Source organism: Mesorhizobium bavaricum (assembly GCF_056781655.1).
Genome location: NZ_CM165566.1, coordinates 4,588,809 through 4,699,458, shown reverse-complemented (window position 1 = coordinate 4,699,458; position 110,650 = coordinate 4,588,809). Strand labels below are relative to the sequence as shown.

Below are 110,650 nucleotides of genomic sequence, written 5' to 3'. Positions count from 1 at the left end.
CCGCCAAACTGATGAGCTGGGCTTGGCTGAAGCCGGACGCATCCAGTGTATCGACACCACCGGCATCCCAAATGCAGATCGCAGGCGAGGTGTTTATGGCGAAGTTGTACACGTCTCCTGCATTGGAACCAAAACCGTAGACGGTGTTGCCCGTGCGCGTCGTCATATTGGCGCCGTAGAGCTGCTGAACCGCCAGAATGTCATACAACATCAGTGTGTCAGGGTAGTCATTTAAGTCCGATGTCCCATAGGCCGATGCCCCGGTGTTGGTTTCGTCAAAATAGCTCATAACGGTGTATTGGTTGCTGTCCTGGATGAACTGGGCGTCTTGGCCGTAGCTGAGAGTCTGTCCAGGCGTGGTGTTGTAATCGCCGGGATGTGACAGGCCGATCGCGTGGCCTGTTTCGTGCAGGATCGTCTGATAATCGTAAGAGCCGATCGGCAGACTTTCCGTGTGGATGGCGTCGGTGTTCAAATACACGTCCCCGGAAATGTCGCCCGGCGCCGTCGTTCCCGGATAGATTGCGTAGGCTCCTGCAGGATCCTCCTCCGATGTGTAGTTTCCAAACAGCATCGTCGCGTTGTTGCTGGTGCCGCCGGGATTGACTTGCGTGAAAGTCAGGCCGCAGACAGACGAATACATGGCAAGCACAGACTTGACGGCAGCGACTTCCGCGGCAGTCAACTGGCTGAAGGGGGCAGCAAACCCTTGCGAGTCCGTGCAATTGACGTCCGTCGTACGCACAGCCCATGTCACGGTCGCCGGTTGCCCGGGCGTCGTGCTCCAACTGCTTTCGGGCGTCAGGATCGCGCCGGCGCCCATCAATTCGTCATAGCTAGCCCGGGTTCCGCTCACCACGGAAACGCCATACTGCCCCGCATACCAATCGAATGATGAGCCGGCATTGATGAAGTAGTCGCCCGTGGCCGTCGCCGTGTAGGTAACCGTCGAATAGTAACCTGGGCCGCTGTCATCGTCGGCCGCGATCAATGTTCCGGCCGCGTTCATGAGAGACAAATAGGTATCACCGACATTGTCGCCGAGCGCGCCCTCGCCGACTTGCGCAAATGTATAGGTCTGGCCCGCCACCAGATGGACCCGGTACCAATCATGGTCGCCGCCGGAAGACAGATGGCCGGTCGCCGTCTGGCCCACTGCCAGGGTGTAGCTCGTGGCGGTGGACGCTGCCGCATCCGTTGTTTCGGTGACGTTTGGCATTGCCTTCCCCGTTTGCCCTTCCAGCGGCCGTACCGCTTAATTATCCATAATGGCCGCGAGGTTCAGAACCTGCGCCTGTCCGACTGCCTTATTCGCTGTCGTTCGCCTTGCCCTAGCCGCACAGACGTTCTGCCACTTCGAGTGCCCCCCGAAGAACTTCCTGATGTTTCGCTGCCGGCGCTGCGGATCCGCGGGGACAGGGTCGTGCTTGTTGAGGTCCGACGAATGCCACGACGATAGCGCCTTTCCGTGGACCGGCCTGGTCTTGACCCGGCGACCGTCCAAAATTTCTCGGCTTGGTGACAGTAGCGACCATCCATGCCTGCCGCCATCATGATCGGCCAAAGTCGCATTCCGAAATATACAATCGTTTTCCGCGCAGCCGAATGCTGACGGTCAACTGCTGAGCATCTGTTTTCGAAATCCTATGCCCAAAGCCCGCTAAATTGGTACTGTATGTCGTGCATGCGTTCAACGCGGTTCTTACTGACAGGCTGAAATTCTGCTTAATTCACGTATGTACCGCCGCGCTTTGACGGTGGTTTCTTGTTGCGTACGAGCCGGGTAGTCCGTTGCCCTTGCGAGAATCTGAACGATCCAGTCGCAATTCTTGCGCATCACAAATTCTGAGCCATTGAGGAAGCCGGGTGGTTTCCTGCTTCTCATTGTTGGATGAGGCTTCCCTCACACCACGACGAAATCGGCGTTGGTCACCGCCAGGTTGGCGGCCAGCGTGGCGAAATGGGTGGAGCCGCCCGCGGCGTTGCCGTTGCTGTCGTAGGTGAGCCAACCGGTGTCGGTCTCGTAGATGATGTGCTGGCTGGCATTGGCAGCGGTGCCCGACGCGTTGGCGACAAACTGATCGGCCGTCAGCGTGCCGTTGCCGCCAAGCGCGGCAAAGATCAAATTGTCGACCTGGATGGTGTCGTCGACCACCGAGAAGTCGGTGATGGTATCGACATTGGTCGAGGCGTCGACGGCGGTGGTGAAGACGAAGCTGTCCTGACCCTGCGCGCCGGACAGCGTGTCGTTGCCGCCGAGCCCATTGATGACGTTGTTGCCGGAATTGCCGCCGATGATGTTGGCAATCGAATTGCCGGTGCCGTTGATGGACGCCGAAGTGCGCAGCTGCAGGTTTTCGAGTTCCTGGCCGGAGAGGTTGAAGCTGACATAGGCCTGCACATTGTCGGTGCCCTGGCTGATGGTCTCAACGATATGGTCGCCGGCGTTGTCGACATAATAGGTGTCGTTGCCCTGAGCGCCGCTCATCGTATCGGCGCCGCCCATTCCGTCGATGATGTTGTTGCCGGAATTGCCGTTGATGATGTTGGCAAGAGCGTTGCCGGTGCCGTTGATGGAGGCGGGGGTCCGCAGTTGCAGGTTCTCCAGATCCTGACCGGAAAGGTTGAAGCTGACATAGGCCTGCACAGTGTCGATGCCTTGGCCGATGGTCTCAACGACATGGTCACCGGCATTGTCGACATAATAGGTGTCGTTGCCCTGAGCGCCGCTCATCGTGTCGGCGCCGCCAAGGCCGTCGATGATGTTGTTGCCGGAATTGCCGTTGATGATGTTGGCGATGGAATTGCCGGTGCCGTTGATCGAAGCTGCGCTGCGCAGCTGCAGGTTTTCGAGTTCCTGACCGGAAAGATTGAAGCTGACATAGGCCTGCACATTGTCGGTGCCCTGGCCGATGGTCTCCACGACATGGTCGCCGGCATTGTCGACATAATAGGTGTCGTTGCCCTGTGCTCCGCTCATCGTGTCGGCGCCGCCGAGCCCGTCGATGATGTTGTTGCCGGAATTGCCGTTGATGATGTTGGCAATGGAGTTGCCGGTGCCGTTGATGTTCCCTGCGCTGCGCAGCTGCAGGTTTTCGAGTTCCTGACCGGAAAGATTGAAGCTGACATAGGCCTGCACATTGTCGGTGCCCTGGCCGATGGTCTCGATGACATGGTCGCCGGCATTGTCGACATAATAGGTGTCGTTGCCCTGAGCGCCGCTCATGGTGTCCGCACCGCCCATGCCGTCGATGATGTTGTTGCCACTGTTGCCGTTGATGATGTTGGCAAGAGCATTTCCGGTACCGTTGATGGAAGCGGAGGTGCGCAGCGCCAGGTTCTCCACCTCCTGACCGCCCATGTTGAAGCTGACATAGGCCTGCACATTGTCGGTGCCCTGGCCAATGGCCTCGATGACATGGTCGCCGGCATTGTCGACATAATAGGTATCATTGCCGATGCCGCCGCTCATCGTGTCGGCGCCAGCCTTGCCGTCCAGGAGGTCGCCTCCCGAGGAACCATGTATGGCCTGGGTGCCGTCGGTGCCGGTCAGCGTCAAGGCATTCGTGCCAAGTCCGACAATGGTCGAAATGCCGTTCACCGCTGTCACCGATACCGACGTGCGGATGGTCGATTGGCCCATCAAGTCGATCTTGGCGTTGAAGCCGGCAGCGATCGTGGCGGTGAGAACCACCGGCGTCACCTGATCGCCACCAGAAAACGTGATGGTTTTGAGACCGGCTGTCACCTCTTCGGAATAGCCGCCGGCGCTGCCGCCGGCCGTGCTCGGTCCGCCGCCAACGGAGACCGTTATGCCGGCGCGCCCTTCGCCGATCGAATAGAACTGGTCGGCAGTCACGGTGTCGTTGAAGGCGACACCGGTGAGAAACTGGCGGTTGGCGCCTGGCCGGCCAAAATCTTCGGTCAGCATCGTCGCGTTCAAGCCCTCATAGAGGCCTTGGGCCTGACCGACACCAACCTCCTGAAAGTCCGGATTCATCAAATTGACCCGGTGGCCACGGTCAGGGATGCCCGCATCGACAAACAGATCTTGATGGAGCTGCAGCGTCATCGCCGGTGTGAGAACGCCGGAAGTAGATCGAAACGCGATGTTTTCGCCGGCCCGATCGAAGCTGTAGCCAGCGGCCGTCATCCGTTCGAATGGATCGTGGCCGCCCAGATCGTCATGCGCGAAGTAGTCGTTGTCGATCATGTCCTGGCTATGAGCCCGCGCCACACTGAGCAGCGTATCGTTCATCGCCAGCGGCTGCTTCATGGCCGTGGAGATGGTCTCGTCGGCCGGGACCCCCTCATTGAGGCTGATGCCATATCGTGCGGCCTCCGCAGCAGGGTCGAGCCGCGCGCGATTGACCAGCTCCAGGACTGCCTGCTCGATAGCACTCTGATTGGCCATGGCCTTTCCCCATTCAGTATTGTCCGAGTATTATGTTAGGCAAAATATTGCCGAACACCAGTCGGCTCGGAGCGGGCCTGCGCAAAAAGCCTTGCCGCCAACGCGTGAACCGAAGCTGACATGGCTGACTGGTCGCGGGCATCCTCGACAAGGGCAGCTGGCCGACCTCGCCGGCGCATGTTCTTGTTGGTAGCTATTGATCTTGTTGCTTTTTCTTCGATTTTTCTGGCGGAGGAAGTGTCCGACAGATGCTTGATTGCGCCCGACTGGCGAGTTATGCGGGCCTTTAGGGCCGCCAACCAAGGGACTTCAGCCTCAATTGCGTGACCTCTAATATAATATAAACTTGTCCGAGCGGGGCCTTTCCCGCTGTCGCAGTGGCCGGTGCAGAGATGCTTGGGTGGGAGGCGCCCGCACCGGCCATCCCCTTGGGCGTATACCGAAGTCCGCCGCCCTGATTCCACATCGCTGGCCTTGGTTATACTTGTCACCGCGGAGCTTCGACGGTAATCTTGATCGCGGCATAGTAAGCCGCAACATTGGCGATGTCTTCATCGCTCAGCTTCTTGACGACGAGCGACATCATTGAACTCTTGCGCTCTCCGGCCTTGTAGGCCATCAGCGAGTGGACGAGATAGTCGTACTTCTGACCGGCGATATTGGGCGCTTCGCCGCCGACGGGCATAGCTCTGCCGAGGCCATCCTTGCCGTGGCACGATTGGCATTTCGCCATTACTTTCCCGCCGGCGATGCTGTCGCCTGCTGCTTGCGCAAATGACGAGGTGACCACGAGGGCAGTCAGGCCAGGGATCAAACCACGCATACTGTTGATCATCGAAGTCCTCCCATCGGTTGACGAACATATTCAATGTCTTTGCCATTTGCTCCCAGTTCGCGGCCTCTATAAGTGCTTGTCGAGCAGCGGCTCTGTACCCTTCGGCCGTCGGAACTTCCTCACCAACTCGACCGTAGTGGCTTCGACCGTGACACGCCCGAGCACCTGCACGGTGACACGGCCCAGACCCTCGTCGACAAAGACGACATCGCCCTCGAATCTCATCCTGTCGCCTGGCTTCGCCTTTGGATCGACGATCGAATAGGGATTGTTGGCCGTAAGGATGTGCAGGGTCACGCGATCGTCGATGCGTTTGCCCACAGTGGCGAAGATTGCCACCCTGTCACCGATATTGATTTCCCGCGCCATGGATAGATTCTGGCGCGGCGCGGCTGGCAGTCAAGGGGTTGCTAATATGCGCGACAGTAATCTGATCGAGCGCCGAGCGGCGCGTTCAAGACGGTGGATGACACGCCTTCAAACCCGATTTCTTCCGCAACCTCACGCCAGCGCCGCCGGCCACCAGCAGTCCGCCGCGTGCCCCCACGCGACGGACCTCCTGATGGGAGCGGCTACATCCCAAGGGAATCAACCGCTTGTAGTGTATTGTGAACTGCGGGATCGCGTTAGCCTATGGTGTGATCGCGCAAGTAGGTGCGGGTCGAGGAGATCACGCCGAAGGTGAAGAGGCGGTGATCAAACCGGCCAATGCCATACCGATGGCAATTTCCCTCCGAACCGGAATAGTTTTCAGTTACGGTTCGGCGGCTTGTAGCTCTCCCATCGCGATAGATGGGTCTCGATGTCGAAGCGGGACGCCTGGAAGTTGGTGCCGGCGATGACATTGGTTTTGCCGTCGATCAGCCGATACAACTCGTCCTCGACATCGTCGACAGGGTGGGTCGATCGCACCACCCGCAGCCATAGCGATCGTGCTCGATCGCAAACGTCCTTGACCCGGCTCATTTCTTCCTCCCGTGCTCGGTCGGTGCGTTCAAGTTGCGCCTGACCTGTGATCCCGTCAATGTCTTCGCATCCAGATCTCGTCGTCCTTCAATCGAGTTTCGCCAAAGCTTCGCCCCCGCAAGGGCGCGCTTGACGATTTCAGCCCCGGCAGCGACACGGCGCCGAGCCTATGGCTCGCTACAGGGCCAATCTTCAGGCCTCGTCAAGCCAGAAGGCAACTCGGTCCGGGCGTCTCCGCAAGCCATGTTGATCTGCCACTGGGATAGACCCGCCGAATTGGAAAGATCGAGGCCCTCGATACGGGTCAGAAAGAAAAAAGCGCGGTCAAAGTCTATCGGCGCGGTGAACGTCGCGCCTCGGAAGTCCGCCCGCGCGAGATTGGCAAACGAAAAGCGGCTGCCGCTGATATCGGCGTGATGGAACTGCGCTCGCCCCAATTCCGCCTTTGTGAAATCAACATTGGTCAGATTGGCGTCCTGGAAATTCGAGCGCTGCACTTCCGCGCTCGTAAACACAGCGCCCTGCGCGTCCAAATGGCTGAAGTCGGTCCTGTAGGCCTCGATTTTGTCGAACCGGGCGCCTTTGGCGGTCGAGTTGGCCAGGGAAGCACGCACAAGCGTTGCCTTCTCAAAATTTGCCGCAAGGAGATTGCTGTTCCTGAGGTCGGTCGAAGTGAAATCAACACCGATCAGGTTCGCCCCGCTCAGGTCCTGTCCTTCTAGGATGAGAAGCTTTTTGTCACAGTCCTGCCAATTGACGCCAGGCGTCGCGGCTGCGTCGCAATTTGGAGCGGCAGTGGCGTTCTGCCAAGCAAATACAATGCAAACCGCTAGAACCAAGCCGGATGTGCCGTAAGCTCTGGTTCGTCTCAAAGTCATTGTTGCTGGACCTCTGCTACTCGCCGACAATCAACCTTACCACATCTGCCGACACTCGAAAGCGACGGCATTTTGCCCGCTAATCCCGCCTAGTCCCCACAGCCAAATGAAAAGCCCGCCACCGTGAGGCAGCGGGCCAAAATGAAAACCGTTTTCGATTTCAGTAGTGGTCGGGCTGCTCTGCCATCTCCCCTGCGTCTTGCTCGCCGTCTTCGAACCACACAGATGCGACCTTCATGCTCAATCGCTGGTCAATATGGTTCGTCCAGCCAAGCGATGGCTCGCTGTCCTCCCATGTTTCGCCAAGCTGACCGCCTTGCGCCTCGTCGTTGATGTCGCCGCCATGGTCGTTTTCGGCCTCGCATTCGTCATGGCCTGGGAGCCTTGGGCGATCGCCCGCCCAATCCTCTTGCGAGCCGGTGCGCAGTTCAATGGCGCCCATCATTGGCTCGTCGTCGCCGCCGTCCTCGTGGTCGCTGTTGTCCTGCTCCCGGTCGTCTTCACCTATCGATGGCTCGGCGTCGGCGCCGTCTTCTAGATCGCAATCGGCTTCCATGAGATCCAGCGCCGTTATCAGGCTCATGGCGCGGTCGAGGTGATCGTTCAGGCGCTTCTGGACTGACTGGCGCCATTCGCGAGGGTCCATTCCCTTGGGCCTGTAGAGTGGGCGTGTGAGCGTTCATTGCCCGATCTCCCTCTGCAGCTGATCAATAACGCGGCCACCAGCGGCGCCCAGGGCGTTCGCGGCGCGCAGCAGTCGGCGTGCAAGGTGAAGACGCACGACGCGCGTGCGTAGGGCCGCTGCGGCAAGCAGGCAGGCATTTGGCGAGGTAGGTCATTTCCCTATCTCCTTCGGTTGCCTTTTCCTTGGGAAACGCATTGGGAAGGAGGCAAACGGCGCTGACAAATACCTTACAAAATCAGCCTATTAGGCCATAAATCTGGCGGAGGAAGTGGGATTCGAACCCACGGTGAGCTTGCACCCACGCCGGTTTTCAAGACCGGTGCCTTAAACCGCTCGGCCATTCCTCCGGCAGTCGCGGTCCACTGCTCTAGTGTGATCGGCAAAGACCTGTCAACCGGCAGGCATGTCCCAGTAGGAGCGGGGGAGGAGCCCTGCGGCAGGGGACGACATGACTTTCACGCAGCACGACGAAAAAAATCGTGACTTTTCAGGATGCTCAGCCAGGAGCCCCGCCACAATCTTGCCCGGTTCCGGCCACAATCGGTTAATACCGTGATAAACAATTCCTGCGCACAAAGGATCGGGGTTCAAGGCGTCGTTGGTTGATCGAGAGAGTGTGTTGGCTCCTCTGATGCTCAAGCGGCGTCTTGGCTGAGACTGTAGGGGACATCAGAAAAATGCAGGCTATGACGCGCCCGCGTCTTCGTCGCGCTGCTACCGTCGCGTTGTTGGCGGTCTCGGCTGCCTTGCTGGCGGCTTGCGCGTCGCAGCCTGAACCGAAAGCGATGGTCTACAAAAAGACCCGCTCCAAGGAATATTTCTCCGAATCCGAATATGGCGTGAAGGCAAGCCCGCGCGTGGCCTTCCGGGGCGGGCGTCTGCAGCGTGGCGGCGGCCGGGACCAGCTCGGCAAGCCCTACCAGGTCCGGGGCAGGTGGTATTACCCCAAGGAAGACAAGCACTACGCCAAGGTCGGTCTGGCCTCCTGGTATGGCGACGCCTTCCACGGCCGGCTGACCGCCAATGGTGAAGTCTACGACATGACGCATCTGACGGCGGCGCATCCGACCATGCCCCTGCCAAGCTATGCCCGCGTCACCAATCTCAAGACCGGCAGCTCGGTCATTGTTCGCGTCAACGATCGCGGCCCCTATCACGAAGGCCGCATCATCGATGTGTGGAGCGCGCTGCCCAGATGCTTGACTACGCCAACATCGGCACTGCGCAAGTGAAGGTCGAATATGTCGGCCGCGCTCCGCTCGACGGCGATGACGACCAGTATCTGATGGCTTCCTACCATCCCGGCAACAGGGCGCCCGATCCGTCGGATGGACTGCCGACCGGCGTCATGGTCGCCATGAACGGGCCGTCGCCGAGCCTGCCTGTCGGTGCCGCCGCCGTACCGTTTCCTGGCCAGCTGACCGATTCAGGCCAATCGACCGATTCAGGGATGGTTCGGCCGGTCATGTCTGCGCAGTCGCCTGCCTATGGCGATCTGGTGTTGCCGGATTTCGGCCCGATCGTGCCGGAACGCCCGGAGATCAACCTGCCGCCGCAATCGCCGTTTGCCGTGGCCTCGCTGTCCTATGCGGACGAGCGGGTAGAACGCGCCTCCAACGCCTTCGCAGCGCTCGGCGGCGACGGCATGTCACCGGCCGACGTGCTTCAATCGTGGAAGCGGCAGTCGCCATCGGCCGGTTCCGACTACGTAGCGGCGGGTTCGTTCGAGGATGCGGCGGAGGCCAGGCGCATTGCCGCTCAGCTTGCCGCATTCGGCAAGATCGAGATCCAGCGTTCAGAACTCGATGGCGAGGATTGGTATTCGGTCAATCTTTACCCCGATGGCCACCGCAATCTGGATGACTTGCTGCAGGCGGCCTGGTCGCATGGCGCGCCGGACGCACTGGCCGTGCGCAACTGAGCGGAAGCCAGTTCGTATTTGCGCAGCGCGGTTGATCCGCCGCGGAAAAAGCCCGATACTTTTTGCGGGCTTGCCGGACGTTCCGGCCAACGGGTCGAACATCATGCAACTGCGCTTGCTCCAGCCTTTCGCCGGGCTTCTGGTTTTTTGCCTGCTCTTGCTTTCCCTGGCTCCAGCCAGCGCGCAGCTTTTCGAGACCAAGGCCACGCAGGTCTTCATGATCGACGCCGAGACCGGGACGGTGCTGTTTTCGAAAGATGCCGACAAGCCGATACCGCCGGCTTCGATGGCCAAGCTGATGACAATGGAAGTGGTTTTCAACGCCATAAAGTCCGGACGCCTGAAGCTCGACGATACCTTCGTGGTCAGCGAAAACGCCTGGCGCAAAGGTGGTGCGCCTTCGGGAACATCGACGATGTTCGCCAAGCTCAAATCGTCGATCCGACTCGAGGACCTCATTCAGGGCGTAACGGTGCAGGCGGCCAATGACGGCTGCATCGTCATCGCCGAGGGCATGGCCGGATCGGAGGACAATTTTGCCGCGCAGATGACCGAACGCGCCCGCCAGATCGGCCTCAAGACATCGACCTTCGTCAATTCGACGGGCCTGCCGGCCGACGGCCAGCAGACGACCGTGCGCGAGCTGGCGCTGCTGTCCGTGCATCTGTGGCGCGATTATCCGGATTTCTATCGCTACTATGGCCAGAAGGATTTTACCTGGAACAAGATTTCGCAGCGGAACCGCAATCCGCTTCTGGCGATGGACATCGGCGCCGATGGCCTGGCGGTCGGCGCGAGCGAGGCGTCAGGCTTCGGCATCGTCGGTTCGGTCAGTCACAATGGCACGCGAGTGATCGCGGCGATGAGCGGGCTGGCCAGCGACAAGGAACGTGCTGAAGAGGCGCGAAAGCTGCTCGACTGGGGTGTTCGCTCTTTCGAGAAGACCGAAATCTTCGCCAAGGACGAGGTGGTCGGCGAAGCCCAGGTCTTTGGCGGCGCCAAATCCGGCGTGACGCTGAAGGCCAAGGGCCCGATCGAGATATTCCTGCCGATCACCAACCGCGACAAGCTGACGGCCAAGATCGTCTACAACGGCCCAGTTGCAGCACCTGTGGAGGAAGGACAGCCGGTGGGGGCGCTGCGCGTCTGGATCGGCGACACGCTGAGCCAGGAGACGCCGCTTTTCGCCGCCGAGTCGATCGGCGTTGGCACATTGCCCCAACGCGCGCTCGACGCCGTCAAGGAACTGGCGATCGGCTGGCTGCGCTAGCGCCGTCGGCATAGACGTTTCCCCCAACGCGGACTATCTAGAGCGCAATAACACCCGCAAGCATGGCAAAGGCTTTTCGATTGGCGCGCGGATTTTTCATCACCTTCGAAGGCGGCGAAGGAGCAGGCAAGTCGACGCAGATCGAGCGGCTGGCCAGGAAGATGCGCGCCAAGCGATATGATGTCCTGCTCACCCGTGAACCAGGCGGCTCGCCGGGCGCCGAAGCGGTCAGGCATGTGCTGCTTTCCGGCGCCGCCGAACCGTTCGGGCCGAAGATGGAGGCGCTGCTGTTCGCCGCCGCGCGTTCCGACCATGTCGAGCAGGTCATCCGGCCGGCGGTCGAACGTGGCACCATCGTGCTTTGCGACCGCTTCCTGGATTCCTCACGCGTCTACCAGGGCGTCACCGGCGGTATCGACCCGGCCTTCATGGATACGCTGGAGCAGGTCGCCATCAACGGCATGATGCCCGACATGACGCTGATCTTCGACATCGATCCGGCGGAAGGCCTCAGGCGCGCAACGCTGCGGCGCGGCGCCGAAGCAACCGCCGATCGCTTCGAGAAGGAGACGCTGGCTATCCATCAGGCCCGCCGAGAGGCGTTTCTGGCGATCGCCGCGGCCGAGCCGGAACGCTGTATCGTCGTCGACGCAGCCGCCGATCCCGACACGGTCGAGAATGTCGTCACCGCCGCGGTGTTCGCGGCGCTGGAGGAAAGAACGCCTTCGCGCAACAGGCAGGCAACGCCGGCATGATCTTCGAGCGCATCGCCCCCGAGCAGCACGACACGCTGGACGGCGTGCCCGAGCCATCCGAAACAGCCCGTCTGGTCGGACACAGGCAGGTCGCGGGGATGCTCACCGCCGCCTACCGTGCGGGAAAGCTGCCGCATGCGCTGATCTTCTCGGGGCCGGTCGGCATCGGCAAGGCGACGCTCGCCTTCCATCTTGCGCATCATCTCTTGAAGCACCCGGACTTCGCGCAAGCGCCGGAAAGTCTTGCCATTCCTGATCCGGCCTCGTCGCTGTTTCGCCAGATCGCCACTGGCGCGCATCCTTCGGTGCTGCATCTGACCCGCCCGCTCAACGACAAGACCAAGAGCTTCAAGACCGTCGTCACCGTCGATGAAATCCGCAAGGTCAGCCGCTTCCTGTCGCTGACCTCGCATGACGGCAGCTACCGGGTCGTCATCGTCGATCCGGCCGACGACATGAACGCCAATGCCGCCAATGCCTTGCTGAAGAATCTCGAGGAGCCACCGGCACGAACGCTGTTCATCCTGATCGTCCATGCGCCGGGCAGCCTGCTGCCGACGATCCGGTCACGCTGCCAGGTGGTGCGGCTGACACCGCTCGACGCCGACGAGCTGATGGCGGTGCTGGAAACGGCCGAACCGCCACCGCCGGACGACCCGGCGGCACGGGCGGCACTGGCCGAGCGGGCAGGGGGCAGCGCGCGCAGCGCGATCCTGCTGACGCAGTATGGCGGGCTGGAAATCGCCTCGACGCTCGATGCCCTGGTGGGTGCAAGAAAGGGCGATGTCGGCGGCGCGTTTCGCCTTGCCGAGGCTGTCGCCGGTCGCGACCAGGCGATCCAGTTCGACATCTTCAACCGCCGGGCGCTCGACCTTTTATCGGACGCGGCAAGCCAGGCTGCCCTGGCCGGCGATCTCGCCCGGGCCAAAACGCTGTCGGACACCTGGCATGAGGCGCTGGACGCCATATCCGAGACCGACACCTACAATCTCGACAAGAAGCAGCACGCCCTGACCATGATCGAGCGCCTGAACATCGCAATGCGGATGTGATGGTTCTTTGCGCAATCCGTTGGCCCAAAACCGGGGCCACTTTTGGCCGGCATGCACGGCCTTGGGATGGCTATCGCCATTCCGGGGAGGTTTGTCGGCATGGGCGGTCCGCTTTCAGGCGCCCGCCGTGTTCTCCTCCAGCAGTCGGATCGCGGCTATTCGGGGCGCCGTGCGTGCTGGCTCGCTCGCTGCACCGCGAGCGCGGCATCATACTTTGCGCGATTGGCCCAATAGATGGTGGCGAACAGCAGCGCCTGGTCGCGGAAAGGAACGTGATCCACCGTATCCGTGGCGGCCTCGGCTTCGATCCAGTCGGCGTGAAAGTCGGCGGCTCCCATCCTGTCGCCGCCGAGAGCCATCTGCTGGAAGCGATACATATGATCCTCGATATCGAGGTAGCGATCGGCCCAGACGATCGACCATTGCCGGTTTTGCATGGTGAATTTGCGAATCCAGCGCTCGCTCAGGTCCATGTCGCCTTCGGGTTTGGAATACATGACATTCCGACGCGCTTCGAGCAATGTGTTGGTGGCGACGACTTCATTTTCGCGCCACAGGAGCCGCATGGCCGGATCGTTCAGAAATCGGTCTGCGTAAATGGGATGAGGAAACGCGCTTTCTCTCAGCCCATCCATTTTGAAATAGACCAGCAGTTCGGAAGCCACGCTCGCTTCGAGTTCGTTGCGCTCCATCTTGCCGTGGAAAGCCTCGAATCCGATACCCGGAATGAAGGGCATGTGCGCGGCGTGCCAAATTTCGTGCAGGAGGTAGAGATCCTCGATGGCCGCAGCCGCATAATCATCCCGGCGCATCGTCAGCCCCCACCAGGTGCAGAAGTGCGCGCGCTCCAGGCGGTCGTTGGTGGTCTCGCAGCTGAAGCGCGGCAGGCGGGCGTACTGATTGACGATGCTGTGAATATAGCCGCCTTCTCGATGCGAGGATCGGAATGCTTCTGTTTTCCAGTGCACCAAGCAGTGAGCGTGGACATCGTCGCTCGTCACAAGCGGGATCAAATGTTTCATGAAAACGGCCCCGAATTCGGGCTCGCCATGCCGATCCGCTCCGCCATGCCTGGCGTCAGGCACACGCGTGGCCGGGCATCGATCGCGCCGGGCGCGCGCGTGAGATAGGAGACCAGTTCCGGATCGGCGTCCGCGCCTGGCGACGCCTGGGCAAGAATGAAGACGTCCGCCGGCATCAAGGTTAGGCCGAGAGCCTGGCCGGCATGTTCGGCTACGCTCTGTTGAATACTGGCGTAGCGGCGCGCCATGGCGAACACGTCGAACCGCTCCATGAGCCGGATCCCCAATTGCAGCGACGTCAGATTCTTGAACCATTGATTGCCAAAAAGGCCGAGATTCTCCGATCGGCAGAACACCCCGCCTATGCGGTCGTAGTAGGCGCCGAACGGCTTGGACAGGCTGATCACCACGGCGATCACGCAAGGCGCGTCGGCGAGGATCGTCTCTGCCGGCGGTTCGGCGGTTGCGCCGACATATGTCAGATCGAGGACAATTTGGGGCGGGTTCGCGCGCACGCTCAGCCTGCGCAGAAAGGCATTGGCCTCCGGCCACACCATGCCGTCTATGGCCGAGGGTTGGCTGAGACAGAGCAGGTCCTGGGGATCAAGGGTGTCGGCGACATCGCTCCAAGCGTGGCGCTCATGTTCCGTCACCGGAACGCCGCAGGCTTCCGCGTAAGCCTTGTAGCCTTCATACTCGCCCCGAAAGATCACAAGCCGAGGTGCAAACCGTTCGACCCGTGCGCGATTGCCGTAGTCGGAAATCAGGTGAAAAAGCGGCTCGCTTGCACCGGCGGTCGGATAGGTGAATGGAAAGTCAGCCGCGTTCAGAGGTACCATCGGCCTCGCCCAGCCGAGCCACGCGTCGAAGAACTGTCTGTGCAGCGCGTTCTGCTTTCCAGTCCAGGCATGGCGAAACTGATCGAGATAGGCGACGCGGATCGGATCGGGGCCATTTCCCCCGCTATTGCCGAACAACTCGGCCTTCACTGTTTCGATCTCCGGGCTGACGAGGGCGTAGACGGTTTTGCTCGCGCCGGCCTGACGCAAGCGCAAATCAAGGTTCTGTCGCGGATCGTATTGAGAGGTCGTGGCCATGCCGGTCTGCCTGTGCACCGCCACGAAACTACGGGATCGTGGCCTCTCTTTGCAACGGGTCCCACTGGGCGTGGTCTGCGGGTGTCAGCGAAGCGCTGCTGGCTGGAAACGTCATCAAGGCAGAACGCGCGATCCGGGACTTGGCATGAGGCGCTGGACGCTATATCTGAGACTGATACCGACAATCTCGACAAGAAGCAGCACGCCTGACCATGATCGACCGCCTGAATTCTGCAATGCGAATGTGACGGGGCCTCGGGATGGCAATCGCCGCCCCGATGCGATATCCACCGCCACGCCTTTCCATTCAGACATTCATGACGGTTCATTCATGTCACGCGACAAATTCTACATCACGACCGCGATTTCCTATCCAAATGGCAAACCGCATATCGGCCATGCCTACGAGCTGATCGCAACCGACGCGCTTGCCCGCTTCCAGCGGCTCGACGGCAAGGACGTATTTTTCCTAACCGGGACCGACGAGCACGGCATCAAGATGCTGCAGACCGCGAAGCGGGAAGGCATTTCGCCGCGCGAACTGGCCGATCGCAATTCGGCCGATTTCAAGCGCATGGCAGAGGCGCTCAACGCCTCCAATGACGACTTCATCCGCACCACGGAAGAGCGCCACTACGCGTCGTCGCAGGCGATCTGGAAGGCGATTGCCGCCAATGGCGACATCTACAAGGGCGGCTATGCCGGCTGGTATTCGGTGCGCGATGAAGCGTACTACGGCGAGGAGGAGACGGAGGTCCGTCCCGACAATGTCCGTTATGGGCCGCAGGGAACGCCGGTCGAATGGGTCGAGGAAGAGAGCTACTTCTTCCGCCTCTCGGCCTATCAGGACAAACTCATTGCGCTCTATGAAAGCCAGCCCGACTTCATCGGCCCGGCGGAGCGTCGCAACGAGGTGATGAGCTTCGTCAAATCCGGTCTGAAAGACCTGTCGATCTCGCGCACCACCTTCGACTGGGGCGTGCCGGTGCCGGGGGACGAAAAGCATGTGATGTATGTCTGGGTCGACGCCCTGACCAATTACATCACCGGTGTCGGCTATCCTGATGAAAACGCTGATGATTGGCACTTCTGGCCTGCAGATGCACACATCATCGGCAAGGACATTGTTCGCTTTCATGCGGTCTACTGGCCGGCCTTCCTGATGTCTGCCGGCATCCCGTTGCCGAAACGTGTCTTCGGCCACGGCTTCCTGTTCAACCGCGGCGAGAAGATGTCGAAATCGGTCGGCAACGTCATCGACCCGTTCACCATGATCGAGCATTACGGGCTCGACCAGGTGCGCTACTTCTTCCTGCGCGAGGTGCCGTTCGGCCAGGACGGCAGCTACAGCCATGAAGCGATCGTCAACCGCACCAACGCCGATCTTGCCAATGGCCTCGGCAATCTGGCGCAGCGCTCGCTGTCGATGATCGCCAAAAACTGCGGCGGCGTGGTGCCGCAACGCGGCACCCTGACGAATGAGGACAAGGCGATCCTCGATCAGGCAAGCGACGTGCTTGCCGTGGCGCGCAAGACCATGGCGGAACAAGGCATCCATCTGGCGCTGGCGGCGATCTTCGGCGTGGTGGCGGAAGCCGATCGCTACTTCGCCGGACAGGCACCATGGGCGCTGAAAAAGAGCGATCCGGCCCGCATGGAAACCGTGCTGTGGACGACCGCCGAAGTCGTCCGGCGCGTGGCATTGCTGTGCCAACCCTTCATTCCGGGATCGGCCAACAAACTGCTCGACCTGCTGGCGGTGACCGCGGACAGCCGCGATTTCGTGCATGTCGCGGCAGACCATGCGCTCGTCTCCGGGGTTGCGTTGCCTGCGCCGGAGGGGCTGTTTCCGCGTTACGTCGAACAGCCGGACGCGGACGCCTGATGCTCGTCGACAGTCACTGCCACCTGGATTTTCCAGATTTCGCCGAGGAGCGGGCGGCCATTGTCGCCCGCGCCAAAGCGGCCGGTATCGGCCGCATGGTGACGATCTCGACGCGCGTGAAGCGGTTTCCACAAATACTTGAAATCGCAGACACTTTCGACGAAGTCTTTTGTTCGGTCGGCACCCATCCGCACAATGCCGCGGAAGAGCTGGACGTGACCTCGGCGGATCTCGTCCGTTTGGCGGCCCATCCGAAGGTGGTGGCAATCGGCGAGGCCGGTCTCGACTATTTCTATGACAAGGCGCCGCGCGAGGCACAGGCGCAGGGGTTTCGTGCCCACATCGCCGCGGCGCGGGAGACAAGGCTGCCGCTGGTCATCCATTCACGCGATGCCGATGATGACATGGCAGCCATTCTGGAAGACGAAACAGGGAAGGGCGCCTTCCCCTTCATCCTGCACTGTTTTTCCTCGGGGCGGCGGCTGGCTGAAATTGGCGTCGCGCTCGGTGGGTACGTGTCGTTCTCGGGTATCCTGACCTTCAAGAACTCGGCCGAGTTGCGCGCCATTGCCGCCGATGTGCCGCATGATCGCTTGCTGGTCGAAACCGACGCTCCCTATCTGGCGCCCGTACCGTTTCGCGGCAAGCGCAATGAGCCGGCCTATGTCGCGCACACGGCCAAGGTGCTGGCCGAGACGATTGGCGTCAGCGAGGCTGAAATCGCTAATCTGACGACGAACAATTTCTTCCGTCTGTTCGGCAAGATGACACGACCTGCCGAGCAAAGCGCCTGAACGATGACTGACCGGCTGCGCCTCACCATTCTCGGCTGCGGCTCGTCGCCAGGTACGCCGCGCATCACCGGCGACTGGGGCAAATGCGACCCGGATAACCCGAAGAACCGGCGCATGCGCGCCGCCGCACTCGTCGAGCGGATTGCCGCGAATGGCAACCGCACCAGCGTCGTCATCGACACCGGGCCGGATTTCCGCCAGCAGATGCTGCTGGCCTCGGTCAGGCGCATCGATGCGGTCGTCTATACGCATCCGCATGCCGACCATATCCATGGCATAGACGATCTGCGTGGTTTCGTCCTCGACCAGCGCCAGCTGATCGATATCCATGCCGATAAGCCGACGATGCTTCGACTGCGGGAAGCGTTCGGATACTGCTTCGAAACGCCGCAAGGCAGTTCCTATCCGCCGATCGTCAGGCCGCATCTCATCGACCACGCCAAGCCGGTGGTCATCGAAGGAGAGGGGGGTGCCCTCACCCTCGAGCCACTGCCGCAGGTCCACGGCGACATCATATCGCTCGGCTTTCGCATCGGCGCGCTCGCCTATTGTCCCGACATCAGCGATTTTCCCGATGCCACCGTCGAACGGCTGCGCGGCCTCGACGTGCTGATCATCGACGCACTGCAGTACAGGACGCATCCCAGTCATTTGTCGCTTGGCGAAGCGCTGGAATGGACCGAGCGATTGGCGCCAAAACACGCCGTGCTAACGCATATGCACGTGCCGCTGGACTACGCCACGGTGATGGCCGAGACACCTGCCAATGTCGAACCCGCCTATGACGGCATGGTGATAGAAATGCCTTATGAGTCAGTATGATAGGAAGGAATTTTCATCACAACGCTGCGCTCCTTGAGCCAAACATGAACAGCGTTCCGATCCGCTCATAGCCAACGCGAGGGTATAGAAGCGCCCCCGTGTGGGTAGCGGTCAGCACTGAGCATCTCGAACCATGGGCCTGATCGTCCCACAACATTCCGAGGAGCAGCGCCTGGCCGATGCCACGGCGCCGGTGCGTGGGATCGACAAACATGTCCGCGCACCAGCTAGCGCCGACAGCGTCCACGCTGCGCACACGCCCAACAATGTCAGCTCCGTCGATTGCCACATACTGGCGGAACGGAGCGTCATCGCCGAGCAAATCGTCCGGGATTGGCTGCCTGCGCGTGGTCTTTCCCAACCGCGCTGCCAGGTCAGCTGTGCGCACGCGTTCGATCGAAATCGCAGTCGGTGGCGGCTTTGGAACCTGGCCCAATTGCCGCACGAAAAAGCCTTCCGTTCCGAGCAGCCGATAGCCGAGTGCCTTGTATGCGCTTCGCGTCGGCTCGTCCGGCTCCGCTGTCGCGATCATGGCGCCCACATAGAATCTTCCGCGCGCGTGCTGGCGAGCAATCGCGTCGACATCCTCGGCAGCGACGTCATACGCTATCCATTCCTCCTTGCGGTAGTCGCGAGGGTTCTTGCGCGAAGCGTCGCGCATCAACCACACAGGCCCGACGCGACTTGCCTCGTAGGGAAAGGTACGGCTTTTGCCGGCGCTGTGTCCGTGCACGAACACTTCGATCGCAGACTCAATCGCTTGGTTTGACCTCGTCATCGCAGCAGCCTAGCGTTGCCGGACGGATCAAGGCAACACGCCGGCTGGCATCAAGCCAATGAAAAACATCGGCAATTTCCAGCTTCAGCCCAATGTGCTAGTTCCATAATCTATCTTATGCGACTTTTGTATGCCGTTGTCGGCGACGCGCTTGACCCGTTTCATTTCGAGCGATCGGGCCAAGAGCGCCACCCCGCTACTCCAGAATGACGGTGGCTTCGACCTCGAAGAGCATGGGGTCGATTGCAAGCTTGGGAACCGGGATCAGCGTCTGCGCCGGCAGCGCCTCGCCGAACATTTTCCTGACTGTCCTGGTCAACACCTCAAGCTTGGACATGTCGTGGTCGACCACGAAGACCGTGAGTTTGGCGACCTGGTTCGGTTTCGCACCGATCCCCTCAAGCGCGGTGCGCAGGTTCGCGTATGCCTGTTCCACCTGGACAGCGAAGTCGGGCGACAAGGCTCCCGTGCTGTCTTGGCCGCCCTGCCCGGAGATGTAGGCTACGCGGCCTCCGCGGGGCGTGATCACCGCCGTGCTGTAGCCATTCGGCGATGGGTCGTAGAGGTTTTGTGGATTGACGATGGTCAGCTTGAGATCATTCGCTGTCGTCACAGTGGGAACTCCCATGATGATTAGCCCTCCGATAAGCAGATGCTTGATTGCGCGTGACATGATTTTCTCTTGGCTCTGCGGACGGCGAACAACGTGCCCTCGCGGCCGGCATGATTGAAATGAAACCACATCGTCCATACGATGAATCGTGCGATGTACGAGTTATCGTATGGTACGTCGTACGAGTCAAGCCACAAGATCGACATTCGTCGCGTTGCCGGTCAATATCGACGCTCTGAACAGCGAGGAACACGGATGGCAGCCAAGCGTAGCGGCGCCCAGAGCAAACGGTCTCAACGGATCAGCGGGACGCTCCAACCCGCGCAGGTGGCGAGCGATGAACCGGCTCTCTCTCGGGAACGCATCGTGGCGACTGCGGTGGAACTGCTGGACGCCCAAGGTCTCGACGGTTTGACGATGCGTCGGCTGGCCGATCGCCTCGGCTCTGGCGTGATGAGCCTGTATTGGCACGTCGACGACAAAGAGGATGTCTTTGATCTGGCGCTCGACTCGGTGCTCGAATATCGCGGGCCGCCGCAAGCAGTTGAGTCTCAAGACTGGCGCGGAGACGTCGTCCATGTGCTCGAAGACTGGCGCACCAGCATGCTGCGCCATCCTTGGTCGGCATCGCTGTTGCCGCGCCGGGCGCTCGGCCCGAACATCCTCGGTCGCCTGGAACTGCTGAGCAAGACCTTGTCCAGGGCCGGTGTGGCGGACGCAGATCTAAACGTCGCGATATGGTCGCTCTGGAACTATGTGATGGGCGCCACCATCACCCGGGCGAGCTTCGACCTCTCGAACAAGGACAGGGCCGCCGCGCAGCAGCGCCTTGAGCGTCTTAGCGGACGCTACCCGGCAATCGAACGCTCCCGCCTGCTGTTGGATGACGATTGGGGTGGCGCTTTCCGCAAAGGCCTCGACTTCCTGCTTGATGGCCTCTCTCCGAGATAGTGAACTGTCCTTCAATGGCTCCCAATCCCTCGACCTGCAGTACGACGCCCTGTGCGCCGCCGGCGTTGGACAGACAACATCTATGAGGATCGCGCTTCCGGAGGGCGCGATGATCGCCCCGGTCAGGCGTGTTCTCGGCAAATTGGAGAGGAGGTCCAGCGGTGTCCACGCCGGAACCTGATGAAGACTCCGGACTTTGCAAATTTTATTAGCACATTCATACCTTTAGCGAGCCGGAAACGCGAGTAGCAGCGTACCTGAGGCGCGGTTATTTTATCACCTTACGCAGATGCATCCCGGTGCGAGGTGAATCGATGTCGAACGAACAGGTGAACTGGCTCTTGAAGGTCATCCAACCCGAGCGGAGCCTGGCATCCCTCCCCGGAGGCGCCAATTTCGACCAAGACTCTCATGCCGCGCTACTCGGCCTTCCAGCCGAGATCTATGCGGCCGAACTTGGCCGCTTGCAGAGGGAGGCCTCGGAAGCGGCCGGCGTCCTGCTAGCCAACCAGGCTGTTGGATTGATGATCGATCGTTTGCCCCTTCGGAACGGAGCCAACATCGTGACGTTCGGCGACAGCCTGACGTCTGACCCACAGTCCTGGACGGTAATTCTGCGGGAGATGCTGAAGATGCGCCGGGGCGCCGACAAGATTTCGATGACCATCAGCGCTGTGGCAGGTGAGACGACCACCCACGGTCTCGTCCGGTTCGGAGAGATTGCCAATGCCCAGCCGGACTGGGTCATCTTCCTGGTCGGCACCAACGACGCGCGCACGCAGGGTCCGCACCCCACCAAGACACTCGTCCATCATGAGGAGACCGCGCGCAACATTGCGGAGCTGCGTCAACGCGTTGCCACAGAAACCAAGGCCCGCACCATTTGGATCACTCCGCCGGCGGCCAATGAGGCGCAGGTTGCAGCGCATTGGGGCCTTTCCAGATTCGGGGTTCGGTTCCGTAACGAAGACTTGGGACGAGTAGCCGAGATCGTCCGCAACGGCGATGCGCCGGTCATCGACGCCTTCGCTTCGCTGGGCAGCCCGCCTCCTTCCGATCTCCTCATGGACGACGGATTGCATCTCACTCTGGCAGGCCAGAAGCGAATGGCGCTCGAGGTGATCCGTGGCTGGAGCGCACTCAAGTGAAATACCTCGTCTTCGGAGCAACGGGCAACATCGGCTCGAGGGTAGCTCAACGCCTCATCAACTCTGGGGCGCGCCCGTCCGTTTTCGTTCGCAGCGCGAAGAGAACCAAAGCCCTCTTCGGTGACCAGGTCGACATCCATATCGGAGACCTCGAAAACCCAGGCCCTTCTTTGGCCAAGGCGTTGGTTGGAGTCGACGGGATACTCCTTGTCACTGATGGATCGGATCTTGAAAAGCGAGATCGCGCGGTCTCCTTCGCTGCCGCCCACGCAGGCGTCGGCCATGTGGTCAAGCTCTCTACGCTAGACGTGCGAACCGGGATCGGCACCGGCCCTTGGCACGCACAGGGCGAGGATGCCATTCGGGAGAGCGGGGTGGCATTCACGTTTGTTCAAGCAGCCGGATTCATGTCCAATGCGCTCAGCTGGTCGGAGTCCATCCGCCGAGAGGGCGTGCTGCGCTCGTCGACGGGTGGGGGCAAGATCGCATTCATCCATCCAGACGACATCGCCGCCGTCGCCACAGCCTCGCTAACTACGCGCGACTACCAAGGTCAGGCGCTTGCGATTACCGGCCCTGAGGCGCTGTCGTATAGGGAGATGGCGGTGGCGATAGGCAGAGCCATCGGCAAACCGGTTCGCTTCGAGGAAATAACGGACGGACAGGCATACGCCCGCACGGTCGAATGGGCCGGGAGAGGCGCCTATGCAGATGCTCTCGTGGACATCTGGCGAGCGGTGCGCGAGAGCCGACTTGATACGGTGACGGATGGCGTCAAGCAGACAACCGGGCGGGAGCCAATCCCGTTCGATCAATGGGCCGTCGAGAATGCGTCGTCGTTTCAGTAATGCTTCGGTGCGCCACCCTGAAAGGAATTCAAGTAGACCAGTACGGTACGGATTGCCTCGCTCTTTGCGCCAGCGCGCGAGAGGGGCGCATGCGCTCCTCCGTGCACGAGCGATTCCACGATGCGGGGCAGGACAAAAAGCATCCGCTCCGCATTGTCGCTGCTGTACCGCTCCGGGTCGTCGGCGCGTGATAAGACTTGTCCGAAGGTCTGATGCAGCGCCTTCCTGAAGCTGAGAGCGCTCTGCGGAACAGCGGCCGCGACAACGTCGTGCAGGTCGGCACCTTCCGCGTGCGCGTCCACTAGGCCCAAGACGAGTTCGCGCGCGAATTCCTCCAGCGGAGCCGAGGCGCAGTCAGTCGTCGTCTGCTTGATGACCCGCCGCACCTCGTCGACGTGTCGGTCGTGAAGGGCTGTGAAGATCGCGCGCTTGTCGGGGAAATACTGATACAGCGATCCGACGCTGACGCCGGCGGCCTCCGCAATGCGATTGGTGGTAATGGCCTGGGTCCCGTGGCGCTTGGCCACAAGCTGGACCGCGCTGAGCACGAAGTCGACAGTCTGGCGCGAGCGTTGCTGCTTCGGCTTGCGCCGCGTAACGGTTCCTTCGGCGGTCTGCATGCTGCCTTGCTGTGGCTGGTCGCTGGGCCGGGCCTCGGGGCAGACCATAACAGTTCCAACACCTCCGAACAACGTGCCAACGATTGCTCAGCAAACGGCACGGCCCAGACGCAAATCCGGGTCTGGATACGGTAAGCCAGTTCTGCCCCGAAGGAATTCAAAGTGACCCCAGCCCGCGCGGACGTTAACTGCCCGGCTGCGCCGATGGTCAGCGCAGAGAAAGGCGATTGTCTTGTGCATGATGGCTATAGGTTCAAGGCGTCATCTTCGAAGCAACTTCCCAAAGCGCCCAGGCTTTGCGGCGCGGGTCCTCCACCGCCTGCGCAAATTGCAGCGCTTCGGACGGTTTGCCCATTTCCGCAAGCGCGGCGGCGGCGAAGGTGATCAGCGTTTCCTTGTCGTAGTCGTTCGTCGCAGAATCGATGAGGGTTTGCGCAACCGGCAGGTAGCCGGACAAGGTCAGCGCTCGAACCAGGCCATTGGCCATACGGTCGCGGCTGAAGTTGGCAGGGTCGTCGCGCATCGCCTTGTCGATTAGTGCGAAGACTTCCGGCTGGCGGGCGTATTCCGCAACGCTGACGAAGGCAAAGGCCCGGTCGGACGCAGGAAGTGTCTGTGCAAGATCGATTGCCTCTTGCCACTGCCCCGTGGCGGCCAGTGCATAGATCACGTCCAGCACGATGTAGGGGTAGTCGTCGGGCGGCACCTGCGCCAATGAGACTAGGACCGCGTCGGCAGCCGCCTTGTCCTTCGTTTTCGTCGCAATGTAGGCCTTGCGGCGAACGGCGCTGGGATCGGATGAGGTCAGGTAAGGCAGCATCGGTTTGGCGCGCTCGGTCTCACCGCCAAAATAGAGCGTTTCCGCAGCCAGTCCGGCCAACTCCTCCCGCTCGGTCTCCGGCACGTCGCCCAGATGCTTCACCGCTTCCACCGCACGACCGGCGCGCAAATGGCCGAGCACCTGCCAATAGCTAAGCTGGAACGGATCCGGCGGCGGTTGCATGGCCTTCAGCAAGGCCGCGAGTTTGTCCTCGCGGCCCAGTTCAACAAGGACCGGGCCGATGACGAAGGCATATGTCGTCTCCGACGTTTCGAGGCGTGAGAGGGTCGCTTGCAGATCGGCCAGACGGTCGGCGCGGGCAAAAGCGGCGACCAGGTCGGCTGACGCGATCGAGTCCGTCTTCTTCAACTGGGCGGCGAATTCGAGCGCCAGATCGAGTCGCCCGGCGCGAGACGCTGCCTCGACCATGCTACCGTAAGGCAAGTTCTCAGTCGTTAGCGGCGCAGTGCGGATCGCGTCCGCAGCCATGTCGAGCGCGCAGGATTGTGTCGGCTTGGCCTGGCACATGAGCGCGGTCAGGCTTTCCTGGGCTATGCCGGCGTTGGGCGCGGCAAGCAGCAGAGCGGCAAGAACCAAACGACGCATCGAATGCCTCCGGAAAGTGCGCTTTCACCGCATTGGGCTTTGGCCCGACTGGATTGCGCGCGACGGTACACCTAAGCATAGATTCGTTGGTTGGCCATCGGATCGCGGTTTCGTTCTGAATTCAAGGCGGCGACGGCGCTGAAATGATCTGGTCGCTGTATCTGCCAACGCGACCCGGCCCCTGCCCGCTAATTTGTCGTCGTTCTCGGGACCGGCGGCAGTTCAGGCGCATCCAGTCCCCTGAAGGGATCGCGCCAGGCGTCGATGTCTTCCAGCCGGCGATACCAGCGGCCTACAGAGGGATAATCGTCGAGCGGCAGTCTGGCGGCATCGTTGAACGGCAGAAAGGTCGCCATTCGGAAGTCGGCATAGGAAACCGAATTCCCGACCAGCCATTCCCGCTCGAAAAGTTCTGTTTCGAGTATTGCAGCGGCCGTACGGAAAAGTCCCAGCCCCTCTTCCACGCGCTCCTGATCAATCGGGCCGATGCCGTACCGCTGTTTGGTGCCACGTTCGAAATGCACCGTGTCGCAAGCGAATGCGAAGTGCTCCTTGCCCCAACTGAGCCACCGGATCATGTCGGGTTCGTCATCGCCGGTACGCCAGAAAGCAGAATGTGCGTCGCGTGAGAGCCGGCAGGCTATGGCGTCTGCCTCCCAAAGACTTTTTCCCCCGCCTTCTACAAGTATGGGCAGTGAGAGATTGGGATTTAACGGGCGATATTTCTCTGCTTGCCCCGGGGCGAATGGCGAGGCGAATTCAAACTCGACTTTCGCGTCGAGATAGCGCGCCACTGCGACCGCGAGCCGAGGATTGGGATTGCGGCTGAAGTAAAGCTTCATTCCATGTCTGCCCTTGAATGGCGCCAGCGAAATCGACGCGAAAGCCTACTGCAGCCGGATCTGATAGGTCAGCACGCGCTTCGCTGCGGGCGGAATCAGCATCAGGCCGGGCTTGTCGACAAAGTCGCCGTCGAAGTCCGCCGGACTTGCGATGCCGTGCCAGGGCTCGATGCAGAGGAACGGCGCGCCGCCCGGCTTCGACCAGACGCCCAATTCCTGAAATCCCTGCCACGCCATTTCGATCCCCGGACCACGCTCGGCGGCATAACGCACGGTGGTGCCGGCGGGCCGGTCGAGAATGACCGCGTCCTCGTCGAACAGCCGCTCGGAGAGCGCGAGGATGTTGCCTTGGACGGGCGTCGGCTGCGGCGCTTTCAGCAGCAGGCCGTCCTTCAAGCGACGGATCTGAGCAGGTTCGGCGTCAGCAAAGGTCAGTTGGTAATCCGTCTTGGCCAGACCCGGCAGCAACGGCCAATTGAATGCCGGGTGCGCCCCGACCGACGCCGGCAGCGGCTCTTCGCCGGTGTTGGTGATGTCGAAGGTCACGCCAAGCTGCTGGCGGTCCAGCGCGTAGGTCACGGCGAGGCGAAAGGCGAACGGATAGTGCGTGCGAGTGTCGGAGTTGTCGGTGAGAACCAACGTGCACGATCGAGGGTCCCTCGCCGCCCAGGCAAACGGCTTGTCGCGCGCGAAGCCGTGTTGCGTCATCGGGTAGGTCCGGCCCTGATGGCGCAGTTGATCTCCCTTCAGCCGGCCGACGATCGGAAACAGCACCGGCGAATGCCGCCGCCACTCCGGACCGGCTTGCCACAGGAACTCAAATCCTTGTGCATCTTGCAGCGAAACCAGTTCGGCGCCCTGGGCGACGATGGTCGCCGAGATGCCGTCGCCATGAAGCGTTAGGCTGTCTTGTGCCACATGTCCTCGCGCGGCCGGTGTGCAGCGGGCAATGTAGCAAAAGCCCTTGCGGACTCAAGGTGTGGTCGGGCCTTCGGGTCGATTGTTGGCCGGAGGGTCGCCCTCCGGCCATGTCTCTATATCCAGGTCTGGGCGGCAACCCTGGCCTGCCCCTGCCCGGCGCGGTTATTCGCGTTCGCCGGTGAAATTCAGCAGCAGCTGGAAGATGTTGATGAAGTTCAGATAGAGTGAAAAGGCGCCGAAGACGGCGAGCTTCTGGCGCGATTCCGCGTCGAAGTTCTCGGCATACTGCTCCTTGATCGTCTGCGTGTCCCAGGCGGTCAGTCCGATGAAGACGGCAATGCCGATCACCGAGATGGCGAACTGCAGCGCAGTCGAGCCGAGGAAGATGTTGACGATGCTGGCGATCACGACGCCAATCAGGCCCATGATCAGGAACGACGAGAACTGGGTCAGGTCGCGTTTGGTCGTGTAGCCATAGAGGCTGGTCGCGCCAAACATGGTGGCGGCGATGAAGAAGGTGCGCGCGATGCTGGTTCCGGTGAACACCAGGAACACCGACGCCAGCGACAGGCCCATGACCGCGCAGAAGGCCCAGAACATCGCCTGGGCGCTGGCCGCCGACATGGTCTGCATCTTGAACGAGAACAGCATGACGAAGGCGAGCGGCGCCAGCATCACCACCCATTTCAGCGGGCTGGAGAAGATCGGCACGTAGAGCGCCGGTGTCGATGACACCATGAAGGCGACCAGGCCGGTGACCACGAGGCCAACGCCCATGTAGTTGTAGACGCGCAGCATATGCTGGCGCAGGCCCTCGTCATAGACGGCTCCGGTTTGGGCGCCGGCGCCCGCGCGATATCCCAGATTGGGGGTGTTCATTTGAATTCTCCTTTGTGGATCGGTCAGTAAAGCGTTTGGGCGAGCGTCTCGGCGGCGCGGTCGAGGTCGTGCACCTCGCTTCGTCCGACCACCGCATAGGCGACCTCGCCGATCTGGAAATAGGCCGAGGAAATATCGCCCGAAGGCGCGACGGTCGGCTTGACCACGTCGAAGGTTCCCGGCCGGATCGCAAACAGCGAAACCAGCCCCATCTCCTTCGTCTCGACAGCCATCTCGACGCTCGGGCCAAAGCGCGACGGGTAGATCTGCACGTCGCGTACCTTCCAGTCCTTGGGCAGCGACGGCATGACGATAGCGGTCGCGGCGCGGATCTCGCCGGCATTGTAGTTGGGCGCCTCAGGCTGCGACGCCATGGTCTCGCGCACCAGCGTCGTCCTATGGGCTCGCACCGCCTCGTCGACATAGGCGGGCGGCTGCGGCGAGGCGACGACCTTGGTCACAGACATCGGCCCGACGATGCCGTTCGCCAGCCAGCCGACGGCGATGAATGCGGCCACCGCCGCCGCGCGCTGCAACACGCCGAAGATGCGGCCACGGGCAAGCCCCCTCTCCAGCCGCCGCGCGGTGTCAGCGGTCGCCGGCCGTGCCATGCCCTTGGAGCCGGCAAGCGCCACGCGCAGTTCATCGCGGGTCCTCAGATCCGACATCACGCGCGCCGCGGCCTCCGGACGGGTGGACAAAAACGCCTCAACCTCGATGCGGCGGGTGACGTCGAGCTGGTCGTCGACATAGGCGTCGAGGTCGGTATCGGCCACGGGATCGACAGTTCCAGTCATGACGGTCCTCCAACGACCCTGAGGTGGTTTTTCGCCTTTGAGGGCGCCGCGTCCTCCATCTCGCGCAGTGCGGCGCGCGCCCTGCCGATGCGCGACATCAGTGTTCCCAGCGGCACGCTGCAGGCATCGGCCGCCTGTTGGTAGGAAAGCCCCTCAATGGCAACGAGATGCAGCGCCGAACGCTGTTCTTCCGGCAGGCTGAAAAAGGCTTCGCGCACCTGAGCCAGGCGCACCGAATGTTCCTGCGGCGCCGGGGTGCTGCCGTCGGCCAGATATCCGGCCTGTTCGACACGCGCCGCTTCAGACCTGCGGGACCGCATTTTGTCGATGAAGGTGTTGTGGACGATCGACAGCAGCCAGGCGCGCAAATTGCCGCCGGAGCGGAAGGTGCCGCGCCGCTCATAGGCGCGGACCAGCGCGTCATGTACGAGATCCTCGGCATCCGTGCTGTCGCGCGTCAGCGAGCGCGCGTAACGGCGCAGCGACCCGAGCTGTCCTATGATGTCAAAGCGAGGCATCGACCGTTTCATGTTCTGTTTACGGAGCATGTGGGGATTTTAATCCCTGCCCTGCCAATTTTTTCGCTGGGTTCGCTAGGGGACATCGTTTCATGGCTCTCGCCTCGCAGGCAAAACCTAGCGGGCTGAGCAGCCAGGAAAAGCGCTGGCGAAATGCGTTCGATTTGCGTATCACTCCGCCGCGTCAATGGAACCATTGCCAATGTTTGAAGATCTGCAGCCAGCCCCCGCCGACAAGATCCTTGCCCTGATCGGCCTCTATCGCGCCGACCCGCGCCCCGACAAGGTCGACCTCGGCGTCGGCGTCTACAAGGATCGCGACGGCAAGACGCCGGTCATGCGCGCCGTGCGCGAGGCCGAAAAGCGCCTGCTGCAGGGCCAGGACACCAAGACCTATCTCGGCCTTGCCGGCGATGTCGGCTTCAACACGGTGATGGCCAAACTTGCCTTCGGTCCAGGCGCCGACATGACGCGCATTCGCGCGGCACAGGCGCCCGGCGGCTCCGGCGCGCTGCGGCTGGTGGCGGAACTGCTGAAGCGGACACGATCCGACGCGACCATCTGGCTGTCGGACCCGACATGGCCCAACCACATGCCGGTCATGCGCGCTGCCGGTCTGCAGATCCGCGAATACCCCTATTTCGATGCCGCTTCGGGCGCTGTTCGCTTCGACGACATGCTGGCCGCGTTGCGGACGGCGAAGAGCGGTGACGTGGTGCTGCTGCATGGCTGCTGTCACAATCCGACCGGCGCCAATCTGGATAGCGGGCAATGGGCGGCCGTCGCCGATCTGGTCGTCGAGCGCGGCCTGCTGCCGTTTGTCGACATCGCCTATCAGGGCTTTGGCGATGGTCTTGAGGCCGATGCCGTTGGCCTGCGCCTGCTGGCCGCGAAAGTTCCGGAAATGGTCGTCGCCTCGAGCTGCTCGAAGAACTTCGCCGTCTACCGCGACCGCGTCGGCGCGGCGATGATCCTGGCCAGGGACGGCGCCCAGGCGGATGTGGCGATGAGCCAGATGCTGTCGGCGGCGCGCGCCATGTATTCAATGCCGCCGGACCATGGTGCTGCCGCGGTGCGCATCGTGCTGGAAGACGCCAGCTTGCGCGCCGACTGGGAGGCCGAACTCGAAGAGATGCGCCTGCGCATGCTGAGGCTTCGGGTGCAGTTCGCCGAGGCGCTGCGCCGGCAGTCCAATTCCGACCGCTTCGATTTCGTTGCCAGTCATCGCGGCATGTTCTCCAGGCTCGGCCTCACCGAAGCACAGGTCGAGCGGCTGCGCGCCGAGCACGGCATCTACATGGTCGGCGACAGCCGCATCAACGTCGCCGGCCTGCCCGAAAACGGGATGGATGAACTCGCCAAGGCGATCGTCTCCGTGCTAGACTGACGAAGCTGGCACCGCGCACCTGTGGACAATGCCCCCTCGCCGACTGACAGCGTTGGCCGCGCGAGCGGCCGCGCGATAACATCCGCCGCATGACGCCATCGAAAGACATTTCGCGCCTGATCGAGATCATGGCGGCGCTGCGAGCGCCGACGACCGGTTGTCCATGGGACATCGAACAGGACTTCTCGACCATCGCGCCCTATACGATCGAGGAAGCCTACGAGGTGGCCGACGCCATCGCTCGCGGTGACCTCGGCGATCTGCGCGACGAACTCGGCGACCTCCTGCTGCAGGTCGTCTACCACGCGCAAATGGCCGAGGAAGCCGGCGAATTCGCCTTCGGCGATGTGGTTCGGGCGATCACGACCAAGATGATCCGCCGCCATCCGCATGTCTTCGGCGACGAGAAGGCCCGCAGCGCCGGCATGGCCAAGGGCATGTGGGAAAAGATCAAGGCCGAGGAGAAGGCGGAGAAACGAAGCGCCCGCCTCGCCCGCGGTCTCGACCCCGAGGACAATGGCAAGGGGTTTCTCGACAGCGTGCCGGTCGCACTGCCCGCGCTGACGCGGGCGCTGAAACTTCAGGAGAAGGCCGCGCGCGTTGGATTCGACTGGAGCGAGGCAGCACCCATCCTCGACAAGATCGAGGAAGAGATCGGCGAGTTGCGCGAGGCGCTGGCCAAAGGCGAGACGGCGTCGATCAAGGACGAGTTTGGCGACATGCTGTTTGCCGTGGTCAATCTCGGCCGTCACCTCAAGCTCGATTCGGAAGCAGCGCTCAGCGGCACCAACGAGAAGTTCCGCTCACGCTTCCATTATGTCGAGCAGGCCCTGGAAAAATCAGGCAACACACTGGAAAAGGCTGATCTGGCTGAGATGGAAGCGCTCTGGCAGCAAGCAAAAACGCGAAATAAACAACGTTAGACGTTGTTCTTGCGACGCAATCTGCTTTCGATCTCCTCGCGGGCGATTTGCGTGGCCTTGAGCGAGATGGTGGCGCTGCCGTCGTCATTGTCGGTTCGCGAAACGACATCGCCATTGCGGTAAAGCCAGTCGACGAGGCCGAACTGTGCCGGCTCGATCGTCACCGTCAGGTCTTCGAGCTCGCCTGCCATCCGCGTTTCGATGATCGCCTTCAGCGCATCGATACCCTCGCCGGTCACCGCCGACACCGCAACCGGCGGCGCCTTGCTGGCGTCGGCGCCATCGGCAAGCAGCCGGTTCCTGTTGCCTTCGTCGAGCCGGTCGATCTTGTTCCACGCTTCAATCACACGCTTGGCGTCGCCAGCATCGACGCCAAGGTCGGCGAGGATGCGCTCGACGTCCTCGGCCTGCGCGGCCGTGTCGGGGTCGGAAATGTCGCGCAGGTGAATGACGAGATCGGCCTCGACCACCTCTTCAAGGGTGGCGCGGAAAGCGGCGATCAGATGCGTCGGCAGGTCCGAGATGAAACCGACAGTATCCGAAAGGATGATCGGCGTGCCGTGCGGCAGGCGCACGCGGCGCAGCGTCGGATCGAGCGTGGCGAACAGCATGTCCTGCGCCAGGACGTCGGCTCCGGTCAGCCTGTTGAACAGAGTCGACTTGCCGGCATTGGTGTAGCCGACGATCGCCACCACCGGGAACGGCACTTTCTTGCGCTTGGCGCGGTGGAGGTCACGGGTGCGCCGCACCGTTTCCAGTTCGTGCTTCAGTTTGATGATTTTTTCTTGCAGCTGCCGCCGGTCGGACTCGATCTGCGTTTCGCCAGGGCCGCCGAGGAAGCCGGCGCCGCCGCGCTGGCGCTCAAGATGGGTCCAGCTGCGTACGAGGCGGCCCTTCTGGTAGTTGAGATGGGCGAGTTCGACCTGCAGCGTACCCTCCTTGGTGCGCGCGCGCTCGCCAAAGATCTCAAGGATCAGCCCGGTGCGGTCCAGCACCTTGGCGTTCAGCTCCTTTTCGAGATTGCGCTGCTGCACCGGCGTCAACGGATGGTCGACGATGACCACTTCCGCATGACCCTCTTTGACGATCTCGGCGAATTCAGCGACCTTGCCGCTGCCGAGCAACGTCGCCGGGCGCGGATCGTTGACGGTCACCACCGCCGTGTGGATCAGATCAAGATTGATGGCGCGGGCAAGGCCGACCGCTTCGTCGTGACGGGCGTCAGCCGAACGCGTCAGCCGCGGACGGTTGGTATCGTCGTCGCCGCGCGGCTGGCGGGTAAGCACCGGCACAATGACAACCGCCCGGGTCGGACCCTTGGCTTCCGTCCCGGGATGATGCGTTGGTTTTCCGCGAACTGGTGCGTCCGCGTCTTTCTCACGTGCCAATCAGGCGCCCTGGCTTTCCTCGCCATCGAACATCTGAACCGGCTGGCTCGGCATGATCGTGGAAATGGCGTGCTTGTAGACGAGCTGGGAATGACCGTCGCGGCGCAGCAGGACACAGAAATTGTCGAACGAAGTGACCACGCCGGTCAGCTTCACACCGTTGATAAGGAAGATGGTGAGCGGGTTCTTGCTCTTGCGAACTGAATTCAGGAACAGGTCCTGAAGATTTTGCGATCGTTCCGCCATTGTTCTTGTCTTTCGCCGATCCCCTTCGGTTTGCAAGCCAATGCGCCAAATTAACCGGCACATGTCAAGCGCGCAAACACCCTCTTGTCGTCAGTAACGACAAGCAGAACGAGATATATTGATGTTCATTCCACCTGTGCGGTTATCAGGCTGGACTTTTTTCCGCAATGTCAAAAAAGGCCTGCCGCAACGAAAGTGTTATTGAGCCGGGGTGTCCATTGGCGACCGGATCGCCATCGATGGCCACCACCGGCATGGCGATTGTCGTTGCGGAACTGATGAAGGCCTCGCGTGCCGACTTGGCCTCGGCGACGGAAAAGCCGCGCTCCTCGATCTTCAGGCCGAGCTTGGCCGCCACTTCAAACATGGTCGTGCGAGTGATGCCACGCAGGATGCCACGCTCGGCCGGCCTGGTGACCAGAACGCCATCCCTGGTGACGATCCAGGCGTTCGACGAGCCGCCTTCCTTGACGATACCGTCGCCGTCGACGAACCATGCCTCCTGCGCACCGGCTTCCTTGGCCTTCTGCTTGGCCAGCACGTTAGGCAGCAGCCCGACGCTCTTGATGTCGACCCGGTCCCAGCGATTCTCCGGCACGGTAATGACCGCAATGCCGGTTTCGGCTCGCTTTGCTCCCGCGGCAGGATCGGCTTTCCTGGCGGTCACCACCAGGGACGGCTTGGTATCCGGCGATGGGAAGACAAAGTCGCGGCTGGCAACGCCGCGCGTGACCTGGACATAGACCAGGCCGTTGGCGACGTGGTTGCGGTTGACAACTTCGCGCAGGATGAGTGGCAACACGCCGCGGGTGACCGGCCAGGCGATCGACAATTCGGTCAGCGAGCGGTTCAGCCGTGCGAGATGGCGCGGCATGTCGACGATGAAGCCACGCGCCACCTCGCAGACCTCATAGACACCATCGGCGAACTGATAGCCGCGATCCTCGATATGCACGGAAGCGTCAGCGTGAGCGACGTAGCGCCCGTTGACATAGGCAATGCGCGGCATTGGCAACCCCTGGATAACTCTCGGGCTTTCTTATGCGATTCCGCCGTTGCCGTAACCGGCAAATGCTTGGCCCAGCGCGGCTGAACGAACGCCGCGCCGGTCAGACGCCCAGCGACTTCAGCTTGCGATGCAGAGCGGAGCGCTCCATGCCGATGAACTCGGCGGTCTTCGAGATGTTGCCGCCAAAGCGGTTGATCTGGGCGATCAGATAGTCCTTCTCGAACTGTTCACGCGCCTCGCGCAGCGGCAGCGCCATGATGTGCTGGTCGGATTGATTCGGCGTGCGCGGCATCACATCGCCGATCTCGGCGGGCAACAGATCCGCAGTGATCGGCGCATCGACATCGTCGCCGCGCGCCAGGATCATCAGACGCTCGACATTGTTACGCAGTTGGCGGACGTTGCCCGGCCAGTTGTGCGCCTGCAGCACGGCCAGCGCGTCATCGCCGATGCGACGCGGCTTGATACCGGCCTGGCGGGCGATCTGCTTCATGAAATTGTCGACGAGGTAGGGAATATCCTCGCGCCGTTCGGCCAGTCCCGGCACCGTGACCGGAACCACTGCCAGGCGATGATAGAGATCTTCACGGAACCGCCCATCGGCAATCATCGCCTCCAGATTCTGCGAGGTCGAGGAAATGATGCGGACGTCGACCTTGACCCGCTTGGTGCCCCCTACCCGCTCGAACTGCTGCTCGACCAGCACGCGTAGGATCTTGTTCTGCGTCTCGCGCGGCATGTCGGCCACTTCGTCGATGTAGAGGATGCCGCGATGGGCCTCCTCAAGCGCGCCGACCTTGCGCTCGACGCCGTTCGATTCGGTGCCGAACAGCTCGATCTCCATGCGCTCGGGCGTGATGTTGGCGGCGCTCAGCGTCACGAACGGTGCGCCCTTGCGCGCCGACAGCGTGTGGATCGCGCGCGCGGCCAGTTCCTTGCCCGACCCGGAAGGGCCGATGATCATGACGCGGCTGTTGGTCGGTGCGACGCGCTCGATGGTCTGGCGCAACTGGCTCATCGCCGACGACATGCCGATCAGATCGAAGGTTTCGCCGCTGCGCAGCTTGAGGTCCGAAACCTCGCGCCGCAATTTCGAGGTCTCGAGCGCACGTTCGGCAATGAGGATCAGCCTGTCGGCCTTGAACGGCTTTTCGATGAAATCATAGGCGCCGCGACGGATGGCGGAGACCGCCGTTTCGATGTTGCCGTGACCCGAGATCATCACCACCGGCAAGGTCGGGTGCATCGTCTTGATCTCGTCAAGCAGCTGCAGCCCGTCCAGACGCGAGCCCTGCAGCCAGATGTCGAGAAAAATCAGCCGCGGCGCCCGGTCGGCGATCGCCGCCAGAGCGCTGTCGGCATCGAATGCCGTACGGGTTTCGTGACCTTCGTCGCTCAGGATGCCCGCGACGAGTTCACGGATGTCTTCCTCGTCATCGACGATGAGAATATCAGACGCCATTACCGACCTTTTCAGTTTCTCGTTCGTTTTCAGCCCTGCTTTCGCCGCGCGGAGACGCGGCGGCCGCCGGCGGCAGGATGATGCTGATCATCGCGCCGCGCCCATCGTGGAAATCCGCAGGGGCATCGTGAAGTTCCAGCCTGCCACCATGGTCCTCCACGATCTTCTTGACGATAGCGAGACCGAGCCCGGTGCCCTTCTCGCGTGTGGTCATATAGGGCTCGAGCAGCCGTTGGCGATTCTCGCGCGGCAGGCCTTTGCCATTGTCGATGACGTCGATGCGAATCGCGCCATTCTGGCGCCCCGCTTGAATCCGGATTATGCCGTGCGAACCGTCCTTCTGTTCCAGCCCGTCAATCGCTTCGGCGGCATTCTTGATCACATTGCCGAAAGCCTGTGCCATAAGCCGGCTGTCGAACGTGCCCTTGAGCGGTTCGTTGCCGAATATCCGCTCGAAGGTGATGTCGGCGCGGCTGACTTCGACCAGGAACGAGGCCTCGCGCAGCGATTCGCGCAGGTCGATGGCCTTCATCTCGGGCTTCGGCATGCGCGCGAAAGCCGAGAATTCGTCGACCATGCGGCCGATATCCTCCACTTGCCGGATGATGGTGTCGGTGCACTGATCGAAAATCTCGCGGTCCTCGGTGATGACCTTGCCGTAGCGGCGCTTGATGCGCTCGGCGGACAGCTGGATCGGCGTCAGCGGGTTCTTGATCTCGTGCGCGATACGCCGCGCCACGTCTGCCCAGGCGGAGGAGCGCTGCGCCTGAACCAGATCGGTGATGTCGTCGACCGTCACGACATAGGATTTTTCCTCCGAGCCGTCGTCGCCGGCCTCGATGGTGATCTGCACGTTGAAGGTCCGCTCGGCACCGGCGCGATAGAAAGTCACCTGCTCGCGATAGACGGGTTTCCCGGACTTGCGGCCGATCTCGAAGACGCGGCCGACATGCGGCAGCACGGCGGAGAGGTTCTGTCCAAGTGCCGCGTTGGCGGATATGGCCAGCATCGCCTCGGCCGAGCGGTTGACGATGGTGACGATGCCGTAGGGATCAACGCCGATAACACCGGCGGTGACGCCGGCAAGCACGGCTTCCGAGAAGCGACGCCGTTCGTCGATCAAATCCTTGGCGGACAGGATCTCGTTGCGCTGTGATTTCAGTTCGAGCAGCATCTTGTTGAAGGTGTCGCCGAGCGAAGCAACGTCGCCGTCCGAGGGCCGGACGGGAACCGCGACGTCGAGATTACCGGTCGCCACCTCGTCGGCGGCACCGATCAACTGCCGGATCGGCCGCACCAGGCGGTCGGCGACGGCGATGCCAGTCCATATCGCGGACAGGATGATGATCAGCGTCAGCGACAGATAGGGCAACGCGAAGGCCACCTGCGAGGTGCGCCTGTTGTCTTCCAGCCCGCGATATTCGTCGGTGTTGGATCTGACGATCTGCCGCGCCTTGATCACTTCGGGATCAACCAGGCGAATGGTGTAGAGATAAAGGCCTTCGATCTCGCGCAGCTTGACGATGGCACCCATGATGTTGCGCGTCTTCGGTTCGATCAGCACCGGCTTGCCGTCGACAGCGCTGGCCACGGCGCCTTCCGGCGGCTCGGGCATGGCGAAATCCGTGTCGGTCTTGGCGCTCATGACAAAAGAGCCGTCCGGCTTGATCAGTGCCGCGTGGGCCAGCGACCGGCCCACGGCTTCCTTATTCATCAGGTCGAGAAAGCCAGTCCGATCAAGGCCATAGAGCGTCCTTGACGCGTCGAGATCATAGGCCATCGACAGCGTCGTGCCCTGGAGGTTGCGGGCGTTTTCCTGGACATAGGCATCGGCGATCGACAGCGACGAATTGACGATCGTCTTGGTGCGGATCTCGAACCAGCGGTCGAGGCCGATGTCGAGCGTGATCGACGCGATGATCGCCACCATGATGGCGGGAATTGCCGCAACCAGGGCAAACATGGCGACGATGCGCACATGCAGCCGCGAGGCCGCCTTGCCGTGCCGGCGGGCCATCAGGATGCGGTGCACTTCGCGTCCGACCAGCGCGATGAGGAACAGGACGAAAGCGGCGTTGAGGGCAATCAGCGCCAGCGTTGTCGACTCGTTTGGCGTGATCGGCGTCGCGCCGACGAGGATGGTGAACGAGATCGCCGCCGTCACCAGCGCGCCGACAACCGCGACCACACCGGGCAGCGCCAGCAGCCGGCGCCCGTCGCGTGCGCCGGGTTCGCTGAAAAGCGGTTGGTTGAGTGTTGGTGCCTGCGGAGCCATGTCGCCGTCTAGAGCCATGATTGCGTCGGATGTATGCAACGCATTGTGGCGATTATGCAACAAGTGTGACCGAGACGGAAATCTTTCGCGAGCCCGTCCCCCGAAAAGCGCTTCAGGCTCAGATCGGGCTCAGCCCTGTCGTGATGATTTGTAGACGTTGACGCCGAGTTCGCGAATCTTCTTGCGCAGTGTGTTGCGGTTCAGGCCCAGCAATTCCGCGGCCTTGATCTGGTTGCCGCGGGTTGCCGTCATCGAGGCCAGGACCAGCGGATATTCGACCTCGGACAGAATGCGCTGGTACAGCCCCGCTGGCGGCAATTCCCCGGCAAACGACGTGAAATAGCGCTGCAGGAAATGCTCGACCGCCTGGCCTATCGACAGGTCGTCGGGAATGAGATTGCCACCGCCCGGCACCACCGGGCGCTCGCCTGTCTTGAGCTCGGCCTCGATGATCTCGGCCGAAATCTCGTCCTGAGAATAGAGCGCGGCGAGCCTGCGAACGAGGTTTTCCAGTTCACGCACGTTGCCCGGCCACGGGTAGCGCTTCATCAATTCGATGCCGCCCGAGGAGATGCGCTTGGTCTGCAGACCTTCCATCTCGCCGAGCTTGAAGAAGTGCCGGACGAGGTCGGGCACGTCCTCGGAGCGCTCGCGCAGCGCCGGCAGCCTGAGCGGCACGACGTTGAGGCGATAGAAAAGATCCTCGCGGAAAAGCCCCTGGTTGATCAGCGTGCGCAGATCCTTGTTGGTGGCGGCGACGATGCGCACGTCGGTCTTGATCGGCGTGCGTCCGCCAACCGTCGTGTACTCGCCCTGCTGCAGGACGCGCAGCAGGCGCGTCTGCGCCTCCATCGGCATGTCGCCGATCTCGTCGAGGAACAGCGTGCCGCCCTCGGCCTGCTCGAAGCGACCGGTGGAGCGGTTCTGCGCGCCGGTGAAGGCGCCCTTTTCGTGGCCGAACAGTTCCGATTCGATCAGATCGCGTGGGATCGCCGCCATGTTGATGGCTACGAACGGGCCGCCACGGCGGCGGCCATATTCATGCAGCGCGCACGCCACCAGTTCCTTGCCGGTGCCGGATTCACCTGAGATCATCACCGTCAGGTCGGTCTGCATCATGCGCGCCAGCATGCGGTAGATGTCCTGCATGGCCGCCGAGCGACCGACCAGCGGCATCGCGTCAGGTTGTTCTTCCGGCCGCGCATCGATCTTCGGCCGCCGCGGTTCGGAAAGCGCCCGGTTGACGATGTTGAGTAGTTCGGTCAGGTCGAATGGCTTCGGCAGATATTCATAGGCGCCGGTCTCGGATGCGCGGATCGCCGTCATGAACGTGTTCTGGGCGCTCATGACGATGACGGGCAGTTCCGGGCGCGCCTTCTTGATACGCGGCAGCATGTCGAAGGCGTTCTCGTCCGGCATCACCACATCGGTGATGACCAGATCGCCCTCACCCGCAGCCACCCAGCGCCACAGAGTCGAAGCGTTGGAGGTGACGCGCACCTCGTGGCCGACACGCGAAAGCGCCTGGTTGAGGACGGTGCGGATCGCCGCATCGTCGTCGGCGACGAGAATATTGCCGCGAACGGTCATTTGCGCTCTCCTTCACCGTCTTCATCGGCGCCGTATGGCGCTTCTTTCCAGGCCGGCATCAGGATGCGGAAGGTGGTCCCGCGCGGCGTCGATTCGCATTCGATGATGCCGCCATGCTCGCCGACGATCTTGGCGACCAGCGCCAGACCCAGTCCCGAGCCGTTCGGCTTGGTGGTGATGAAAGGATCGAACAGGATCGGCAAGATGTCTTCCGAGACGCCGGAGCCATTGTCGCGCACGCAGAATTCCAGCGGCAGCGATACGCGATCCTGCGTCCCCGGAACGGAAACGCGGATGCCCGGCCGGAAGGCCGTCGACAGCACGATCTCACCCTGCGGATCGCTGCCGATCGCCTCGGCGGCGTTCTTGACCAGGTTGAGGAATACCTGGATGAGCTGGTCACGGTTGGCGAACACCGGAGGCAATGAAGGATCATAATCCTCCATAATCTTGATTCTCTTAGCAAAACCGTTCTTGGCAATCGCCTTCACATGGTCGAGAACGACATGGATGTTGACGGGGTACCGATCGATCGGCCGCTCGTCGGAAAACACCTCCATACGGTCGACCAGCGACACGATGCGGTCGGTCTCGTCGGTGATCAGCCGCGTCAGTGCGCGGTCCTCGTCGGAGGCCGACAGTTCGAGCAGCTGGGCAGCACCCCGGATACCGGAGAGCGGGTTCTTGATCTCATGGGCAAGCATCGCCGCCAGACCGGTCACCGAGCGCGCGGCGCCGCGGTGCGTCATCTGCCGGTCGATCTTGTCGGCCATCGACCGCTCCTGGAACATCACCACGACAGAGCCCGGAAATTCCGACACCGGCGCGACATATAGATCGACGACCTTCTCGATGCCGAGGCGCGGCGACGACACGTCGACTCGATACTCGTTGACCGGAGCGCGACGCTCGCGCACCTGATCGACGAGCGTCAGCAGCGGGCTGCCGAAGGGGATCAGCTTGGACAGCGTGTTGCGCGCCAGCATTGTCGCGCTCGAGCGAAAAAAATCCTCGGCATCGGCGTTAGCGAAGGTGATGAACCCTTGCTCGCTGATCATGATCACCGGGCGGCGGATCGTGTTGAGCACGATCTGCGCGGCATTCGCCGTTTCAGCACCCTGGCCAGCGACGGCGTTCATGCGGCGCTCCGCTGATTCAATGGTTGCGGATCGCGCGAAAACACATCGCGCAGCAAGGCAATGACGCGCGCCGGCTCGAATGCGGTCAGCATGGCCTTTCGGCTGTCGCCAGCGACGGCGCCGGCATGACGGTCGAGATACCAGCCAAGATGCTTGCGCGCCTGGCGCAGGCCGCTTTCGACGCCATAGAGCGCCAGCATGTCCTCATAGTGGGCCACGACATAGTCAACCAGTGCCGCCGGGTCCTGCGGAACGTTTGACGCCGCCTTGCCTGTCGCAGCCGTCGCAATGCTGCCGGCGATCCACGGCGCGCCATAGTGGGCGCGGCCGACCATCAAGGCATCGGCGCCGGATTGATCGAGAATGGCAGCTGCTTCCGTTGGCGAAGAAACATCGCCATTGGCGACGACCGGGATGGACACGGCTTCCTTGACCCGGGCGATGGCGCGCCAGTCGGCCTTGCCGTGATAGAACTGGCAGCGCGTGCGACCGTGCACGGTCACCATCTTGACGCCGGCCTGCTCGGCGCGGCGCGCCAGCATCGGGGCGTTGAGCGCGCCTTCGTCCCAGCCGAGCCGCATCTTGACCGTGACCGGCACGTCGACAGCGCCGACCACGGCGTCGATCAGCGTCAGCGCATGGTCGAGATCCAGCATCAGCGCCGAGCCGGCATAGCCACCGGTAACCTTCTTGGCCGGGCAGCCCATGTTGATGTCGATGATGTCGGCGCCCTCGCCGGCGGCGATTCGCGCGCCTTCCGCCATGTGCTCCACCTCGCGGCCGGCAAGCTGGACCATGTGAACGGGCAGGCCGGAATGACGGATGCGCAGGTCGCAACCGGCCCTGCCCTTGGCAAGCTCGCCGCTGGCCACCATTTCGGACACGACAAGGCCCGCGCCATGCGCGTGGGCACGCTGCCGGAACGGCTCGTCGGTAATCCCCGACATCGGCGCGAGAAACACGCGATTGCGGATTTGCACGCCGCCGACGTCGAGCGGCGCGGCCAATTTGGTCAAATCAGGCATGCACAAAAACCAAGCATGTTCATTCGCTGCACATTCTCTAGCCAGAACCGCCGCAAAGTGCAACGCGGAATGACGCCACATTAAGGCGCAATTGGGAAAATGCCGGGCCATCGGCTTTGGCCGCGACCGAAACGCCGCGCGTCCCTCAGGACGCGCGAAGGACGCTTTGGACGTTCATATTTGGCGCACGATCTTTTCCAAAACCGATTACACTTTTCGGGATCGTGCGCTAAGCCAATCGGCATGACCGACGCAAGTGAAAACTCGAGTGCGGATGACAAGGTCGCGGTGGTTATCGTCGCCGCCGGCCGTGGCGCGCGCGCCGGGCAGGCCAATGGGCCCAAGCAGTATCAAAGCATAGGCGGCCACGCTGTCATCGCCCACACGCTGGAGATTTTTCTGGCCCACCCACGGACCAGCGCGGTTGTTGTCGCCATCCATGCGGACGACCACGAACTGTTCCGGCAGGCGGCAGGCGCCAACGCCGAACGGGTCATCGCCATCATGGGCGGGGCGACCAGGCAGGCTTCGGTGCGGCTCGGACTGCTTGCACTGAGAGGCCACGCACCGGGACGGGTTCTGATCCATGATGCGGTCCGTCCGTTCGTCGACGCGGATTTGATCGACCGCACCATCGCGGCCATCGGCGAGCGCGAAGGAGCGTTGCCCGCCCTGCCCGTCGCCGACACGCTGAAGCGCGAGTCGGCCGCTGGCGTGGTCGGAGAAACCGTTTCCCGCAATGGACTTCATGCCGCCCAGACACCACAGGGCTTTCCGTTCTGGCCGATCCTTGCCGCGCACGAGAAAGCCCATCACCTGGGAAAAATGGACTTCACCGACGACGCCGCGATCGCTGAATGGGCGCATATTCCGGTAAAAATCGTTCCGGGCTCACCGGACAATGTCAAACTTACCTGGGCACGGGATATTGCGATGGCGGACCAGAGGCTTACCGGCGAACGTGCACGCTTTCCCGACATCAGAACCGGCAACGGCTACGACGTCCATGCCTTCGAACCCGGCGATCATGTCACCCTGTGCGGGGTCGCCATTCCGCACGACAAGAAACTGTCAGGCCATTCCGACGCCGATGTCGGCCTGCACGCCTTGACCGATGCACTGCTGGCGACCTGTGGCGCCGGCGACATCGGCACGCATTTCCCGCCGTCCGATCCGCAGTGGAAAGGGGCTGCGTCGCGTATCTTCGTAGAACATGCGGCAAAGCTGGTACGCGAGCGCGGTGGCCGCATTGCCAATGCCGATATCACGCTGATCTGCGAGGCGCCGCGCGTCGGCCCGCATCGTGAGGCGATGACGGCAGCCCTTTCGCAGATGCTGGCAATTTCCCCGGACCGCATCTCGATCAAGGCGACAACCAACGAAAAGCTCGGCTTTGTCGGTCGCCAGGAAGGCATAGCGGCGATCGCCACCGCCAGCGTGGTGTTTCCAGGCGAGGTGCCGGAATGACCAACAACGATCGGGCAAATGCGCTGCTGCAAGCCTGCCAGGAGCGCGGCATCAAGCTGGCGACGGCCGAAAGCTGCACCGGCGGCATGATCATCGCCGCTCTGACCGACATCGCCGGCTCCTCCACCGTCGTCGATCGCGGCTTCGTCACCTACTCAAACGAGGCCAAGATGGACATGCTCGGTGTGTCCGCCGCCACGCTTGATACGCATGGCGCGGTTTCCCGCGAGACGGCGATCGAGATGGCAAAAGGTGCGCTTGTCCGTTCGCGCGCCGGACTGACCCTGGCGGTCACCGGCATCGCCGGTCCCGGCGGCGGCTCAATGGAAAAGCCTGTCGGCCTGGTCTGGTTCGGCGTCGGCATTGACGGCGAGACCGTGACCGCCGAACACAGGCTGTTTGCCGACGAGGGTCGCGATTTCATCCGCCGTGAAACGGTCGGGCATGCGCTGGAACTGGGTTTGCGCGCACTCGCCGCGCTTTAAGTCATTGTATTGATGGATGTCGTTGGTCCCAAACCCCTGCGCACGTTTGGGCGACATGCGTCAGGCCGACGGCGCTGCACCATAGATGACGTCGGCACGCTTCTCGAAAGCCTCGGCGAACATGCGGAAGGCGCGATCGAACATGGTTCCCATCACCGCGCCCAGAATGCGGTTCTTGAACTCATAGTCGATGAAAAAGCGGACGGCGCAGCCGCCGCCGTCGGGTTCGAAGCGCCAGACATTGCTCAGATATTTGAACGGGCCATCGATGTACTTCACGTCGATGGTGTTCTCGTCGGGTTTCAGCAGCACCTGCGTGGTGAAGGTTTCGCGGATCGCCTTGTAGCCGATGCTCATGTCGGCGAGGAGAACAGTGCGTCCGTCGCGCTCCTTGCGCGAGCGAACCGCCAGCGCTTCGCAGAGCGGCAGGAATTGCGGATAGGCCTCGATGTCGGCAACCAGCGCGAACATCTGTTGGGGCGTGTGGGCAACCCGGCGAGTGGCTTCGAATTTCGGCATGAAACCGGCTCTAAAGCGCGTCGCGTCGAAACAGGTTCATGCGACACGCTTTAGATTCTTTGTTTTTATGCATGTCGTTCTCCCAAAACCGAGGTCACTTTTGGGCGACATGCATCAGAGCGTTTTCTTGAGAAGCGCTTCCCGTGCCGCGCGCAGCCGGGCGAAATCGTCGCCGGCGTGATGCGACGAGCGCGTCAGCGGGCTCGACGCCACCAGCAGAAACCCCTTGGTCCGGCCGATCGTCTCGAAGGACTTGAACTCCTCCGGCGTGACGAAGCGGATCACCGGATGGTGCTTCTTCGACGGCTGCAGATACTGGCCGATGGTCATGAAGTCGACATTGGCCGACCGCAGATCATCCATCAATTGCAAGATTTCATTTCGCTCTTCGCCGAGACCCACCATGATGCCGGACTTGGTGAAGATCGAAGGGTCGAGCTCCTTGACCCGCTGCAACAGCCTGATCGAGTGGAAATAGCGGGCGCCCGGCCGAACCGTCAGATAGTTCGACGGCACGGTTTCCAGATTGTGGTTGAAGACGTCGGGCTTGGCCGCCACGACGATCTCCAGCGCGCCTTCCTTGCGCAGGAAATCCGGCGTCAGGATTTCGATCGTCGTCAACGGCGTCGCCGCCCTGATGGCGCGGATGACCTCGGCAAAATGCTGCGCACCGCCATCGGCGAGATCGTCGCGGTCGACCGAGGTGATGACGACATGGGTCAGGCCCATCTGCTTGACCGCGTGCGCGACGCGGGCCGGCTCATCGGGATCGAGTGCGGTCGGAATGCCGGTGGCGACATTGCAGAACGCGCAGGCGCGCGTGCAGATCTCGCCCATGATCATGAAGGTGGCGTGCTTCTTCTCCCAGCACTCGCCGATGTTGGGGCAACCGGCCTCTTCGCAGACCGTCACCAGCTTGTGCGATTTCACGATTTCGCGGGTCTCGGCATAGCCCTTGGAGACCGGCGCCTTGACGCGGATCCAGTCGGGCTTGCGCAGCACTTCCTGATCGGGCTTGTGCGCCTTTTCCGGGTGCCGCAAGCGCGGTGCGTTGGCGATCGTGTCGAGGACGGTGACCATCTGAACCCTGGCTTGTTTTCGCGACCACCCGTCGGCGATCGTCATCTCAACGTCATCTAGGACTTTTCAGCTCAAAGAAAAAGGCTGCGGCGGCGCATGCCGCTGCAACCGTTTTCGCATAGCGGGATCGATATCGACTAGCGGCGCACCAGGCGCCCTGCCCAGATCAGCAGGCAGGCGCCGATAAAGCCGGTGATCAGATAGGCAGTCCAGCCGACGCCAAACGGGCCGAAATTGAGCGCCCGCAGAATGGCGTTGAGGACCACGGCCCCCACGATCCCCAGGATTATATTCATGAAGATCCCGGTGTTGCTCTTCATAACCATCTCGGCAAACCAACCCGCCAGACCGCCGATGATGATGGCTGCGATCCAGCCCACGCCATTCACGTCCATATGCCCTCTCCTTGCACGCGCGAAAATGCATCCGGAAACGAACACCCTTGCCGCCGAGTTCCCGCAGCTTGCGCGTTTGAGTCTCGTGCGGCCAATCTATCATGCGTTGAGCGCGCGGCCATAGGCGTCGAGCACGCTTTCCTTCATCATCTCCGACAGCGTCGGATGCGGGAAGATCGTGTGCATCAGTTCTTCCTCGGTGGTTTCGAGGTTCATTGCCACGACAAAACCCTGAATCAGCTCGGTCACCTCGGCACCGACCATATGCGCGCCGAGCAGCTGACCGGTCTTCTTGTCGAAGATGGTCTTGATGAAGCCCTGATCCTCGCCAAGTGCGATGGCCTTGCCGTTGGCGGCGAACTGGAAGCGCCCGACGCGGATGTCCTTGCCCTCGGCCTTGGCCCTGGCTTCGGTCAGGCCGACCGAGGCGACCTGCGGATTGCAATAGGTGCAGCCGGGGATCTTGAGCTTGTCGGTGGCATGCACGCCCGGGACATTGGCAATCTTCTCGACGCAGACCACGCCCTCATGCTCGGCCTTGTGGGCGAGCATCGGCGGGCCGGCGACATCGCCGATGGCATAGATGCCGGGCACATTGGTCTTGCCGTAGCCGTCGACGACGACGCAGCCGCGTTCGGTCTTCACGCCGAGCGTCTCGAGGCCGAGGCCCTCGATGTTGCCCTGCACGCCGACGGCCGAGATCATGCGGTCGGCGGTGATCTTCTCGACCTTGCCGTCCTTCATCTCGACATGCGCGGTGACCGAGTTGGCGCCTTTCTCGACCTTGGTCACCTTGGCCTCGAGGATGATCTTCATGCCTTGCTTCTCGAACTGCTTCTGCGCGAATTTCGAGACTTCGGCGTCCTCGACCGGCATCACCGCCGGCAGCAACTCGACCACCGTCACGTCCGCACCCATGGTGCGGTAGAAGGAGGCGAATTCGATGCCGATGGCGCCTGAACCCATCACCAGCAGCGATTTCGGCATCTCCTTCGGCACCATCGCCTCGAAATAGGTCCAGATCAGCTTGCCGTCCGGCTCGATGCCGGGCAGCGCGCGCGGCCGGGCGCCAGTCGCCAGGATGATGTGCTTGGCAGTGTAGGTGCCCTCGCCCTTGACCCCTTTCGGCACTGGCGGCTGCGGCTCCATCGGCTTCTTGGCCGTCTTGGAAACCACGATCTCACCGGGTTTGGAGAGCTTGGCTTCGCCCCAGATCACATCGACCTTGTTTTTCTTCATCAGGAAGGCAACGCCGCCATTGAGCCGCAGCGACACCTTTCGCGAGCGGTCGACCACTGCTGACGTGTCAACGCTGACCTTGCCGTCGAGCTTCAGCCCGTAGTCCTTCAGATGATCCGAATAATGCATGATCTCGGCGGAGCGCAGCAGCGCCTTGGTCGGGATGCAGCCCCAGTTGAGGCAGATGCCGCCGAGATGCTCGCGCTCGACGATCGCCGTCTTGAAGCCAAGCTGGGCGGAACGCACCGCCGTGACATAGCCGCCGGGGCCGGAGCCGATGATGATGACGTCGTAGTTCTCAGCCACGATTTTTCTCCCTGATTCAGAATTCGAGCGTGACGCGCACGACGGGCGTCAGCGCCTTGCCGATGTTTCGCGTGTTTTCGGCATCGAGGTGGACGCCATCGAGCGGTGTACATCTGGCGACGCTCGCGGCATCAAAAAAGCCGCAGCCCATCTCGTTGGCGGCGGCTTGATAAAAGCCGGCGAGCTTGGGCGACTCGATTGCACCCGTTCCCAACATTTCGGCGTAGTCCGCCTTGCGCGTTTCCACGATATGCGGCGGCGCGACCAGAATAATCCTGGGGGCGACACCGCCGAATGGATAGGCGTGCCCCCGCACGATTTCAACGAGGCGTCGCATGCCATAGGACGCTATGACTGCGCTGCCATGAATCGACGGTTTCATGTCGTTAGAGCCAAGCATGATGACTATCAGATCGATCGGCGAATGCGTGCTCAGGATTGTCGGCAATATCCTCGCGCCGTTTCGGTCCGCGCCCGACAAGAAGTCGTCATAGGCCGTGGTGCGACCGCCCAGTCCCTCGGCAATGACGTGGAAGCTCGGCCCGAGCCCTCTCGCCAGTGTGGTTGGCCACTGGTCTTCATGATCATGTCGACACAAAGTCTCCGGGTTGTGTCCCCAGGTCAGCGAATCGCCGTAGCACAGAACTGTCTTCATGCACCCACACCCACCTGTGTCTTGATCAAACGGCGTCTCACCCGCCAGCGCACGAACAGCCAATGAAGAATGATGGTCACCAGACCCGGCAGGCCAAGGCCGGCAACCATGGGAATGTCCTTCTTCACCACCGCTGCACTGCTGTCGGCGTAGAGGATCAGCGCGACCAGCAGGGCAAGCAACACCACAAACACAATCAGCAGCCACTTACCCGTCATGGCCACCGCCGCGACCGGATCCGTCGTGAACTGCGCCACGAAGAAGATGAAGGTGACGATGCATGTCACCAGCGCGGCGAACATGAAAACGAGGATGTATTCTTCCTCCCCGCCAGTGGCGATGGCCAACCATTGCGCCACCAGCCCGCCTGCCAAACCGGAAAGAATGAAAGCGACAAGGCTGGTGAAGAAAGTCCGCACCGCCTTCTCCCTTCCTAGACCAGCATGCCCATCGGGTTCTCGATCAGCCGCTTGAAGGCGACGAGCAGTTCGGCACCCAGCGCGCCATCGACGGCGCGATGGTCGGTCGACAGTGTCACCGACATCACGGTGGCTATCTTGATCTCGCCATTCTTGACCACCGCCCGCTCCTCGCCGGCGCCGACCGCCAGGATCGTCGCATGCGGCGGGTTGATGACGGCGGCAAAGTCCTTGATGCCGAACATGCCGAGGTTAGACACCGCCGTGGTGCCGCCCTGATACTCTTCCGGCTTCAGCTTGCGGCTGCGCGCACGGCTGGCCAGGTCCTTCATCTCGTTGGAGATCGTGGACAGCGTCTTTTCGTCCGCCCTGCGGATGATCGGCGTGATCAGGCCACCTGGGATCGACACGGCAACGCCGACATCGGCATGCTTGTGCTTGACCATGGCGCTTTCGGTCCATGACGCATTGGCATCCGGCACCGCCTTCAGCGCCAGCGCCATCGCCTTGATCACCATGTCGTTGACCGACAGCTTGTAGGCGGGCGCGTCGCCCTTGTCGGTCTTCTTCACGGGGGCTGCGGCGTTGATCTGCGTGCGCAATGCCAACAGCGCATCGAGTTCGCAATCGAGCGTCAGGTAGAAATGCGGGATTGTGGTCTTGGCCTCGACCAGACGCCGCGCGATAGTCTTGCGCATGTTGTCATGCGGGACCAACTCGTAGGAACCTTGCTCGAACAGTTTCAGCACCTGATCATCCGACATCGCCTTCACCGGCGCGGCAGAAGCAGCAGCCGGAGCCCCGGCAGGTGCCGCCTTGGCGGCAGGCTTGGCGCCGCCACCGGCAATCGCCGCATCGACATCCGCCTTCACCACGCGGCCGTGCGGACCGGTGCCGGTCACGGCAGAGACATCAACGCCGGCCTCCTTGGCGATACGCCGCGCCAGCGGTGACGCGAAGGTGCGCTCACCAGCCGCATGGCCGTTGGCGGCCGGGGCCGCTTTGGCTGCGGCTGCAGGCTCGGCCTTTGGTGCGTCAGCCTTTGGTGCTTCCGCCTTGGGAGCATCCTCTTTCGGCGCCTCGGCTTTCGCCGGTGCGGCAGCGCCACCGCTTTTCGCGGCAGCGCCGGCGTCCTCGCCTTCGGCGGCGAGCACGGCGATCAGCGCATTGACCTTGACGCCTTCGGTGCCGGCCGGAACGACGAGCTTTGCTACGGTGCCCTCATCGACGGCTTCGACTTCCATCGTAGCCTTGTCGGTTTCGATCTCGGCGATGACATCGCCCGGGGAAACCTTGTCACCTTCCTTGACAAGCCACTTTGACAGATTGCCCTCTTCCATCGTGGGCGACAGGGCCGGCATGGTGATGTTGATTGGCATTTTGTCCTCCCGCCCGGTTCAGCGATACGCGACGGCTTTGACCGCCTCGATGACTTCGCCGACATTCGGCAACGCCAGTTTCTCGAGGTTGGCCGCATAGGGCATCGGCACATCCTTGCCGGCAATGGTGATGACCGGAGCGTCGAGGAAATCGAAGGCGCGCTGCGATACCTGGTTGGCGATATGGTCGCCGACCGAGCTCTGCGGGAAGCCTTCTTCCACCACGACCAGCCGGTTGGTCTTCTTGACCGAGGCGATGATGGTGTCGAGGTCGAGCGGGCGGATCGTGCGCAGGTCGATGATCTCGGCATCGATGCCCAGGCCGCGCAGCTCGGCTTCAGCCTTGACCGCATAGGTCATGCCGATGCCGAAGGAGACGATGGTGACATCCTTGCCGGTCTTGTGGACGCGCGCCTTGCCGATCGGCAGCACGAAATCATCCAGCTTCGGCACGTCGAAGGACTGGCCGTAGAGGATTTCGTTCTCGAGGAAGATGACCGGGTTGGGATCGCGGATCGCCGCCTTGAGCAAACCCTTGGCGTCGGCCGCAGTGTAGGGCATCACGACCTTGAGGCCGGGAATGTGGCTGTACCAGGCAGCATAGCACTGCGAGTGCTGGGCGGCGACGCGGGCGGCGGCGCCGTTCGGTCCACGGAACACGATCGGCGCCCCCATCTGACCGCCCGACATATAGAGCGTCTTGGCGGCAGAGTTGATGATCTGGTCGATCGCCTGCATGGCGAAGTTGAAGGTCATGAACTCGACGATCGGCTTCAGGCCGGCCATCGCCGCGCCGACGCCGACGCCGGCAAAGCCATGCTCGGTGATCGGCGTGTCGACGACGCGCCGCGGCCCGAACTCCTGCAGCAGTCCCTGCGTGATCTTGTAGGCGCCCTGGTATTCGGCGACCTCTTCGCCCATGACGAAGACATCGCCGTCGCGGCGCATTTCCTCGGCCATCGCATCACGCAGCGCTTCGCGCACCGTGGTCGAGATCATTTCCGTGCCGGCCGGAATGTCCGGATCGGCCGCTATTTCGGTCTCCGGCGCAGAGGCCCCGCTTTTGGCCGCCGCCGGCACTGGCGCCGCGGTTTCAGCCTTGGCAGGCTCTTCGCCGATGCCTTCGCCAGCCTTGTCGACGTCTTCGCCTTCAACCGCGAGCACGGCGATCACTGCGTTGACCTTGACGCCTTCCGTGCCGGCAGGAACCACGATCTTGGCAAGCGTGCCTTCATCGACGGCTTCGACTTCCATCGTCGCCTTGTCGGTTTCGATCTCGGCGATGACGTCACCGGCGACGACCTTGTCGCCCTCGTTCTTCAGCCACTTGGAAAGATTGCCCTCTTCCATGGTCGGCGAGAGAGCGGGCATGAGAATTTCGATCGGCATGTCCTTGCCCTCCCGTTACAATACGATATCGGTCCAGAGCTCGGACGGATCCGGCTCCGCGTCGTTCTGGGCAAATTCGGCGGCATCGGCGACAACGTCGCGAACCTCCTTGTCGATGGTCTTGAGTTCGTCCTCGGTCGCCCACTTCTTCTCGATCAGCCGCGCCTTGACCTGTTCGATCGGGTCATGCTCGGAGCGCATCTTCTGCACTTCTTCCTTGGAGCGGTACTTCGCCGGATCGGACATCGAGTGGCCGCGATAGCGATAGGTCTGCATTTCGAGGATCAGCGGACCGTTGCCGCCACGGCACCATTCGGTGGCCAGATCGCCCGCCGCCTTGACGGCGCGAACGTCCATGCCATCGACCTGGATACCGGGAATCTTGAACGAGGCGCCGCGATGCGAAAAATCCGTCTCCGCCGACGAGCGCGAGACTGAGGTGCCCATGGCATAACGGTTGTTCTCAATGATGTAGATCACCGGCAGCTTCCATAGCGAGGCCATGTTGAAGCTTTCATAGACCTGGCCCTGGTTGGCCGCACCATCGCCGAAATAGGTCAGCGAGACATTGTTGTTGTCGCGATAGCGGTTGGCGAAGGCGAGACCCGTGCCGAGCGACACCTGCGCACCGACAATGCCGTGGCCGCCGTAAAAATGCTTCTCCTTGGAGAACATGTGCATGGAGCCGCCCTTGCCCCTGGACAGGCCGCCACGACGCCCGGTCAGCTCAGCCATGACGCCGCGCGGTGAAAGCTCCATCGCCAGCATGTGGCCGTGATCGCGATAGGCGGTGATCATCTGGTCGCCTTGGATCAGGGCCATCTTCATGCCGGTGACGACAGCTTCCTGACCGATATAAAGATGGCAGAAGCCGCCGATGAAACCCATGCCGTAAAGCTGGCCGGCCTTTTCCTCGAAACGGCGGATAAGCAGCATGTGCCGGTAGGCGGCAAGCTCTTCATCCTTGGTGAAGTCAGCAGGCTTTGGGGCTGAAAGCCCCGATTTGCCGTCGGATTTGGATTTGGCAGGCGCTTTTCTGGCTGCGGTGGCCATGCATCACTCCCTGTTGGCGTCTCTTTGCGGACATTAGAGCAGGATCAAATCTGCTCTGGGGAGATCAGCTCCTCCCCACCGATTTCAGGGAGGCTAACACGCGTCAGGGCGATGCGCCATGCCGAATTTGCATAGCTGACATGCGTCTAAGTGATTAAAATCATTGAAAATATTGGCTATTAACCGAAAAGTGGTTACTTCGCCGAGGTCGGCAACATGATTGTGATTTCGTCCGCTTGGGACAGATTGAGAGCCTTGCGCGCCTGCTCGTCGAGCATGTCTTTCTCAAGTGTGCCTTCATGCATGAGCCGAACGCGGCGTTCAAGTTCCATCCGGCGTGCCTTGATCGCATCGAGTTGACCTTGCAGCGCAACCGTCTGGGCTTCCAGCTGATATTTCGAATTGATGCCGAATTCGCCGTGGTAGGCGTGGAAGCCGAAATAGGCCAGGAATGCCACGCAGAGCGAGGGGACGATCAGCCGGCCGGTGTTTCGCTGCTTGTGCTGACGCGTCCACATGATCCAGATCCTCGCGGCCGCGAACTCATGCGGCTCCCGATCTTTTTCGCCTGATTGTGCTTAACGGACGGTTACGGATGACCGGTCTGGCGGCGCCGAAATGAAAAAGGGCGGGAATGCTCCCGCCCTTCCGTCCGATATTCCAAATCCGGCGTTCCGGATCAGCCCTTCACCACCGACTTGCCGGCGTAGCTCGCCTGCTTGCCGAGCTCTTCCTCGATGCGGATCAGCTGGTTGTATTTGGCCATGCGGTCCGAACGCGACAGCGAGCCGGTCTTGATCTGCCCGCAATTGGTGGCAACGGCGAGATCGGCGATGGTCGAATCCTCCGTTTCGCCCGAGCGGTGAGACATGACCGCGGTGTAGCCGGCCTTGTGCGCGGTCTCGACGGCGTCGAGCGTTTCCGTCAGCGAGCCGATCTGGTTGACCTTGACCAGGATCGAATTGGCAACGCCCATGCGGATGCCGTCGCGCAGCCGCGCCGTGTTGGTGACGAACAGATCGTCGCCGACCAGCTGCGTCTTCTTGCCGATCAGGTCGGTCAGGTACTTCCAGCCTTCCCAGTCGTCCTCGGCCAGCCCGTCCTCGATCGAGATGATCGGATAGTCGGCGGCAAGCTTGGCCAGGTATTTGGCCTGGGCCTTGGGGTCGCGCGTCTTCTTCTCGCCTTCATAGACGTAGTTGCCGTCCTTGAAGAACTCGGTCGCCGCGCAGTCGAGGCCGAGCGCGATCTCTTCGCCTGGCTTGAAGCCGGCCTTCTCGATCGATTCCATGATGAAATCGAGCGCCACTGGCGCGCTCTTCAGGTTCGGGGCAAAGCCCCCCTCGTCGCCGACATTGGTGTTGTGGCCGGCATCCTTCAGTTTCTTCCTCAGCGTGTGGAAGATTTCCGAACCCCAGCGAACACCTTCGCGCAGCGTCGGCGCGCCGATCGGCAGGATCATGAACTCCTGGAAGTCGATCGGGTTGTCGGCATGGGCGCCGCCGTTGATGATGTTCATCATGGGCACCGGCAGCACATGCGCCTTGGTACCACCGACATAACGGTAGAGCGGCAGGCCGGCGGCTTCGGCCGCGGCCTTGGCCACCGCCAGCGAGACGCCGAGGATGGCGTTGGCGCCAAGCCGGCTCTTGTTGGGCGTGCCGTCGAGCTCGACCATGGTCTGGTCGATGTGGATCTGGTTTTCGGCTTCCATGCCGCCGATCGCCTCGAACAGCTCGCCATTCACCGCCTCGACGGCCTTGAGCACGCCCTTGCCGAGATAACGGGCACCGCCGTCGCGCAGTTCGACAGCCTCGTGGGCGCCGGTCGAGGCACCCGACGGCACCGCCGCGCGGCCCATCGATCCGTCTTCGAGAATGACATCGACCTCGACGGTCGGATTTCCACGGCTGTCCAAGATTTCACGCCCGACAATGTCGATGATGGCGGTCATTGCGATATCCTCGATTGATCTGAAAAAGCGTCGCGCACGTCTTAGCCAAAGCACCGCAAAACGCAATCGGGCCCGCTCGCAATTATTGCCGTGGCGTCAGCCTAAAGCGCGTCGCGTTGAACGAATTCAGGCGCCGCGCTCTAGGTCTTTGCTTTTATGCAAGCGTTCTCCCCAAAACCGGGGCCACTTTTGGGCGACATGCATCAGGCGATTCACGAAGCGCAAATCGCTGTCATCATAAGTCATGTGCGGCGGACCAGCTTCAGGCTATGGTGCAGGTGCGCGGGGCGAAACAGGAGGAGTTTCGCCATGTCCCAGTTGAGCGGTATCGTGAGTTTGTTCCTGATCGCGGCGGCGTTCCTGACGTCGTGCGACAATCAGCAATCGCCACCCAAGGCAGGGGTGCTATCTGCCTTGCACATCAGCGAATAGGCGCCGCACCGAATGCAAAAAGGCCCCGTCGAGACGGGGCCTTTTTGTTTGCAGGCGTCAATGCCAGTAAGGCGTGACCTTGTAGTAGTCATAGGACGCGTCGCGCGCCGTCTCGCCATCCGCGCCGGCCAGTTCGTTGATCGAATAGGCGGGCGCAGCCTTCAACTGGTCCTTGGAGAACGGCACGACATAGCCGCCCTTATCCTCGTCATAGTCGAGGCTTGCCCATGGAATGGCGTGGTACTTCTCGCCGATGCCGAGAAAGCCGCCAAAACCGATCACCGCGAACATGATGCCGTTCGAGGTCTTGTCGAGCATGATGTCCTCGATGCTGCCGATGCTCTTGCCTTCGGTGTTGTAGACCGACGTGCCGATGACTCGCGAAGCGGCAATGGCTTCGGTGTGACCTGTCTGGGTTGTCATGATGTGCTCCTCATTGTCGTTAATCGGTACTTTGACAATGAGGGGGGCGGGCGAAAGTTCCCGACTTTTTCGGCGGCAGCCGGTCATTCCGCAAGGATGAATGTGACCTTCATATTGACGCGATAGGCAGCAATCTTGCCGTCCTCGACAACGATCTTCTGGTCCTGGATCCACGCGCCTTCGACGTTCTTCAGGGTCTTTGCGGCACGCGCAATTCCCTTTTCGATGGCGTCCTGAAAGCTCTTCTTCGACGATGAGGTGATTTCGGTGACGCGGGCGACAGACATGGCTTCCTCCTGCCAAAACGCTCATTTGCCGGGCAAGCGTACAACCGGCCCATGCCGACCACAAGCCGGCGCCCCTGGCGGGCGTCGCTGACGCTGGAGCCGCCCTGAGGACGTTTTAGCGACCCTTGGCGATACGATCGAACGCCATCAGCCTTTCCAGGAGTGCCGGCATGTCCTTCAGCGGCAGCATGTTCGGGCCATCGGAAGAGGTCGAATTATCCGGATCTTGGTGGGTCTCGATGAACACGCCGGCAACGCCGACGGCGACGGCGGCGCGGGCCAGCGTCTCGACGAAGCGACGCTCGCCGCCCGAGGAGCCGCCCTGGCCGCCGGGCTGCTGTACCGAATGCGTGGCGTCGAAGATCACGGGCGCGCCGATCTCGGCCATGATCGGCAGAGCGCGCATGTCGGACACCAGCGTGTTGTAGCCGAACGACGCGCCGCGCTCGGTGGTCAAAACATTGGCGTTGCCGGAACCGGTGATCTTGGCGACGACGTTCTTCATGTCCCAGGGAGCAAGGAACTGCCCCTTCTTCACGTTGATCACCTTGCCGGTCCTGGCGGCGGCGACCAGCATGTCGGTCTGGCGCGACAGGAAAGCCGGAATCTGCAGGACGTCGACATGCGGCGCGACGATCGCACACTGTTCCTCGGTGTGGACATCGGTCAGTACCGGCAGCGCAAATTCCTTGCGCAATTCGTCAAAGACGGGAAGTGCCGCATCCATGCCGGCACCACGCGTCGCCGACAGCGAGGTGCGGTTGGCCTTGTCGTAGCTGGTCTTGTAGACGAGGCCTATCCCGAGCTTACCTGTCAGTTCCTTCAGCGCGCCGGCCATGTCGAAGGCGTGCTGGCGCGATTCAAACTGGCAAGGGCCAGCGATCAGCGACAAGGGCGCGTTGTTGTCGAAGACGACATCGCCGACGGTTACCGACGAATTGGGCGCCAGGGGCTTGCTCATTGGATCTCCCGGAAGATGAAAGCCGCGCCTTGTCCGGATGCCGGCTGCACGACAATATCATTGCCCGCTATATCGTGTCTGATGGAATTGGCTGCAAGCAGCTTCGCAATGACATCGGCGCTAAGGACCGCAAAGACCACCGCGGCGAAGTGAAGGTCTGTCGGCGCGCCCGCAGGCAGGCCAAAGCGTGCGGTGAAAGACGCAGGGTCAAGCACGCTCAAACTTGCATTCGGCAAGTGAAACGCGCCGCCCTGCCCGCCGACGGTCGGGTCATTCACCGCCAAGGAAATCAGCCGATGTTGTTCAGCAGGCCGGTCGCTGACGGCCACTACTTCGACAATGCCGGTGACGCCGTTGGCGTGGGCCTGCAAAGCCGCGCGGTCCACTTCCGGCGCGTTGACCCGTTCGCAGGCGAACAGGAAAGCATCCGCAACCTTGCTGCTCGATGCAAAGGCGAGCTTGAACGATGCGATATCGCTTTTGCCTGCCGTGTCGGTGAAGGCTCGTGAAAAGCTCAGCATGTCTCCCGCAGAAATGCCGGCTTCGACGTAACGTGCCTGGTCGGCATCTGCGTTGCTGGTACCCAGCACCACGGCGGAAAATCCCTCGTCGCCGTGGCTGTTGCGATAGATACGGTCGCGCGCGACGAAAACATTGCCCTCGGTAATGGCCGTCATCGCGGCCTGTTCATCGCCGACCGCGAGTGGCTCGAGATAGGTGCCGTCGGCCAGGAACACACAACAGTTTTCCGTTCCGAAGGGATGGATCCCGGTCGGGGCAACGACGAAGCCAAGCGCGGTGAGCCGGGTTCGCGCCACATCGAGGTTCTGCGTCGGCAGCACCAGATGATCGAGCGGATGAGTGCCAGCGGTGTTTGTTCGGGTCATACAGGCGCGATGTGCATCATTCCGCAAACCGGTTCAAGTCTCGATCAGCTGCCGGCCACGACATCGGCGGAATAACGCAGCTCGCGCAATGGTTTGACCTTGCTGGTCGTCTGCGCATAGAGCGGGTGCGCCTTGTAGGCGGCCAACGCCGCGGCATCGGTGAACTCCGCATAGACGACCACATCGATCTCGTCCGACAGCGGATCGACCTTGGTGTTGAGGGTCACCTCGAAGAGGCTGGAATGGGGAATGTTGCCGAGCGCCTGCAAGCCGGTGCGCACGGCCTCCACATCCTCTTTACGCCGCGCGCTGAAGAAAACGATATGCCGGATCAACCCCGCCTCCTCGATCTAAGTGCCGGGGTCTTTTGTGACGACAGGACGGTCGCGTCAATCGACAAGGATGTCGCGGCAGTGAGTCGTTCGGATGGATGCTAGATCTTGCCGGTGATCGATCGCACGACGTGCGAGACACTCCTCACCGTGGTGTCGAGATACCGACCCTGATTGTAGAGGCCATCCCAGATCAGGAAAAAGGCGATGGCGGCAATCACGATTACATAACGCATGGCTAAAACTATCTCACAAGCACGGTTGCAGCCATAGGCGTTTTTGGCGTGTTCGGCCTTTGCTGTGTAAAATGCAAACCCACGCCGGCGGGAGCCGGCCACGTGGCACAGCCCAGCTTGCAGCATGCCTCTTGATGTTCTCCCTCGTGACGTGGAAGATTGTCGCAGGGATTCACTGGGAAGCGCTGAAGCTCTGGTTAAAGGGCGCGCGCTTTCGTTCGAGCCCGCCCGTCACCGAACCGGTCCGCTGCCGGTATCAGGCAACGGCGCTCGAACCTGGCGAATGAACCGCGAGAACCGAGGCTCGGCAATTGGCGCCGACACCGCGGAAGTCCAGGGGCGTGAGATGGCACACAAGGAACATCATGGCGTAGCGTCAGGCGACGCGGTCAGGCTTGACGAATTCAATTTCGCCGAGATCGTCAAAGGCCTGCCGGCAAAGGCGCGCATGGTGCTGTCGGCGGCGATGAACCTGCCGCGCGGCTCGCTGAAGGTCAGGATGCCGGACGGCCGCGCCGTCCTGGTCGGCGGCAAGGGACCGGGCCCAGACGCCGAACTTGTGCTCAAGAACTGGCGCTTGCCCGGCCGCGCCTTTTCCGGCGGCACGATCGGCGTTGCCGAATCCTACATGGACGGCGATTGGGAAAGCCCTGACGTCACCAGCTTCCTGGAGCTGTTCGTGGTCAATTCGGCGATCGGCGAACGCGTCGCCGGCGGCGCCAGCTGGCTCATCAACACCGTCCAGCGCATCCGCCACTGGTTCAACGAGAACACGCGCACCGGCTCGAAGCGCAATATCTCGGCGCATTACGACCTCGGCAACGCCTTCTACAAGCAATGGCTCGATCCGAGCATGACCTATTCCTCGGCGCTCTATGCCACCGGCGCCAACGACCTGGAAAGCGCCCAGGCCGCCAAATATCGCGCACTGGCCAAGGATACGGGGATCGGCCCGAAGGACCACGTGCTGGAGATCGGCTGCGGCTGGGGCGGCTTCGCCGAATTCGCGGCACGCGAGATCGGCTGCCGTGTGACCGGACTGACGATCAGCCGCGAGCAGCACGACTTCGCCACGGCGCGTATCGCCAAGGCCGGCCTTGCCGACAAGGTCGACATCAAGCTGCAGGATTATCGCGACGAAACCGGCACTTACGACCGCATCGCCTCGATCGAGATGTTCGAGGCGGTCGGCGAGAAATACTGGCCTGTGTTCTTCAGCAAGATGAAGGCCTGCCTGAAGCCCGGCGGCACCGCGGGCCTGCAGATCATCACCATCAACGAAGCTTCTTACGACACCTATCGCGCAAGGCCGGATTTCATCCAGCGCTATGTTTTTCCGGGCGGCATGCTGCCGACGCCGTCGATCCTCAAGGCGCTCGGCAAGGATCATGGCCTTGCCCATCTGCGCGAGCGCGTGTTTCCGGACGACTATGCGCGCACGCTCGCCGAATGGCGCCAGCGGTTCTGGGCATCATGGGAAAAGATCGTCCCGCTCGGCTTCGACGAGCGGTTCAAGAAGCTCTGGGAGTTCTACCTGCACTATTGCGAGGCTGGTTTCCGCGCCAGCTACATCGACGTGCGCCAAGTGGTCTACAAGGCATAGGCCTACGCCGCCGTGACGGCGCAGACCTATGGTCTATGTGGCAACAATCAGAGAAGGATGCGGTATTTCGCGAATCCCGCTTCACCCTCACCCGCCGGCTCGATCTTCAGCGACTTCACCTCGGCAATGAGATCCTTCGCCTTGGCGCCGGTTTCGAACACGGCGCTGGTTCCAGGCAGCGGCGCGAACGACCAGTTGTCGTCCGCCGACGGGTTGATCGTGCCCTCGCTGACGATATAGCGAACGATGACGTCGCGATTGGTGTCCGGCGCCTCGTAGATGATCTTCGAGGCATTGATGTCGGGGAAATTGCCGCCGCCGCCGGCACGGTAATTGTTGGTCGCAACGACGAATTTCTGTTTTGGATCAATCGGTTTTCCATCGAACATCAAGTCCGCGATACGATTGGCGCCGGCATTCGCTAGCCCGCCCTTGGCGTCATATTTCGGCGGATGCGACAGGTCTATTTTGTAGGTGACACCGTCGATGACGTCGAAATTGTAGGACGGGAAGTCTGTGTTGATGAGTGGCTGGTCGGCCTTGCCAGGCTCGATCTTGTTGAAGATGCCGGCCGACATTTCCAGCCATTCCTTGACCTGCGCGCCGGTGATTTCGACGGCGCGCACGGTGTTCGGGTAGAGATAGAGGTCGGCGACGTTCTTGATGGCGATATCGCCTGCGGGCACGTCGGTATAGTAGTCGGCGCCGTTGCGCCCGCCGGCCTTGAAGGGAGCGGCGGCCGACAGCAGCGGCACATCCTTCCATTGCGTGTTCTTGAGAATATCCTTCAGGTACCAGGTCTGCGCCTGGCTGACGACCTGCACCGACGGATCGTCGGCGACCAGCGCGAAATACGAGTAAAGCGGCGCGGAAGTCTTGCCGACGGGACGCCGCACATAGGCCAATGTCGCCTGGTGGTCCTGCTCGAGTGCAGCGATGATGCGCTTGTCGTCCGGCACGGTCGGCTTGTTCTTGTTGTCGACGCGTTCGAAGATCGGTCGGGCTTCGGAGGTAGCGGAAACGACCTTCCATTTCGATCCGTCGCGCTCCAGCATCAAGTCGATCAGCCCCATATGCGAGCCCCAGAAGCCGCCCATGACGGCGGGTTTGCCCTGCAGCGTGCCTTTTTGCGTGTCGACTCCATCGAGCGACTGGAAATCCTTCTTGCCGGGGAAGACCAGATGCTGGTGACCGGTGAACACCCCATCGATGCCGTCGACACCGGCGACGAAGAACGATGCGTTCTCCATCATGTCGCCCTGCTTCACGTCGATGCCGGAATGCGAGAGTGCAATGACGATATCGGCGCCCTCCTCCTTGATCTGCGGCACCCAGGCCTTGGCCGCCTCGACGATGTCGCGCGTCTTGACGCTGCCTTCGAGATTCTTGAGGTCCCAGACCATGATCTGCGGCGGCACGAAGCCGATGATGCCGATCCTGATCGGCTGCTCGGCGCCTGAACCGTCCTTGATTTTCTTGTCGAGGATCACATAGGGCTTGAGGTAGAGCTTGTCGTCGCGCGGGTTCGCGGCGAGCTCGGTGCCACGGATCAGATTGGCGCAGACGAAGGGGAAATTGGCGCCGGCCAGCACCTTGTCCATGAACGACAGGCCGTAGTTGAACTCGTGGTTGCCAAGCGTCGAGCATTCATAGCCGAGCAGGTTCATGGCTTTCATGATCGGATGCAGGTCACCATCCTTCATGCCCCTCTCATAAGCGATGTAGTCGCCCATCGGATTGCCCTGCAGCAGGTCGCCATTGTCGATCAGCATCGAATTGACGGCTTCCTTGCGCACTGCGTCGATGAGCGACGCCGTGCGCGACAAGCCCATCGTGTCGTTCGCTTTGTCGGCGTAGTAATCATAAGGCAGCACGTTCACATGGATGTCGGTGGTTTCCATGATCCGGAGATGGGCCTGGTTGGCCTGCGCGCGGGCGGAGAACGGATGCAGCATGATCAGCGCTCCTGCGGCGGCGGCACTGCCAAGGAGATCACGGCGGGAGATGGGATGGAGCAGTCGCGACATGAGTTCTCCTTCTTCGACAACGTGACAGCCCTGCCCCGAAGCGAACTTCGCGCTGAAACCCATCTAAGTCCATTCAACAAGTCGCGCGCATCAAGCCACCAGTCGATCAGGAACAGATGACGTGCGGATGAACGGGCTCGGTGAAGAAATCAGCCCTTGTCGTCGTCGCCCTGGGTAATCAGCCGCGCGCTACGCTGACCCGTCGCGTAGATCCATAGCCAGCTCAGCGACACCGCAAGCCGGTTGCGAAAGCCGATCAGGAAATAGATGTGCGCAATTCCCCACAGCCACCAGGCCGCCCAGCCCGTCAGCTTGATCCAGCCGAAATCGATCACCGCGGCGCGCTTGCCGATCGTGGCGAGGTCGCCGTCATGCCTGTAGCGGAATGGCCGCGGGCTGATGTCACCGGCAAGCCGCGCCTTCAGCGCGGCGGCAACATGCCGACCCTGCTGCTTGGCAGCCGGCGCCACACCGGGAACAGGACGTCCATCCGGCCGCAGGACATGCGCGGCATCGCCGACGACGAAAACCTCCGGGCTGCCCGGTACGGTCAAATCAGGCTCAACGAGCACCCGTCCCGCGCGGTCCGCCGCCGCGCCGAGCCATTCGGCGGCTGGCGAGGCGGCGACGCCCGCCGCCCACAGGATCGTGCCTGCCGCCAGATGCTTGTCGCCGAAGACGACGCCCTCCGCGTCGCACCGCGTAACGGCCCGGCCGAGCTCTATCGTCACGCCGAGCCGCTCGAGCGCCTTCACGGCATAGTTGGAAAGTTTCGGGGCAAAATTGGCCAGGATACGATCGCCGGCCTCGATCAGCACCACGCGCGTTTGCCGTGTATCGATGTTGCGGAATTCACCGCGCAGCGTGTCATGCGCCAGTTCGATGATGGTGCCGGCAAGTTCCACGCCGGTCGGCCCGCCACCGACGATCGCGATGGTCAGCAGCGCCTGGCGCTTGGCGGGATCGGTCTCCCGCTCGGCCTGCTCGAAGGCCAGAAGAATGCGCCGTCGAACCGTGGTGGCGTCCTCCAGTGTCTTCAGGCCGGGCGCGAAGGGTTCCCATTCGTCATGGCCGAAATAGGCGTGGCGGGCACCGGTGGCGAGCAGCAGCGTGTCGTAGGCGACCGCACTGCCATCATCGAGCAGAACACGTTTACCGGCGCGGTCGACGCCGACGACATTGGCGAGCAACGTCGTCGCATCCTTGCGCTTGCGCAGGAGGTGGCGGACCGGCCAGGCAATCTCGGACGTCGCCAGCGCCGTAGTCGCCACCTGGTAGAGCAGCGGCTGGAACAGATGATGATTGCGCTTGTCGATCATGGTGATGCGGACTGGCGCACCCGCGAGCGCTCGGGTGAATTCGAGACCGCCGAAACCCGCGCCGACAACGACGACATGATGGCTGGCCTGGTTCATCTCATTCACCGCTAACGGATTGCCTAGCCTAGATGTAGGTACTTTTGTGCATCGCAGCAACGCAAGGGTGGTGCCTGAGACTCGTCGTTCTATGTCGTGAACGCACATGTCGTATCGTGTCACGAGGTATAGCGTGATCAAATACGCGATGAGGTAAAGCATGGCTAACGATCATGACGACCAAGGTCCGGCGCAATATGCCTCTCCTCCCTGCTTCATGCATGAACTCGATCCCGCGTTTCAGATACCACTAACCGACTGGACCGACGTCCGGCGCTGGCGCAAGGCCGAGCGCGAACGCCTGATCGCCGCGCGTCTTGCCGTTTCGGCCGACGCGCGAACGGTGATGTCGCAACGCATTGCGGAAGGTCTCGACGCAATCGTCGGCGAGGTCGCCGGCCGCATGGTCAGCCTCTACTGGCCGTTTCGCGGCGAGCCCGACCTGCGGTCATGGATGGCGTCCATCAATGCGCGTGGCGGCCGCACCGCCCTGCCCATCGTTATCGAGAAAGGGCAGCCGCTGATCTTTCGCGCCTACGCGCCGGGCGACCGTCTGGAAAAAGGTGTCTGGAACATCCCGATACCGGCCGAGGGCGATCCGGTGCTGCCGGACATCGTCATCTCGCCGATCGTCGGCATCGATCCCGGCAACTACCGCCTGGGCTATGGCGGTGGCTTCTTCGACCGCACGCTGGCCGCGATGCCGTCCAAGCCACTGGTGATCGGCGTTGGCTACGAACTGCAACGCATAGCCACCATCTACCCGCAGCCGCACGATATCCCGATGGATCGGATCGTCACCGAGGCCTAGGAGCCTTTTTGGAAAATGAGACCGGCTGGATTTCTGTTTCGCTGCAAATATGATTCGCGATGTGGACACGACAGCAGCGAGGCTGGTTGGGCGGGATCACCCGACGTAAAACACCTCAGGTACGGACCCAACGCGTTTCAATCGAAACATACTCCCGCCGTGTAGCAGCGCAAATGTCACGTGACAAAAATCCGACTTGGTCGATAAACAATATGATCCTTAAGGGGACCATGCTGCGGCGGGCCGTTTCGACATGTGCTCTGGGCGGATCCAGCAGTGTCCGGTCGCTCTTTAGATTGGCTGCTTCAAGACAGATGATGATCGGACAAACTATAGCGGCTGCCCTTGCAATTGCTTTTTCCTTTTCGCCTTCGCATGCGCAACCACAGCATCGTTTACCGAGCGGTTATAAATGGGGCCGCTGCCTGCTTATTGTTAGCGGTCAGACACGCATATCCGGAAGATGCTCTTATCAAATCGAGAAGGGTGGCGATTTTAATATCCAGGGGCCTCGGCAAGTTTTTGCAGGCATCGACTATCCTGATACGAATAGTGGGGCTGGTGAAATGTCCGAAGATTACTGGGCAGTTGTCTACAAGGACGGTGATTTTTGGGAAGGCTATGGGAATTCGGACATTCGCGAAACTCACGGTGAACCAGGAGATTGGGGAGAACTTCGCCGCGAAGGCGCATGCTATGTTGGGAAGGACGTCCGGGTGTGCCTTTGGCATTAGGCCATTTCCGGCTTCATGCCCATCGCCGTGCGGTCGACGATCTCACGCAAGGCGAACGACGAGTTGATCTTGGTCACATGCGGCATCGCCGACAGCCACTCCTTGTGGATACGCTCGTAGTCGACGAGATCCTTTGCCGCGATCCTCAGAATATAGTCATATTCGCCTGACATCAGGTGGCAGGACAGCACGTTCGGACAGCGCTTGATCGCCGCCTCGAAATCCGACAGCGTCTTCTCGAACTGTCCCGACAGCGATATGTGCACGATCGCCGTCATCTGGTGGCCAAGTGCGGCATTGGAAAGCCGGGCGTGGTAGCCGCGGATGGTTCCGGATTTCTCCAGATTGTCGAGCCGGCGCGAGCACGCGGACTGCGATAGACCAACCTTCTCGGCAAGTGCTGCATTGGGTATCCTGCCATCCTTCTGCAAAGTCTCGAGAATGGCGATATCGATCCTGTCGAGCGGCATTTTTCGTGAATCCTGCGAACATCTCACTATTTTGCGCAACGATTATCGAAACGCGCCCCTTGGCGCAAGCGCATTCGCAAACACCTGCGCAACGAATTCGTGGTTCACTCCACCAATACAGGGAACGAGCCCAAAAGGGCCGGATCAGGAGAAGAAAATGCGCGTCGGCTGCCCCAAGGAAATCAAGAACCACGAATACCGCGTCGGCCTCACGCCCGGCTCGGTCCGCGAATATGTCGCCCATGGCCATGAAGTGCTGGTCGAGACCGGCGCAGGGGCCGGCATCGGCGCCGACGACAATGCCTACCGTGCCGCCGGCGCCACGATCGCCAAGACGGCTGCCGACGTGTTCGCCAAGTCTGACATGATCGTCAAGGTCAAGGAGCCGCAGCCCAATGAATGGGCGCAGCTTCGCGACGGCCAGATCCTGTACACCTATCTTCACCTGGCTCCGGATCCGGAGCAGACCAAGGGCCTGCTCGCCTCCGGCATAACCGCCATCGCCTACGAAACCGTGACCGACGACCGTGGCGGCCTGCCGCTGCTGGCGCCGATGTCGGAAGTTGCCGGACGCTTGTCGATCCAGGCCGGCGCCACGGCTCTGCAGAAGGCCAATGGCGGCCGCGGCGTGCTGCTCGGCGGCGTGCCCGGCGTGCTGCCGGGCAAAGTCACCGTGCTCGGTGGCGGCGTGGTCGGCCTGCACGCGGCCAGGATGGCGGCGGGTCTTGGCGCCGACGTCACCATTATCGACCGCTCGATCCCGCGCCTGCGCCAGCTTGACGACCTCTTTGCCGGCCGGGTTCACACCCGCTACTCGACCGTCGAGGCGCTCGAGGAAGAGTGCTTTTCGGCCGACATCGTCGTCGGCGCCGTGCTTATTCCGGGCGCCGCCGCACCCAAGCTGGTTTCGCGCGAAATGCTGTCAGGCATGAAGAAGGGCTCGGTGTTGGTCGACGTCGCCATCGATCAGGGCGGCTGCTTCGAGACCTCGCATGCCACCACCCATGCCGAGCCGACCTATGAGGTTGACGGTGTCATCCACTACTGCGTCGCCAACATGCCCGGCGCGGTGCCGGTCACGTCGGCCCACGCGCTCAACAACGCGACGCTTCATTATGGCCTGCAGCTCGCCGACAAGGGCCTGAAGGCGCTGGTCGACGACCACCACCTGCGCAACGGCCTCAATGTCCACAGGGGCAAGATCACCAACCGGGCGGTCGCCGAGGCGCTCGGCTACGAGCTGGTTGAGCCGAAAGCCGTTCTCGCGGCCTGATTTCACCTTAAAGCGACCTCTCGTCAGCCCGCCGGTTCATTCCGGCGGGTTTTTTCTTGACCTGACGGCGGGCAACAAAAAAGCGGAGCCAAAGCCCCGCTTCCTCGATGTCGAGATTTCCCGCCGGTTCATCCGCGGTCGGCAAATCGATCGACAATCGGTTTCTATCGCGACGATGCGACAGGAGTACGACAGCCCCTCCGCCGGCGGTCTTAACGCCTCAGGCGCGCTCGATGCGGCACTGGTAGCAGTTGTTGCGCGCCGAGCGGACATGGACGTAGGCGATATCGTGGCGTTCGAACAAGGTTGCGGCTCGCGCCGCGATCGCTGCGGTCGGGATGACGCCGCCGCTGCCATAGACGATACGATCATCGCTGCCATAGCCGCGCACGATGTAGTCGGGGCTTTCGAGGACCTCGGGCAGCGCGTCGGTCTCGGCGGCGCGGTCGCATTCTTCGGCATGCAGGAAGATCGGCCCGGTTTCGGCATAGGGCTGAAGCTCCGGGAATGGCCGGTAGGCCAGAGTGAGGTAGGCGTCGCCGGCGGCGATGTTTTTCAGACAGTGCCGGCAAGGCATGCCGTCACCATCGGAGATCTTTCGCTCGGGCGTCTGGCCGTAGGCATCGGGGCCGCCGCGCTGCAGCGCCCTGACATCTTCGGTCGGCAGAGCTTTGAACTGGATGGTCATGATGAGATCTCCGGTGTCGTTGACCGGAAATTATGCGCCCACGCCGCTACTTCCCACCCGATTCCTGCCAAGTGTCGAAGGACCGAACGGACCAACTGATGTCACGGCCGCATGACGCTGGCCGAGCGCTCGAGGAACGGCAGCGGATGCACGACTTCCTTCTTCTGCGCCACCGGTGCGAAACCAAGCTTCTGGTAGAGCGGCAGAGCCGCCGGATGATCGAGCGTACAGGTCTGCACCGTCACCCGCTTCGGCCCGTACGACCATGCCGCCGCGATCGCCGAGCCCAGGAACCATCTGCCGATGCCTTGCCCGGTCGCATGTTCCATCATGCCGAAATAGGCGAGTTCGACCTCTTCCGGCAAGTGCGGCTTGAGGTCGAAGAAGCCGGCGGGCGCGCCGTCGAGATAGAGCACCCTGATGTCGCGGTCCTCGCGGTGGATACCGGCTGAAAGCTCATCGTCATCCAGCCTCAGCACATTGACCCAGTGCCATTTTCGCCCCACCCGATCCATCAGGTAGCGGTAGAAATGCAGGGGAATTTCCTTGGTCTTCAAAAGCGCGACCTGGCGGTTGTAGGGCACCGGTGGCGAATAAGCCGGCGGCACATTCATCTCGAGAAACGTCACCGTGACTTCGATGTCTTCCAGAGCGCCGTTTTCCATCGTCCTCATTCCTTGCCGGTCACGACGGGCGTGTCGGAGAGCCCACCCCATTCCGTCCATGAGCCGTCGTAAAGCCTGTTGTCGGTATGGCCAAGAGTTTCCAGCGCCAGCGTCACCACCGCGGCTGTAATGCCGGATCCACACGAGGTGATGACGGATCTCGACAGATCGATGCCAGCCCCCTCGATCACCTTGCGCAGGCGGTCCTTCGACAGCAGCTCGCCATTTTCCGACAGCGCCGAATAGGGCAGATTGCGCGCGCCAGGCATATGGCCCGATCGGATACCCGCGCGCGGTTCAGGCTCCGTGCCGGTAAAGCGGCCCGGTCCACGGGCATCGGCGATCTGGCTTTCCCCGGTATCGACGATCCGGCGCATGTCGGCGAGGCTGGCGACGCGACCGGCATCAAAATCCGCATGAAATACACTTGGCGCGATCTTGGTCGGTTCGGCCGTTACCGGCCGGCCGGCCGCTTTCCAACCATCGAAGCCGCCGTCCAGAATATACGTCTGGAAGACGCCCATCACCCGGAACATCCACCACGCCCGAGGCGCGGAGAAGAAGCCCGGACCGTCATAGACGACGATGGTGTCGTCGGCCGAAACGCCCATGGAACCGACATACTGGGCAAAATGCTGCGGCGACGACAATGTATGCGGCAGCGCCGAAGCCGGGTCCGAAACCGCATCCTGATCCAGAAATCGTGCGCCCGGGATGTGGGCTGCTTCGTATTCGCCGCGCGCAGCGCGTTTTTGCGCCGGCAGATACCAGGACGCGTCGACGATCGTCAGGCCGGGTTCGCCGAGGCGCTGCTGCAGCCAGTCCGCATCGACGGTGAAAGGGCTGTCCTCGGCCATTTTGTTCTCCTGCACGCCTTTTGGCGCTGGTTGTCTGATTAAAGCGCGTCGCGTTTAAGCGGATCTAGGCGACGCGCTTTAAGTCCTTGTGGCTTTAAGTCCTTGTGGTTGTCCCAAAACCGGGGCCACTTTTAGGCGACATGCATCAGTTCACCGGCATCGGGCCGAAGCGGATCCGGAAGCGCCGGTTCTCGCGGCCCTTCTTCTCGATCTTGCCGATATGGATTTCGCCGACTTCGCCGGTGCTTTTGACATGGGTGCCGCCGCAGGGCTGGCTGTCCACCGAAGCATTGTCACCGATGCAGACCAGGCGGATCTTGCCGGTGCCAACCGGCGGCCGGACGTTCTTGGATTTCACGAGGCCGGGGTTCGCGGCCAGTTCCTCGTCGCTGATCAGCCTGGTGAAGATCGGGTGATCGGCCCGCACCAGATCCATCAGGCTGGCCGTCACTTCCTCCTTGCTGAAGCTGGCATCGGGAATATCGAAATCGACTCGGCTGTCGTCCTCGGAAACCGCCGCCCCCGTGATCGGGAACGGGCAGACGACGGTGAGCAGGTGGCAAGCCGCGTGCATGCGCATCAAGAGGTGCCGCCGTTCCCAGTCGATGGCAAGTTTCACCCGCTCGCCAACCTCCGCCACCCCTTGTTCCAGCGCCGGCACATGGATGATCTCGTCCTTGGTCTCACCGGTGATGGTGGCGGCAATGGCGATGTGGCCGCCGTCGGCGCGTTCAAGATGACCGGTATCGCCCGGTTGGCCGCCCGAGGTGGCGTAGAAGATCGTCCGGTCGAGAATAATGCCGCCGCGGTCGTTGACCGCAATGACTGTAGCGTCCGCCGCGCGCAGATAGGCGTCGTCGCGAAAAAGCGCTTCCGTCTTGTGCGCCATTACGCGACCTTTTCGAACGGTACCGAAATGGTGCTGCGCTGTTCCATCCAACCCGGTACCGGCAGGTTCTTTTCTCGCAGGAATTCCGGGTTGAAAAGCTTCGACTGATAGCGCGTGCCATAGTCACAAAGAATGGTCACGATGGTGTGGCCGGGCCCAAGTTCGCGCGCCAGACGGATCGCGCCGGCAATGTTGATGCCGGTCGAGCCGCCGACGCAAAGGCCCTCTTCCTGGATCAGGTCAAAGACGATCGGCAGCGCATCCTCGTCTGGGATCTGGAATGAAAAATCCGGCGTGAAGCCATCGAGATTGGCGGTGATGCGCCCCTGCCCGATGCCTTCGGTGATCGAGCTGCCTTCGGACTTCAACTCACCGCTGGTGTAGAAACTGTAGAGCGCGGCGCCCAGCGGATCGGCGAGCGCAATCTTGACGTCCTTGCTCTTGGCCTTCAACCCGGAGGCGACGCCGGCCAGCGTTCCGCCCGAACCCACCGCTGAGACAAAGCCGTCGACCTTGCCACCGGTCTGGTTCCAGATTTCCTGCGCCGTGGTGCGGATATGGCCGTCACGGTTGGCGACATTGTCGAACTGGTTTGCCCATATGGCGCCGTTCGGCTCCGTCCGCGCCATCTGCTCGGCCAACCTCCCCGACAGTTTCACGTAATTGTTGGGGTTCTTGTAAGGCACCGCGGGCACCTCGATCAGCTCGGCACCGAGCAGTTTGATGGTGTCCTTCTTTTCCTGGCTCTGGGTGTCGGGGATGACGATGACGGTGCGGTATCCCAGCGCCTTGGCAACCAGCGTCAGCCCGATCCCAGTATTGCCGGCCGTTCCCTCGACGATGACGCCGCCGGGCTTCAGCAGCCCGCGCTGCTCGGCGTCGCGGATGATGAACAGACCGGCGCGATCCTTGACCGATTGGCCCGGGTTCATGAATTCGGCCTTGCCCAGGATCTCGCAACCGGTTTGTTCAGACGCTTTGTTGAGGCGGATCAGAGGCGTGTTGCCGATCGCGTCGATCACAGAACGGGGCATTCAGGATTCCTTGTGTAGGTGCGCCGAAACCCTAGAAACCCGAAGCTTCGGTTTCAAGGCAAGAATTTGTCTGGTCCAGTCGCATTTGCGGCACTGTTATCGCGCCAACGCTTCTCAACATCGCCTTCATGCCCCACAGTTCATTTCCGCGCGGCGATGAAAAGCACTCTTTTCATTCGATTTCTTCATCGCTAGAGCAGGACACGAACAAGTCGACAGGGCGCAGCATGACACTCTATCGGGCCAACCCGAAGCACGGCGTCGCCTGGATCACGGGCGGCAGCAGCGGCATCGGCCGTGCGCTGGCCAGGGATCTTGCGTCCCAGGGCTACGCCGTCGCGGTGACCGCGCTCGACGACGATCCGATCGACACGCTTGCCGTCGAGACGGCTCAGATGCCGGGCAGTGTCACGGCCTTTCCCTGCGACGTCACCGACGAGCCGCGCATGGCAAAGACCGTCGCCGCTATCGAGAAGGAGCTCGGTCCCATCGTGCTCGCCGTCTTCAATGCCGGAAACTACATATCGACACCGGGCGAGAGTCTCGCCGTCGCCGACTTTCGCCGGTCCTTTGAGGTCAACTATTTCGGCATCGTCAACGGCCTGGTGCCTGCGGTCGAGCGCATGCGTGTGCGGGCGCGCGGCCACGTCGTGCTGGTCGGCTCGGTCACCGCTTATTTCGGCTGGCCGACCACGGCTGCCTATGGCGGCACCAAGGCGGCGATCAACATCCTGGCGGAATCGCTGAAGTATGATTTCGACAAGATGAACGTGCGCATCCAGGTGATCAATCCGGGCTTCATCGACACCCCGCTGACCGAGAAGAACATGCTGCCGATGCCGGGATTGATGCCGGTCAGCCGAGCGTCGCGCCGCATGGCGCGTGGCATCAAGTCCGGCGGCTTCGAAGTCACCTTCCCGCGCCGGTTGAGCTGGCCGCTGAAGCTGCTCAGCCTGCTACCGAGGCCGCTGTGCAGAGGGGTGATCAGCCTCATGACCAGTTGGAAGGCCCGGCCGCTGCACTACGACCGCAAACCGCCAAGCGAGTAGAACGGCATCGCAATCGGCGAGCTGCCCGCTTCGAGCCGGCACGTTGCCTGCTTGTGGCCGCCGCCATAGGCTGAGAAATTATTCTCTGGACTCTGCGATGGGGCGACGGATCGTGCTTGCTGTGCTGGGCCTTGTCGCAGTCCTTTCATTGGCTTCCGTGCTTGGCCCACACGTTCCTGTCGACACCACGATCCGTTTCGATCCCTCGGTCATCCGCGACGATCCGCAGGCCTATGTGGCGAAGACGGAAGCCGTCATACCCGGCATCCGGGACGGGCTGGAGAAAGAGATCGTCTGGGCCAATCCGATGGTGCATGCCAGGACGCCGCTGTCGATCGTCTATATCCACGGCTTTTCCGCCTCGAAGGGAGAGGTCCGCCCGCTGCCCGACGAAGTGGCCGACCAGCTCGACGCCAATCTGTTCTACACTCGCCTTACCGGTCACGGGCAGGACGGCGCGGCGATGACGCAAGGCAGCGTCAATGCCTGGATCAACGACTATGAGGAGGCACTCGCCATCGGCCGGGCGATCGGCGACAAGGTGATCGTCATCTCGACCTCGACCGGGGGCTCGTTGGCGACATGGGCGGCAACGCAGCCGGGCGCGTCGGACGGGGTGGCGGCGATTGCGTTCATCTCGCCGAATTTCGGCGTCCAGGCATCCGGTGCCGAGATCCTGACCATGCCGTGGGGCAAACAGATCGCAAAACTCGTCGCCGGCAAGGAACACAGTTTCGTGCCGCGCAACGCGCTGCACGAGAAATTCTGGACCTATAGATATCCAATTGCCGCGACGCTGCCGATGCAGGCGCTGACCGAGCTTGCTTATGGCGCGCCGGTGGAGAAGGCGACCATCCCTGCCCTGTTCATCTTTTCGGACTCTGACAGAGTGGTGCGCGAAGACCGCACCCGCGAAATCGCCGCGCGCTGGGGCGGGCCGCACGAATTGGTTCCGGTCGAGAACAGCGGCGACCCCGACAACCACGTCATCGCCGGCGACGCGCTGTCGCCATCGACCACCGCCTTTCTGGCGCAAAGGATCGCCGTCTGGGTCGAGGCGTGGCCAAGTAGCTTACGACAAAAAGGGCGGCCGAAGCATCGCTTCAGCCGCCCTTTCTTTGTCAGTCACGAGCAATCAGCCAGCCTAGGCTTGACTGATTGCGAAGCGGTCTGGCTTACGCAGCCCGCGCCGCCGGACGCTTGCCGCCGAAGCGGCGCTTGTTGTTGCCCTTGAAGGGCTTGGCGCCTTCAGGCTTGCGCTCGCCAGCGAATGCCGGCTTGTCGCCGAAGCGCTTCTTGCCAAACCCGTTGCCCTTGTTCTCGCCACCGGGCCGCCTGCCGTCGCGACGACCATTGCCGTTGCGATCATTGGCCGGCTCGAAGCGCTCGTTCTTTTCAGCCGGATTGCGCTGCGGATCAGGGTTGCCGAGATGGTCGGCAACGATCGGCAGCTTGGTGCGGATGATGCGCTCCACCTGGCGCAGCTTGCTGTTTTCCGACGGGTCGCAAAGCGTGATGGCGATGCCGTCCATGCCGTTGCGGCCGGTGCGACCAATGCGGTGGACATAGCTTTCGGCTTCGTCAGGCAGGTCGAAATTGACGACATGGCTGATGCCTGGGACGTCGATGCCGCGCGCCGCGATGTCCGTCGCCACGAGAATGCGCACCGAGCCCTCGCGGAAATCGTTCAGCGCCTTTTGGCGGGCATTCTGCGACTTGTTGCCGTGGATAACGGCGGCCTTGAAGCCGTCGCGCTCGAGGTCCTTGGTCACCCTGTCAGCGCCATGCTTGGTGCGCGAAAAGATGATGACGGACTTCATCGCCTCGTCGGCGAGCATCGTCGACAGCACCTGGCGCTTCTGCTTGGTGCGGGCGAAGACGACGCCCTGCACGATCTCGGCCGCCGCCGTGCTGTGGGGGGCGACTTCGACGCGGATCGGGTTCTTCAACAGGCCTTTCGCCAGTTCGGCGATTTCGGCCGGCATGGTTGCCGAGAACAGCACCGTCTGACGGTCCGGAGCGGTCGCCTTCGCGATGCGCTTGACGTCGTTGATGAAGCCCATGTCCAGCATGCGGTCGCCTTCGTCCAGCACCAGCCATTTGGTGTCGGCAAGCACGAGGTCGCCCTCACGCACCAGATCGGTCAGCCGGCCTGGTGTGGCGATCAGGATGTCGACGCCGGGAGCGACCTTCTTCACCTGGCTGAAGCGCGAGACGCCGCCCAGCACGAGCGCGGTCGAGACATGCGCGCCCTTGGCGAGCAGCTTGATCATGTCCTCGATCTGCACGGCGAGTTCGCGCGTCGGCGCCAGAATCAGCGCACGCGCCGTCTTCGGCCGGCGCTTGGTGCCGAGAGCGATGATCTTCGACAGGATCGGCAGCGCAAAGGCCGCGGTCTTGCCCGAACCGGTCTGGGCGATGCCGAAAATGTCCCGGCCCTCCAGCTGTGGCGGGATTGCCTGGGTCTGGATCGGCTTCGGCTCGGTGAAGCCGGCGGCATGGGTCGCCTTGAGCAGCGCGCCCGTAATTCCAAGTGCTGCGAAACCGGAGAGTTCCCCAGTACCGAGCAAAGTGTTTTCGTTGGTCAAAATATTCTTCTTTCACGCGGCTCATGGCCGCAAACATCAATGGCGGCAGGGCGCAACCTGCCGTCGGATAAATTGTCATGAAACGACAAGGCGGGCGGACGGTTTCGTCCACTCGGCTGCGCTGTCGTGCCCGCAGGCGTCATGCCACGGGGCTTTTTCGCCGCTTTGTGATGTACCGGAAAGAGGGGCCGATATACCGGAAAGAGGGAAAACAGACGCAACCAGTCTCATTTGTCGAGAAGGCCGGATTGTTCCCGGCCCAAGCGCCTATGTCGCCGCATATGGCCCAGTTCGCTGCCAAATGCAAGAGGCGTCATGCTGCAGCGCAACAAAACCGCAGCGCAAGCGGTGCTTGCACTCGCTTGCCGGCACGATTACCACGAAATGCTGCTGGCCTGGGAGGATAACCGATGAAGGACGTGCTGAAGGAACTCGAGCGCCGCCGCGACATCGCCCGCATGGGTGGCGGCCAGGTCCGCATCGATGCCCAGCACAAGAAGGGCAAGCTCACCGCGCGTGAACGCATCGAGGTGTTTCTCGACGAGGGCTCGTTCGAGGAATTCGACATGTATGTCGAGCACCGCTCGACCGATTTCGGCATGGAGAAGACGAAGATCGCCGGCGACGGCGTCGTCACTGGCTGGGGCACCGTCAATGGCCGCCCGATCTATCTCTTCGCCAAGGATTTTACCGTCTTCGGCGGCTCGCTGTCGGAAGCCCATGCCGAGAAGGTGATCAAGGTGCAGGAGATGGCGCTGCGCAACCGCGCGCCGATCATCGGCCTCTATGATGCCGGCGGCGCGCGCATCCAGGAGGGCGTCGCTGCACTCGGCGGCTATGCCGAGATCTTCCAGCGCAACGTGCTGGCGTCCGGTGTCATTCCGCAGATATCGCTCATCATGGGTCCTTGCGCAGGCGGCGACGTCTATTCGCCTGCGATGACCGACTTCATCTTCATGGTCCGCGACACCTCCTACATGTTCGTCACCGGACCGGATGTGGTGAAGACCGTCACCAACGAGACGGTGACCGCCGAGAGCCTCGGCGGCGCCTCGGTCCACACCACGAAATCCTCGATCGCCGACGGCGCCTACGACAATGACGTGGAGGCGCTGCTGCAGATGCGTCGGCTGGTCGACCTGCTGCCCGCCTCCAACACATCGGAGCTCCCCGAGATCGAATGCTACCAGTCGGTCACCGACAATGATCTGTCGCTCGACCGGCTGATCCCCGACAACGCCAACAAGCCCTACGACATCAAGGAGTTGATCTTAAAGACCGCCGACGAAGGCGATTTCTTCGAGATCCAGCAGAATTTCGCCAAGAACATCGTCACCGGGTTCGGGCGGGTCGAGGGCCGTACCGTCGGCTTCGTCGCCAATCAGCCGATGGTGCTGGCCGGCGTGCTCGATTCGGACGCCAGCCGCAAGGCGGCGCGCTTCGTGCGCTTCTGCGACTGCTTCTCGATCCCGATCGTTACCTTTGTCGATGTCCCCGGCTTCCTGCCCGGCACGGCGCAGGAATATGGCGGGCTGATCAAGCATGGCGCGAAACTGCTGTTCGCTTATGCCGAAGCCACCGTGCCGAAGATCACCGTCATCACCAGAAAAGCCTATGGCGGCGCCTATGACGTGATGGCGTCAAAACACCTGCGCGGTGACATGAACTACGCCTGGCCGACGGCGCAGATCGCGGTGATGGGCGCCAGGGGGGCGGTCGAGATCATTTATCGCAAGGACATTGGCGATGCGGAAAAGATCGCAGCGCATACAAAGGCTTACGAGGATCGCTTCCTGTCACCCTTCGTCGCTGCCGAGCGTGGCTATGTCGATGAGGTGATCATGCCGCACTCGACCCGCCGCCGGATCGCCCGCGCACTGCGGATGCTGCGCAACAAGGACATGCAGAACCCCTGGAAGAAGCACGACAATATTCCGCTTTGAGGCATCCAGAGCCGCAAACGGCGGTATCTCAGTCGGTCGCACCAGCAATCGCCAGGTTGGGTTATTCCTCTACCGGCGCACCAAACCCCGCTCCCATCGTGGCGCGGACGGAACTGCCCCAGGGCGTCGCATGGTTGTCGATGCGCATCTGGAAGATGAAATAGGTCGGCGAGCAGAAGCCGATGCCTTTCACTTTTGCAATGCCCGGCGTGTCTGAAGGCAGCGACTGGCACATATAGTCCTCGCGGCAGAAATGATCGGCCGAACAGGCCGGCCGGTTGCCGCGATTGACGGCGCCGCCAAGGCATTGGTCGAAATTGTTGGTGGCCACGCAGATGTCAAATTTCTTGCCGCCGACCAGCCCGCAGATCTCGTTCGGCATCGGCTTGCCGGCTTTGAAGGCCGCGAAGACCCGGTCCTTGTCGTCGCAGCCGCGATAGGCGATGCCGGCAGGAACGCCGATCTTCGGCGGACGGCAGGTGTAGGCGGTGCGCGACACATCCGGCGCGAAGGCTGCGAACTGGCCTGATATGCTGTAGCGGTCGTTGAAGGGCTGGGTGGCGTTGCTGGCGATCGAGCCGGCCAGGCAGGGATGGCCGGAAAACATCTCAGGGCTGTCCTTGGGCAGCAGGCATTGCGCCAGCTTGGTCCGCACGCCCGAAGCGGTGGCCAGCGGCGTGCAGACTGTGCCGCCGCCGCACTGCCAGGTCCCGCCAAAACGGGCGGCATCTTCCGGCATCAGGCACGGCATGGCCATCTCGGCCGGCGCGTAGTCGACCGCGCCGGCGTCCGTCCAGGCAGCCGGCGGTGCAAAGGAGAGCGGCCGGAAGCGGTTCGGCTCCTTGCCTTGCGCCATGGCGCGCAACCAAGCCTCGCGGCGCGGGATTTCGGCATGAAGATGCGGCGAAATGCCAACCTCGATGCGGTTGAGCGGCGACGTCGTTTTGTCGTCGAGCCCGATGAAATGGAAACCGGCAGTGGAACCAGCCTGATGGCACCCCTGGCAGGCGCCATTGTCCAGCCGCTCGACCAGCGCTTCCGGCGTGCGCAGCAGTTTCAGCCCGGAATAATCGAGCGATGCGAATTCCTCGGGCTGAAGCAGCGGCGTGAACGGGTGGTTGGCCTGCCGGGCACTGCCGAAGGTCGACCAGGAGATGACCTTCCTGGCCAGGAATTCGTCGGGGATTTCGTAGACGCCTTCGTCGACCGCCGGCAGGTTGGCGCTGACATAGGCGGCGAGCCTTGTCTTCAGCGCCGCGTCTTGCGAGAGCCGTGCGGTGTCGGGCGTGTTCTCCAGCGGCTTCTCGCTGACCGTCCCGCCATCGATGCCGAATATCCGCATGAGATAGGCTGCCTGGCCGCCGAACTCGGTTTCCTGGCCGGAGGGAAAGCGCACCACCTGTGCGTTGAGTTCCAACTGCTTGAAGGTCAGCCCGGTTTTCTCCAGCGGTCCGCCGGTCAGCCAGCCGGCATCGACGGTCTCGTCAAGCTGTGGCGTCCAGCGTCCGGCAACGCCGACGCAGCCGCCGTCGGTATCGGGCGCCGCGCTGTAGACGGCGTTGAAATTGAACGGCAGGCGCGACGCCAACAGCTTGCCATTTTTCCGAAAACTGTAGGCAAGGCGGTAGATAAAGCGCACCTCGCCGCAGCTCTTGTCACCCAGCACGGCGGCGAAGTCGCGACGATCGAGCCGGTTGACGACGCCGACCAGCCGGAAGCGGGCGGCATCGGTCTTCAGCCAGCGCATGTCCATGATGCGGCCGACATTGCCGTCGGTGACCTCGTAGAGCGGCCGCCCGCCGGCCTTCATGTCGGCGCGCAGCGCGACGACATCGGCCGCCACAGTGTCGACGACAGCGTGATAGGCCGGCGCCTTGTCGTAGAGAGCTTTCAGATCGCCCGCGCCCGCCGCGCCAAACATCTCGGCAAAGCCATAGCCCTTGGCATCGAGCGCGGCGAGCACCGCCGGATCATCGACGATCGTCACTGGACCTTCGGCGCGCGCTGCCGACGCAACGAAGACAGCAAGGAGGGTGGCTAGCAACAGAGCCAGGGCGCGGCTCATCGAGCGGCCGAACGCGCTTCGACCAGTTCGCGCAGCACCGGCACCAGCGCCAGGGGCAGATCCTCGGCGATCAGCCCCGGCCCGAAGCGGCTGCCGGCCTCGGCATGGATCCACACCGCGGCGCAGGCCGCTTCGAACGCCGGCATGCCTTGGGCAAGCAGCCCGGCGGTGATGCCGGACAGCACGTCGCCCGACCCGGCGGTGGCTAGCCATGGCGCGCCATTGGCGTTGATCGCCGCCCGGCCGTTCGGTGCCGCGATCACCGTGTCGGCACCCTTGTAGACGATTGTTGCATTGGCACGCGCGGCGGCCGCACGCGCCTTGGCGAGCTTGGAGGACGCGCCGTCATCGGCGATATCGGGAAACAGCCTGGCGAACTCCCCTTCGTGCGGCGTCATCACCAGGGCCGGCGCGCCGGGTTGGCGAGAAGCTTCGAACAGGACGTCCGGCGCCTCACGAAAAGAGGTGATCGCGTCGGCATCGAACACGAGGCCGTCAATCCGGGTTGACGTATCCCTTGGCTGGGCACGGCTGAGTAGCGCGAGTGCAAATTGCCGCGTCTTTTCGCCAATGCCGAAACCGGGCCCGAGAACAAATGCCGACGGCCGGCGTTCGTCGATGAACGAGGCGATGTCGACGCTGTCATCGGCCTTGCGCAGCATGATCGAGGTAAGATGCACAGCGTTTACCTGCACGGCATTGGCCGGCGACAGCACGGTGACCGCCCCTGCCCCGCTTCTCGCGGCGGCTAGTGCCGACAGCCGTGCCGCGCCGGTAGCGCTCGGACCGCCGGAAAAGACGCCGACATGGCCGCGCTTGTATTTGTGTGCGTCCACCGCCGGCACGGGAAATTCCCGCAACCACAGGTCCGGCACATTCTCAAAAGTCGACACGGCGAGCTGGACGATGACGATGTCGTCGATGCCGATATCGGCGAGCACGGTTTCACCACATTGCTCTCGTCCCGGGAGCAGCAGGTGGCCCGGCTTTTTCCGCGCGAAGGTCACGGTGACCTCGGCGTGAAACGCTCTGCCCAATATTGCGCCGCTGGCTCCTGAGACACCCGATGGCAGGTCGACCGCGACCACAGGCAGGCGCAGAGCTGTTGCAGTGTCAACGGCTTTCGCGGCATCGCCGGCCAGCGGCTTGGACAGCCCTGCCCCGTAAAGCGCGTCGACGACAATCGAGCCGGCCTCGGCGGCAAAATACGACAGTGGCCGAGGCTTGACCGGGCATTGCGCGGCGGCGAGCGCCGCATCGCCTTGCGGCCTCGGCGTGCCGCTGGCCCAGATCGTCGTGCCGACGCCGGCCTCGGCCAGCAACCGCGCGACGACATAGCCATCACCGCCATTGTTGCCGGGGCCGCACAGCACGTGCACGCGCGTCGCGGCGGGATAACGCGCCAGGACCACCGCTGCGACCGCTTCGCCGGCTCTTCGCATCAGGCCGATACCATCGGTTGGACCGGCGGCAATCGTCAGCCGATCGGCCTCGCTCATTTCGGCGGGGGAAAGAAGTTCGTTGCTCATGGATTGCCGATCCGCATTCGATCAAGCATTGTCCAATTTTCGATCCGAAGCAAACAAAGGGGAGTTGGCAAAATTTGCCGCCATATCGTCGGGAGGAAGGCTTCGCAGGCACAAAACTGCCAGCTGAATAGGCGATATGCCTAATTATTATGCGGACCCAGGTTCTGGCACTGTGTCGGCTCCAGCAGCCCATGCCGCACCTGATGCAGTGAATGACGCGAATTTGCATCCCGGTGCGGCGCGACTTTGAAATCGTATGAGACCGCTTCAAATTCGTCCAATTGGCACAGTTCGTGCTTGATGGAGGCGCAAGCGGGGGCTCACAACCCGTTTTTTTGGCAGTGGAGGCCACTTTTTACATGAAAAAGATCGAAGCGATCATCAAGCCATTCAAGCTGGACGAAGTGAAGGAAGCGCTTCAGGAGGCCGGACTGCAAGGCATCACGGTCACCGAGGCCAAGGGCTTCGGTCGCCAGAAGGGGCATACCGAGCTCTACCGCGGCGCTGAATATGTCGTCGATTTTCTGCCCAAGGTGAAGATCGAGGTCGTGCTCGGCGATGACGCGGTCGAAGGCGCGATCGAGGCCATCCGCAAGGCGGCCCAGACCGGCCGTATCGGCGACGGCAAGATCTTCGTCTCCAACATCGAGGAAGTCGTGCGAATCCGCACCGGCGAAACCGGCATGGACGCGGTCTGATCCACCCGGCAATCTTCTGAAAACGTCATCATCAAAAAACGTCATCAAACAGGGATAAATGACATGACGACAGCCAAAGACATCATGAAGCAGATCAAGGACAACGACGTGAAATTCGTCGACCTGCGCTTCACCGATCCGAAGGGCAAGCTGCAACACGTGACGATGGATGTCATCGAGGTCGAGGAAGACATGTTCGCCGATGGCGTGATGTTCGACGGCTCCTCGATTGCCGGCTGGAAGGCCATCAACGAGTCCGACATGGTGCTGATGCCCGATCCGGACACGGTTCATATGGATCCGTTCTTCGCGCAGTCGACCATGGTCATCCTGTGCGACATTCTCGATCCGGTTTCGGGCGAATCCTACAACCGCGATCCGCGCGGCACAGCCAAGAAGGCCGAGGCCTACATGAAGTCGGAAGGCATCGGCGACACCATCTATGTCGGCCCGGAAGCCGAATTCTTCGTGTTCGACGATGTGAAGTACAAGGCCGACCCGTACAACACCGGCTTCAAGCTCGATTCCACCGAACTGCCGTCGAACGACGACACCGACTACGAGACCGGCAATCTCGGCCACCGTCCGCGCATCAAGGGTGGCTATTTCCCGGTGCCGCCGATCGATTCCGCACAGGACATGCGCTCCGAGATGCTGACCGTGCTCGCCGAGATGGGCGTGCGCGTTGAAAAGCATCACCACGAGGTGGCTGCTGCCCAGCACGAACTCGGTATCAAGTTCGACACGCTGGTCCGCAACGCCGACAAGATGCTGATCTACAAGTATGTCGTGCACCAGGTCGCCAACGCCTATGGCAAGACGGCCACCTTCATGCCGAAGCCGATCTTCGGCGATAACGGTTCGGGCATGCACGTCCACCAGTCGATCTGGAAGAACGGCAAGCCGACCTTCGCCGGCAACGAATATGCCGGCCTGTCGGAAAGCTGCCTGTTCTACATCGGTGGCATCATCAAGCACGCCAAGGCGATCAACGCCTTCACCAACCCGCTTACCAATTCCTACAAGCGCCTGGTTCCGGGTTACGAAGCGCCGGTGCTGCTCGCCTATTCGGCGCGCAACCGCTCGGCGTCCTGCCGCATCCCGTTCGGCTCGTCGCCCAAGTCCAAGCGCGTCGAGGTCCGCTTCCCCGATCCGGGCGCGAACCCCTACCTCGCTTTCGCCGCCATGCTGATGGCCGGTCTCGACGGCATCAAGAACAAGATCCACCCCGGCCAGCCGATGGACAAGGATCTCTACGACCTGCCGCCGAAGGAACTGAAGAAGATCCCGACCGTCTGTGGTTCGCTGCGCGAAGCGCTGCAGAGCCTGGACAAGGATCGTGGCTTCCTGAAAGCTGGCGGCGTCTTCGACGACGACCAGATCGACAGCTACATCGAGCTGAAGATGGCCGAGGTGATGCGCTTCGAAATGACCCCGCATCCGGTCGAGTACGACATGTACTACTCGATCTAAGATTCGATATACTATTCAAGCCCTTGAAAGACTTCCCTCTTTCAAGGGCTTTTTGCTGCGCTCCGATAGCCGCACATCCCGCCGATCAGCCGTGCTGCCGATCGGTCTCGCGCTGTTTCGCGCAACCGTTGGGCCGAGCATTGCGATTTGAATTTTCGACAATCGCTCGCATGCCGGGGCTCATGAGCCCTTTGGCAGGCCCAGCACGCCGGTCTTGATGACGCGTGTCCCAGGCTAAGCAATGTTCGGTGGACGATGAAGGGTGGCCATTCGGTCGCCAACATTAGAGCCAGGAGCGAGCGGAGCACTGCCTCAGGCTACAGTGACCGCTCGTCCGGCGCCCACGCCTATGCCGCCGTTCAAGTAAACCCCGCCCGTCCGAACAGCATTGCGTGACGTAACCCCAAGACTTGCGAAGTCGCATGCTGCACTGCGATCTGTCAACGCCGCTCATCGGAGGCGCGGATCGCCGATTTTGACGCTTGAACAGAGACTTATGCAATGGAGCGCAAGCAGGCGGAGTCGCCGAAACAGGCCATTTTCTGCGGTTTTTTGGGCTTTCATGGTCCGCGACACTGCCTCACAGAAAGCCGCGCACCAGCCCGGACCGTCACCCCACAACGGTCCGCGCAGCGATCTTTCCGCCTGACTTTTTTTGGGGGCTTTTGTCCAGTAAGGGCATCCCCACAAAAAGAACCCCGGCCTGGGCCGGGGTTCCTACAGGAGCAGATCGTCGGAGGGACGTGGATGGCGCGCAACAAGCCTGCCATGACCAGCCAGTGGCTACTGCCGATGGTGGCGGAAACCTGGGACGGCTACCTCGATGACATCAACGGCCCACATGTCACCGTCGACCACGCCATGGCGGCGATTGACAGCGCTGCCGCCGGTAGCATCGAACAGGGCTCGGTCGGCGGCGGCACGGGCATGAACTGCTACGCCTTCAAGGGCGGCTCGACGCTTTCTACGCCGCTGTGGTGCAAGCGACCGAGGAGGCCGTGCTCAACGCCCTCGTCGCCAACCAGGAGATATTGCCGCTACGGCAACCGCACACCTGCCCTGCCCCATGCCAAGGTCGTTGCTGCACTGAAGGCGCGTGGCATTGTCTGAGGACGGACACACTGCGCCTTTCCCGCTCGATCCGGCAGCAGCAACAAAAAAGCCCCGGCGCGAACGCCGGGGCTTTTTTCATCTATGCCGAAATCCTTACGCCGCTGCCGAAACTTGGGCGCTCGCCGGTACCGAGGCGATCGTCTTCAGGATCTGCGAGGCGATCTGGTAGGGGTCGCCCTGCGAGTTCGGACGGCGGTCTTCCAGATAACCCTTGTAGTCGTTCTTGATGAAGGAATGCGGCACGCGGATCGAAGCACCGCGATCGGCGATGCCATAGCTGAACCTGTTCCACGGCGCGGTCTCATGCTTGCCGGTCAAACGCTTGTCATTGTCAGGGCCGTAGACGGCGATGTGATCCATCAGGTTCTTGTCAAAGGCTGCCATCAGCGCTTCGAAATAAGCCTTGCCGCCGACTTCGCGCATATAGGCGGTCGAGAAGTTGGCGTGCATGCCCGAGCCGTTCCAGTCGGTGTCGCCGAGCGGCTTGCAATGGTATTCAATGTCAATGCCGTATTTCTCGGTCAGGCGCTGCATCAGGTAGCGGGCCATCCACATCTGGTCGGCGGCCTTTTTGGAGCCCTTGCCGAAAATCTGGAATTCCCACTGACCCTTGGCCACTTCGGCGTTGATGCCCTCGTGGTTGATGCCGGCGGCGAGGCAGAGGTCGAGATGCTCCTCAACGATCTGGCGCGCGACCGAGCCGACGTTGGAGTAGCCGACGCCGGTATAGTACGGGCCCTGCGGCGCGGGATAACCGCTCTCTGGGAAGCCGAGCGGGCGGCCGTCCTTGTAGAAGAAATATTCCTGCTCGAAACCGAACCAGGCGCCCTCGTCGTCGAGGATGGTGGCGCGCTTGTTGGAGGCATGCGGCGTAACGCCATCGGGCATCATGACTTCGCACATCACGAGCACGCCGTTCGTGCGGGCCGGATCCGGATAGACAGCGACCGGCTTCAGCACGCAGTCGGAACTGTGGCCCTCGGCCTGCATCGTCGACGAACCATCAAAGCCCCACAGCGGCAGCTGCTCGAGCGTCGGGAATTCGGCGAACTCCTTGATCTGCGTCTTGCCGCGGAGATTTGGGACCGGGGTGTATCCATCGAGCCAAATGTACTCGAGCTTGTATTTCGTCATTCTAGCCTCTCGTTGCTTGATCACCGAACACTGGACGGCGTCGACATGCCTCTGCCACCAGCAGCCGGTCTGCCGGATTACTAAAATGCAATTCGTGTGCCACTCTTGGTCTGGAGGGTGCGGCAAAATTGACGCGGCATTCGGTTGAAGTCGGCAAGCCGCCCAAGCAATGCGTCCGGATCAATCACAGTCGCAATGCGCACAAATATTGGGCAAATTCTGATCTTTTCGTAGGCATATTGCCTAACTTGATTGCAGACCTTATCTTCGAGACAAGTTGAATCGACAAGGTTCGGCAGAAGAAAGGAGCCTGACAATGGAAATCATTTCCACGCGTCCGTCGGCCAAAATTCTGATGTTCCCGGCGGCAGCCCGCATCTCTGCCTCAAATTTAAGCGGTAAGGCTAAGTTTGCAGCAGAGCTTGCATCGCTGCGCGGTGTTCGGGCGGATTTCGGTGACGGCTGGTATCACGAGGCGGCTATAGAGGACGCGAGGCAGGACCGGCAAAGCTAACCGCCTGTCCTCGTCGCATGTCGCCATGCATTGAAAAACCCGGCGCGATCGCTCGCGCCGGGTTTTTTGTTGGCTACCGAGTATCGGTTACTGCTTGGTGTTCAGATCGGTTCCAAGCGTATCCCTGACAAAGATCAGGCCGATGACCAGCGACATCGCGGCGATGATCACCGGATACCACAGACCATAGTAGATATCGCCCTTGTAGGCGCTGAGTGCGAACACGGTCGCCGGCAGCAGACCGCCGAACCAGCCATTGCCGATGTGATAGGGCAACGACATGCCGGTGTAGCGGATGCGGGTCGGGAACATCTCGACCAGGATCGCGGCAATCGGGCCGTAGACCATGGTCACGAACAGGACCAGGATGAACAGGATGCCGATCGTCATCGGCCAATTGATCGCCGCCGGGTCGGCGAACATGGCGAAGGGGCCGCCACCCGGTATGTTGTAGACAGTGACTTCAGGGGCGCCCGCGGCCTCATCCTTGGTCAGGATCTTGTCCTTGATCGCCTGGTCGACCGGAACAGTCGCCTTCTCACCGGCGCGGATGGCGGCGGCATCGAGCTTCAACTCCGGATTGGCGGCGACAAAAGCATCGAGCTTCTGGTCCGATACTTTGATCGCCGCGCGCTTCAGCGGATAGCCGCCGTCCTGTAGCGACATGTTGACGGCCTTGACGAAGGCGGCATCCTTGGCTTTCGCCTGATCGCCGGCGGCGATCGCATCGTAGGAGTCCACCGTTTCATTGCCGATCTTGACCGAAGCCGCAGTTCCGGCCGCAGCCGTCGACACTACGTCGTAGGGAACCGAGTTCTTGGTCAGGAACGAGGTCGCGATGTCGCAGGACGTCGTGAACTTCGCCGTGCCGACCGGATTGAACTGGAACCTGCAGTCGCCGGGTGCCGCCGTCACCGTTGCACGCGTGTTCTGCTGAGCCTTGGCGAGTGCCGGATTGGCCGACCAGGTCAGCGCCTTGAACAAGGGGAAGGTGCAGACGATCGCCAAAGCGAGACCCGCCATGATGATCGGCTTGCGGCCGATCTTGTCGGAGAGCCAGCCGAAGACGACGAAGAAGATCGAGCCGAGGGCGAGCGCAATGGCGATCATGATGTTGACCGATTGGGCTTCGACTTTGAGCACGTTCTGCAGGAAGAACAGCGCGTAGAACTGGCCATTGTACCAGACCACGGCCTGACCGGCGGTAAGGCCGAGCAGCGCCAGGATCGCGATCTTGGCATTCTTCCACTGGCCAAAGGCTTCCGAAAGCGGCGCCTTGGAACCCTTGCCTTCGTCCTTCATCTTCTGGAAGGTCGGCGACTCGGAGAGAGACAGCCGGATCCAGATTGAAACGGCAAGCAGCACGAAGGAGACGATGAAAGGAATGCGCCAACCCCAGGCGGCGTAGTTCTCCTTGGTCAGTGACGCCTGCACGATCAGGATGACGATCAGCGACAAGAAAAGGCCGAGCGTCGCCGTCGTCTGGATCCATGACGTGTAGAAACCACGGCGGTCATCAGGCGCATGCTCGGCGACATAGGTCGCCGCACCGCCATATTCACCACCGAGCGCCAGGCCCTGCAGCATGCGCAGGACAATCAGGATCACGGGAGCCGCGATGCCCAAAGTCGCATATCCAGGCAGCAGGCCGACCAGGAAGGTCGATAGGCCCATGATCGTCATGGTGACAAGGAATGTATATTTGCGGCCGACAAGGTCGCCGATACGGCCGAACAGCAGTGCACCGAACGGGCGCACCAGGAAGCCGGCGGCGAACGCCAGCAGCGCGAAGATGTTGCGCGTCGCCTCCGGAATGGTTGGACTGAAAAAGGTCGAACCAATGAACACCGCCAGCGAACCGTAGAGATAGAAATCGTACCATTCGAAAACGGTGCCGAGCGAGGAAGCGAAGATGACCTTCTTCTCTTCCCGCGTCATGCCGCGGCTTGCTCCGCCGGCAGTCGATGCCATTGCCATAGAATTGTCCTCCCGTGAGACCCATTGCCTCGATGCTGCGTGTCATTGTCCGCGTTCTCCTCCGAACACAGACTCAAGCACAGCGATCACGGAAAAAATGACAGAAAGCGCGCGCCAATGTCAGGGCGTCTTTGGGATTATGACTTTGGTATTAGGTGCACTGCGGGATGCAACGGGGCAGCGGTGGATCGTCAGCCCTTGAGCGCTTCCAGCAGGCCGACGGCAGCGATCATGTCGCGCTTGCGTGCCGCGCGGCGCGCGACAGCCTCGGCGTCCTGTCCCCAATGCTCGATCTGCCAGTCCTCGTCGACATGGCCGGCGGCCCACGCACCCTCGGCATCGAGTTCGCCGAAATCGACGGCCAGCGCCAGCAGCGCCGAACCGGTCAGCGAGGTCATGACATGGATGGCGGCGAGCCGAAGCGGGTCGGCGCGCTGGGCAAGGTGGCTGCCCAGTATTGCAATGGCTTCGCGTGGCTGCTCGACATGGATGATCCCCTCGGCGAGATTGAACCTTGCCCCGAGGCTGCCACGCGCCCAATCGAGGACCGGGTCCCAATGTTCGTTCTGCCGCTCCACCAAGCCCTGCGGCGCGTCGGCGCGATAGCAGAGCAGATCGGACGAAGCGAAGCGCAGGATGTCTTCCAGCACCACCTGTGTATCGCTGGCGACACCGTCGATGGCGGTGTTGACGAGGCGCATCACCGGCATGGTCACCGGGTTGATGGTTTCGCCTTGTGCGGCGAACTCGTCGGCGACGAGCGCAGCCGCCGCCTCGGTCGGCAATGCCAGCAGCGCCTTGCCCGGCGTACGCACCGGCTTGCCGTCGAGATGTACGGCAAAGCCCTCTCCCACCGGCACGACCGAGACGGTCTTGTAGAAGCGCTTCGGCAGATGCGTCTTCATCTGGATCTGCGCGCGGCGCACCGGATCCGGATCGGAAAGATATTTGCCCGCTTCGAGGTCGTTGAGGATGTCGCGCATAAAAAGTCTCTCTTATACGGGCGTCAGCTTGCGCACCGGCCGGTTGACGATGATCAGGCCGGCGGCAATCAGGCCAAGTGCCAGGAAAATGCGCATGGTCAGCGGCTCATTCAAGAACACGGCGCCGCACAGCACACCGAAAACCGGCGACAGGAAGGTGAAACTGGACAGGCCCGACGCCGGATAGCGCCGCAGCAGCCAGAACCAGAGCACATAGGTGAAGGCGACGATGTAGACCGCCTGAAAAAGCAGGGCCAATGTCGGCAGCACGCTAGGGTCACGAACGGGCGGACCGGCGAGAGGCAGCACCAGCACGCCGACGATTGCGGCCCCGGCGAGCTGATAGAGAAGCAGCTTCTCGGCGCTCGCCTCGACCAGCTTCGAGCGCTTGATGAGGATGTTGGTCAAAGCCCAGAAAAATCCGGAGCCGAGGCTCAGGAGATCGCCGAACAGCATGTCCCCGCCGCCGCCAAGCTTGTCGGAAAAGACCGCGGCGAGGCCGGCAAAGGCCAGCAGCAGGCCGAGGAACTTGCGCAAGGTGATCTGCTCGCCCAGCAGGAAGTGGCCGCCAATCAGCATCCAGAACGGCATTGTGTTGACCAGCAGCGTGTTGCGGGCAACGGTCGTGTGCTCCAAGCCGACATAAAGAAAAAGGAACTCGACGCCGAAAAGGGCGCCAACCGCGATGCCTGCGAGCAATGTCCCATCGCGCGTGAAAAGCGCGATGCCACGCCAGCGGCACCAGGCGAAGACGCACAAGCCGCCGATGATCGAGCGCGCGATCGACAGGAAGACAGGATCGTAACCGGCGTAGGAGATCTTGGCGGCGACGTAGTTCAGTCCCCAGGAAAACGTCAGGCCGACCATGATCCCGGCGGCCGCCATGTCAACCGTGTCGCGCCGGTCGAGCGTATCGGTGGCGCCGCTCACAATTCAGTCCTCCGCGCTGGCGTCGTCGAAGCCGATCAGGTTCCAGCTCTGGCGCATATGCGGCGGCATCGGTGCGGTGACATCGATAACGCCCTTGTCCGGGTGCGGAATGATGATGCGGCGCGCATGCAGATGCAGGCGGTTTTGTATGCCGCCGGGAAAATCCCAGTTGGTGTCGGCCTCGAAATATTTCGGATCGCCGAGGATCGGGCAGCCGATATAGGCGGCATGGACACGAAGCTGGTGCGTGCGGCCGGTATAGGGCTCCATTTCAAGCCAGGTCATCGTCTGCGCCGCCTGCTCGATGATGCGGTAGTAGGACACTGCGTGGTCGGCGCCCTTTTCGCCATGCGCGGCGACGCGCACGCGATCGCCATCGGGCGTCGGCTCCTTGATCAGCCAGGTCGAGATCTTGTCCTCGCGCTTGGGCGGCACGCCCTTGACCAGCGCCCAATAGGTCTTCTTGGTCTCGCGGGCGCGAAACGCTTCAGCAAGCTTCATGGCGGCTAGCCGGGTGCGGGCGACGACCAGCACGCCCGAAGTGTCGCGGTCGAGCCGGTGGACCAGACGCGGCTTCTCGCCCTTCTGGTTGCGCCAAGCCTCCAGCATGTCGTCGACATTGCGGGTGACGCCCGAGCCGCCCTGCACCGCAAGGCCCGCCGGCTTGTTGAAGACGAAGACCTTGGGATCTTCATGGATCAGCATTTTCGCCAGAACGTCGGCATCGCCCTGGTTGCGGATCGAGTGACCGGTCAGTGCACTCTCGCCCTTCTTGTCCACTTCCAGCGGCGGAACGCGGACCATCTGGCCGGGTTCGACACGGGTGTCGGCCTTGACGCGGCCGCCATCGACGCGGATCTGGCCGGAGCGCAGCAGCTTTTGCAGGTGGCCGAAGCCGAGGCCCGGGAAATGGGTTTTGAACCAGCGGTCGAGCCGCATGCCCGCCTCGCCGGCCTCCACTGTGATTTGTTCAACGCCTGCCATATTTTTCGCTTATCCGTTTCCCGAGCAGGGTTCGGCCCACTCTCGGCGCGGCAATAACATTATGAAACGGTTCTTGCGAGCCAAAGTCCCAGAAACAGGGCGATAATGGCGCCAATGACGCTGGCAAGGGCATAAGCTAGCGCCGGCAGTGTGGCTCCACGCTCCCACAAGGTGGCGAAATCGAGCGAAAACGCGGAAAAGGTGGTGAAGCCGCCAAAGATGCCGGTGGCGACGAACAGCCTGAGCTCGTTCGAACCGCCGCGGCGCGCCAGGGTGGCGATGAATAGGCCCATGGCGAACGAGCCGATGATGTTGATGGCCATCGTGCCCCAGGGATAGTTAGGGCCGACAAGGCGCAGTGCGCCGATGTTGGTGAGATGACGAATGCCGGCGCCGATGCCGCCGCCGACCACAACGAGAAGCAGATTGAACATAACCGTTTACTGCCCCCACAAGGGCGGCCTGGTCAATCCCCAGTGCGTGCGGGCGCCGGCACGGCGCAGACAATCGAGCGCGTCAGGAATCGCCTCTCGCGCCCGTTGTCGAGCGAGAACATGCCGCCCCTGCCCGGCACCACGTCGATGATGAGATCGGTGTGCTTCCACACCTCATATTGCGAGGCGCTGATATAGACCGGCGTCTCGCCGATTTCGCCCAGCATGACATCATTGTCGCCGACGATGAAATCGCTTTGCGGATAACACATTGGCGAGGAACCATCGCAACAGCCGCCCGACTGGTGAAACAGCACCTGACCATGGTCGGCGATGATTTCGGCCAGAAAGGCCCGGGCCGCCGGCGTGGCCGAGACTTTTCCCAAGGAAGCTTTGTCGAGCATGCCGTCCTCCACCACGAAGCGCCCTTGTTCACGAAGAGAGATAGAGGCGCGGCCATGTCGGCCGCGCCCCTTGCCTGGATCACGCATGATCGTTCGGAAAGCATCATGCGCCGCCTCGGCAGGCGATCAGAAGAAGCCGAGTTTCTTCGGGCTGTAGCTGACCAGCATGTTCTTGGTCTGCTGATAGTGGTCGAGCATCATCTTGTGGTTCTCGCGGCCGATGCCCGACTGCTTGTAACCGCCGAACGCAGCATGCGCGGGATAGGCATGGTAGCAGTTGGTCCAGACGCGACCGGCCTGGATGGCGCGGCCGAAACGGTAGCAGCGGTTCGCGTCACGGCTCCAGATGCCGGCGCCGAGACCGTAGAGCGTGTCATTGGCGATCGACAGCGCTTCGTCGTCATCCTTGAAGGTGGTGACAGACACAACGGGCCCAAAAATCTCCTCCTGGAAGACACGCATCTTGTTGTGGCCCTTGAACACGGTCGGCTTGACGTAGTAGCCGCCGGCCAGGTCACCCGGCAAATGGTTCTGCTCGCCGCCGATCAGCACTTCTGCACCTTCCTGGCGGCCGATGTCGAAGTAGCTCAGGATCTTCTCCAATTGCTCGCTCGATGCCTGGGCACCGATCATGGTCGCGGGGTCGAGCGGATCGCCCTGGACGATCGCCTCGACGCGCTTCAGCGCTTTTTCCATGAACTTGTCATAGATCTTCTCATGCACCAGCGCCCGGCTGGGACAGGTGCAGACCTCGCCCTGGTTGAGCGCGAACATGACGAAGCCTTCGATCGCCTTGTCGAAGAAGTCGTCGTCCTCGGCGGTCACGTCCTGGAAGAAGATGTTGGGCGACTTGCCGCCGAGTTCGAGCGTTACCGGGATGAGGTTCTGGCTGGCATATTGCGAGATCAGCCGGCCGGTCGTCGTCTCGCCCGTAAAGGCGATCTTGGCGATGCGGTTCGACGACGCCAGCGGCTTGCCTGCCTCGAGACCAAAGCCATTGACGATATTGAGCACGCCGTCGGGCAACAGGTCCCCGATCAAGTCAGCCCATAGCATGATGGTGGCGGGCGTCTGTTCGGCCGGCTTCAGGACGACGCAATTGCCCGCGGCAAGTGCGGGAGCCAGCTTCCACACTGCCATCAGCAGCGGGAAGTTCCACGGGATGATCAGGCCGACGACGCCAAGCGGCTCATGGAAATGATAGGCGACAGTGTCATGGTCGATCTCGGAGATGCCGCCTTCCTGGCTACGCACGGCGCTGGCGAAATAGCGGAAATGATCGATGGCCAGCGGCAGGTCGGCGGCGGTCGTCTCACGGATCGGCTTGCCATTGTCCCAGGTCTCGGCGAGCGCAAGGAGATCGAGATTGTCCTCCATGCGGTCGGCAATGCGGTTGAGGATCAGCGCGCGTGCGGCAGCGCTTGTCTTGCCCCAGGCATCCTTGGCCTTGTGCGCGGCGTCGAGTGCCGCCTCGATGTCCCTCGCTTCAGAGCGAGCGATCTCTCCCAGCGGCCGGCCGGTGACCGGCGATATGTTGTCAAAGTATTTTCCGGAAAGCGGGGCGACCCATTTGCCGCCGATGTAGTTGTCGTAGCGCTTGGCAAAGGGAACCTTGGCCGTGCGGGAAAATTCTACCTTGTTCATTCGTCTTCCTCCCAACAAGCAGCGCCGCGGGATGCGGCGCGTCGTTGGCAAGAGTTGCGGATGGGGTCGGACTTGTCAGCCCCGGCCAAGCACTCGCCGGCGCCAACTGTCGCAGATCTGCGACAGTTGCGAGCTGGAAAGCTCAATGCGGCCGGCGGATGCCGAAGCGGGTGAGCTTGCGATGCAAGGTGGCGCGAGAAATTCCGAGATTGCCGGCGGCGGCCGACACATTACCTTGGGCGCGCGCGATGGCACGCTGGACCACGCCGCGCTCTGCTTCGTCCAGATCTTCGGCGGGCCTGGCCGAGTCGCCAAGAATATCGGCGGCCGGCAACCCTTTGGCCAAGGCCTGCTGGGTGATGCCGAGAGCGAGGCGCGCCGAACGCGTCGCGCCCACCACCAGATCGTCGGCATCGACGGCGATCAGCGCGCCGGTGCTGCGCTCAGCGACCGGTGCCAGCAAGAGGCGGGCGTTGGCAAACCTCAAGCGGAAATTCTCGGCCTCGATGCGGCGCGCGGCATCGCCAACCGCAATGGCGATCAGGTTGACAAAGCCTTCGGTCAGGTCCGACCGGCAAGACGAGACATCGAGTGCCGCCGCCAGATTGCCTTCGTGATCGTAGATCGGCGCGGTGGTGCAACTGAGCAGCGTGTTGCGCGCGAAGAAATGCTGATCGCGGTCAATGGTGAGCGCGCGCTGGTCGGCAAGGCAGGTGCCGATGCCGTTGGTGCCCTCGGAGTCCTCGCTCCAGACGGTGCCGGTCCACAGACCCCACTCGTCGAACGTGTCGTCATCGGCGACCGCGCCGCGGCGTTCGACCGGGATGCCTTCGCGATCGGCAAGCAGCACGCAGCAGCCGACACCGCCAACTGCCAGATAGAGACGATCCAGGCTCGCATCGGCGGCGCGAAGCAATGGTTCCATGCGTTGCCTTGCTTCGCTGAGCTCGCCCGCGGTCAGGCGTCGTGGCGCCTTGCGCTCGGCCGGATCGAGACCGTGCAATGTGAGCGAGCGCCGCCAAGAGGCAACCAGCGCCGAGCGCGCCGCATCGCTGCTGGCGAGGGACGCCTGGATGAAATCCGCATGATGACCCGTCGGCTGCCGTCCGCTCACCTTATCCTCCCAAGGCGAATGTCGCTCCAACTCAAAGCAGCGTTATATCCGGCTAGACATATCCGCTGCATCGAGTTGTAGGGATCCCGCTTCGATGAGGCTATAGGACGATGGTGCAACGACCGCCGCTGGGGAGTGGACGCACAGGCACTGCGCGGGAGCGATCGACCTGGTCATCACCACTCAGGCGTTGCCCAGCCTGGGTATTTTTTCCGGAACTCGCTGTAGAGGGCGTCGATTTCCGTTTTGCTGACCGGGCGCACCTGTTCATAGAGGTAGCCCTTGACGTCGTCGGACAACTCGTATGCCGTAACGCGCTTGTAGGCGGCACCAATGCCCTTCCCTTCGACAATGTCGTGATCCGGGATCGTAACGCAGATCTGCGCACCCGATTGCAGATGCGTCACGGGAGGGTCGGTTACGACGATGTATCTGGATTTCAACGCCCCCGGCCAGAATCGATCGCGACTGTCAACCTGGCAAGACCATTCGATACGAGGGTAAAGGTCCTTGTCCATTTCATACAAGAGCGAGTCATTCATGACCGCGCCTGAGGCAAATACCGAAAAACGGTCCTCAGGTCGCATTTCCCTGACAAGGTCGTCGATAAGGCGCCGGTATTCAGGAAGATTGTCGAGGTGGAGAGGAAGCGTGGCTTCCCTGGCAAAAACGTAGCTGACCGGTGACAGCAGCTGGCGGCCGATCGGGAAAAAGGTACCCAAATAGGCAGACCCGGCGACAATGGCTATGGCGACGGTTGACCATCGCGATCTCAGCGCCGGCAACGAAACGATCGCAACGACTGCCTGGGCGTATGCAGGAAAGAGCCAAAGAAACATCGACATCGAATGATGACGGTCCGGGTCCTGCGTCCGGGTAAAGAGGAAAAAGGTGAGTGCCGAGGCAAAGGCACAGAACAAAGAAAAACTGTTGCGGCGTATGACAGAGATATAAAGGCCCACTATGATCATTAGCCAATTCACATAGCTGAGCCGCGATCCTAGCTGGTCAATCTGCGAAACGAGACCCGTTTTGTACCCGCTATAGATGTCACCATAGCTGGTTCCCAGAATCTTGAGGATCAGGGGTTGCTGGAAGGCCAATGCGGCTCCGGCAATAGTGAAAATCGCACACACGCCCCCTAACGCAGCTTTCCGGAGCGCCGGAAAGTCGCGGTCTTTTGCGACCTGAAACAGACAAAAGAAGGCCGCGGAAATTGTGATGCCCAAGACAGCGTATGCATACCAACGGCGCAGCACGAACGCCAACCACAGGCTTATGCCGACGCGTATTCCGTTGATCGCCGGTTCGCGGGTCAGGAACCTTGATTTCCAAAGAAAATAGGTCGCTGCAGAAAGCGCGAGACAGCCGGCAATATCCGGCAATCCACGAAGCGTCGCTGCCCAGAACGGCGTGTAGAGAAAGGCAGCAATCCAGACGGCAGGCCAGCTTTGGGAAGAAGATGTTTCGGAGGTGGCCTCCTGGTAGCTCATTCTTCCTATGAAAAGAGCGGTGGGGACCAGGTAAACCGTGACTATTCCGGCGACGTAGGAAAGCCTTGAGCCGCCAAAAAATACGTGAAACGGCATAAGAGGCACCAAGATTGCCGCACTGTAGTCATCCCTCGCGATAGAGCTCCTCAATTGGCTCAGCCATTGGAGAGGGCTCTCGGCCAGGAGCGCGCCATATTGGTTGAATCCATTGAAATAGGCGGCGAAATCCCAATAATAGATTGGCTCTTCAAGTTTTATGTATAGGGTGACGAATGCAACGCCCAACAACACCGTACATATGTAGATTTTTAGCCAGAATCCGAGAATTTCGTTCTTCGTCACTTGAGGCCGCCAAGGAAGGGAAGAAGCAGGACTGTCGAGGTCAAACAGGGACTCCCGCCGACGCAGCCAAGGGCTGTTCCGGCAAATAGAAATCCCACGCGATTCGTATCGGGAACTCTTGAGCTTGAAGGGATGTATACTTGAACGGGTGGCCACCGCAAGCGTTGAGAGCACCTTCAAACGGCGCCCGCGAGGCGGGCGTTTTCCAAAAGGCTTTCAGTGTATCAAGGCTTGGCCACGCACGGGGCGGCATGACCGGCGCGCCAACATGGGTTAATTCCCGGACCTATGCCCCCAAAGGCTGCCGGCAGAGCCGACAGCACTGACGATTTCAAGCTCAGGTCGTCCCGACCTTCTTCGGCTTGCTCGAACCAATCATCTTCCAGTTCTTGTAGAACATCGAGTTGATGCGCTCGACGCTTACCGAGACGACAGCCAGCATGCCCGCGATCAACCCGGGAACCGGGGATGGGCGGATGATATCCATGAACACGCAGTAGCGGCGGCCGTCATACTCATTGACAGAGCGATGCAGCAGCGTGTCGTCGAAGATGAACAGCGGATTGTCGTACCAGTAGTTCTTGACGTTGCCGCATTCGACGAAAATCTCCGACTTCACCGGGATCAGATTGTAGAGAATGCGCAGGCTGAGCCGCAGCGGCCCGAAGTGCCATGACGTCGATTCGCGCTTGCTGAAGACGGAAACGGCGATCGTCTTGATGTATTTGAAATCCTTGTTGAACTCGGCGACGTTGTCGATCTTGTGCTTGCCGTACCACTGATAGACATACATGCCGCGCCGGCCGGCGCCGAAATTGGCGTCGATGTCGGCGATGATCTCGTCCTTGCGCGCCTTGAAGATGTCCAGGACCTCATTGACCTCACGCTGATAATCGGCGGGAAACTGCTCCAGCTTCCAGACGCCGGGATTCCTGTAGCACAAGAGATCGACCAGCAGGTTGAAGGGCGAAAGCAGCCAGGTGAACAGGCCGTTGCCGAGGAAATAGCCGCTGAACAGCGACAGGTCCTTGCGGTCGTTGCGCAGGACATCGATGAGGCCGAGGACGATAAAGACCGATGTCAGGATCGGGATGAAATAGAAGCCAAGGGCGAGAAGCGGGATGGCAATGGCGAATTTGCGTAGGGTTTTGCGAAGCGTTTTTGTCATTTTTCCACGCGCGAAGCGCGATCCTGTTGCGAAAGAGTAGCGCCAAAATCATGGCATCGACCACCGCCCGGCCGTGCGCCTTGATAAGGTTTTTTGGGTCCCCGCACAACGCCCCCATCGCGGCCGACGCTCCAGCGCCTTGAGCGGTTTGGCGGTGCGAACGCGACCGAGGGCAACATCGGTCAATGCACCGCCGGCAAACCAAGCTCGTCCCATTTCTCCTTCGCCACGGGATCACCGACCAGAAACTCGAAGCCGATGACGCTTTCGCCATCCTGCGCGAGCCGGCAATTGAACTTCAGGCCGTACCAGTTTCTCCGGCTGCGGAAGGCAGCACCGTCGGCGGCGATTGTCGTGCCGGCAATCTTTTCCTCGGCTGTGGCGTAAGGCACCACCCGCTCGGGCTGGAAATCCGTGCGCCATTTACGGATCTGATCCATGGCTTCGAGATTGCACAGCTGAACCATGCGCTCGTCGGAAGCGAAGGTGGCGAGGTCGGCGCGCGCCTGCCGGCTGCGCGGATCGGCCAGCGTCTTGGCCGACAGCATTTCGGTCGGGCGGATCATCGCCGGAGCGGTGGGCGGTTGCTGTCTGGGCGTGCCCAGAGCAGGCGGAGGCACCGCTGCAGGCGCCTCGGGCTCTGCCGGTGTCACCGGAGCAGGTGGCGGCCTGGTCGCCGCCTCGAACTGCCGAGGCGTCAGGATGTCGACCGACACCCGCTCCTCCTCCAGCCGCTTTGGCCGCTTTGGCAACGGCATCAAGGCCAGCATCGCAGCCAGCAGCGTGTGGAGTACGACCGAAGCGGAAATGCCCCAAGGCGAAGCCTCGTTTCGAAGCGTGACGACGACCGGGCTGCGCAAGCCAGCTATTCCCGCTCTTTGCGCAGCTTCGCCCAATAATCGAGCCGCTTTCTGATGTCGCGCTCGAAGCCGCGTTCAGGCGGATCATAAAAGGTCTGTCGGCCCATCTTCTCGGGAAAATAGTCCTGGCCCGAAAAGGCATCCGGCTCGTCATGGTCGTAGCGATAGCCGGAGCCGTAATCCTCCTCCTTCATCAGCTTGGTCGGCGCGTTGAGGATATGCTTCGGCGGCAGCAGCGAGCCATGTTCCTTCGCCGCACGCGTGGCTGCCTTGAAGGCGGTGTAGACGGCATTGGATTTGGGCGCGGTGGCGAGATAGACGGTGGCCTCGGCAAAGGCGAGTTCGCCCTCGGGCGAGCCGAGATAATCGTAGGCGTCCTTGGCGGCGTTGGCGATGACCAGCGCCTGCGGATCGGCCAGGCCGATGTCTTCCATGGCCATGCGCACCAGCCGGCGGCCGAGATAGAGCGGATCCTCGCCGGCATCGAACATGCGCGCGAGATAATAGAGCGCGGCGTCGGGATCGGAGCCACGCACCGATTTGTGCAGCGCCGAGATCAGATTGTAATGGCCGTCCTGGCCCTTGTCGTAGATCGGAGCGCGGCGTTGGACGATGCGCTGCAGGCCCTCTGGATTGAAAATCTCGCCTGGCTTGGCGGCGCGCCAGACTTCTTCCGCGAGGGTAAGGGATGCACGACCATCGCCATCGCTCATGCGGATGAGCATCGCCCTAGCCTCGTCATCAAGCGGCAGCGCCCTGCCCTCGGTCTCCTCGGCCCGCGCCATCAGCTTGGCGATGCTTTCCTCGCCCAATGAGTGGAAGACCAGCACGCGGGCGCGCGACAGCAACGCAGCATTCAGTTCGAAGGACGGATTTTCGGTGGTGGCACCGACGAGCACGACGGTCCCATCCTCCATGACCGGGAGAAAGGAATCCTGCTGGGCACGGTTGAAGCGATGGATCTCGTCGACGAACAGCAAGGTCTGGCGGCCATTGGTGCGGCGCAGCTTGGCTGCTTCGAACACCTTTTTCAGGTCGGCGACGCCGGAAAACACCGCCGATATCTGCTCGAAGGCAAGGCTGGTTTCACCGGCCAGCAACCGCGCCACCGTCGTCTTGCCGGTGCCGGGCGGCCCCCAGAAGATCATCGAGCCGAGCGAACCCGAACCAATCAGCCGGGTCAGCGCGCCGTCTGGACCGGTCAGATGCTCCTGGCCGACGACCTCGCCAAGATTCTTCGGCCGCAGCCTGTCGGCCAGCGGCCGCCCGGGCGGTGCCCTTTCAGGTTCATCGACGCTGAACAGATCGGCCATGCACTTCTTTTTGGTTGGAGCATGAGCCCGAACACGGGACCGGCTCTAATAACGCAACACCTGGCGCAGTATCTGCCCGCCGCGCTCGACGGTAAAGCGCCACCAGCGTGTATCGGCCTTGGCGGCTTGCTCCAGGGTCGCCGCGGTATCGATGGTGGTGCCGTTCACCTCACGCACGATGTCGCCCGGCTGGAAGCCGAAATCGGCGGCCGGCGAATCGCGGTTGATGTCGACCACGGTGACGCCCTTGATGTCGGTGCGCAGGCCAAGCTTCTGGGCGAGCCGGGGCGACAGTTCGGCGACCTTGGCGCCGGAGAACGGGCTGCGGCCGTGCAGCGTGACTTCAGCAGCCTTCATGCCTTCCGGAGCGCGCTCCAGCGCGATGTCCATGGCCGCCTGCTTGCCCTTGGTCAGAACCGCGAAGTTGGCGTTGGTGCCGATCGACAGCGTCGCCATCCGGTAATCCAGCGCTTCGATGCTCTCGACCGGCTTGCCGTTGAGCTGCAGAACGACGTCGCCGGGCTTGAGCCCCGCCTTGGCGGCCGGTCCGGTCGCCTCGACCGACGAGACCAGCGCGCCGGTCGGCTTCTCCATGCCGAGCGATTCGGCGATCTGCGGCGTCACCGCTTCGAACTCGGCGCCGATATAGGGCCGTTCGAAGAAATCCAGTCCGGCCTTGGCCGCGTCGGCGAAGGCGCGCACCATGTTTGCGGGGATGGCAAAGCCGATGCCGATCGAGCCGCCGCTGCGGCTGTAGATGGCCGTATTGATGCCGACCAGCTGGCCGCCCATGTTGATCAGCGCGCCGCCCGAATTGCCAGGGTTGATGGCGGCGTCGGTCTGAATGAAGAAGCTCGAATCGGACACGCCGATATGGCTGCGGGCAAGGGCTGAAACGATGCCGCTGGTGGTGGTCTGGCCGACACCGAAGGGATTGCCAATGGCCAGCACCAGATCGCCAACTTCGAGCGCGTCGGAATCGCCGATGGCGATGACCGGAAACGGCTTGTCGGCGGAGATCTTGAGCACGGCGAGGTCGAGCGTCTCGTCCTTGAGCATCACCTTGCTGTCGAATTCACGCCCGTCCGCGGTCGCCACCTTGACCTGATCGGCATCCTTGATGACGTGGTAATTGGTGACCACGATGCCGGTTGGATCGACCAGCACGCCGGAGCCGAGCGAGGACTGGGCGCGCGGCTGCGAGCGGCCGAAAAATTCCTCGAAGAACGGATCGCCGTCGAACGGCGACGTCACCTTGGCGGTCTGCGAGGCATAGACATTGACCACGGCCGGCGCCGTCTGCTTGACCAGCGGGGCGAACGACAGCTGCACTTCCTCGCGGCCGAATGGCACGCGCTTGTCGGGACCGGACGTGGAGTTCTCGCCTTCGACGCCATGCAGCAGGTCGGTCAGCACGTCGGACAGGCCGGGATCGGTCTTGGTTTCTTCGGCCAATGCCTGCCTGACCACCGGTGCGGCTGCGAACGCCATGATGGCGAAGAGCAGGACAAGGGACAGTCGGTTGGCGCGCATTCACGAATCCTCCAAGACAAGTTCGGGGGCATTGTCCCGACGATTGTGCAAATTGAAAGGCTAAGCCGCTGAAATCCGATTATTTTATGCAGCAAAGCAGCTATAGGTCGACCTGAACCTGAAAACCCTCGTCGACCCTCATGAAAAGACAGTTCGTTTCATTCCGTGACTTTTTGAGGACCGGCAAACTGGGCCCGGTCGTCCATGGCATGAAAATGATCGAGATTGCCGAAGTGCTCGGTACACCTGATCACGCCGATCCAGATTATTGGACTTTCGGAAAGCTCGAGATTTCCTTTGATGACGAGGCGCCGTGCCAGATGAACTGGTTTCAAATCGAAGAAGCCGGTTACCTCGAAGGCGATTTCGAGGTTCTTACCGAGACCCTTGCGCTTTCGCTAGATGGCTTCAATGGAAACACGAAGCCATCGGAATTCCTGGCTGCGGCCTTGTGGCCGCCAGAAGAGGTCATTGTCTTCTACACCTCGGCGGACGGCGATATCGAGCTGAACATATGTGCCGGTCCCATCCAGATTCATTTCCGGGTTGATGCGGATTTCATCGAAGATCAGGACATCGGAAAATATCTGAACAGCGCTACGGCTTCCCAATTGATCAGCGATATCGACCGTCGAACGGCGGTAGACAGCATCTACTCCTACCCGCATCCGGCGGTTGAACAGATTTCACAAGCGATCGATTGGAAGCGGATTGGCGGTCGAGACTATCTCGATCTTGCCCGGTAAGGGACAGAGCCCTTCAACAACAAAAAGGGGCCCGCAGGCCCCTTCGAATTCATTCCGGAAACCAAGCCTTATGCGGCTGCGGCGTCCGCGTCGGTGCCTTCGGCTTCGATGCGGGCGCGATCGCCGGCGCCCTTGGCCGAGGTGTCGCGATCTACGAACTCGATGACTGCCATGGCGGCGTTGTCACCGTGGCGGAAGCCCGCCTTCATGATGCGCAGATAGCCGCCATTGCGGGTGGCGTAGCGCGGGGCGATGGTGTCGAACAGGCGCTTGACGACGCCTTCATTGCCGATCTGCGCGATCACCTGGCGGCGGGCGTGCAGGTCGCCGCGCTTGCCCAGCGTCACCAGCTTCTCGACGATCGGACGCAGGTCCTTCGCCTTCGGCAGGGTGGTGACGATCTGCTCGTGCTCGAGCAGCGACACGGCCAGGTTGGCGAACATCGACTTGCGGTGGCTTATGCTGCGGGCGAACCGGCGGCCCTTAAATCCGTGGCGCATGGCTCTTCTCCTTCATTGCGGGTTCAAGAGGCCTCAGCCTCAACTGGTTAGCCGCATGATCTTGCCCGAAAAGTCGCGCAACTTTTCGGGATCATGCTCAATACTGATCTTCGTAACGCTTGGCGAGGTCTTCGATGTTTTCCGGCGGCCAGTCCGGCACTTCCATGCCGAGGTGCAGGCCCATCGCCGCCAGGACTTCCTTGATCTCGTTCAGCGACTTGCGGCCGAAGTTCGGGGTGCGCAGCATCTCGGCTTCGGTCTTCTGGATCAGGTCGCCGATATAGACGATGTTGTCGTTCTTCAGGCAGTTGGCCGAACGCACCGAAAGCTCAAGCTCGTCGACCTTCTTGAGCAGCGCCGGGTTGAAGGCGAGCTCGGTGACGGCTTCGGCGGCGACTTCCTTCTGCGGCTCGTCGAAGTTGACGAACAGGCCGAGCTGGTCCTGCAGGATGCGGGCAGCGAAAGCCACCGCGTCCTCGCCGGTGATCGAACCGTCGGTCTCGATCGTCATGGTCAGCTTGTCATAGTCGAGAACCTGGCCCTCGCGGGTGTTCTCGACCTTGTAGGAGACCTTCTTGACCGGCGAATAGAGGCTGTCGACCGGGATCAGGCCGATCGGCGCGTCTTCGGCGCGGTTGCGGTCGGCCGGCACGTAACCCTTGCCGGTGTCGACGGTGAATTCCATGCGGATTTCAGCGCCTTCGTCCAGCGTGCAGATGACGTGGTCGGGGTTGAGGATTTCGACATCGCCAACCGTCTGGATGTCGCCGGCGAGAACCGCACCCGGTCCCTGCTTGCGCACGACCATGCGCTTGGGGCCATCGCCTTCCATACGGATGGCGATTTCCTTGATGTTCAAGACGATGTCGGTCACGTCCTCGCGCACGCCGGCGATGGACGAGAATTCATGCAGAACGCCGTCGATTTGCACGGCGGTAACAGCCGCACCGCGCAGCGAAGACAGGAGCACGCGGCGCAGCGCGTTGCCGAGCGTCAGGCCAAAGCCACGCTCGAGCGGCTCGGCGACCAGCGTGGTCAGCGTCTTCTTCTTCGACGAGAACTCGATCTTGTTCGGCTTGATCAGTTCCTGCCAATTTTTCTGGATCATGATGCTTTCCTTCCGTTGACCCGCCACCATCCAATCGTGGCGGGCGACCTGGAATGCCGTGGAGGAGCGCCCCAAGGGGCGCTCGCGCGGCGTTCGGTAATTTTCTTAGACGCGGCGCTTCTTGCGCGGGCGGCAGCCATTGTGCGGGATCGGCGTCACATCACGGATCGAGGTGATGGTGAAGCCGGCCGCCTGCAAGGCGCGCAGTGCCGATTCACGACCGGAACCGGGTCCGCAGACCTCGACTTCGAGCATGCGCATGCCGTGTTCCTGGGCCTTCTTGGCAACGTCCTCGGCAGCCATCTGGGCAGCGAACGGGGTCGACTTGCGCGAACCCTTGAAGCCCTGGGCACCGGCCGACGACCAGGCAATCGAATTGCCCTGTGCGTCGGTGATGGTGATCATCGTGTTGTTGAAGGTCGAATTGACGTGGGCAACGCCCGACGAGATGTTCTTGCGTTCGCGACGGCGAACACGAGCGGCTTCCTTGGCCATGATAGTCCTTTCAGTTGATCTCTACACCGCCGTAATGCCAGCGGCTCCACCTTGCAAAAGCGAGTTGGGAGTAGCGAATAGTGGGTAGAAACCTATTCGCTACGAGCCAATCGCTGTTCGCTCAATTACTTCTTCTTGCCGGCGATCGACTTGGCCGGACCCTTGCGGGTGCGCGCATTGGTATGCGTGCGCTGGCCGCGAACCGGCAGCGAGCGGCGGTGACGCAGGCCGCGGTAGCAACCGAGGTCCATCAGCCGCTTGATGTTCATCGAGACTTCGCGGCGCAGGTCGCCCTCGACCTGATAGTCGCGGTCGATGGTCTCGCGGATCTGCAGCACTTCCGCGTCGGTGAGCTGGTTGACGCGACGCTCGGCCGGGATGCCGACCTTGTCGACGATCTCCTGGGCGAACTTCTTGCCAATGCCGTGAATGTACTGAAGCGCAATGACGACGCGCTTGTTGGTCGGAATGTTGACGCCGGCTATACGAGCCATATTCTTCTCTTCTCCATGTGGGCCGGACGAACCGGCGCTATCTTAAGTTGCCCCGCGTCCGGTGGAGGCCGGCCCATGCGGGAGTTTCCAGTTCAAAGCGGCTGCCTTGCCCTTGCGGACAAGCAAAGCCGATGCCTGATAGGAAGACGGGCCGCCATACCGCAGCGAACCGCTCCCGTCAAGTGCAATCGCTTAAATTCCCCGCGTTGCGTCCCTGAGCACCGCTTCGATCTGTCCCGTCACGGCATCGATATCGGCCATGCCGTCGACGCTGCGGAGCTTGCCCTTGGCATAATAGTAGCCAATCAGCGGCGCCGTCTTCTTGTAGTATTCCCTCAGACGCTCCTCGAACACGGTAGGATTGTCGTCCTTGCGCACGGGCTGGCCGGCGGCCTGCGCCTCGTTGGCGCGCTTGACGATACGACCAACCAGCGCCTTGTCGTCGACGACAAGTTCAATGACCGCATCGAGGCCCTGCGAGCGTTCCGAAAGCATCTGCTCTACCGCGTCCGCCTGCACCAGGGTTCGCGGATATCCGTCGAGGATGAAACCCTTCGCGCAATCCGGCTGATCGATACGTTCGGCGACGATGGCGTTGACGATGGCGTCGGAAACCAGTTCACCGGCATCCATTACCGCCTTGGCGCGTTTGCCGACTTCGGTGCCAGCCTGGACTGCAGCACGCAGCATGTCGCCCGTCGAGAGCTGGGGTATGCCGTGTTTTTCTACCAGTCTTTGTGCTTGTGTCCCCTTGCCCGCCCCTGGCGGCCCAAGCAATATCAACCTCATCTGGCTTTCTTCCCCCCGCGCAGCTTCGACTTCTTGATCAGGCCTTCATACTGGTGCGCAATCAGGTGGCCCTGAATCTGCGCAACCGTATCGAGCGTGACACTGACCACGATCAGAAGCGATGTGCCACCAAGGTAGAATGGTACGCCAGTCGCCGAGATCAGGAACTCCGGCAGCAGGCACACCAGCACCAGATAGATGGCGCCGACGACGGTGATGCGGGTGAGAACGTAATCGATGTAATCGGCGGTGCGCTCGCCCGGACGATAGCCCGGGATGAAGCCCGAATGCTTCTTGAGCTGGTCGGCGGTGTCCTTCGGGTTGAAGACAATCGCAGTGTAGAAGAAGGCGAAGAACACGATCATCGCCGCGTAGAATGCCATGTAGAGAGGCTGGCCGTGGCCGAGCGACGCCAGGACAGTGCTCGCCCAGGCCGGCATGTTGGTCGTCTGCGAGAAACCGGCGACGGTGGCCGGCAGCAACAGCAGCGACGAGGCGAAGATCGGCGGAATGACGCCTGACGTGTTGAGCTTCAGCGGCAAATGCGAGGTATCGCCCTGGAACATGCGGTTGCCGACCTGGCGCTTCGGATACTGGATCAGCAAGCGGCGCTGGGCGCGTTCGAAGAACACGATGAGTGCAATGACGACAACAGCCAGAACGATGATCGCCAGGATCAGACCGGTCGACAGCGCGCCGGTGCGGCCAAGCTCCAGCGTGCCGGAGATGGCGTGCGGCAGGCCGGCGACGATGCCGGAGAAGATGATCAGCGAGATGCCGTTGCCGATGCCGCGCGCGGTGATCTGCTCGCCGAGCCACATCAGGAACATGGTGCCGCCGACCAGCGTGACGACAGTCGAGATGCGGAAGAACATGCCGGGATCGCTGACGATGCCGTTGCCGCCCTCCAGGCCGACCGAAATGCCGTAGGCCTGAACCAGCGCCAGCAGCACTGTGCCGTAGCGCGTGTACTGGTTGATGACCTTGCGGCCCTGTTCGCCTTCCTTCTTCAGCGCTTCCAGTGACGGGATGACCGAGGTCATCAGCTGCATGATGATGGAGGCGGAAATGTACGGCATGATGCCGAGCGCAAAGATCGCCATGCGCTGCACGGCACCGCCGGCGAACATGTTGAACATGCCGAGCACGCCCTTGCTCTGCGAGGAGAAGGCCTGGGCGAAGGCGTCGGGATTGATGCCGGGAAGCGGGATATAGGTGCCGAGACGATAGACGAGCAACGCGCCGATGGTGAACCAGATGCGTTTCTTCAGGTCCTCCGCTTTGGCGAAGGCCGAGAAATTCAGATTCGAGGCTAGTTGTTCAGCAGCCGAAGCCATGCCTGATTCTCCGCTTGGTAACGCTTGATGGCCCTTGAGGTCAGGCGGCGCGTTTCACCGAAGCTCACGAGATAAGCTCCGGGCTCTAAACATGCAAGCGGCCGCGTTGACGCGGCCGCCCAATTGAACAGATCAAAGCGCAATCGTGGACCAAAACGGATCCCGCTCGCGCTTCAAATTGCTGTTACTCGGCAGCTGCCTTTTCCGGCAGCTTGACCGACCCGCCAGCCTTCTCGATCTTCTCGATCGCGGCCTTGGAGGCGCCGGCAACGTCAAAGGCGAGCTTCGCCTTGATCTCGCCGTCCGAGAGGATGCGCACGCCGTCCTTGACGCGGCGGATGACGCCGGCGGCGACCAGCGATTCAGCCGTCACGGTTGCCTTGGCATCGAGCTTCTTGGCGTCGATGGCCACCTGGATGCGGGCCAGCGAGACGACGGTGAAGCTCTTGGCGAAGATGTTGTTGAAGCCACGCTTCGGCAGGCGCCGGTAGAGCGGCATCTGGCCACCCTCGAAGCCGTTGATGGCGACGCCGGAGCGCGCCTTCTGGCCCTTGACGCCGCGACCGCCGGTCTTGCCGGAGCCGGAACCGATGCCACGGCCGAGACGCTTCTTGGAGTGCGTCGCGCCGTCCTTGTCACGCAGATCGTTGAGTTTCATCTGGGTTCTCCTGCGCTCTGGCTCAGCCCTCGTCCACGACGCGGACGAGATGCTGGACGGCAGCGATCATGCCGCGCACGGAGGGTGTATCTTCCAGCGTGCGCTGCTTGTGCATCTTGTTGAGGCCGAGCCCGACCAGCGTCGCGCGCTGTTCCTTCGGGCGGCGGATCGGCGAGCCGATCTGCTCAACGGTGACGGTCTTTGTTGCTTTCTTGGCCATGGTCAAAATCCCTGGTCAGATCGACTATTCTTCAGCCGCAACGGCGGTGCCGCGGCGGGCCTGAAGGGTCGAGTACTTGATGCCACGAGCAGCAGCCACATCCTTGGGATGCATCTGGCTCTTCAGCGCGTCGAAGGTGGCGCGAACCATGTTGTAGGGGTTCGACGAACCCATCGACTTGGCGACCACGTCATGCATGCCGAGCGTCTCGAAGACAGCGCGCATCGGGCCACCGGCGATGATGCCGGTACCTTGCTTGGCAGCGCGCAGCAGCACGCGTCCCGCGCCCCAGCGTCCTTCGACGTCGTGGTGCAGCGTACGACCCGAGCGCAGCGGCACGAAGATCATGTCGCGCTTGGCCGATTCAGTTGCCTTGCGGATGGCTTCCGGCACTTCGCGCGCCTTGCCGTGACCAAAGCCGACACGGCCCTTCTGGTCGCCGACGACGACGAGTGCTGCAAAACCGAAGCGACGGCCGCCCTTGACGACCTTGGCGACGCGGTTGATGTGGACGAGCTTGTCCACCATGCCGTCATCGCGTTCTTCACGATCGCGGCCGCGGCCGCCATCCCTACGTTCCTGTGCCATATCCTGTTCCTTGTTTTTTTCCGGAAGCACGGTTGCTGATAAGATCCGGCGCCTCTGTGGGTCACCGGGGGCGAAAGTTATTTTTTCCTTTGCATGATCTTATCCGAAAAGTCTGCAACTTTTCGGGATCAAGCATTAGAAGCTCAAGCCACCTTCACGGGCAGCCTCGGCGAGCGCCTTGACGCGGCCGTGATAGATGTAGGCGCCGCGGTCGAAGACGACTTCCTTGACGCCAGCCTTGGTGGCGCGCTCGGCGATCAGCTTGCCGATCGTGGCGGCAGCGGCGGTATCGGCGCCGGTCTTGAGCGAACCCTTGAGGTCCTTCTCGAGCGTCGAAGCAGCAACGATGGTGTGGCCCTTGGCGTCGTCGATGACCTGAACATAGATGTTCTTCGACGTGCGGTGGACCGACAGACGCGGACGCTCGCCGGCGACCTTCTTGATCTGACGGCGGACGCGCTGCGCACGGCGCTGCGTGGATTCCTTGGTGCCCATGATAGTCTTCCTTGCCTTCAAAAAACGGGGGCCGCCATATGCGGTAGGCGAAACCGCCTCCCGCGACCGCTCCCCGCGGCGTTACGATTACTTCTTCTTGCCTTCCTTGCGGACGATCTTCTCGCCAGCGTAGCGGACGCCCTTGCCCTTGTAGGGCTCGGGACCGCGATATTCGCGGATCTCGGCGGCAACCTGGCCAACCTGCTGCTTGTCGATGCCGGTCACGGTGATTTCGGTTGGCTTCGGCACAGTGATCGTGATACCGGCCGGCGTCTCGTAGACGACGTCATGGCTGAAGCCAAGTGCCAGCTGCAGGTTCTTGCCCTGCATGGCGGCGCGATAGCCGACGCCGGTGATCTCGAGCTTCTTCTCGAAGCCGTCCTTGACACCCTGCAGGATGTTGACGATCTGCGTGCGCGACATGCCCCACTTGGAGCGCGCCGTCTTGGTCTGGTCGCGCGGCTGGACAGCGATCTCGCTGCCTTCCATCTTGACCAGCACTTCTTCGTTCACCACGAACTTCAGCTCGCCCTTGGGGCCCTTCGCCGTAACGGTCTGGCCGTTGACGGTCGCGGTCACGCCCTGCGGCAGCGAAACGGGTTTCTTTCCAATACGAGACATTTTGTTGTCCTCGTCACTTCTCTTGTTTCAGGTCTCTGTCTTCGGGCATGATCCCGAAGACCGGATTCCGATTTTGCCGGTCACACGCCAGATCAGAAGATCTGGCAGAGGATTTCACCACCGACGTTCTGTTCGCGCGCTTCGTGGTCGGCCATCACGCCCTTCGGTGTCGAAAGGATGGCGATGCCGAGGCCGTTGGCGACGTGCGGGATCGACTTGGCCGAAACGTAGACGCGGCGGCCAGGCTTCGAGACGCGGGCGATTTCACGCACGACCGGCGCGCCGTCGAAATACTTCAGCTCGATTTCGATCTCGGACTTGCCGTTGTCGAAGTCGGTCTGGCTGTAATCGCGGATGTAGCCTTCAGCCTTCAGCACGTCGAGGACGCGGGTACGCAGGCGCGAAGCCGGCGTCGAGACGCTCGACTTCTTGCGGCCGTAGGCGTTGCGGATGCGGGTCAGCATATCGCCGAGAGGATCGCTCAATGACATATTATATCCTCCTTACCAGCTCGACTTGACCAGGCCCGGGATCTGGCCGTTGTTGCCGAGATCACGGAGCGCGATGCGCGATACTTTGAGCTTGCGATAGTAGGCACGCGGACGGCCGGTGACTTCGCAGCGGTTGCGGATGCGGATCTTGGCCGAGTTGCGCGGCATGGCGGCAAGCTTGAGCTGAGCGCGGAAGCGCTCTTCCATCGGCTTGGACTGATCCATGATGATCGCCTTCAGGGCAGCACGCTTGGGACCGTACTGGTCGGCAAGCTTGCGGCGCCTGTTGTTCTTCTCGACTGAGCTGGTCTTTGCCATTTCAGATTTTTCCTTTTCTCGCTGCCGTTACTGGCGGAAGGGGAAGTTGAAAGCCTTGAGCAATGCCCTGGCTTCGTCGTCCGTCTTCGCAGTCGTACAAACGATGACGTCCATGCCCCAGATCTGATCAACCTTGTCGTAGTTGATCTCCGGGAACACGATGTGTTCCTTGATGCCCATGGCGTAGTTGCCACGGCCATCGAAGCTCTTCGGATTGAGTCCGCGGAAGTCGCGGACGCGTGGCAGTGCGATGTTCACGAGGCGATCAAGGAACTCGTACATGCGTTCCTTGCGCAGCGTGACCTTGGCGCCGATCGGCATCTTCTCGCGGACCTTGAAGCCGGCGATCGAGTTGCGGGCGCGGGTGACGACGGCCTTCTGGCCGGCGATCATCGCCAGGTCTTCGGCCGCGATCGAAGGCTTCTTCGAATCGCCGGTCGCTTCGCCAACGCCCATGTTCAGCACGATCTTGTCGATGCGCGGAACCTGCATCTCGTTCTCGTAGCCGAACTGCTCCTGCAGCGCCTTGCGGATGGTCTCGTTGTAGACCTGCTTGAGGCGCGGCGTGTTCTGGGCCTTGGACTGCTTGCTTTCAGCCTTGGGCTTCGTGGTTTGAGCCTTAGCCATTGATGACTTCTCCCGAGCGCTTGGCGACGCGCACCTTCTTGCCGTCCTTCTGGAAGATGAAACCGACGCGGGTCGGCTTGCCATCCTTGGGGTCGGCCAGCGCGATGTTCGACAGCTGGATCGGCGCTTCCTTGGTGATGATCCCGCCCTCTTGGGACTGGGACTGCTTCTGGTGACGACGGATCATGTTGACGCCGCGCACCAGCGCGGTGTCTTCCTTCGGCTGAACCGAGAGGACTTCGCCCGAACGGCCCTTGTCCTTGCCGGCCAGCACGACGACCTTGTCGCCTTTTCTAATCTTTTGCATTGGTCCGGCTCCTTACAGCACTTCAGGCGCGAGCGAGATGATCTTCATGTGGTTCTTGGCGCGGAGTTCGCGCGGAACCGGTCCGAAGATACGCGTGCCGATCGGCTCTTTCTTGTTGTCGACGAGAACGGCCGCGTTCTTGTCGAAACGGATCACGCTGCCGTCCGGGCGGCGGATGTCCTTGGCCGTGCGAACCACGACCGCCTTCATCACATCGCCCTTCTTCACGCGGCCGCGCGGGATGGCTTCCTTGATCGACACCACGATGATGTCGCCCACGGAAGCGTATTTCCGCTTCGAGCCGCCCAGCACCTTGATGCACATGACACGACGGGCGCCGGAATTATCCGCGACGTCGAGGTTTGTTTGCATCTGAATCATGACTGGCCGCCTTCTTCTTTTCTAACGGGACGAGCTCAAAGCCCTTCCCCGGTCTGTCCAAAATTCGTTTGTTTACGCCTGGTCCGAAGACACGACGATCCAGCGCTTATCCTTGGAAATCGGTTTCGATTCCTGGATGAACACCTGATCGCCAACCTTGTGGGCGTTGTTCTCGTCGTGCGCCTTGTACTTCTTGGTCATGCGCACGGTCTTCTTCATCACGGGATGCGTGAAGCGCCGTTCGACCTTGACGACTACCGTCTTCTCGTTCTTGTCGCTGACGACGGTGCCCTGCAGAATGCGCTTTGGCATGGTTTTCGTCCTTAAGCCTTCTTAGCCGCGGACTTTTCCGCAGCGATGGTCTTGATACGCGCAATGTCCTTGCGGACCTGTCTCACGCGCGCGGTCTTCTCGAGCTGGCCGGTGGCCTTCTGGAAGCGCAGGTTGAACTGCTCCTTCTTCAGGCTGGCCAGATCGTCGGTCAGCTGGTCCTGGGTCTTGGTCCGGATGTCTTCGGCTTTCATGATCAGCCCGTCCTTATTCTGCGATGCGCTGCACGAAGCGCGTCTTGACCGAGAGCTTGGCCGCGCCGAGACGCAGTGCCTCACGGGCGGTTTCTTCATTGACGCCGTCGATCTCGAACATGATGCGGCCCGGCTTGACGCGTGCCGCCCAGTAGTCGACCGCGCCCTTGCCCTTACCCATGCGGACTTCGGTCGGCTTCGAAGTGACCGGCACGTCCGGGAAAATACGGATCCAGACGCGTCCGGCGCGCTTCATTTCACGCGTGATCGCGCGGCGGGCCGCCTCGATCTCACGTGCGGTGACGCGGTTCGGCTCAAGCGCCTTCAGCCCGAAACCACCGAAATCCAGGTTGGTGCCGCCCTTTGCGGTACCATGGATACGGCCCTTGAACTGCTTGCGGAACTTTGTGCGCTTTGGCTGCAGCATCGTTCTAACTCCAAATTCCTAAATGTCTCAGGCGTTTTCGCGACGACGACCGCGTTCGCGATCACCACCACCGCCATGTGCAGCATCGCCCTCGGTCGCACGACGCTCCGAAGCCATCGGGTCGTGCTCGAGGATCTCGCCCTTGAACACCCAGACCTTGACGCCGCAGATACCGTACGCCGTATTCGCCTCGGCCGTGCCGTAGTCGACATCGGCACGCAGCGTATGCAGCGGCACGCGGCCTTCGCGATACCATTCCATGCGCGCGATCTCGGCGCCGCCAAGACGGCCGGCGCAGTTGATGCGGATGCCTTCGGCACCGAGGCGCATCGCCGACTGCACGGCGCGCTTCATGGCGCGACGGAAGGCGATACGGCGCTCGAGCTGCTGGGCGATCGACTGTGCGACCAGGGTCGCGTCGATCTCCGGCTTGCGCACTTCAACGATGTTGAGGTGCGTCTCGGACTTCGTCATCTCCATCAGCTTCTTGCGAAGCTTCTCGATGTCGGCGCCCTTCTTGCCGATGATCAGACCCGGGCGCGCGGCATGGATGGTGACGCGGCACTTCTTGTGCGGGCGCTCGATGACGACCTTCGAGATCGCAGCCTGCTTGAGTTCCTTCTCAAGATACTTGCGGATCTTGATGTCCTCATGCAGCAGCTTGCCGTACTCACCGGTGTTCGCGAACCAGCGC

At 61.8% G+C, this 110,650-nt stretch carries 115 protein-coding genes, 1 tRNA gene and 2 pseudogenes (2 of these 118 only partly in view); 28 read left to right on the top strand and 90 right to left on the bottom strand.

Annotation, left to right across the window (positions count from 1 at the left end):
- From AC1RZR_RS23085 to AC1RZR_RS23050, 8 genes are all read right to left on the bottom strand, one after another.
- Positions 1–1,219, bottom strand: partial view of a M10 family metallopeptidase C-terminal domain-containing protein gene (locus AC1RZR_RS23085; protein ID WP_481826089.1) — the 5' portion only. It extends 1,475 nt beyond the left edge of the window; 1,219 of the gene's 2,694 nt are visible here — the first part of the coding sequence; its start codon is at positions 1,217–1,219; its stop codon lies beyond the left edge, outside the window.
- A 684-nt stretch (positions 1,220–1,903) separates the two neighbouring features.
- Positions 1,904–4,414, bottom strand: coding sequence for a CAP domain-containing protein (locus tag AC1RZR_RS23080; protein WP_481826088.1), 2,511 nt, complete (start codon positions 4,412–4,414; stop codon positions 1,904–1,906).
- Between the two features lie 487 nt (positions 4,415–4,901).
- The gene (locus tag AC1RZR_RS23075; protein ID WP_481826087.1) at positions 4,902–5,249 is read right to left on the bottom strand and encodes a c-type cytochrome; all 348 of its coding nucleotides are present in this window, start codon (positions 5,247–5,249) and stop codon (positions 4,902–4,904) included.
- A gap of 66 nt (positions 5,250–5,315) precedes the next feature.
- Complete coding sequence (locus AC1RZR_RS23070) at positions 5,316–5,618, bottom strand: hypothetical protein (RefSeq protein WP_481826086.1); 303 nt, start codon at positions 5,616–5,618, stop codon at positions 5,316–5,318.
- Positions 5,619–5,999: 381 nt separating this feature from the next.
- Positions 6,000–6,215, bottom strand: coding sequence for a hypothetical protein (locus tag AC1RZR_RS23065; protein ID WP_477276708.1), 216 nt, complete (start codon positions 6,213–6,215; stop codon positions 6,000–6,002).
- Between the two features lie 167 nt (positions 6,216–6,382).
- Complete coding sequence (locus tag AC1RZR_RS23060) at positions 6,383–7,093, bottom strand: pentapeptide repeat-containing protein (RefSeq protein WP_481826085.1); 711 nt, start codon at positions 7,091–7,093, stop codon at positions 6,383–6,385.
- A gap of 160 nt (positions 7,094–7,253) precedes the next feature.
- The gene (locus AC1RZR_RS23055; protein ID WP_481826084.1) at positions 7,254–7,739 is read right to left on the bottom strand and encodes a hypothetical protein; all 486 of its coding nucleotides are present in this window, start codon (positions 7,737–7,739) and stop codon (positions 7,254–7,256) included.
- Between the two features lie 296 nt (positions 7,740–8,035).
- Positions 8,036–8,125, bottom strand: a tRNA-Ser gene (locus AC1RZR_RS23050).
- A 330-nt stretch (positions 8,126–8,455) separates the two neighbouring features.
- Here AC1RZR_RS23050 and AC1RZR_RS23045 point away from each other — a divergent pair.
- The 4 genes and pseudogenes from AC1RZR_RS23045 to AC1RZR_RS23030 all read left to right on the top strand — a co-directional run bounded on the left by AC1RZR_RS23045 (position 8,456) and on the right by AC1RZR_RS23030 (position 12,776).
- Positions 8,456–9,699, top strand: a pseudogene (locus AC1RZR_RS23045) (septal ring lytic transglycosylase RlpA family protein).
- 103 nt (positions 9,700–9,802) lie between these two features.
- Positions 9,803–10,969, top strand: coding sequence for a D-alanyl-D-alanine carboxypeptidase family protein (locus tag AC1RZR_RS23040; RefSeq protein WP_481826083.1), 1,167 nt, complete (start codon positions 9,803–9,805; stop codon positions 10,967–10,969).
- Positions 10,970–11,049: 80 nt separating this feature from the next.
- The gene (tmk, locus tag AC1RZR_RS23035) at positions 11,050–11,724 is read left to right on the top strand and encodes a dTMP kinase (RefSeq protein ID WP_477276659.1); all 675 of its coding nucleotides are present in this window, start codon (positions 11,050–11,052) and stop codon (positions 11,722–11,724) included.
- Positions 11,721–12,776, top strand: a complete 1,056-nt coding sequence (locus AC1RZR_RS23030) for a DNA polymerase III subunit delta' (protein WP_477276657.1) — start codon at positions 11,721–11,723, stop codon at positions 12,774–12,776. The genes tmk and AC1RZR_RS23030 overlap by 4 nt, the downstream gene beginning before the upstream one ends.
- Positions 12,777–12,931: 155 nt before the next feature.
- On the opposite strand, the gene AC1RZR_RS23025 is transcribed toward AC1RZR_RS23030, so the two are convergent.
- Together AC1RZR_RS23025 and AC1RZR_RS23020 are read right to left on the bottom strand one after the other, a co-directional pair.
- Positions 12,932–13,798, bottom strand: coding sequence for a hypothetical protein (locus tag AC1RZR_RS23025; RefSeq protein ID WP_477276655.1), 867 nt, complete (start codon positions 13,796–13,798; stop codon positions 12,932–12,934).
- Entirely contained in the window at positions 13,795–14,919 is a 1,125-nt protein-coding gene (locus tag AC1RZR_RS23020; RefSeq protein ID WP_481826082.1) for an aminotransferase class I/II-fold pyridoxal phosphate-dependent enzyme, read from the bottom strand. Before AC1RZR_RS23020 ends, AC1RZR_RS23025 begins: the two co-directional genes overlap by 4 nt.
- Positions 14,920–15,226: 307 nt before the next feature.
- Here AC1RZR_RS23020 and metG point away from each other — a divergent pair, with 307 nt between their 5' ends.
- Genes metG through AC1RZR_RS23005 form a run of 3 tightly spaced genes read left to right on the top strand, consistent with a single transcriptional unit; the run spans position 15,227 to position 18,396 of the window.
- Entirely contained in the window at positions 15,227–16,780 is a 1,554-nt protein-coding gene (gene metG, locus AC1RZR_RS23015) for a methionine--tRNA ligase (RefSeq protein WP_481826081.1), read from the top strand.
- Positions 16,780–17,574, top strand: a complete 795-nt coding sequence (locus AC1RZR_RS23010; protein WP_477276649.1) for a TatD family hydrolase — start codon at positions 16,780–16,782, stop codon at positions 17,572–17,574. Before metG ends, AC1RZR_RS23010 begins: the two co-directional genes overlap by 1 nt.
- A 3-nt stretch (positions 17,575–17,577) precedes the next feature.
- Complete coding sequence (locus AC1RZR_RS23005; RefSeq protein WP_481826080.1) at positions 17,578–18,396, top strand: MBL fold metallo-hydrolase; 819 nt, start codon at positions 17,578–17,580, stop codon at positions 18,394–18,396.
- Positions 18,397–18,412: 16 nt separating this feature from the next.
- On the opposite strand, the gene AC1RZR_RS23000 is transcribed toward AC1RZR_RS23005, so the two are convergent.
- Together AC1RZR_RS23000 and AC1RZR_RS22995 are read right to left on the bottom strand one after the other, a co-directional pair.
- Positions 18,413–19,174: a GNAT family N-acetyltransferase gene (locus AC1RZR_RS23000; protein ID WP_481826079.1), complete on the bottom strand. Its 762-nt coding sequence runs from the start codon at positions 19,172–19,174 to the stop codon at positions 18,413–18,415.
- A 196-nt stretch (positions 19,175–19,370) separates the two neighbouring features.
- Positions 19,371–19,847, bottom strand: coding sequence for a RidA family protein (locus AC1RZR_RS22995; protein ID WP_481826078.1), 477 nt, complete (start codon positions 19,845–19,847; stop codon positions 19,371–19,373).
- Positions 19,848–20,042: 195 nt separating this feature from the next.
- Here AC1RZR_RS22995 and AC1RZR_RS22990 point away from each other — a divergent pair, with 195 nt between their 5' ends.
- From AC1RZR_RS22990 to AC1RZR_RS22980, 3 genes are all read left to right on the top strand, one after another.
- Positions 20,043–20,738 (top strand): TetR/AcrR family transcriptional regulator, encoded by a 696-nt coding sequence (locus tag AC1RZR_RS22990; protein WP_477279829.1) that lies wholly within the window; start codon positions 20,043–20,045, stop codon positions 20,736–20,738.
- Positions 20,739–21,052: 314 nt separating this feature from the next.
- Complete coding sequence (locus tag AC1RZR_RS22985; protein ID WP_481826077.1) at positions 21,053–21,886, top strand: SGNH/GDSL hydrolase family protein; 834 nt, start codon at positions 21,053–21,055, stop codon at positions 21,884–21,886.
- Positions 21,883–22,734 (top strand): NmrA family NAD(P)-binding protein, encoded by an 852-nt coding sequence (locus AC1RZR_RS22980; RefSeq protein WP_481826076.1) that lies wholly within the window; start codon positions 21,883–21,885, stop codon positions 22,732–22,734. The genes AC1RZR_RS22985 and AC1RZR_RS22980 overlap by 4 nt, the downstream gene beginning before the upstream one ends.
- Here the strand turns inward: AC1RZR_RS22980 and AC1RZR_RS22975 are convergent.
- The 7 genes from AC1RZR_RS22975 to AC1RZR_RS22945 all read right to left on the bottom strand — a co-directional run bounded on the left by AC1RZR_RS22975 (position 22,728) and on the right by AC1RZR_RS22945 (position 28,749).
- Positions 22,728–23,354, bottom strand: a complete 627-nt coding sequence (locus AC1RZR_RS22975) for a TetR/AcrR family transcriptional regulator (RefSeq protein WP_481826075.1) — start codon at positions 23,352–23,354, stop codon at positions 22,728–22,730. The two genes, AC1RZR_RS22980 and AC1RZR_RS22975, sit on opposite strands and share 7 nt — an antisense overlap.
- A gap of 253 nt (positions 23,355–23,607) precedes the next feature.
- Positions 23,608–24,780: a tetratricopeptide repeat protein gene (locus tag AC1RZR_RS22970; protein WP_481826074.1), complete on the bottom strand. Its 1,173-nt coding sequence runs from the start codon at positions 24,778–24,780 to the stop codon at positions 23,608–23,610.
- A gap of 188 nt (positions 24,781–24,968) precedes the next feature.
- The gene (locus AC1RZR_RS22965) at positions 24,969–25,622 is read right to left on the bottom strand and encodes a glutathione S-transferase family protein (RefSeq protein WP_481826073.1); all 654 of its coding nucleotides are present in this window, start codon (positions 25,620–25,622) and stop codon (positions 24,969–24,971) included.
- A 45-nt stretch (positions 25,623–25,667) separates the two neighbouring features.
- Entirely contained in the window at positions 25,668–26,540 is an 873-nt protein-coding gene (locus AC1RZR_RS22960; protein ID WP_481826072.1) for an aldose 1-epimerase family protein, read from the bottom strand.
- A gap of 165 nt (positions 26,541–26,705) precedes the next feature.
- A complete protein-coding gene (locus AC1RZR_RS22955; protein WP_481826071.1) occupies positions 26,706–27,422 on the bottom strand; it encodes a Bax inhibitor-1/YccA family protein in 717 nt (238 codons plus the stop codon).
- A 23-nt stretch (positions 27,423–27,445) separates the two neighbouring features.
- Complete coding sequence (locus AC1RZR_RS22950; protein WP_477279812.1) at positions 27,446–28,219, bottom strand: anti-sigma factor family protein; 774 nt, start codon at positions 28,217–28,219, stop codon at positions 27,446–27,448.
- Positions 28,216–28,749, bottom strand: coding sequence for a sigma-70 family RNA polymerase sigma factor (locus tag AC1RZR_RS22945; protein ID WP_481829102.1), 534 nt, complete (start codon positions 28,747–28,749; stop codon positions 28,216–28,218). Before AC1RZR_RS22945 ends, AC1RZR_RS22950 begins: the two co-directional genes overlap by 4 nt.
- A 190-nt stretch (positions 28,750–28,939) precedes the next feature.
- Between AC1RZR_RS22945 and AC1RZR_RS22940 the strand changes: the two genes are divergently transcribed.
- Positions 28,940–30,124, top strand: coding sequence for an amino acid aminotransferase (locus AC1RZR_RS22940; RefSeq protein WP_477279810.1), 1,185 nt, complete (start codon positions 28,940–28,942; stop codon positions 30,122–30,124).
- Between the two features lie 89 nt (positions 30,125–30,213).
- A complete protein-coding gene (gene mazG / locus AC1RZR_RS22935) occupies positions 30,214–31,047 on the top strand; it encodes a nucleoside triphosphate pyrophosphohydrolase (RefSeq protein WP_481826070.1) in 834 nt (277 codons plus the stop codon).
- On the opposite strand, the gene hflX is transcribed toward mazG, so the two are convergent.
- The 8 genes from hflX to dusB form a co-directional block, all read right to left on the bottom strand.
- Positions 31,044–32,435, bottom strand: coding sequence for a GTPase HflX (hflX, locus tag AC1RZR_RS22930; RefSeq protein WP_481826069.1), 1,392 nt, complete (start codon positions 32,433–32,435; stop codon positions 31,044–31,046). The two genes, mazG and hflX, sit on opposite strands and share 4 nt — an antisense overlap.
- Positions 32,436–32,681 (bottom strand): RNA chaperone Hfq, encoded by a 246-nt coding sequence (hfq, locus tag AC1RZR_RS22925; protein WP_006202172.1) that lies wholly within the window; start codon positions 32,679–32,681, stop codon positions 32,436–32,438. It lies immediately after the preceding gene.
- 145 nt (positions 32,682–32,826) lie between these two features.
- On the bottom strand, positions 32,827–33,690 hold the full coding sequence (locus tag AC1RZR_RS22920) for a D-amino-acid transaminase (protein ID WP_481826068.1): 864 nt from the start codon (positions 33,688–33,690) through the stop codon (positions 32,827–32,829).
- A 100-nt stretch (positions 33,691–33,790) separates the two neighbouring features.
- Positions 33,791–35,152 (bottom strand): nitrogen assimilation response regulator NtrX, encoded by a 1,362-nt coding sequence (gene ntrX, locus AC1RZR_RS22915; RefSeq protein ID WP_477279802.1) that lies wholly within the window; start codon positions 35,150–35,152, stop codon positions 33,791–33,793.
- Complete coding sequence (locus AC1RZR_RS22910) at positions 35,142–37,427, bottom strand: sensor histidine kinase NtrY-like (RefSeq protein WP_481829101.1); 2,286 nt, start codon at positions 37,425–37,427, stop codon at positions 35,142–35,144. Before AC1RZR_RS22910 ends, ntrX begins: the two co-directional genes overlap by 11 nt.
- A gap of 129 nt (positions 37,428–37,556) precedes the next feature.
- The gene (ntrC, locus tag AC1RZR_RS22905) at positions 37,557–39,017 is read right to left on the bottom strand and encodes a nitrogen regulation protein NR(I) (RefSeq protein ID WP_481826067.1); all 1,461 of its coding nucleotides are present in this window, start codon (positions 39,015–39,017) and stop codon (positions 37,557–37,559) included.
- On the bottom strand, positions 39,014–40,156 hold the full coding sequence (locus AC1RZR_RS22900; protein WP_477279798.1) for a two-component system sensor histidine kinase NtrB: 1,143 nt from the start codon (positions 40,154–40,156) through the stop codon (positions 39,014–39,016). The genes ntrC and AC1RZR_RS22900 overlap by 4 nt, the downstream gene beginning before the upstream one ends.
- A complete protein-coding gene (dusB, locus tag AC1RZR_RS22895) occupies positions 40,153–41,181 on the bottom strand; it encodes a tRNA dihydrouridine synthase DusB (RefSeq protein ID WP_481826066.1) in 1,029 nt (342 codons plus the stop codon). Before dusB ends, AC1RZR_RS22900 begins: the two co-directional genes overlap by 4 nt.
- A 243-nt stretch (positions 41,182–41,424) precedes the next feature.
- On the opposite strand from dusB, the gene AC1RZR_RS22890 reads away from it, so the two are divergent.
- Both AC1RZR_RS22890 and AC1RZR_RS22885 read left to right on the top strand, forming a co-directional pair.
- Entirely contained in the window at positions 41,425–42,648 is a 1,224-nt protein-coding gene (locus tag AC1RZR_RS22890) for a bifunctional 2-C-methyl-D-erythritol 4-phosphate cytidylyltransferase/2-C-methyl-D-erythritol 2,4-cyclodiphosphate synthase (RefSeq protein WP_481826065.1), read from the top strand.
- On the top strand, positions 42,645–43,133 hold the full coding sequence (locus tag AC1RZR_RS22885; protein ID WP_481826064.1) for a CinA family protein: 489 nt from the start codon (positions 42,645–42,647) through the stop codon (positions 43,131–43,133). Before AC1RZR_RS22890 ends, AC1RZR_RS22885 begins: the two co-directional genes overlap by 4 nt.
- Before the next feature lie 60 nt (positions 43,134–43,193).
- Here AC1RZR_RS22885 and AC1RZR_RS22880 read toward each other — a convergent pair whose 3' ends face one another.
- From AC1RZR_RS22880 to eno, 11 genes are all read right to left on the bottom strand, one after another.
- Positions 43,194–43,652: a type II toxin-antitoxin system RatA family toxin gene (locus AC1RZR_RS22880; RefSeq protein ID WP_481826063.1), complete on the bottom strand. Its 459-nt coding sequence runs from the start codon at positions 43,650–43,652 to the stop codon at positions 43,194–43,196.
- Between the two features lie 114 nt (positions 43,653–43,766).
- The gene (gene lipA, locus AC1RZR_RS22875) at positions 43,767–44,732 is read right to left on the bottom strand and encodes a lipoyl synthase (RefSeq protein WP_481829100.1); all 966 of its coding nucleotides are present in this window, start codon (positions 44,730–44,732) and stop codon (positions 43,767–43,769) included.
- Positions 44,733–44,869: 137 nt separating this feature from the next.
- The gene (locus AC1RZR_RS22870; protein ID WP_481826062.1) at positions 44,870–45,127 is read right to left on the bottom strand and encodes a GlsB/YeaQ/YmgE family stress response membrane protein; all 258 of its coding nucleotides are present in this window, start codon (positions 45,125–45,127) and stop codon (positions 44,870–44,872) included.
- A gap of 99 nt (positions 45,128–45,226) precedes the next feature.
- Positions 45,227–46,672, bottom strand: coding sequence for a dihydrolipoyl dehydrogenase (gene lpdA / locus AC1RZR_RS22865; protein ID WP_481826061.1), 1,446 nt, complete (start codon positions 46,670–46,672; stop codon positions 45,227–45,229).
- 16 nt (positions 46,673–46,688) lie between these two features.
- On the bottom strand, positions 46,689–47,327 hold the full coding sequence (locus AC1RZR_RS22860; protein WP_481829099.1) for an SGNH/GDSL hydrolase family protein: 639 nt from the start codon (positions 47,325–47,327) through the stop codon (positions 46,689–46,691).
- Positions 47,324–47,746: a hypothetical protein gene (locus tag AC1RZR_RS22855; protein ID WP_481826060.1), complete on the bottom strand. Its 423-nt coding sequence runs from the start codon at positions 47,744–47,746 to the stop codon at positions 47,324–47,326. The genes AC1RZR_RS22860 and AC1RZR_RS22855 overlap by 4 nt, the downstream gene beginning before the upstream one ends.
- A 14-nt stretch (positions 47,747–47,760) precedes the next feature.
- Complete coding sequence (locus tag AC1RZR_RS22850; RefSeq protein ID WP_481826059.1) at positions 47,761–49,125, bottom strand: pyruvate dehydrogenase complex dihydrolipoamide acetyltransferase; 1,365 nt, start codon at positions 49,123–49,125, stop codon at positions 47,761–47,763.
- An 18-nt stretch (positions 49,126–49,143) separates the two neighbouring features.
- Positions 49,144–50,514 carry a pyruvate dehydrogenase complex E1 component subunit beta gene (locus tag AC1RZR_RS22845; RefSeq protein ID WP_481826058.1) on the bottom strand — a complete coding sequence of 457 codons (1,371 nt, stop codon included), beginning with the start codon at positions 50,512–50,514 and terminating at the stop codon, positions 49,144–49,146.
- Between the two features lie 15 nt (positions 50,515–50,529).
- Complete coding sequence (pdhA, locus tag AC1RZR_RS22840) at positions 50,530–51,567, bottom strand: pyruvate dehydrogenase (acetyl-transferring) E1 component subunit alpha (protein ID WP_379097826.1); 1,038 nt, start codon at positions 51,565–51,567, stop codon at positions 50,530–50,532.
- Positions 51,568–51,761: 194 nt separating this feature from the next.
- Positions 51,762–52,085: an FtsB family cell division protein gene (locus tag AC1RZR_RS22835; RefSeq protein ID WP_477279587.1), complete on the bottom strand. Its 324-nt coding sequence runs from the start codon at positions 52,083–52,085 to the stop codon at positions 51,762–51,764.
- 161 nt (positions 52,086–52,246) lie between these two features.
- A complete protein-coding gene (eno, locus tag AC1RZR_RS22830) occupies positions 52,247–53,521 on the bottom strand; it encodes a phosphopyruvate hydratase (protein ID WP_481826057.1) in 1,275 nt (424 codons plus the stop codon).
- Positions 53,522–53,830: 309 nt separating this feature from the next.
- Between eno and AC1RZR_RS22825 the strand changes: the two genes are divergently transcribed.
- The gene (locus AC1RZR_RS22825) at positions 53,831–53,953 is read left to right on the top strand and encodes a hypothetical protein (RefSeq protein ID WP_481826056.1); all 123 of its coding nucleotides are present in this window, start codon (positions 53,831–53,833) and stop codon (positions 53,951–53,953) included.
- A gap of 57 nt (positions 53,954–54,010) precedes the next feature.
- Here AC1RZR_RS22825 and AC1RZR_RS22820 read toward each other — a convergent pair whose 3' ends face one another.
- The 6 genes from AC1RZR_RS22820 to AC1RZR_RS22795 form a co-directional block, all read right to left on the bottom strand.
- Positions 54,011–54,376: a PRC-barrel domain-containing protein gene (locus tag AC1RZR_RS22820; RefSeq protein WP_112395111.1), complete on the bottom strand. Its 366-nt coding sequence runs from the start codon at positions 54,374–54,376 to the stop codon at positions 54,011–54,013.
- 83 nt (positions 54,377–54,459) lie between these two features.
- Positions 54,460–54,663: a dodecin family protein gene (locus tag AC1RZR_RS22815; RefSeq protein WP_019858016.1), complete on the bottom strand. Its 204-nt coding sequence runs from the start codon at positions 54,661–54,663 to the stop codon at positions 54,460–54,462.
- Positions 54,664–54,778: 115 nt separating this feature from the next.
- Complete coding sequence (gene kdsA, locus AC1RZR_RS22810) at positions 54,779–55,624, bottom strand: 3-deoxy-8-phosphooctulonate synthase (protein ID WP_481826055.1); 846 nt, start codon at positions 55,622–55,624, stop codon at positions 54,779–54,781.
- The gene (locus AC1RZR_RS22805) at positions 55,621–56,511 is read right to left on the bottom strand and encodes a VOC family protein (protein WP_481826054.1); all 891 of its coding nucleotides are present in this window, start codon (positions 56,509–56,511) and stop codon (positions 55,621–55,623) included. The genes kdsA and AC1RZR_RS22805 overlap by 4 nt, the downstream gene beginning before the upstream one ends.
- A gap of 44 nt (positions 56,512–56,555) precedes the next feature.
- On the bottom strand, positions 56,556–56,846 hold the full coding sequence (locus AC1RZR_RS22800) for a Dabb family protein (protein ID WP_477279578.1): 291 nt from the start codon (positions 56,844–56,846) through the stop codon (positions 56,556–56,558).
- A 98-nt stretch (positions 56,847–56,944) separates the two neighbouring features.
- The gene (locus AC1RZR_RS22795) at positions 56,945–57,079 is read right to left on the bottom strand and encodes a hypothetical protein (protein WP_477279576.1); all 135 of its coding nucleotides are present in this window, start codon (positions 57,077–57,079) and stop codon (positions 56,945–56,947) included.
- Between the two features lie 71 nt (positions 57,080–57,150).
- On the opposite strand from AC1RZR_RS22795, the gene AC1RZR_RS22790 reads away from it, so the two are divergent.
- Positions 57,151–57,366, top strand: a complete 216-nt coding sequence (locus tag AC1RZR_RS22790) for a DUF1365 family protein (RefSeq protein ID WP_481826053.1) — start codon at positions 57,151–57,153, stop codon at positions 57,364–57,366.
- 59 nt (positions 57,367–57,425) lie between these two features.
- Positions 57,426–58,682, top strand: coding sequence for a class I SAM-dependent methyltransferase (locus tag AC1RZR_RS22785; RefSeq protein WP_481826052.1), 1,257 nt, complete (start codon positions 57,426–57,428; stop codon positions 58,680–58,682).
- 47 nt (positions 58,683–58,729) lie between these two features.
- Here AC1RZR_RS22785 and AC1RZR_RS22780 read toward each other — a convergent pair whose 3' ends face one another.
- Positions 58,730–60,709 carry a bifunctional 2',3'-cyclic-nucleotide 2'-phosphodiesterase/3'-nucleotidase gene (locus tag AC1RZR_RS22780; protein ID WP_481826051.1) on the bottom strand — a complete coding sequence of 660 codons (1,980 nt, stop codon included), beginning with the start codon at positions 60,707–60,709 and terminating at the stop codon, positions 58,730–58,732.
- A gap of 149 nt (positions 60,710–60,858) precedes the next feature.
- Positions 60,859–62,124 (bottom strand): NAD(P)/FAD-dependent oxidoreductase, encoded by a 1,266-nt coding sequence (locus AC1RZR_RS22775; protein ID WP_477279568.1) that lies wholly within the window; start codon positions 62,122–62,124, stop codon positions 60,859–60,861.
- 160 nt (positions 62,125–62,284) lie between these two features.
- Between AC1RZR_RS22775 and AC1RZR_RS22770 the strand changes: the two genes are divergently transcribed.
- Together AC1RZR_RS22770 and AC1RZR_RS22765 are read left to right on the top strand one after the other, a co-directional pair.
- On the top strand, positions 62,285–62,935 hold the full coding sequence (locus AC1RZR_RS22770) for a 5-formyltetrahydrofolate cyclo-ligase (RefSeq protein ID WP_477279566.1): 651 nt from the start codon (positions 62,285–62,287) through the stop codon (positions 62,933–62,935).
- A 173-nt stretch (positions 62,936–63,108) separates the two neighbouring features.
- Positions 63,109–63,669 (top strand): hypothetical protein, encoded by a 561-nt coding sequence (locus AC1RZR_RS22765; protein WP_477279564.1) that lies wholly within the window; start codon positions 63,109–63,111, stop codon positions 63,667–63,669.
- Here the strand turns inward: AC1RZR_RS22765 and AC1RZR_RS22760 are convergent.
- Positions 63,666–64,139, bottom strand: coding sequence for an Lrp/AsnC family transcriptional regulator (locus tag AC1RZR_RS22760; protein WP_010909317.1), 474 nt, complete (start codon positions 64,137–64,139; stop codon positions 63,666–63,668). The two genes, AC1RZR_RS22765 and AC1RZR_RS22760, sit on opposite strands and share 4 nt — an antisense overlap.
- 157 nt (positions 64,140–64,296) lie before the next feature.
- On the opposite strand from AC1RZR_RS22760, the gene ald reads away from it, so the two are divergent.
- Entirely contained in the window at positions 64,297–65,412 is a 1,116-nt protein-coding gene (ald, locus tag AC1RZR_RS22755; protein WP_481826050.1) for an alanine dehydrogenase, read from the top strand.
- Positions 65,413–65,419: 7 nt separating this feature from the next.
- On the opposite strand, the gene AC1RZR_RS22750 is transcribed toward ald, so the two are convergent.
- The 6 genes from AC1RZR_RS22750 to AC1RZR_RS22725 all read right to left on the bottom strand — a co-directional run bounded on the left by AC1RZR_RS22750 (position 65,420) and on the right by AC1RZR_RS22725 (position 69,545).
- On the bottom strand, positions 65,420–65,569 hold the full coding sequence (locus AC1RZR_RS22750) for a hypothetical protein (RefSeq protein ID WP_477279560.1): 150 nt from the start codon (positions 65,567–65,569) through the stop codon (positions 65,420–65,422).
- A gap of 63 nt (positions 65,570–65,632) precedes the next feature.
- Positions 65,633–66,100 (bottom strand): DUF1203 domain-containing protein, encoded by a 468-nt coding sequence (locus tag AC1RZR_RS22745; RefSeq protein WP_477279558.1) that lies wholly within the window; start codon positions 66,098–66,100, stop codon positions 65,633–65,635.
- 101 nt (positions 66,101–66,201) lie between these two features.
- Positions 66,202–66,765 (bottom strand): GNAT family N-acetyltransferase, encoded by a 564-nt coding sequence (locus tag AC1RZR_RS22740; RefSeq protein ID WP_477279556.1) that lies wholly within the window; start codon positions 66,763–66,765, stop codon positions 66,202–66,204.
- A 5-nt stretch (positions 66,766–66,770) separates the two neighbouring features.
- A complete protein-coding gene (gene sseA / locus AC1RZR_RS22735) occupies positions 66,771–67,622 on the bottom strand; it encodes a 3-mercaptopyruvate sulfurtransferase (RefSeq protein ID WP_481826049.1) in 852 nt (283 codons plus the stop codon).
- Positions 67,623–67,767: 145 nt separating this feature from the next.
- Complete coding sequence (locus AC1RZR_RS22730; protein WP_477279552.1) at positions 67,768–68,511, bottom strand: alanyl-tRNA editing protein; 744 nt, start codon at positions 68,509–68,511, stop codon at positions 67,768–67,770.
- A complete protein-coding gene (locus AC1RZR_RS22725) occupies positions 68,511–69,545 on the bottom strand; it encodes a cysteine synthase A (protein ID WP_477279550.1) in 1,035 nt (344 codons plus the stop codon). The genes AC1RZR_RS22730 and AC1RZR_RS22725 overlap by 1 nt, the downstream gene beginning before the upstream one ends.
- Before the next feature lie 227 nt (positions 69,546–69,772).
- Here AC1RZR_RS22725 and AC1RZR_RS22720 point away from each other — a divergent pair, with 227 nt between their 5' ends.
- Both AC1RZR_RS22720 and AC1RZR_RS22715 read left to right on the top strand, forming a co-directional pair.
- Positions 69,773–70,594 (top strand): SDR family oxidoreductase, encoded by an 822-nt coding sequence (locus AC1RZR_RS22720; protein ID WP_481826048.1) that lies wholly within the window; start codon positions 69,773–69,775, stop codon positions 70,592–70,594.
- Positions 70,595–70,691: 97 nt separating this feature from the next.
- A pseudogene (locus AC1RZR_RS22715) lies at positions 70,692–71,654 on the top strand (alpha/beta hydrolase); the annotation flags it as partial.
- A gap of 115 nt (positions 71,655–71,769) precedes the next feature.
- Here the strand turns inward: AC1RZR_RS22715 and AC1RZR_RS22710 are convergent.
- Positions 71,770–73,182 carry a DEAD/DEAH box helicase gene (locus AC1RZR_RS22710; RefSeq protein WP_379097770.1) on the bottom strand — a complete coding sequence of 471 codons (1,413 nt, stop codon included), beginning with the start codon at positions 73,180–73,182 and terminating at the stop codon, positions 71,770–71,772.
- A 410-nt stretch (positions 73,183–73,592) separates the two neighbouring features.
- Between AC1RZR_RS22710 and AC1RZR_RS22705 the strand changes: the two genes are divergently transcribed.
- The gene (locus AC1RZR_RS22705) at positions 73,593–75,125 is read left to right on the top strand and encodes an acyl-CoA carboxylase subunit beta (protein WP_477279546.1); all 1,533 of its coding nucleotides are present in this window, start codon (positions 73,593–73,595) and stop codon (positions 75,123–75,125) included.
- Between the two features lie 61 nt (positions 75,126–75,186).
- Here AC1RZR_RS22705 and AC1RZR_RS22700 read toward each other — a convergent pair whose 3' ends face one another.
- On the bottom strand, positions 75,187–77,190 hold the full coding sequence (locus AC1RZR_RS22700; RefSeq protein WP_481826047.1) for a hypothetical protein: 2,004 nt from the start codon (positions 77,188–77,190) through the stop codon (positions 75,187–75,189).
- A complete protein-coding gene (locus AC1RZR_RS22695; protein WP_481826046.1) occupies positions 77,187–78,719 on the bottom strand; it encodes an NAD(P)H-hydrate dehydratase in 1,533 nt (510 codons plus the stop codon). The genes AC1RZR_RS22700 and AC1RZR_RS22695 overlap by 4 nt, the downstream gene beginning before the upstream one ends.
- Positions 78,720–79,078: 359 nt before the next feature.
- Here AC1RZR_RS22695 and AC1RZR_RS22690 point away from each other — a divergent pair, with 359 nt between their 5' ends.
- From AC1RZR_RS22690 to AC1RZR_RS22680, 3 genes are all read left to right on the top strand, one after another.
- Positions 79,079–79,417, top strand: coding sequence for a P-II family nitrogen regulator (locus tag AC1RZR_RS22690; RefSeq protein WP_006205430.1), 339 nt, complete (start codon positions 79,079–79,081; stop codon positions 79,415–79,417).
- A 63-nt stretch (positions 79,418–79,480) separates the two neighbouring features.
- The gene (gene glnA / locus AC1RZR_RS22685; RefSeq protein WP_481826045.1) at positions 79,481–80,890 is read left to right on the top strand and encodes a type I glutamate--ammonia ligase; all 1,410 of its coding nucleotides are present in this window, start codon (positions 79,481–79,483) and stop codon (positions 80,888–80,890) included.
- Between the two features lie 747 nt (positions 80,891–81,637).
- Positions 81,638–82,000: a P1 family peptidase gene (locus AC1RZR_RS22680; protein WP_481826044.1), complete on the top strand. Its 363-nt coding sequence runs from the start codon at positions 81,638–81,640 to the stop codon at positions 81,998–82,000.
- 96 nt (positions 82,001–82,096) lie between these two features.
- On the opposite strand, the gene AC1RZR_RS22675 is transcribed toward AC1RZR_RS22680, so the two are convergent.
- Positions 82,097–83,137, bottom strand: coding sequence for a glutamine synthetase beta-grasp domain-containing protein (locus AC1RZR_RS22675; RefSeq protein WP_477279533.1), 1,041 nt, complete (start codon positions 83,135–83,137; stop codon positions 82,097–82,099).
- A gap of 316 nt (positions 83,138–83,453) precedes the next feature.
- On the opposite strand from AC1RZR_RS22675, the gene AC1RZR_RS22670 reads away from it, so the two are divergent.
- Positions 83,454–83,651, top strand: a complete 198-nt coding sequence (locus AC1RZR_RS22670) for a DUF2735 domain-containing protein (protein WP_379097749.1) — start codon at positions 83,454–83,456, stop codon at positions 83,649–83,651.
- Positions 83,652–83,738: 87 nt separating this feature from the next.
- Here AC1RZR_RS22670 and AC1RZR_RS22665 read toward each other — a convergent pair whose 3' ends face one another.
- From AC1RZR_RS22665 to AC1RZR_RS22605, 13 genes are all read right to left on the bottom strand, one after another.
- Positions 83,739–85,628, bottom strand: coding sequence for an MFS transporter (locus tag AC1RZR_RS22665; RefSeq protein ID WP_481826043.1), 1,890 nt, complete (start codon positions 85,626–85,628; stop codon positions 83,739–83,741).
- 191 nt (positions 85,629–85,819) lie between these two features.
- Positions 85,820–86,611, bottom strand: a complete 792-nt coding sequence (locus AC1RZR_RS22660; protein WP_481826042.1) for an ATP12 family chaperone protein — start codon at positions 86,609–86,611, stop codon at positions 85,820–85,822.
- Between the two features lie 12 nt (positions 86,612–86,623).
- Positions 86,624–87,496, bottom strand: coding sequence for a DMT family transporter (locus AC1RZR_RS22655; RefSeq protein WP_481829098.1), 873 nt, complete (start codon positions 87,494–87,496; stop codon positions 86,624–86,626).
- Between the two features lie 48 nt (positions 87,497–87,544).
- Entirely contained in the window at positions 87,545–88,525 is a 981-nt protein-coding gene (locus AC1RZR_RS22650; protein WP_023757961.1) for an RluA family pseudouridine synthase, read from the bottom strand.
- Positions 88,526–88,584: 59 nt separating this feature from the next.
- A complete protein-coding gene (gene crcB, locus AC1RZR_RS22645) occupies positions 88,585–88,959 on the bottom strand; it encodes a fluoride efflux transporter CrcB (RefSeq protein WP_477279525.1) in 375 nt (124 codons plus the stop codon).
- Between the two features lie 32 nt (positions 88,960–88,991).
- The gene (locus AC1RZR_RS22640) at positions 88,992–89,363 is read right to left on the bottom strand and encodes a DUF779 domain-containing protein (RefSeq protein WP_477279523.1); all 372 of its coding nucleotides are present in this window, start codon (positions 89,361–89,363) and stop codon (positions 88,992–88,994) included.
- Between the two features lie 126 nt (positions 89,364–89,489).
- Positions 89,490–91,007, bottom strand: a complete 1,518-nt coding sequence (adh, locus tag AC1RZR_RS22635) for an aldehyde dehydrogenase (protein WP_481826041.1) — start codon at positions 91,005–91,007, stop codon at positions 89,490–89,492.
- Between the two features lie 142 nt (positions 91,008–91,149).
- On the bottom strand, positions 91,150–92,121 hold the full coding sequence (locus tag AC1RZR_RS22630; RefSeq protein WP_481826040.1) for a GAF domain-containing protein: 972 nt from the start codon (positions 92,119–92,121) through the stop codon (positions 91,150–91,152).
- A 176-nt stretch (positions 92,122–92,297) separates the two neighbouring features.
- Positions 92,298–93,956 carry a hypothetical protein gene (locus tag AC1RZR_RS22625; RefSeq protein WP_481826039.1) on the bottom strand — a complete coding sequence of 553 codons (1,659 nt, stop codon included), beginning with the start codon at positions 93,954–93,956 and terminating at the stop codon, positions 92,298–92,300.
- A 337-nt stretch (positions 93,957–94,293) separates the two neighbouring features.
- Positions 94,294–95,124 (bottom strand): aspartyl/asparaginyl beta-hydroxylase domain-containing protein, encoded by an 831-nt coding sequence (locus AC1RZR_RS22620; RefSeq protein WP_379097728.1) that lies wholly within the window; start codon positions 95,122–95,124, stop codon positions 94,294–94,296.
- Positions 95,125–95,306: 182 nt separating this feature from the next.
- A complete protein-coding gene (locus AC1RZR_RS22615; RefSeq protein WP_481826038.1) occupies positions 95,307–95,984 on the bottom strand; it encodes a DUF930 domain-containing protein in 678 nt (225 codons plus the stop codon).
- Positions 95,985–95,989: 5 nt separating this feature from the next.
- The gene (locus tag AC1RZR_RS22610) at positions 95,990–97,297 is read right to left on the bottom strand and encodes a replication-associated recombination protein A (RefSeq protein ID WP_477279513.1); all 1,308 of its coding nucleotides are present in this window, start codon (positions 97,295–97,297) and stop codon (positions 95,990–95,992) included.
- Positions 97,298–97,342: 45 nt separating this feature from the next.
- Entirely contained in the window at positions 97,343–98,830 is a 1,488-nt protein-coding gene (locus tag AC1RZR_RS22605; RefSeq protein WP_481826037.1) for a DegQ family serine endoprotease, read from the bottom strand.
- Positions 98,831–99,045: 215 nt separating this feature from the next.
- On the opposite strand from AC1RZR_RS22605, the gene AC1RZR_RS22600 reads away from it, so the two are divergent.
- Positions 99,046–99,576 (top strand): hypothetical protein, encoded by a 531-nt coding sequence (locus tag AC1RZR_RS22600; protein WP_481826036.1) that lies wholly within the window; start codon positions 99,046–99,048, stop codon positions 99,574–99,576.
- A 68-nt stretch (positions 99,577–99,644) separates the two neighbouring features.
- On the opposite strand, the gene rplQ is transcribed toward AC1RZR_RS22600, so the two are convergent.
- From rplQ to rpsC, 20 genes are all read right to left on the bottom strand, one after another.
- Complete coding sequence (gene rplQ / locus AC1RZR_RS22595) at positions 99,645–100,076, bottom strand: 50S ribosomal protein L17 (protein ID WP_056588614.1); 432 nt, start codon at positions 100,074–100,076, stop codon at positions 99,645–99,647.
- A 97-nt stretch (positions 100,077–100,173) separates the two neighbouring features.
- A complete protein-coding gene (locus tag AC1RZR_RS22590) occupies positions 100,174–101,184 on the bottom strand; it encodes a DNA-directed RNA polymerase subunit alpha (RefSeq protein WP_013531438.1) in 1,011 nt (336 codons plus the stop codon).
- A gap of 105 nt (positions 101,185–101,289) precedes the next feature.
- Positions 101,290–101,679, bottom strand: a complete 390-nt coding sequence (gene rpsK, locus AC1RZR_RS22585) for a 30S ribosomal protein S11 (protein WP_006205444.1) — start codon at positions 101,677–101,679, stop codon at positions 101,290–101,292.
- 125 nt (positions 101,680–101,804) lie between these two features.
- Positions 101,805–102,173: a 30S ribosomal protein S13 gene (gene rpsM / locus AC1RZR_RS22580; protein WP_006205445.1), complete on the bottom strand. Its 369-nt coding sequence runs from the start codon at positions 102,171–102,173 to the stop codon at positions 101,805–101,807.
- A 192-nt stretch (positions 102,174–102,365) separates the two neighbouring features.
- Positions 102,366–102,962 (bottom strand): adenylate kinase, encoded by a 597-nt coding sequence (locus AC1RZR_RS22575; RefSeq protein WP_477279508.1) that lies wholly within the window; start codon positions 102,960–102,962, stop codon positions 102,366–102,368.
- Positions 102,959–104,299 (bottom strand): preprotein translocase subunit SecY, encoded by a 1,341-nt coding sequence (gene secY, locus AC1RZR_RS22570; protein ID WP_379097713.1) that lies wholly within the window; start codon positions 104,297–104,299, stop codon positions 102,959–102,961. The genes AC1RZR_RS22575 and secY overlap by 4 nt, the downstream gene beginning before the upstream one ends.
- A 184-nt stretch (positions 104,300–104,483) precedes the next feature.
- Positions 104,484–104,957 carry a 50S ribosomal protein L15 gene (gene rplO / locus AC1RZR_RS22565; protein ID WP_027028844.1) on the bottom strand — a complete coding sequence of 158 codons (474 nt, stop codon included), beginning with the start codon at positions 104,955–104,957 and terminating at the stop codon, positions 104,484–104,486.
- A 22-nt stretch (positions 104,958–104,979) separates the two neighbouring features.
- Positions 104,980–105,177, bottom strand: coding sequence for a 50S ribosomal protein L30 (gene rpmD / locus AC1RZR_RS22560; RefSeq protein ID WP_023736690.1), 198 nt, complete (start codon positions 105,175–105,177; stop codon positions 104,980–104,982).
- Positions 105,178–105,201: 24 nt separating this feature from the next.
- On the bottom strand, positions 105,202–105,765 hold the full coding sequence (gene rpsE, locus AC1RZR_RS22555) for a 30S ribosomal protein S5 (protein ID WP_006333394.1): 564 nt from the start codon (positions 105,763–105,765) through the stop codon (positions 105,202–105,204).
- 135 nt (positions 105,766–105,900) lie between these two features.
- Positions 105,901–106,260 (bottom strand): 50S ribosomal protein L18, encoded by a 360-nt coding sequence (gene rplR / locus AC1RZR_RS22550; protein ID WP_481826035.1) that lies wholly within the window; start codon positions 106,258–106,260, stop codon positions 105,901–105,903.
- An 87-nt stretch (positions 106,261–106,347) separates the two neighbouring features.
- Positions 106,348–106,881 (bottom strand): 50S ribosomal protein L6, encoded by a 534-nt coding sequence (rplF, locus tag AC1RZR_RS22545; protein WP_091584610.1) that lies wholly within the window; start codon positions 106,879–106,881, stop codon positions 106,348–106,350.
- A gap of 92 nt (positions 106,882–106,973) precedes the next feature.
- Positions 106,974–107,372 carry a 30S ribosomal protein S8 gene (gene rpsH, locus AC1RZR_RS22540; RefSeq protein WP_006205453.1) on the bottom strand — a complete coding sequence of 133 codons (399 nt, stop codon included), beginning with the start codon at positions 107,370–107,372 and terminating at the stop codon, positions 106,974–106,976.
- A 12-nt stretch (positions 107,373–107,384) separates the two neighbouring features.
- Complete coding sequence (gene rpsN / locus AC1RZR_RS22535; RefSeq protein WP_013895695.1) at positions 107,385–107,690, bottom strand: 30S ribosomal protein S14; 306 nt, start codon at positions 107,688–107,690, stop codon at positions 107,385–107,387.
- Positions 107,691–107,717: 27 nt separating this feature from the next.
- Positions 107,718–108,317 carry a 50S ribosomal protein L5 gene (gene rplE / locus AC1RZR_RS22530; protein ID WP_111548980.1) on the bottom strand — a complete coding sequence of 200 codons (600 nt, stop codon included), beginning with the start codon at positions 108,315–108,317 and terminating at the stop codon, positions 107,718–107,720.
- Complete coding sequence (gene rplX, locus AC1RZR_RS22525; RefSeq protein WP_013531428.1) at positions 108,310–108,624, bottom strand: 50S ribosomal protein L24; 315 nt, start codon at positions 108,622–108,624, stop codon at positions 108,310–108,312. Before rplX ends, rplE begins: the two co-directional genes overlap by 8 nt.
- Before the next feature lie 12 nt (positions 108,625–108,636).
- The gene (rplN, locus tag AC1RZR_RS22520; protein ID WP_006205457.1) at positions 108,637–109,005 is read right to left on the bottom strand and encodes a 50S ribosomal protein L14; all 369 of its coding nucleotides are present in this window, start codon (positions 109,003–109,005) and stop codon (positions 108,637–108,639) included.
- Between the two features lie 72 nt (positions 109,006–109,077).
- The gene (gene rpsQ, locus AC1RZR_RS22515) at positions 109,078–109,317 is read right to left on the bottom strand and encodes a 30S ribosomal protein S17 (RefSeq protein ID WP_010909280.1); all 240 of its coding nucleotides are present in this window, start codon (positions 109,315–109,317) and stop codon (positions 109,078–109,080) included.
- Positions 109,318–109,328: 11 nt separating this feature from the next.
- Positions 109,329–109,529, bottom strand: coding sequence for a 50S ribosomal protein L29 (gene rpmC, locus AC1RZR_RS22510; RefSeq protein ID WP_006205459.1), 201 nt, complete (start codon positions 109,527–109,529; stop codon positions 109,329–109,331).
- Positions 109,530–109,542: 13 nt separating this feature from the next.
- The gene (gene rplP, locus AC1RZR_RS22505) at positions 109,543–109,956 is read right to left on the bottom strand and encodes a 50S ribosomal protein L16 (protein ID WP_013531427.1); all 414 of its coding nucleotides are present in this window, start codon (positions 109,954–109,956) and stop codon (positions 109,543–109,545) included.
- A gap of 27 nt (positions 109,957–109,983) precedes the next feature.
- A protein-coding gene (gene rpsC / locus AC1RZR_RS22500) for a 30S ribosomal protein S3 (protein WP_013895697.1) crosses the window boundary here: on the bottom strand, positions 109,984–110,650 show its 3' portion. Its footprint extends 59 nt past the window's final position; 667 of the gene's 726 nt are visible here — the last part of the coding sequence; its start codon lies off the right edge, out of view — the gene reads right to left on this strand; it ends in the stop codon at positions 109,984–109,986.

What these genes read in the sequence shown, in the direction of transcription:
- AC1RZR_RS22610 (WP_477279513.1), bottom strand. Translation starts at nt 97,297, where the DNA reads ATGGCCGATCTGTTCAGCGTCGATGAACCTGAAAGGGCACCGCCCGGG.
- AC1RZR_RS22970 (WP_481826074.1), bottom strand. Translation starts at nt 24,780, where the DNA reads ATGCGTCGTTTGGTTCTTGCCGCTCTGCTGCTTGCCGCGCCCAACGCC.
- rplN (WP_006205457.1), bottom strand. Translation starts at nt 109,005, where the DNA reads ATGATTCAGATGCAAACAAACCTCGACGTCGCGGATAATTCCGGCGCC.
- AC1RZR_RS22760 (WP_010909317.1), bottom strand. Translation starts at nt 64,139, where the DNA reads ATGCCGCTCGACAGGATCGATATCGCCATTCTCGAGACTTTGCAGAAG.
- AC1RZR_RS22910 (WP_481829101.1), bottom strand. Translation starts at nt 37,427, where the DNA reads ATGGCTCCGCAGGCACCAACACTCAACCAACCGCTTTTCAGCGAACCC.
- eno (WP_481826057.1), bottom strand. Translation starts at nt 53,521, where the DNA reads ATGACCGCCATCATCGACATTGTCGGGCGTGAAATCTTGGACAGCCGT.
- adh (WP_481826041.1), bottom strand. Translation starts at nt 91,007, where the DNA reads ATGAACAAGGTAGAATTTTCCCGCACGGCCAAGGTTCCCTTTGCCAAG.
- rpmC (WP_006205459.1), bottom strand. Translation starts at nt 109,529, where the DNA reads ATGAAAGCCGAAGACATCCGGACCAAGACCCAGGACCAGCTGACCGAC.
- lipA (WP_481829100.1), bottom strand. Translation starts at nt 44,732, where the DNA reads ATGGTCACCGTCCTCGACACGATCGCCAACGCACCGCGCTTGCGGCAC.
- AC1RZR_RS22785 (WP_481826052.1), top strand. Translation starts at nt 57,426, where the DNA reads ATGGCACACAAGGAACATCATGGCGTAGCGTCAGGCGACGCGGTCAGG.
- rpsK (WP_006205444.1), bottom strand. Translation starts at nt 101,679, where the DNA reads ATGGCCAAGGAAGCCGCTCGTGTTCGCCGTCGCGAACGCAAGAACATC.
- AC1RZR_RS22880 (WP_481826063.1), bottom strand. Translation starts at nt 43,652, where the DNA reads ATGCCGAAATTCGAAGCCACTCGCCGGGTTGCCCACACGCCCCAACAG.
- AC1RZR_RS22675 (WP_477279533.1), bottom strand. Translation starts at nt 83,137, where the DNA reads ATGACGAAATACAAGCTCGAGTACATTTGGCTCGATGGATACACCCCG.
- AC1RZR_RS22820 (WP_112395111.1), bottom strand. Translation starts at nt 54,376, where the DNA reads ATGACAACCCAGACAGGTCACACCGAAGCCATTGCCGCTTCGCGAGTC.
- AC1RZR_RS22805 (WP_481826054.1), bottom strand. Translation starts at nt 56,511, where the DNA reads ATGACCCGAACAAACACCGCTGGCACTCATCCGCTCGATCATCTGGTG.
- AC1RZR_RS23060 (WP_481826085.1), bottom strand. Translation starts at nt 7,093, where the DNA reads ATGACTTTGAGACGAACCAGAGCTTACGGCACATCCGGCTTGGTTCTA.
- rpmD (WP_023736690.1), bottom strand. Translation starts at nt 105,177, where the DNA reads ATGGCCAAGAAAGCAACAAAGACCGTCACCGTTGAGCAGATCGGCTCG.
- AC1RZR_RS22815 (WP_019858016.1), bottom strand. Translation starts at nt 54,663, where the DNA reads ATGTCTGTCGCCCGCGTCACCGAAATCACCTCATCGTCGAAGAAGAGC.
- dusB (WP_481826066.1), bottom strand. Translation starts at nt 41,181, where the DNA reads ATGCCTGATTTGACCAAATTGGCCGCGCCGCTCGACGTCGGCGGCGTG.
- AC1RZR_RS22690 (WP_006205430.1), top strand. Translation starts at nt 79,079, where the DNA reads ATGAAAAAGATCGAAGCGATCATCAAGCCATTCAAGCTGGACGAAGTG.
- AC1RZR_RS22725 (WP_477279550.1), bottom strand. Translation starts at nt 69,545, where the DNA reads ATGCCCCGTTCTGTGATCGACGCGATCGGCAACACGCCTCTGATCCGC.
- AC1RZR_RS22605 (WP_481826037.1), bottom strand. Translation starts at nt 98,830, where the DNA reads ATGCGCGCCAACCGACTGTCCCTTGTCCTGCTCTTCGCCATCATGGCG.
- AC1RZR_RS22940 (WP_477279810.1), top strand. Translation starts at nt 28,940, where the DNA reads ATGTTTGAAGATCTGCAGCCAGCCCCCGCCGACAAGATCCTTGCCCTG.
- AC1RZR_RS22890 (WP_481826065.1), top strand. Translation starts at nt 41,425, where the DNA reads ATGACCGACGCAAGTGAAAACTCGAGTGCGGATGACAAGGTCGCGGTG.
- AC1RZR_RS23040 (WP_481826083.1), top strand. Translation starts at nt 9,803, where the DNA reads ATGCAACTGCGCTTGCTCCAGCCTTTCGCCGGGCTTCTGGTTTTTTGC.
- AC1RZR_RS22660 (WP_481826042.1), bottom strand. Translation starts at nt 86,611, where the DNA reads ATGCGCGACATCCTCAACGACCTCGAAGCGGGCAAATATCTTTCCGAT.
- AC1RZR_RS22590 (WP_013531438.1), bottom strand. Translation starts at nt 101,184, where the DNA reads ATGATCCAGAAAAATTGGCAGGAACTGATCAAGCCGAACAAGATCGAG.
- rpsE (WP_006333394.1), bottom strand. Translation starts at nt 105,765, where the DNA reads ATGGCACAGGAACGTAGGGATGGCGGCCGCGGCCGCGATCGTGAAGAA.
- AC1RZR_RS22650 (WP_023757961.1), bottom strand. Translation starts at nt 88,525, where the DNA reads ATGGCAGGCGTTGAACAAATCACAGTGGAGGCCGGCGAGGCGGGCATG.
- AC1RZR_RS23000 (WP_481826079.1), bottom strand. Translation starts at nt 19,174, where the DNA reads ATGACGAGGTCAAACCAAGCGATTGAGTCTGCGATCGAAGTGTTCGTG.
- rpsH (WP_006205453.1), bottom strand. Translation starts at nt 107,372, where the DNA reads ATGTCATTGAGCGATCCTCTCGGCGATATGCTGACCCGCATCCGCAAC.
- AC1RZR_RS22620 (WP_379097728.1), bottom strand. Translation starts at nt 95,124, where the DNA reads ATGACAAAAACGCTTCGCAAAACCCTACGCAAATTCGCCATTGCCATC.
- AC1RZR_RS22965 (WP_481826073.1), bottom strand. Translation starts at nt 25,622, where the DNA reads ATGAAGCTTTACTTCAGCCGCAATCCCAATCCTCGGCTCGCGGTCGCA.
- AC1RZR_RS22835 (WP_477279587.1), bottom strand. Translation starts at nt 52,085, where the DNA reads ATGTGGACGCGTCAGCACAAGCAGCGAAACACCGGCCGGCTGATCGTC.
- sseA (WP_481826049.1), bottom strand. Translation starts at nt 67,622, where the DNA reads ATGGCCGAGGACAGCCCTTTCACCGTCGATGCGGACTGGCTGCAGCAG.
- rplP (WP_013531427.1), bottom strand. Translation starts at nt 109,956, where the DNA reads ATGCTGCAGCCAAAGCGCACAAAGTTCCGCAAGCAGTTCAAGGGCCGT.
- AC1RZR_RS22720 (WP_481826048.1), top strand. Translation starts at nt 69,773, where the DNA reads ATGACACTCTATCGGGCCAACCCGAAGCACGGCGTCGCCTGGATCACG.
- AC1RZR_RS22945 (WP_481829102.1), bottom strand. Translation starts at nt 28,749, where the DNA reads ATGAAACGGTCGATGCCTCGCTTTGACATCATAGGACAGCTCGGGTCG.
- AC1RZR_RS22770 (WP_477279566.1), top strand. Translation starts at nt 62,285, where the DNA reads ATGGCTAACGATCATGACGACCAAGGTCCGGCGCAATATGCCTCTCCT.
- glnA (WP_481826045.1), top strand. Translation starts at nt 79,481, where the DNA reads ATGACGACAGCCAAAGACATCATGAAGCAGATCAAGGACAACGACGTG.
- rplR (WP_481826035.1), bottom strand. Translation starts at nt 106,260, where the DNA reads ATGGGCACCAAGGAATCCACGCAGCGCCGTGCGCAGCGCGTCCGCCGT.
- AC1RZR_RS22775 (WP_477279568.1), bottom strand. Translation starts at nt 62,124, where the DNA reads ATGAACCAGGCCAGCCATCATGTCGTCGTTGTCGGCGCGGGTTTCGGC.
- AC1RZR_RS23030 (WP_477276657.1), top strand. Translation starts at nt 11,721, where the DNA reads ATGATCTTCGAGCGCATCGCCCCCGAGCAGCACGACACGCTGGACGGC.
- AC1RZR_RS23010 (WP_477276649.1), top strand. Translation starts at nt 16,780, where the DNA reads ATGCTCGTCGACAGTCACTGCCACCTGGATTTTCCAGATTTCGCCGAG.
- AC1RZR_RS23055 (WP_481826084.1), bottom strand. Translation starts at nt 7,739, where the DNA reads ATGGACCCTCGCGAATGGCGCCAGTCAGTCCAGAAGCGCCTGAACGAT.
- AC1RZR_RS22920 (WP_481826068.1), bottom strand. Translation starts at nt 33,690, where the DNA reads ATGCCGCGCATTGCCTATGTCAACGGGCGCTACGTCGCTCACGCTGAC.
- AC1RZR_RS22870 (WP_481826062.1), bottom strand. Translation starts at nt 45,127, where the DNA reads ATGGACGTGAATGGCGTGGGCTGGATCGCAGCCATCATCATCGGCGGT.
- AC1RZR_RS23065 (WP_477276708.1), bottom strand. Translation starts at nt 6,215, where the DNA reads ATGAGCCGGGTCAAGGACGTTTGCGATCGAGCACGATCGCTATGGCTG.
- AC1RZR_RS23005 (WP_481826080.1), top strand. Translation starts at nt 17,578, where the DNA reads ATGACTGACCGGCTGCGCCTCACCATTCTCGGCTGCGGCTCGTCGCCA.
- AC1RZR_RS22680 (WP_481826044.1), top strand. Translation starts at nt 81,638, where the DNA reads ATGGCGCGCAACAAGCCTGCCATGACCAGCCAGTGGCTACTGCCGATG.
- AC1RZR_RS22795 (WP_477279576.1), bottom strand. Translation starts at nt 57,079, where the DNA reads ATGCGTTATGTAATCGTGATTGCCGCCATCGCCTTTTTCCTGATCTGG.
- AC1RZR_RS22765 (WP_477279564.1), top strand. Translation starts at nt 63,109, where the DNA reads ATGTCACGTGACAAAAATCCGACTTGGTCGATAAACAATATGATCCTT.
- ntrX (WP_477279802.1), bottom strand. Translation starts at nt 35,152, where the DNA reads ATGGCGTCTGATATTCTCATCGTCGATGACGAGGAAGACATCCGTGAA.
- AC1RZR_RS22900 (WP_477279798.1), bottom strand. Translation starts at nt 40,156, where the DNA reads ATGAACGCCGTCGCTGGCCAGGGTGCTGAAACGGCGAATGCCGCGCAG.
- AC1RZR_RS22995 (WP_481826078.1), bottom strand. Translation starts at nt 19,847, where the DNA reads ATGTCACGCGCAATCAAGCATCTGCTTATCGGAGGGCTAATCATCATG.
- secY (WP_379097713.1), bottom strand. Translation starts at nt 104,299, where the DNA reads ATGGCTTCGGCTGCTGAACAACTAGCCTCGAATCTGAATTTCTCGGCC.
- AC1RZR_RS22700 (WP_481826047.1), bottom strand. Translation starts at nt 77,190, where the DNA reads ATGAGCCGCGCCCTGGCTCTGTTGCTAGCCACCCTCCTTGCTGTCTTC.
- rpsM (WP_006205445.1), bottom strand. Translation starts at nt 102,173, where the DNA reads ATGGCTCGTATAGCCGGCGTCAACATTCCGACCAACAAGCGCGTCGTC.
- AC1RZR_RS22665 (WP_481826043.1), bottom strand. Translation starts at nt 85,628, where the DNA reads ATGGCAATGGCATCGACTGCCGGCGGAGCAAGCCGCGGCATGACGCGG.
- AC1RZR_RS22695 (WP_481826046.1), bottom strand. Translation starts at nt 78,719, where the DNA reads ATGAGCAACGAACTTCTTTCCCCCGCCGAAATGAGCGAGGCCGATCGG.
- crcB (WP_477279525.1), bottom strand. Translation starts at nt 88,959, where the DNA reads ATGTTCAATCTGCTTCTCGTTGTGGTCGGCGGCGGCATCGGCGCCGGC.
- AC1RZR_RS22600 (WP_481826036.1), top strand. Translation starts at nt 99,046, where the DNA reads ATGATCGAGATTGCCGAAGTGCTCGGTACACCTGATCACGCCGATCCA.
- rpsN (WP_013895695.1), bottom strand. Translation starts at nt 107,690, where the DNA reads ATGGCAAAGACCAGCTCAGTCGAGAAGAACAACAGGCGCCGCAAGCTT.
- AC1RZR_RS22845 (WP_481826058.1), bottom strand. Translation starts at nt 50,514, where the DNA reads ATGCCGATCGAAATTCTCATGCCCGCTCTCTCGCCGACCATGGAAGAG.
- AC1RZR_RS22885 (WP_481826064.1), top strand. Translation starts at nt 42,645, where the DNA reads ATGACCAACAACGATCGGGCAAATGCGCTGCTGCAAGCCTGCCAGGAG.
- rplE (WP_111548980.1), bottom strand. Translation starts at nt 108,317, where the DNA reads ATGGCTAAGGCTCAAACCACGAAGCCCAAGGCTGAAAGCAAGCAGTCC.
- pdhA (WP_379097826.1), bottom strand. Translation starts at nt 51,567, where the DNA reads ATGGCCACCGCAGCCAGAAAAGCGCCTGCCAAATCCAAATCCGACGGC.
- hfq (WP_006202172.1), bottom strand. Translation starts at nt 32,681, where the DNA reads ATGGCGGAACGATCGCAAAATCTTCAGGACCTGTTCCTGAATTCAGTT.
- AC1RZR_RS22640 (WP_477279523.1), bottom strand. Translation starts at nt 89,363, where the DNA reads ATGCTCGACAAAGCTTCCTTGGGAAAAGTCTCGGCCACGCCGGCGGCC.
- mazG (WP_481826070.1), top strand. Translation starts at nt 30,214, where the DNA reads ATGACGCCATCGAAAGACATTTCGCGCCTGATCGAGATCATGGCGGCG.
- AC1RZR_RS23075 (WP_481826087.1), bottom strand. Translation starts at nt 5,249, where the DNA reads ATGATCAACAGTATGCGTGGTTTGATCCCTGGCCTGACTGCCCTCGTG.
- rpsQ (WP_010909280.1), bottom strand. Translation starts at nt 109,317, where the DNA reads ATGCCAAAGCGCATTCTGCAGGGCACCGTCGTCAGCGACAAGAACGAG.
- rplF (WP_091584610.1), bottom strand. Translation starts at nt 106,881, where the DNA reads ATGTCTCGTATTGGAAAGAAACCCGTTTCGCTGCCGCAGGGCGTGACC.
- ntrC (WP_481826067.1), bottom strand. Translation starts at nt 39,017, where the DNA reads ATGACCGTTCGCGGCAATATTCTCGTCGCCGACGACGATGCGGCGATC.
- metG (WP_481826081.1), top strand. Translation starts at nt 15,227, where the DNA reads ATGTCACGCGACAAATTCTACATCACGACCGCGATTTCCTATCCAAAT.
- AC1RZR_RS22780 (WP_481826051.1), bottom strand. Translation starts at nt 60,709, where the DNA reads ATGTCGCGACTGCTCCATCCCATCTCCCGCCGTGATCTCCTTGGCAGT.
- AC1RZR_RS22575 (WP_477279508.1), bottom strand. Translation starts at nt 102,962, where the DNA reads ATGAGGTTGATATTGCTTGGGCCGCCAGGGGCGGGCAAGGGGACACAA.
- AC1RZR_RS22975 (WP_481826075.1), bottom strand. Translation starts at nt 23,354, where the DNA reads ATGCAGACCGCCGAAGGAACCGTTACGCGGCGCAAGCCGAAGCAGCAA.
- AC1RZR_RS23080 (WP_481826088.1), bottom strand. Translation starts at nt 4,414, where the DNA reads ATGGCCAATCAGAGTGCTATCGAGCAGGCAGTCCTGGAGCTGGTCAAT.
- AC1RZR_RS22705 (WP_477279546.1), top strand. Translation starts at nt 73,593, where the DNA reads ATGAAGGACGTGCTGAAGGAACTCGAGCGCCGCCGCGACATCGCCCGC.
- AC1RZR_RS22655 (WP_481829098.1), bottom strand. Translation starts at nt 87,496, where the DNA reads ATGGCGGCCGCCGGGATCATGGTCGGCCTGACGTTTTCCTGGGGACTG.
- AC1RZR_RS23070 (WP_481826086.1), bottom strand. Translation starts at nt 5,618, where the DNA reads ATGGCGCGGGAAATCAATATCGGTGACAGGGTGGCAATCTTCGCCACT.
- AC1RZR_RS23025 (WP_477276655.1), bottom strand. Translation starts at nt 13,798, where the DNA reads ATGAAACATTTGATCCCGCTTGTGACGAGCGACGATGTCCACGCTCAC.
- rplO (WP_027028844.1), bottom strand. Translation starts at nt 104,957, where the DNA reads ATGAAACTCAACGATCTGCGTGACAAGGACGGCGCGACGCACTCCAAG.
- rplX (WP_013531428.1), bottom strand. Translation starts at nt 108,624, where the DNA reads ATGCAAAAGATTAGAAAAGGCGACAAGGTCGTCGTGCTGGCCGGCAAG.
- rplQ (WP_056588614.1), bottom strand. Translation starts at nt 100,076, where the DNA reads ATGCGCCACGGATTTAAGGGCCGCCGGTTCGCCCGCAGCATAAGCCAC.
- AC1RZR_RS22990 (WP_477279829.1), top strand. Translation starts at nt 20,043, where the DNA reads ATGGCAGCCAAGCGTAGCGGCGCCCAGAGCAAACGGTCTCAACGGATC.
- AC1RZR_RS22730 (WP_477279552.1), bottom strand. Translation starts at nt 68,511, where the DNA reads ATGGCGCACAAGACGGAAGCGCTTTTTCGCGACGACGCCTATCTGCGC.
- AC1RZR_RS22860 (WP_481829099.1), bottom strand. Translation starts at nt 47,327, where the DNA reads ATGAAGACAGTTCTGTGCTACGGCGATTCGCTGACCTGGGGACACAAC.
- ald (WP_481826050.1), top strand. Translation starts at nt 64,297, where the DNA reads ATGCGCGTCGGCTGCCCCAAGGAAATCAAGAACCACGAATACCGCGTC.
- AC1RZR_RS22745 (WP_477279558.1), bottom strand. Translation starts at nt 66,100, where the DNA reads ATGACCATCCAGTTCAAAGCTCTGCCGACCGAAGATGTCAGGGCGCTG.
- AC1RZR_RS22825 (WP_481826056.1), top strand. Translation starts at nt 53,831, where the DNA reads ATGTCCCAGTTGAGCGGTATCGTGAGTTTGTTCCTGATCGCGGCGGCG.
- AC1RZR_RS22985 (WP_481826077.1), top strand. Translation starts at nt 21,053, where the DNA reads ATGTCGAACGAACAGGTGAACTGGCTCTTGAAGGTCATCCAACCCGAG.
- AC1RZR_RS22670 (WP_379097749.1), top strand. Translation starts at nt 83,454, where the DNA reads ATGGAAATCATTTCCACGCGTCCGTCGGCCAAAATTCTGATGTTCCCG.
- AC1RZR_RS22740 (WP_477279556.1), bottom strand. Translation starts at nt 66,765, where the DNA reads ATGGAAAACGGCGCTCTGGAAGACATCGAAGTCACGGTGACGTTTCTC.
- AC1RZR_RS22850 (WP_481826059.1), bottom strand. Translation starts at nt 49,125, where the DNA reads ATGCCAATCAACATCACCATGCCGGCCCTGTCGCCCACGATGGAAGAG.
- AC1RZR_RS22950 (WP_477279812.1), bottom strand. Translation starts at nt 28,219, where the DNA reads ATGACTGGAACTGTCGATCCCGTGGCCGATACCGACCTCGACGCCTAT.
- AC1RZR_RS22955 (WP_481826071.1), bottom strand. Translation starts at nt 27,422, where the DNA reads ATGAACACCCCCAATCTGGGATATCGCGCGGGCGCCGGCGCCCAAACC.
- AC1RZR_RS22790 (WP_481826053.1), top strand. Translation starts at nt 57,151, where the DNA reads ATGCAAACCCACGCCGGCGGGAGCCGGCCACGTGGCACAGCCCAGCTT.
- kdsA (WP_481826055.1), bottom strand. Translation starts at nt 55,624, where the DNA reads ATGAGCAAGCCCCTGGCGCCCAATTCGTCGGTAACCGTCGGCGATGTC.